At 40.1% G+C, this 115343-nt stretch carries 106 protein-coding genes, 7 tRNA genes and 1 pseudogene (1 of these 114 cut by a window edge); 74 read left to right on the top strand and 40 right to left on the bottom strand.

Annotation, left to right across the window (positions count from 1 at the left end; all coding sequences use genetic code 11):
• The 10 genes from BC751_RS16515 to BC751_RS16470 all read left to right on the top strand — a co-directional run.
• On the top strand, positions 1 to 206 hold the 3' end of the coding sequence (locus BC751_RS16515) for an ABC transporter permease (RefSeq protein ID WP_130276611.1). It extends 2194 nt beyond the left edge of the window; only the last 206 of its 2400 coding nucleotides appear in the window; the start codon falls outside the window, past its left edge; its stop codon occupies positions 204 to 206.
• A 92-nt stretch (positions 207 to 298) separates the two neighbouring features.
• Entirely contained in the window at positions 299 to 679 is a 381-nt protein-coding gene (locus tag BC751_RS16510; protein ID WP_130275252.1) for a transposase, read from the top strand.
• Positions 676 to 1554: an IS3 family transposase gene (locus BC751_RS16505; RefSeq protein ID WP_165389788.1), complete on the top strand. Its 879-nt coding sequence runs from the start codon at positions 676 to 678 to the stop codon at positions 1552 to 1554. The genes BC751_RS16510 and BC751_RS16505 overlap by 4 nt, the downstream gene beginning before the upstream one ends.
• A gap of 303 nt (positions 1555 to 1857) precedes the next feature.
• Positions 1858 to 4293, top strand: a complete 2436-nt coding sequence (locus BC751_RS16500; RefSeq protein WP_242617505.1) for an ABC transporter permease — start codon at positions 1858 to 1860, stop codon at positions 4291 to 4293.
• A gap of 76 nt (positions 4294 to 4369) precedes the next feature.
• Positions 4370 to 6757 carry an ABC transporter permease gene (locus tag BC751_RS16495; protein WP_130276610.1) on the top strand — a complete coding sequence of 796 codons (2388 nt, stop codon included), beginning with the start codon at positions 4370 to 4372 and terminating at the stop codon, positions 6755 to 6757.
• 409 nt (positions 6758 to 7166) lie between these two features.
• The gene (locus BC751_RS16490) at positions 7167 to 7547 is read left to right on the top strand and encodes a transposase (RefSeq protein WP_130275252.1); all 381 of its coding nucleotides are present in this window, start codon (positions 7167 to 7169) and stop codon (positions 7545 to 7547) included.
• A complete protein-coding gene (locus tag BC751_RS16485; protein WP_165389788.1) occupies positions 7544 to 8422 on the top strand; it encodes an IS3 family transposase in 879 nt (292 codons plus the stop codon). The genes BC751_RS16490 and BC751_RS16485 overlap by 4 nt, the downstream gene beginning before the upstream one ends.
• Positions 8423 to 8631: 209 nt before the next feature.
• Positions 8632 to 9309, top strand: coding sequence for an ABC transporter ATP-binding protein (locus BC751_RS16480; protein ID WP_130276609.1), 678 nt, complete (start codon positions 8632 to 8634; stop codon positions 9307 to 9309).
• A 2-nt stretch (positions 9310 to 9311) separates the two neighbouring features.
• A complete protein-coding gene (locus tag BC751_RS16475) occupies positions 9312 to 10649 on the top strand; it encodes a TolC family protein (RefSeq protein ID WP_242617504.1) in 1338 nt (445 codons plus the stop codon).
• Between the two features lie 87 nt (positions 10650 to 10736).
• Positions 10737 to 11930, top strand: a complete 1194-nt coding sequence (locus BC751_RS16470; RefSeq protein ID WP_130276607.1) for an esterase — start codon at positions 10737 to 10739, stop codon at positions 11928 to 11930.
• A gap of 60 nt (positions 11931 to 11990) precedes the next feature.
• Here the strand turns inward: BC751_RS16470 and BC751_RS16465 are convergent, their stop codons facing one another.
• On the bottom strand, positions 11991 to 13106 hold the full coding sequence (locus tag BC751_RS16465; RefSeq protein ID WP_130276606.1) for a site-2 protease family protein: 1116 nt from the start codon (positions 13104 to 13106) through the stop codon (positions 11991 to 11993).
• A 10-nt stretch (positions 13107 to 13116) separates the two neighbouring features.
• Positions 13117 to 13752, bottom strand: a complete 636-nt coding sequence (locus BC751_RS16460) for an HAD family hydrolase (protein WP_130276605.1) — start codon at positions 13750 to 13752, stop codon at positions 13117 to 13119.
• Between the two features lie 90 nt (positions 13753 to 13842).
• Between BC751_RS16460 and BC751_RS16455 the strand changes: the two genes are divergently transcribed.
• From BC751_RS16455 to BC751_RS16440, 4 genes are all read left to right on the top strand, one after another.
• Positions 13843 to 13916: transfer RNA gene (locus BC751_RS16455), tRNA-Ile, on the top strand.
• A gap of 144 nt (positions 13917 to 14060) precedes the next feature.
• Positions 14061 to 17285, top strand: coding sequence for a S41 family peptidase (locus BC751_RS16450; protein ID WP_130276604.1), 3225 nt, complete (start codon positions 14061 to 14063; stop codon positions 17283 to 17285).
• A gap of 131 nt (positions 17286 to 17416) precedes the next feature.
• The gene (gene ypfJ, locus BC751_RS16445) at positions 17417 to 18322 is read left to right on the top strand and encodes a KPN_02809 family neutral zinc metallopeptidase (RefSeq protein ID WP_130276603.1); all 906 of its coding nucleotides are present in this window, start codon (positions 17417 to 17419) and stop codon (positions 18320 to 18322) included.
• A 20-nt stretch (positions 18323 to 18342) separates the two neighbouring features.
• On the top strand, positions 18343 to 19128 hold the full coding sequence (locus tag BC751_RS16440) for a PhzF family phenazine biosynthesis protein (RefSeq protein WP_130276602.1): 786 nt from the start codon (positions 18343 to 18345) through the stop codon (positions 19126 to 19128).
• Between the two features lie 134 nt (positions 19129 to 19262).
• Here BC751_RS16440 and BC751_RS16435 read toward each other — a convergent pair whose 3' ends face one another.
• Positions 19263 to 20342: a 3-oxoacyl-ACP synthase III family protein gene (locus tag BC751_RS16435; protein ID WP_130276601.1), complete on the bottom strand. Its 1080-nt coding sequence runs from the start codon at positions 20340 to 20342 to the stop codon at positions 19263 to 19265.
• A gap of 247 nt (positions 20343 to 20589) precedes the next feature.
• On the opposite strand from BC751_RS16435, the gene BC751_RS16430 reads away from it, so the two are divergent.
• Complete coding sequence (locus BC751_RS16430; RefSeq protein ID WP_130276600.1) at positions 20590 to 21183, top strand: DUF6134 family protein; 594 nt, start codon at positions 20590 to 20592, stop codon at positions 21181 to 21183.
• Positions 21184 to 21310: 127 nt separating this feature from the next.
• Here the strand turns inward: BC751_RS16430 and BC751_RS16425 are convergent, their stop codons facing one another.
• Positions 21311 to 22654 (bottom strand): amidohydrolase, encoded by a 1344-nt coding sequence (locus BC751_RS16425; RefSeq protein WP_130276599.1) that lies wholly within the window; start codon positions 22652 to 22654, stop codon positions 21311 to 21313.
• 92 nt (positions 22655 to 22746) lie between these two features.
• Between BC751_RS16425 and BC751_RS16420 the strand changes: the two genes are divergently transcribed.
• The gene (locus BC751_RS16420) at positions 22747 to 23709 is read left to right on the top strand and encodes a YheT family hydrolase (RefSeq protein WP_130276598.1); all 963 of its coding nucleotides are present in this window, start codon (positions 22747 to 22749) and stop codon (positions 23707 to 23709) included.
• Here BC751_RS16420 and BC751_RS16415 read toward each other — a convergent pair.
• From BC751_RS16415 to BC751_RS16405, 3 genes are all read right to left on the bottom strand, one after another.
• Positions 23706 to 24491, bottom strand: coding sequence for a cation efflux transmembrane domain-containing protein (locus BC751_RS16415; protein WP_130276597.1), 786 nt, complete (start codon positions 24489 to 24491; stop codon positions 23706 to 23708). The genes BC751_RS16420 and BC751_RS16415 overlap by 4 nt on opposite strands.
• 116 nt (positions 24492 to 24607) lie before the next feature.
• The gene (lhgO, locus tag BC751_RS16410; RefSeq protein WP_130276596.1) at positions 24608 to 25810 is read right to left on the bottom strand and encodes an L-2-hydroxyglutarate oxidase; all 1203 of its coding nucleotides are present in this window, start codon (positions 25808 to 25810) and stop codon (positions 24608 to 24610) included.
• A 199-nt stretch (positions 25811 to 26009) separates the two neighbouring features.
• Entirely contained in the window at positions 26010 to 27191 is a 1182-nt protein-coding gene (locus BC751_RS16405) for an IS4 family transposase (RefSeq protein WP_130273808.1), read from the bottom strand.
• 213 nt (positions 27192 to 27404) lie between these two features.
• Here BC751_RS16405 and thrS point away from each other — a divergent pair, with 213 nt between their 5' ends.
• From thrS to rplT, 4 genes are all read left to right on the top strand, one after another.
• Positions 27405 to 29354, top strand: a complete 1950-nt coding sequence (thrS, locus tag BC751_RS16400; RefSeq protein ID WP_130276595.1) for a threonine--tRNA ligase — start codon at positions 27405 to 27407, stop codon at positions 29352 to 29354.
• An 88-nt stretch (positions 29355 to 29442) separates the two neighbouring features.
• The gene (infC, locus tag BC751_RS16395; protein WP_130276594.1) at positions 29443 to 29994 is read left to right on the top strand and encodes a translation initiation factor IF-3; all 552 of its coding nucleotides are present in this window, start codon (positions 29443 to 29445) and stop codon (positions 29992 to 29994) included.
• A gap of 22 nt (positions 29995 to 30016) precedes the next feature.
• Positions 30017 to 30214 carry a 50S ribosomal protein L35 gene (gene rpmI / locus BC751_RS16390; protein WP_009185920.1) on the top strand — a complete coding sequence of 66 codons (198 nt, stop codon included), beginning with the start codon at positions 30017 to 30019 and terminating at the stop codon, positions 30212 to 30214.
• 101 nt (positions 30215 to 30315) lie between these two features.
• Entirely contained in the window at positions 30316 to 30660 is a 345-nt protein-coding gene (gene rplT, locus BC751_RS16385; protein WP_130276593.1) for a 50S ribosomal protein L20, read from the top strand.
• A gap of 95 nt (positions 30661 to 30755) precedes the next feature.
• Here the strand turns inward: rplT and BC751_RS22590 are convergent, their stop codons facing one another.
• Together BC751_RS22590 and BC751_RS16375 are read right to left on the bottom strand one after the other, a co-directional pair.
• The gene (locus BC751_RS22590; RefSeq protein ID WP_130276592.1) at positions 30756 to 30890 is read right to left on the bottom strand and encodes a GIY-YIG nuclease family protein; all 135 of its coding nucleotides are present in this window, start codon (positions 30888 to 30890) and stop codon (positions 30756 to 30758) included.
• 42 nt (positions 30891 to 30932) lie between these two features.
• Positions 30933 to 31006 (bottom strand) — tRNA-Met (locus BC751_RS16375).
• A gap of 202 nt (positions 31007 to 31208) precedes the next feature.
• On the opposite strand from BC751_RS16375, the gene BC751_RS16370 reads away from it, so the two are divergent.
• The 8 genes from BC751_RS16370 (at position 31209) to bshB1 (ending at position 39972) form a co-directional block, all read left to right on the top strand.
• Positions 31209 to 31604, top strand: coding sequence for an START-like domain-containing protein (locus BC751_RS16370; RefSeq protein WP_130276591.1), 396 nt, complete (start codon positions 31209 to 31211; stop codon positions 31602 to 31604).
• A 75-nt stretch (positions 31605 to 31679) separates the two neighbouring features.
• Positions 31680 to 33494 (top strand): LptF/LptG family permease, encoded by a 1815-nt coding sequence (locus BC751_RS16365; RefSeq protein WP_130276590.1) that lies wholly within the window; start codon positions 31680 to 31682, stop codon positions 33492 to 33494.
• A 72-nt stretch (positions 33495 to 33566) separates the two neighbouring features.
• Positions 33567 to 33842: a 30S ribosomal protein S15 gene (gene rpsO, locus BC751_RS16360; protein ID WP_130276589.1), complete on the top strand. Its 276-nt coding sequence runs from the start codon at positions 33567 to 33569 to the stop codon at positions 33840 to 33842.
• Positions 33843 to 33949: 107 nt separating this feature from the next.
• A complete protein-coding gene (pnp, locus tag BC751_RS16355) occupies positions 33950 to 36091 on the top strand; it encodes a polyribonucleotide nucleotidyltransferase (RefSeq protein WP_130276588.1) in 2142 nt (713 codons plus the stop codon).
• Positions 36092 to 36179: 88 nt separating this feature from the next.
• Entirely contained in the window at positions 36180 to 37043 is an 864-nt protein-coding gene (locus tag BC751_RS16350) for a sigma-70 family RNA polymerase sigma factor (protein ID WP_123950788.1), read from the top strand.
• 198 nt (positions 37044 to 37241) lie between these two features.
• On the top strand, positions 37242 to 38186 hold the full coding sequence (gene trxB, locus BC751_RS16345; protein WP_130276587.1) for a thioredoxin-disulfide reductase: 945 nt from the start codon (positions 37242 to 37244) through the stop codon (positions 38184 to 38186).
• A gap of 9 nt (positions 38187 to 38195) precedes the next feature.
• A complete protein-coding gene (locus BC751_RS16340; RefSeq protein ID WP_130276586.1) occupies positions 38196 to 39242 on the top strand; it encodes a peptidoglycan DD-metalloendopeptidase family protein in 1047 nt (348 codons plus the stop codon).
• Positions 39243 to 39255: 13 nt separating this feature from the next.
• Positions 39256 to 39972: a bacillithiol biosynthesis deacetylase BshB1 gene (gene bshB1, locus BC751_RS16335; RefSeq protein ID WP_130276585.1), complete on the top strand. Its 717-nt coding sequence runs from the start codon at positions 39256 to 39258 to the stop codon at positions 39970 to 39972.
• A gap of 36 nt (positions 39973 to 40008) precedes the next feature.
• Here the strand turns inward: bshB1 and pdxH are convergent, their stop codons facing one another.
• Complete coding sequence (pdxH, locus tag BC751_RS16330) at positions 40009 to 40644, bottom strand: pyridoxamine 5'-phosphate oxidase (RefSeq protein WP_130276584.1); 636 nt, start codon at positions 40642 to 40644, stop codon at positions 40009 to 40011.
• 99 nt (positions 40645 to 40743) lie between these two features.
• Between pdxH and BC751_RS16325 the strand changes: the two genes are divergently transcribed.
• From BC751_RS16325 to BC751_RS16265, 12 genes are all read left to right on the top strand, one after another.
• Positions 40744 to 41301, top strand: a complete 558-nt coding sequence (locus BC751_RS16325; RefSeq protein ID WP_423191587.1) for a YqgE/AlgH family protein — start codon at positions 40744 to 40746, stop codon at positions 41299 to 41301.
• Positions 41302 to 41352: 51 nt separating this feature from the next.
• Complete coding sequence (locus BC751_RS16320) at positions 41353 to 43209, top strand: DUF349 domain-containing protein (protein ID WP_130276582.1); 1857 nt, start codon at positions 41353 to 41355, stop codon at positions 43207 to 43209.
• 120 nt (positions 43210 to 43329) lie between these two features.
• Positions 43330 to 43402: transfer RNA gene (locus BC751_RS16315), tRNA-Thr, on the top strand.
• 76 nt (positions 43403 to 43478) lie between these two features.
• Positions 43479 to 43552, top strand: a tRNA-Asp gene (locus BC751_RS16310).
• Positions 43553 to 43731: 179 nt separating this feature from the next.
• A tRNA-Asp gene (locus BC751_RS16300) sits at positions 43732 to 43805 on the top strand.
• Positions 43806 to 43840: 35 nt separating this feature from the next.
• The gene (locus tag BC751_RS16295; RefSeq protein ID WP_130276581.1) at positions 43841 to 44098 is read left to right on the top strand and encodes a GIY-YIG nuclease family protein; all 258 of its coding nucleotides are present in this window, start codon (positions 43841 to 43843) and stop codon (positions 44096 to 44098) included.
• Positions 44084 to 44145, top strand: a tRNA-Ser gene (locus tag BC751_RS16290). Before BC751_RS16295 ends, BC751_RS16290 begins: the two co-directional genes overlap by 15 nt.
• A gap of 62 nt (positions 44146 to 44207) precedes the next feature.
• Entirely contained in the window at positions 44208 to 44387 is a 180-nt protein-coding gene (locus BC751_RS22585) for a GIY-YIG nuclease family protein (protein ID WP_130276580.1), read from the top strand.
• A gap of 15 nt (positions 44388 to 44402) precedes the next feature.
• The gene (locus tag BC751_RS16280; protein ID WP_130276579.1) at positions 44403 to 45350 is read left to right on the top strand and encodes an acetyl-CoA carboxylase carboxyltransferase subunit alpha; all 948 of its coding nucleotides are present in this window, start codon (positions 44403 to 44405) and stop codon (positions 45348 to 45350) included.
• A gap of 93 nt (positions 45351 to 45443) precedes the next feature.
• Positions 45444 to 46292 (top strand): MBL fold metallo-hydrolase, encoded by an 849-nt coding sequence (locus tag BC751_RS16275; protein ID WP_130276578.1) that lies wholly within the window; start codon positions 45444 to 45446, stop codon positions 46290 to 46292.
• Positions 46279 to 47079 (top strand): patatin-like phospholipase family protein, encoded by an 801-nt coding sequence (locus tag BC751_RS16270; protein WP_130276577.1) that lies wholly within the window; start codon positions 46279 to 46281, stop codon positions 47077 to 47079. Before BC751_RS16275 ends, BC751_RS16270 begins: the two co-directional genes overlap by 14 nt.
• Positions 47076 to 47636, top strand: a complete 561-nt coding sequence (locus BC751_RS16265) for a 1-acyl-sn-glycerol-3-phosphate acyltransferase (RefSeq protein WP_130276576.1) — start codon at positions 47076 to 47078, stop codon at positions 47634 to 47636. Before BC751_RS16270 ends, BC751_RS16265 begins: the two co-directional genes overlap by 4 nt.
• Here BC751_RS16265 and BC751_RS16260 read toward each other — a convergent pair whose 3' ends face one another.
• Positions 47637 to 48224, bottom strand: a complete 588-nt coding sequence (locus BC751_RS16260) for a hypothetical protein (protein WP_207226911.1) — start codon at positions 48222 to 48224, stop codon at positions 47637 to 47639. It abuts the gene before it with no gap.
• A 132-nt stretch (positions 48225 to 48356) separates the two neighbouring features.
• Here BC751_RS16260 and BC751_RS16255 point away from each other — a divergent pair, with 132 nt between their 5' ends.
• Both BC751_RS16255 and BC751_RS16250 read left to right on the top strand, forming a co-directional pair.
• Positions 48357 to 49934: a hypothetical protein gene (locus BC751_RS16255; RefSeq protein ID WP_130276574.1), complete on the top strand. Its 1578-nt coding sequence runs from the start codon at positions 48357 to 48359 to the stop codon at positions 49932 to 49934.
• A gap of 1 nt (position 49935) precedes the next feature.
• The gene (locus tag BC751_RS16250) at positions 49936 to 50796 is read left to right on the top strand and encodes a bile acid:sodium symporter family protein (RefSeq protein WP_130276573.1); all 861 of its coding nucleotides are present in this window, start codon (positions 49936 to 49938) and stop codon (positions 50794 to 50796) included.
• A 21-nt stretch (positions 50797 to 50817) separates the two neighbouring features.
• Here BC751_RS16250 and BC751_RS16245 read toward each other — a convergent pair whose 3' ends face one another.
• Positions 50818 to 52302: a M28 family peptidase gene (locus tag BC751_RS16245; protein ID WP_130276572.1), complete on the bottom strand. Its 1485-nt coding sequence runs from the start codon at positions 52300 to 52302 to the stop codon at positions 50818 to 50820.
• 108 nt (positions 52303 to 52410) lie between these two features.
• Here BC751_RS16245 and BC751_RS16240 point away from each other — a divergent pair, with 108 nt between their 5' ends.
• The gene (locus tag BC751_RS16240; protein ID WP_130276571.1) at positions 52411 to 53136 is read left to right on the top strand and encodes a hypothetical protein; all 726 of its coding nucleotides are present in this window, start codon (positions 52411 to 52413) and stop codon (positions 53134 to 53136) included.
• Here BC751_RS16240 and BC751_RS16235 read toward each other — a convergent pair.
• From BC751_RS16235 to BC751_RS16220, 4 genes and pseudogenes are all read right to left on the bottom strand, one after another.
• Positions 53123 to 53836 (bottom strand): pseudouridine synthase, encoded by a 714-nt coding sequence (locus BC751_RS16235; protein ID WP_130276570.1) that lies wholly within the window; start codon positions 53834 to 53836, stop codon positions 53123 to 53125. The two genes, BC751_RS16240 and BC751_RS16235, sit on opposite strands and share 14 nt — an antisense overlap.
• Positions 53837 to 53847: 11 nt before the next feature.
• On the bottom strand, positions 53848 to 55059 hold the full coding sequence (mnmA, locus tag BC751_RS16230; protein ID WP_130276569.1) for a tRNA 2-thiouridine(34) synthase MnmA: 1212 nt from the start codon (positions 55057 to 55059) through the stop codon (positions 53848 to 53850).
• 88 nt (positions 55060 to 55147) lie between these two features.
• A pseudogene (locus BC751_RS16225) lies at positions 55148 to 55656 on the bottom strand (NYN domain-containing protein).
• 527 nt (positions 55657 to 56183) lie between these two features.
• Positions 56184 to 57491 carry an IS1380 family transposase gene (locus tag BC751_RS16220; RefSeq protein ID WP_130273823.1) on the bottom strand — a complete coding sequence of 436 codons (1308 nt, stop codon included), beginning with the start codon at positions 57489 to 57491 and terminating at the stop codon, positions 56184 to 56186.
• Between the two features lie 227 nt (positions 57492 to 57718).
• Between BC751_RS16220 and BC751_RS16215 the strand changes: the two genes are divergently transcribed.
• The 3 genes from BC751_RS16215 to BC751_RS16205 all read left to right on the top strand — a co-directional run bounded on the left by BC751_RS16215 (position 57719) and on the right by BC751_RS16205 (position 62546).
• On the top strand, positions 57719 to 58816 hold the full coding sequence (locus BC751_RS16215; RefSeq protein ID WP_130276568.1) for a 6-phosphofructokinase: 1098 nt from the start codon (positions 57719 to 57721) through the stop codon (positions 58814 to 58816).
• A 47-nt stretch (positions 58817 to 58863) separates the two neighbouring features.
• Entirely contained in the window at positions 58864 to 59271 is a 408-nt protein-coding gene (locus tag BC751_RS16210) for a DinB family protein (RefSeq protein WP_278043590.1), read from the top strand.
• Positions 59272 to 59411: 140 nt separating this feature from the next.
• Entirely contained in the window at positions 59412 to 62546 is a 3135-nt protein-coding gene (locus BC751_RS16205; RefSeq protein ID WP_130276566.1) for an AsmA family protein, read from the top strand.
• A gap of 49 nt (positions 62547 to 62595) precedes the next feature.
• Here BC751_RS16205 and BC751_RS16200 read toward each other — a convergent pair whose 3' ends face one another.
• The 5 genes from BC751_RS16200 to BC751_RS16180 all read right to left on the bottom strand — a co-directional run bounded on the left by BC751_RS16200 (position 62596) and on the right by BC751_RS16180 (position 68365).
• The gene (locus BC751_RS16200; RefSeq protein WP_130276565.1) at positions 62596 to 63030 is read right to left on the bottom strand and encodes a hypothetical protein; all 435 of its coding nucleotides are present in this window, start codon (positions 63028 to 63030) and stop codon (positions 62596 to 62598) included.
• A 102-nt stretch (positions 63031 to 63132) separates the two neighbouring features.
• Positions 63133 to 64314: a class I SAM-dependent rRNA methyltransferase gene (locus BC751_RS16195; RefSeq protein ID WP_130276564.1), complete on the bottom strand. Its 1182-nt coding sequence runs from the start codon at positions 64312 to 64314 to the stop codon at positions 63133 to 63135.
• Positions 64283 to 65695: a high affinity choline transporter 1 gene (locus tag BC751_RS16190; RefSeq protein WP_130276563.1), complete on the bottom strand. Its 1413-nt coding sequence runs from the start codon at positions 65693 to 65695 to the stop codon at positions 64283 to 64285. Before BC751_RS16190 ends, BC751_RS16195 begins: the two co-directional genes overlap by 32 nt.
• Before the next feature lie 221 nt (positions 65696 to 65916).
• Positions 65917 to 67530, bottom strand: a complete 1614-nt coding sequence (locus tag BC751_RS16185) for an ABC-F family ATP-binding cassette domain-containing protein (RefSeq protein ID WP_130276562.1) — start codon at positions 67528 to 67530, stop codon at positions 65917 to 65919.
• A gap of 73 nt (positions 67531 to 67603) precedes the next feature.
• On the bottom strand, positions 67604 to 68365 hold the full coding sequence (locus BC751_RS16180; protein WP_130276561.1) for a 3-keto-disaccharide hydrolase: 762 nt from the start codon (positions 68363 to 68365) through the stop codon (positions 67604 to 67606).
• A 123-nt stretch (positions 68366 to 68488) separates the two neighbouring features.
• Here BC751_RS16180 and BC751_RS16175 point away from each other — a divergent pair, with 123 nt between their 5' ends.
• A complete protein-coding gene (locus BC751_RS16175) occupies positions 68489 to 69394 on the top strand; it encodes a DUF1684 domain-containing protein (protein ID WP_130276560.1) in 906 nt (301 codons plus the stop codon).
• Here BC751_RS16175 and BC751_RS16170 read toward each other — a convergent pair.
• Positions 69391 to 70425 (bottom strand): alpha/beta hydrolase, encoded by a 1035-nt coding sequence (locus BC751_RS16170; RefSeq protein WP_130276559.1) that lies wholly within the window; start codon positions 70423 to 70425, stop codon positions 69391 to 69393. The two genes, BC751_RS16175 and BC751_RS16170, sit on opposite strands and share 4 nt — an antisense overlap.
• A 134-nt stretch (positions 70426 to 70559) precedes the next feature.
• Between BC751_RS16170 and BC751_RS16165 the strand changes: the two genes are divergently transcribed.
• The 6 genes from BC751_RS16165 to BC751_RS16140 all read left to right on the top strand — a co-directional run bounded on the left by BC751_RS16165 (position 70560) and on the right by BC751_RS16140 (position 79219).
• On the top strand, positions 70560 to 71867 hold the full coding sequence (locus BC751_RS16165; RefSeq protein ID WP_130273823.1) for an IS1380 family transposase: 1308 nt from the start codon (positions 70560 to 70562) through the stop codon (positions 71865 to 71867).
• 355 nt (positions 71868 to 72222) lie between these two features.
• A complete protein-coding gene (locus BC751_RS16160; protein WP_130276558.1) occupies positions 72223 to 73872 on the top strand; it encodes a M28 family metallopeptidase in 1650 nt (549 codons plus the stop codon).
• Positions 73873 to 74098: 226 nt separating this feature from the next.
• Complete coding sequence (locus BC751_RS16155; RefSeq protein ID WP_130276557.1) at positions 74099 to 74779, top strand: TetR/AcrR family transcriptional regulator; 681 nt, start codon at positions 74099 to 74101, stop codon at positions 74777 to 74779.
• Entirely contained in the window at positions 74769 to 76469 is a 1701-nt protein-coding gene (locus BC751_RS16150; protein WP_130276556.1) for a peptidase domain-containing ABC transporter, read from the top strand. The genes BC751_RS16155 and BC751_RS16150 overlap by 11 nt, the downstream gene beginning before the upstream one ends.
• An 11-nt stretch (positions 76470 to 76480) precedes the next feature.
• Positions 76481 to 77833 (top strand): HlyD family secretion protein, encoded by a 1353-nt coding sequence (locus tag BC751_RS16145; RefSeq protein ID WP_130276555.1) that lies wholly within the window; start codon positions 76481 to 76483, stop codon positions 77831 to 77833.
• Positions 77834 to 77836: 3 nt separating this feature from the next.
• A complete protein-coding gene (locus BC751_RS16140) occupies positions 77837 to 79219 on the top strand; it encodes a TolC family protein (RefSeq protein WP_130276554.1) in 1383 nt (460 codons plus the stop codon).
• Positions 79220 to 79232: 13 nt separating this feature from the next.
• Here BC751_RS16140 and BC751_RS16135 read toward each other — a convergent pair whose 3' ends face one another.
• Positions 79233 to 80150: a glutamate--tRNA ligase family protein gene (locus BC751_RS16135; RefSeq protein WP_242617503.1), complete on the bottom strand. Its 918-nt coding sequence runs from the start codon at positions 80148 to 80150 to the stop codon at positions 79233 to 79235.
• A gap of 95 nt (positions 80151 to 80245) precedes the next feature.
• On the opposite strand from BC751_RS16135, the gene BC751_RS16130 reads away from it, so the two are divergent.
• Positions 80246 to 81040: a hypothetical protein gene (locus tag BC751_RS16130; protein ID WP_242617502.1), complete on the top strand. Its 795-nt coding sequence runs from the start codon at positions 80246 to 80248 to the stop codon at positions 81038 to 81040.
• A 389-nt stretch (positions 81041 to 81429) separates the two neighbouring features.
• Here the strand turns inward: BC751_RS16130 and BC751_RS16125 are convergent, their stop codons facing one another.
• Positions 81430 to 81909: a DUF4442 domain-containing protein gene (locus BC751_RS16125; protein WP_130276553.1), complete on the bottom strand. Its 480-nt coding sequence runs from the start codon at positions 81907 to 81909 to the stop codon at positions 81430 to 81432.
• Positions 81910 to 82008: 99 nt separating this feature from the next.
• Here BC751_RS16125 and BC751_RS16120 point away from each other — a divergent pair, with 99 nt between their 5' ends.
• The 5 genes from BC751_RS16120 to BC751_RS16100 all read left to right on the top strand — a co-directional run bounded on the left by BC751_RS16120 (position 82009) and on the right by BC751_RS16100 (position 85922).
• A complete protein-coding gene (locus tag BC751_RS16120; protein WP_130276552.1) occupies positions 82009 to 82812 on the top strand; it encodes a M48 family metallopeptidase in 804 nt (267 codons plus the stop codon).
• A gap of 202 nt (positions 82813 to 83014) precedes the next feature.
• Positions 83015 to 83593: a hypothetical protein gene (locus BC751_RS16115; protein ID WP_165389853.1), complete on the top strand. Its 579-nt coding sequence runs from the start codon at positions 83015 to 83017 to the stop codon at positions 83591 to 83593.
• Entirely contained in the window at positions 83572 to 83988 is a 417-nt protein-coding gene (locus BC751_RS16110) for a hypothetical protein (RefSeq protein WP_130276550.1), read from the top strand. The genes BC751_RS16115 and BC751_RS16110 overlap by 22 nt, the downstream gene beginning before the upstream one ends.
• Before the next feature lie 161 nt (positions 83989 to 84149).
• On the top strand, positions 84150 to 85352 hold the full coding sequence (locus BC751_RS16105) for an IS4 family transposase (RefSeq protein WP_165389808.1): 1203 nt from the start codon (positions 84150 to 84152) through the stop codon (positions 85350 to 85352).
• An 81-nt stretch (positions 85353 to 85433) separates the two neighbouring features.
• Positions 85434 to 85922, top strand: coding sequence for a hypothetical protein (locus BC751_RS16100; protein ID WP_130276549.1), 489 nt, complete (start codon positions 85434 to 85436; stop codon positions 85920 to 85922).
• A gap of 93 nt (positions 85923 to 86015) precedes the next feature.
• Here BC751_RS16100 and BC751_RS16095 read toward each other — a convergent pair whose 3' ends face one another.
• Positions 86016 to 86822 (bottom strand): 3'-5' exonuclease, encoded by an 807-nt coding sequence (locus BC751_RS16095; RefSeq protein ID WP_130276548.1) that lies wholly within the window; start codon positions 86820 to 86822, stop codon positions 86016 to 86018.
• Positions 86819 to 88195 (bottom strand): UDP-N-acetylmuramate--L-alanine ligase, encoded by a 1377-nt coding sequence (locus BC751_RS16090; protein WP_130276547.1) that lies wholly within the window; start codon positions 88193 to 88195, stop codon positions 86819 to 86821. The genes BC751_RS16095 and BC751_RS16090 overlap by 4 nt, the downstream gene beginning before the upstream one ends.
• Before the next feature lie 263 nt (positions 88196 to 88458).
• Here BC751_RS16090 and dnaB point away from each other — a divergent pair, with 263 nt between their 5' ends.
• Positions 88459 to 90045: a replicative DNA helicase gene (dnaB, locus tag BC751_RS16085; RefSeq protein ID WP_130276546.1), complete on the top strand. Its 1587-nt coding sequence runs from the start codon at positions 88459 to 88461 to the stop codon at positions 90043 to 90045.
• 54 nt (positions 90046 to 90099) lie between these two features.
• Positions 90100 to 91098 carry a zinc-binding dehydrogenase gene (locus BC751_RS16080; protein WP_130276545.1) on the top strand — a complete coding sequence of 333 codons (999 nt, stop codon included), beginning with the start codon at positions 90100 to 90102 and terminating at the stop codon, positions 91096 to 91098.
• 58 nt (positions 91099 to 91156) lie between these two features.
• On the opposite strand, the gene BC751_RS16075 is transcribed toward BC751_RS16080, so the two are convergent.
• Positions 91157 to 91492, bottom strand: coding sequence for a tetratricopeptide repeat protein (locus BC751_RS16075; RefSeq protein WP_130276544.1), 336 nt, complete (start codon positions 91490 to 91492; stop codon positions 91157 to 91159).
• 73 nt (positions 91493 to 91565) lie between these two features.
• On the opposite strand from BC751_RS16075, the gene BC751_RS16070 reads away from it, so the two are divergent.
• The 4 genes from BC751_RS16070 to BC751_RS16055 all read left to right on the top strand — a co-directional run bounded on the left by BC751_RS16070 (position 91566) and on the right by BC751_RS16055 (position 95291).
• Positions 91566 to 92303 carry an electron transfer flavoprotein subunit beta/FixA family protein gene (locus BC751_RS16070; RefSeq protein ID WP_130276543.1) on the top strand — a complete coding sequence of 246 codons (738 nt, stop codon included), beginning with the start codon at positions 91566 to 91568 and terminating at the stop codon, positions 92301 to 92303.
• 36 nt (positions 92304 to 92339) lie between these two features.
• On the top strand, positions 92340 to 93308 hold the full coding sequence (locus BC751_RS16065; protein WP_130276542.1) for an electron transfer flavoprotein subunit alpha/FixB family protein: 969 nt from the start codon (positions 92340 to 92342) through the stop codon (positions 93306 to 93308).
• Positions 93309 to 93317: 9 nt separating this feature from the next.
• Positions 93318 to 93920 carry a bifunctional nuclease family protein gene (locus BC751_RS16060; RefSeq protein ID WP_130276541.1) on the top strand — a complete coding sequence of 201 codons (603 nt, stop codon included), beginning with the start codon at positions 93318 to 93320 and terminating at the stop codon, positions 93918 to 93920.
• A gap of 84 nt (positions 93921 to 94004) precedes the next feature.
• A complete protein-coding gene (locus tag BC751_RS16055; RefSeq protein WP_130276540.1) occupies positions 94005 to 95291 on the top strand; it encodes a NupC/NupG family nucleoside CNT transporter in 1287 nt (428 codons plus the stop codon).
• A 71-nt stretch (positions 95292 to 95362) separates the two neighbouring features.
• Here BC751_RS16055 and BC751_RS16050 read toward each other — a convergent pair whose 3' ends face one another.
• Positions 95363 to 95800: a peptidylprolyl isomerase gene (locus tag BC751_RS16050; protein ID WP_130276539.1), complete on the bottom strand. Its 438-nt coding sequence runs from the start codon at positions 95798 to 95800 to the stop codon at positions 95363 to 95365.
• Between the two features lie 119 nt (positions 95801 to 95919).
• On the opposite strand from BC751_RS16050, the gene BC751_RS16045 reads away from it, so the two are divergent.
• Entirely contained in the window at positions 95920 to 97101 is a 1182-nt protein-coding gene (locus tag BC751_RS16045; RefSeq protein WP_130275223.1) for an IS4 family transposase, read from the top strand.
• A 159-nt stretch (positions 97102 to 97260) separates the two neighbouring features.
• On the opposite strand, the gene pckA is transcribed toward BC751_RS16045, so the two are convergent.
• Entirely contained in the window at positions 97261 to 98862 is a 1602-nt protein-coding gene (gene pckA / locus BC751_RS16040) for a phosphoenolpyruvate carboxykinase (ATP) (RefSeq protein ID WP_130276538.1), read from the bottom strand.
• Positions 98863 to 99179: 317 nt separating this feature from the next.
• Between pckA and BC751_RS16035 the strand changes: the two genes are divergently transcribed.
• Complete coding sequence (locus BC751_RS16035; RefSeq protein ID WP_130277613.1) at positions 99180 to 100745, top strand: peptide MFS transporter; 1566 nt, start codon at positions 99180 to 99182, stop codon at positions 100743 to 100745.
• Between the two features lie 45 nt (positions 100746 to 100790).
• On the opposite strand, the gene BC751_RS21960 is transcribed toward BC751_RS16035, so the two are convergent.
• The 6 genes from BC751_RS21960 to BC751_RS16010 form a co-directional block, all read right to left on the bottom strand.
• The gene (locus BC751_RS21960) at positions 100791 to 100940 is read right to left on the bottom strand and encodes a hypothetical protein (protein ID WP_165389852.1); all 150 of its coding nucleotides are present in this window, start codon (positions 100938 to 100940) and stop codon (positions 100791 to 100793) included.
• 125 nt (positions 100941 to 101065) lie between these two features.
• Entirely contained in the window at positions 101066 to 101269 is a 204-nt protein-coding gene (locus BC751_RS16030) for a hypothetical protein (protein WP_130276537.1), read from the bottom strand.
• A gap of 68 nt (positions 101270 to 101337) precedes the next feature.
• On the bottom strand, positions 101338 to 101823 hold the full coding sequence (locus BC751_RS16025; RefSeq protein WP_130276536.1) for a hypothetical protein: 486 nt from the start codon (positions 101821 to 101823) through the stop codon (positions 101338 to 101340).
• Positions 101824 to 101912: 89 nt separating this feature from the next.
• Complete coding sequence (locus tag BC751_RS16020; RefSeq protein ID WP_130276535.1) at positions 101913 to 102269, bottom strand: response regulator; 357 nt, start codon at positions 102267 to 102269, stop codon at positions 101913 to 101915.
• 96 nt (positions 102270 to 102365) lie between these two features.
• Entirely contained in the window at positions 102366 to 102683 is a 318-nt protein-coding gene (locus tag BC751_RS16015) for an Mpo1-like protein (RefSeq protein ID WP_130276534.1), read from the bottom strand.
• A gap of 12 nt (positions 102684 to 102695) precedes the next feature.
• A complete protein-coding gene (locus BC751_RS16010) occupies positions 102696 to 103265 on the bottom strand; it encodes a DUF4136 domain-containing protein (protein ID WP_130276533.1) in 570 nt (189 codons plus the stop codon).
• Between the two features lie 156 nt (positions 103266 to 103421).
• Here BC751_RS16010 and BC751_RS16005 point away from each other — a divergent pair, with 156 nt between their 5' ends.
• Positions 103422 to 104321, top strand: a complete 900-nt coding sequence (locus tag BC751_RS16005; RefSeq protein ID WP_130276532.1) for a DUF3078 domain-containing protein — start codon at positions 103422 to 103424, stop codon at positions 104319 to 104321.
• Positions 104322 to 104578: 257 nt separating this feature from the next.
• Here the strand turns inward: BC751_RS16005 and BC751_RS16000 are convergent, their stop codons facing one another.
• The 3 genes from BC751_RS16000 to sucC all read right to left on the bottom strand — a co-directional run bounded on the left by BC751_RS16000 (position 104579) and on the right by sucC (position 106879).
• The gene (locus tag BC751_RS16000; protein WP_130276531.1) at positions 104579 to 105415 is read right to left on the bottom strand and encodes a universal stress protein; all 837 of its coding nucleotides are present in this window, start codon (positions 105413 to 105415) and stop codon (positions 104579 to 104581) included.
• 142 nt (positions 105416 to 105557) lie between these two features.
• Positions 105558 to 105631: transfer RNA gene (locus BC751_RS15995), tRNA-Arg, on the bottom strand.
• Between the two features lie 36 nt (positions 105632 to 105667).
• Positions 105668 to 106879: an ADP-forming succinate--CoA ligase subunit beta gene (gene sucC, locus BC751_RS15990; RefSeq protein ID WP_130276530.1), complete on the bottom strand. Its 1212-nt coding sequence runs from the start codon at positions 106877 to 106879 to the stop codon at positions 105668 to 105670.
• A gap of 138 nt (positions 106880 to 107017) precedes the next feature.
• Between sucC and BC751_RS15985 the strand changes: the two genes are divergently transcribed.
• The 6 genes from BC751_RS15985 (at position 107018) to BC751_RS15960 (ending at position 112660) form a co-directional block, all read left to right on the top strand.
• Positions 107018 to 107695, top strand: coding sequence for an ABC transporter ATP-binding protein (locus tag BC751_RS15985; protein ID WP_130276529.1), 678 nt, complete (start codon positions 107018 to 107020; stop codon positions 107693 to 107695).
• Between the two features lie 122 nt (positions 107696 to 107817).
• Positions 107818 to 108624, top strand: coding sequence for a DMT family transporter (locus BC751_RS15980; protein WP_130277612.1), 807 nt, complete (start codon positions 107818 to 107820; stop codon positions 108622 to 108624).
• A gap of 154 nt (positions 108625 to 108778) precedes the next feature.
• Entirely contained in the window at positions 108779 to 110260 is a 1482-nt protein-coding gene (locus tag BC751_RS15975) for a nicotinate phosphoribosyltransferase (RefSeq protein WP_130276528.1), read from the top strand.
• Positions 110250 to 111176 (top strand): ribose-phosphate diphosphokinase, encoded by a 927-nt coding sequence (gene prs, locus BC751_RS15970; RefSeq protein WP_130277611.1) that lies wholly within the window; start codon positions 110250 to 110252, stop codon positions 111174 to 111176. The genes BC751_RS15975 and prs overlap by 11 nt, the downstream gene beginning before the upstream one ends.
• Before the next feature lie 13 nt (positions 111177 to 111189).
• Positions 111190 to 111801 carry a bifunctional nicotinamidase/pyrazinamidase gene (pncA, locus tag BC751_RS15965; RefSeq protein WP_130276527.1) on the top strand — a complete coding sequence of 204 codons (612 nt, stop codon included), beginning with the start codon at positions 111190 to 111192 and terminating at the stop codon, positions 111799 to 111801.
• Between the two features lie 91 nt (positions 111802 to 111892).
• A complete protein-coding gene (locus BC751_RS15960) occupies positions 111893 to 112660 on the top strand; it encodes a DUF2490 domain-containing protein (protein ID WP_130276526.1) in 768 nt (255 codons plus the stop codon).
• On the opposite strand, the gene BC751_RS15955 is transcribed toward BC751_RS15960, so the two are convergent.
• Entirely contained in the window at positions 112657 to 113682 is a 1026-nt protein-coding gene (locus BC751_RS15955) for a PorP/SprF family type IX secretion system membrane protein (RefSeq protein ID WP_130276525.1), read from the bottom strand. The two genes, BC751_RS15960 and BC751_RS15955, sit on opposite strands and share 4 nt — an antisense overlap.
• A gap of 267 nt (positions 113683 to 113949) precedes the next feature.
• Positions 113950 to 115257, bottom strand: coding sequence for an IS1380 family transposase (locus tag BC751_RS15950; RefSeq protein WP_130273823.1), 1308 nt, complete (start codon positions 115255 to 115257; stop codon positions 113950 to 113952).
• Positions 115258 to 115343: the final 86 nt, after the last annotated feature.

Here is a 115343-nt window from a genome sequence, read left to right as displayed (position 1 = left end):
TGCTTGTTTCAGCTCTCTTGGCTGTAAGTTTTGGAATATGGTTTTCTGGGAACTGGCTGTCAGATTTTGCCTATAAAACAACTGTTCCTGCCTGGATTTATATTGTTGCTATTGCCTTGGTGTTCCTTATTTCAATGCTGACTGTGGGTTACCGGACCATGAAGGTGTTTGCCCAGAACCCTGTTAGCAATCTGAAGGAGGACTGAGGGAATGTAGAATGTAGAGTGAGAAATTAGGAATGAGGTGTCACGTCCTGAAATAGCTTGACAGATTAAGTCAAACTAAAAACAGGAAAAAAATGACAAAAACGGTTCGGGAATTTAACAGGTACAGTATTAGCTTCAAGAAGCAAGTAGTAGAGGAGCTGGAAAATGGAAGTTCCTATTCTTATCTTCAAAAGAAGTATGATATTAGAGGAGCGGAGACGATCCAGAGGTGGGTCAGGTCCTTTGGCAGGGATCATTTGTTGAACAAAAGGGTTAGAATAGAGACTATGGATGAGAAGAGAAGACTTAAGGAACTGGAAGAGGAGAACAAGAGGTTAAAACTTGCCTTGGCCGATTCGATAGTTGCCAACAAGATGCTTGAGACGCTGATAGATGTTGCAAATGATGAATACAAGACGGATTTAAAAAAAAACTTTGGCAACGGACTGTTTCAAAAAGGCCTGAAGAAGTGAGCGTTAAGTCCGGTTGTACTTACTTTGGTTACAGTAGGTCAGCATATTATGGTTGGATGGACTCCAAGTTGAAGGAGGAAGCGCAATACGACCTGGTATTGGAGCTTGTCCGGGATTACCGGAGGACGCATCCGATGATGGGCACAAGAAAGCTTCAGGAGTTGATCAGAGAAGATGCGGTGAGGTTGGAGATCAGCATAGGAAGGGACAGGCTCTTTGAGTTGTTGCGTTCTGAAGGCTTGCTGGTCAAGCGCAAGAGGAAGTATGTTGTTACAACGCAGTCATTTATGCGCTACAGTAAATATGAGGATCTGTTCAATGGCAATGTCTGGACCACTGCCCATCAGGCCTGGGTTTCGGACATAACCTATATCCGTGTCGGGGATTCCTTCAGGTACCTGTATCTTATTACCGATGCATACAGCAGGAAGATAGTAGGATGGTATTTGGGGAATACGCTTGAGTCAAAATGTGCTGTAGAAGCCTTAAAAATGGCGATAGAACAATGTCCGTCAACAGAAGGCATTGTTCATCACTCAGATAGGGGCTTTCAGTATTGCAGTAAGATTTATACTGAATTACTGGAAAAGGAAGGTATAAAGTCCAGTATGGGAGAAGCAGGGAATTGCTATGATAATGCAATGGCAGAGCGGGTTAACGGGATTCTGAAGATTGAATATAAACTTGGGGACAGGTTTAAGAATCTCAAAGAAGCGTTTGCAGCAGTAAGGCATGGAGTATGGGCCTACAATGAAAAGAGGCCACATTGTTCATTAAATATGAAGAAGCCGATTGAGGTACATGAGGGACTAACAGTGTTTTCATCTCTCAAACGCAAAAGTAGCCCAAGACAGAGACCTGTCAAGGCTATATAAACGTCGCTTCGCTCCGGCCTTGACAGGTCTCCTTACTTGGGCTCTAGGGCATTTAAGAGGATTGAAAATAAAAGAAAAAACAAAGAAAAAAGTGTCAAGTAAAATCAGGACGTGACAAGGAAGTTTTGAAGAGTTGATTTAAGGGTTAAAAATTTTCAATAAGAAGGCATTCGCTCTCAAAAAGTGTCAAGGAATGTCAGTCGGGACCCTTTCAATTGAGAATGAAAAAAGAGACATGAAATAAGATCAATCGAGAAGGGTGAGTATTATAGATTTAAGTGCCGCATCGATTACAATCAAAATATGAAAATTATGCTGACAAACTACTTCAAAATTTTTATTAGAAACCTTAAAAAGAATCCAGCGTACATGCTGATCAATATTTTGGGTCTTTCTGTTGGGATGACTGCCAGTATATTGATATTTCTTTTTGTCCAGCATGAGTTGAGTTACGACAAATACCACGAAAAATCTGATAGGATTTACCGTTTGTCACGTTCTTTTTTCAGTCAAAACGGGGAGGTTAACCTTCATCTAGGACACTTGGCGCCACCTTTTGGCCCCTTGCTCAAATCAGATTTCCAACAAGATGTGGAAGAGGTAGTCAGAGTAATGAATACCAACTTGATTCTTAAAAATGAAGATAACATTTTCGAAGAAAACAGATTCTATTTCACCGATCCGGAAATTTTTAATGTCTTTTCTTGGAAAGTATTGGATGGCAATCCCGAAACAGCATTGAGTTTTCCTGATGGTTTGATCATCTCAGAGAGTATGGCAAGGAAATATTTTGGCAATGCTGATCCCATTGGTAAAAGTTTGGAGTTAAAAGCAGGTCCTGTTTCTACCAATATGCAAGTCAGGGCGGTGATGCAAGACATTCCTGATAATTCCCACTTTAAAGCTGACTTTTTGGCTACTATGGAACTGGTAACTGATTTCTATGGAGGTTATGAACAAATGATGAAAAACTTTGGATCGAATAATTTTGGGACTTACCTACTGCTCAGAGAAGGGGCTGACATTGCCAGTATTGAAGCCAGGATACCAGATTTTCTCAACCGCCATATCCAAGTAGGGGAAGACGGAACAATGCCTTCGACTTGGACTGCTTTGCATCCATGGCGCATCACTGATATCCATTTGCACTCCAACCTGGATTCAGAATTGGAACCCAACAGTAGCATTGAATATGTATATATTTATACTGCAATCGCCATTTTTATTTTACTGATAGCCTGCGTGAATTTTATGAACCTAGCAACCGCCCGGTCTGCCAAGAGGGCATTGGAAGTTGGGCTGAGAAAGGTTTTAGGTGCTGAAAAGGAATTGCTAGTAGGTCAATTTATGAGCGAGACCATCTTGATGACCATGATGGCAGCAGTTCTTGCTTTGGTTTTGGCATGGTTGGCCCTGCCTGTATTTGGCAATTTCACTGGAAAGGAACTTAGCCTAAATTTATTACATCATCCAGAGTACCTATTGGGTTTATTGATTTTGGTCATTGTTGTCGGGATGATTGCAGGAAGCTATCCTTCACTTTTCCTTTCGGGATTTCAGCCTGTAAAAGTGCTGAAAGGTACATACAAGATTGGTTCTATCCATGAAAAACTCAGGTCAGCATTGGTCGTCGGACAGTTTGCCATTTCTATCATTTTGATAGTTGCGGTCTTGGTAGTGATCAATCAGCTCAATTTTATGAAAAATAAGGAATTGGGTTTTGACAAGGAAAGGGTAATTGTTCTACCGGCCTATCAAGAATTGGTGGATAATTATGAGAATCTGAGCCAAAGGTATTTACAGCACCCTGGAATAGAGTCCCTGGCTTTGGCTTCCCGGGTGCCTTCTGGAAGGTTGTTGGATGCTATGGAAACCCGGGCTGAGGTCAACGGAAGTCTTACGCCTATGGATATTCGCCTGGCCGACATCCATGTAAGTCATAGTTTTATGGAAACTTTTGGTATTGAAATGGCAGCAGGTCGTGACTTTGATTATCAACTTGCTTCTGACAGCACCCAGGCTTTTTTGCTGAATGAATCTGCAATTAGGGCTATTGGATGGGCCTCTCCGGAGGAGGCTTTAGGCAAAGCACTTCATTATGGACCAAGAAGGGGTTATATCGTAGGGGTGGTTAAAGATTTTCACTTTGAATCCCTACATCAGCCTATCAGCCCCATGGTTTTTATGATTCCCGATACCCGTTTCAATTTGATAGCAATCAGGTTAAAACAAGGTTTAGAGGAAGATGCCATAGCCTATTTAAAAGAAGAATGGATTGCTTTGAAACCAGATTTTCCTTTCAATTATTTCACCATTGAAGACAGGTTTGAGCAACAATATAAGGCTGAGGAAAAAGTAGGTACGGTTTTCGGTTTTTTTGCCGGATTGGCCATTCTTATCTCAGTATTGGGCTTATTTGGTCTTTCTGCTTATGCTACAGAACAGCGCACCAAGGAAATTGGAGTAAGAAAAGTCATGGGAGCAAGTATTGGCAATATTGTTCTTCTTCTTGGTAAGGATTTTCTCAAATTGGTACTTATTGGCTTTCTAATCGCTGTGCCAATCGCTTGGTATGTCATGGATTCATGGCTGGAAGGTTTTGCTTATAGCATTTCTATTTCATGGCTTGTTTTTATTATAGCAGGTTTCATCGCGGCTTTTATTGCTGCACTGACAGTTAGCAGTCAATCCATCAGGGCAGCTATGGTCAATCCGGTGGATGCTTTTAAAGTTGTGTAACAATTATTCTGAATGGGTATAAAAAAAACTAAGTGCACCCATAAAAGCAGGAGTTTAAGTTTTAAATATCACCAATATGATAATCAATTATTTAAAGATTTTTGTAAGAAATTTCAAAAGGTTCTCAGGTCATTCTTTTTTGACCTTGTTAGGTCTATCCATTGCCATTGCATGTGCATTATTGATTTATCTCTGGGGACAACATCAATGGTCTTTTGATAAATTTCATGCGGATGCAGACAAGTTGTATAAGGTGATAACCCATAGGGATGCTGATGGATCCAAACAGACCTTTTTCTTGGCAGGACACAATATAGATATTACAGGTGTGCCTGAAGTAGAGGCTGTTACCCATATTTCCACCGGTAACCGATGGCCGCATGAATTATGCTTTTGGCCTGATAGGAAAGTGGATGAATGCGTTTATTTAAATGGAGTGTATGCCAGTGAAAACCTGTTTGATACTTTTAGTTTTCCAATAGTCAAAGGCGTTCAAGAGCCATTAAATAATCCCGCCTCAATAGCCATTTCTGAAAAAATGGCTGAAACTTTGTATGGATCGGAGGATCCTATTGGAAAAACCATTATGGTGGACCGAAGCAAGGAGGTTATAGTAACAGCAGTTTTCCGAAATATCCCTGAATTTTCTTCTATCAAATTTGATTTTGCTTTGCCTATGGATGTACTTCAGAAGCAGTGGGGAATGACCAGAGAGCAATTGGACGGCAATTTTTTTGATGTCTATATCAAAGGAATTTCAGGTACAAATGCTTCCCTGATTTCTGAAAAACTCAATGATCCAAGGGTAATAGGGGAGAGCAATAAATCTTATGGATTGGTTTATGAAGCGGTTCCTTTTTCCAAATTTTATCTGAACAGCAATTATGAAAACGGTATCAATAAAGGAGGAAAAATAGATCAGATCATTCAATTCGGGCTGATCGGGCTATTACTCATTTTAGTTGCCATAACCAACTTCATCAACCTCACTACGGCTAGGGCTTCATTAAGGGCTAAGGAGATCGGTGTCAAAAAGGCAATCGGAGCAAATAGAAAGCATTTGATTTTCCAGTTTTTATTCGAATCCTATTTGATGGTCTTTATGGCCTTTCTTGTAGGTTTTTCTTTGACAGGATTGCTGCTGCCTGCTTTTAACCGATTGGTTGGCGAGCAACTGAGTTTAATGCAACTGATCAATATTAATTCCGTTATCTTTTTCTTGGGATTTCTCTTGTTGATGACCTTGTTATCCGGAGCCTATCCTGCATTCCTACTGTCCTCCTTACGTACTGCCAGGATTCTCAAAGGTTTATCTTCGGTAAATTCCGATTCATTAAACATCCGAAAGGCTTTGATCACCTTTCAGCTAGCAGTATCTATTGGGATCATTCTGTTCGGAAGCATTATTTACTATCAGTTGGATTTTGTTCAGACAAAAAATCTTGGGTTCGACAGAGAGAATGTCATCAGATTGGAACCTACTTACAGGTTGCTTCAAAATTATGGGCCCTTTAAAAATGAATTGTTAAAATATGCTGAAATCGAGCAACTGAGTGCTTCTGATGCCAATCCCCTTGAGGCAGGTGCAGGTACTGTGTTGGTTCAATGGCCCGGGAAATCTCCAGAAACCCAGGTTTCTTTTCAGGTTATCGGGAGCCAATTTGATTTTCCTGAATTACTTGGCCTTCAGATTACAGATGGAAGAAGTTTTCATTCAGAAAAGGATACTAAGGATTCAACGGCCACCGAGGCGGTCATTTCATTGAATGCTGCCAAAATGATGGGACTCAGCGATCCTGTCGGAGCGACTATTAGATTGTATGATTATATCAGCTGCGAAATCATCGGAGTAGTCAATGATTTTCATACCAATTCCATGAAGGAATCCATGGAACCTGTAATCATTTACAGAAAGCCCATTGAGCAGGTTTCAGCCATATATGTCAAATATGCACCGGGCAAGGCAAGAGAGGCAGTGGATGCCCTAAAATCTGTATACAGTGAAATTGAACCTGATTTTACTATGAAATACTGGTTTCAGGACCAAACCTTTGATAATCTGTATAAATCAGAAATCGTGGTTTCCAGATTGGTAATCATTTTTTCATTTATTTGTTTTGTTACGGCTGTGATAGGCATCATAGGATTGGCCACATTCAATGCCATGCGCAAAACCAAAGAAATAGGAATAAGGAGAGTTTTTGGGGCATCTTCCAATCAGGTAATGGGAGTGATGGTTTCCGAATTTATCTGGCCGGTATTATTGGCTTTGGGATTGGCGATTCCCTTGTCCTGGTATGCAGGAAAAGAATGGCTGATGGGTTTTGCCTATAGGATTAATTTCCCATGGCAAATCATTGGATTGCTTTTATTCGGTTTGCTAATAATTATTTTCCTGATCATTTGGTTCCATGCCCAAAAAACCATATCAGCCAATCCTACAGCATCTTTGAGAAGTGAGTGAGTTCTCTAAATTGATTGATCTTAACCAAATTTAGTACTTGCCAATCTCAGGGCTTTAATTTGACTTATGTTTTCTGCCTCACAATCAATATGAACAACTTGATTGGCAGGATTAATTAAAATTAGGAATGGAAAATCCTTAAAAAGTCTAAATGGATAAAAATTGATAGATGCCTTAAGCGTCATATTTTGTCCGTCAGCGGACGAAGGTGTTCGGGTTAAAATTCATTTTGAATAACAGAAAGGCCCCAAATCAGCTGATTTGGGGCCTTTTTTATGGCATGGGAATGGAATAAGGATAAGTGGGAAAGGGAAATGATTAATTCGGATGCCGAAAGTCGGATTTCGGAAAAAGGTGTCACGTCCTGAAATAGCTTGACAGATTAAGTCAAACTAAAAACAGGAAAAAAATGACAAAAACGGTTCGGGAATTTAACAGGTACAGTATTAGCTTCAAGAAGCAAGTAGTAGAGGAGCTGGAAAATGGAAGTTCCTATTCTTATCTACAAAAGAAGTATGATATTAGAGGAGCGGAGACGATCCAGAGGTGGGTCAGGTCCTTTGGCAGGGATCATTTGTTGAACAAAAGGGTTAGAATAGAGACTATGGATGAGAAGAGAAGACTTAAGGAACTGGAAGAGGAGAACAAGAGGTTAAAACTTGCCTTGGCCGATTCGATAGTTGCCAACAAGATGCTTGAGACGCTGATAGATGTTGCAAATGATGAATACAAGACGGATTTAAAAAAAAACTTTGGCAACGGACTGTTTCAAAAAGGCCTGAAGAAGTGAGCGTTAAGTCCGGTTGTACTTACTTTGGTTACAGTAGGTCAGCATATTATGGTTGGATGGACTCCAAGTTGAAGGAGGAAGCGCAATACGACCTGGTATTGGAGCTTGTCCGGGATTACCGGAGGACGCATCCGATGATGGGCACAAGAAAGCTTCAGGAGTTGATCAGAGAAGATGCGGTGAGGTTGGAGATCAGCATAGGAAGGGACAGGCTCTTTGAGTTGTTGCGTTCTGAAGGCTTGCTGGTCAAGCGCAAGAGGAAGTATGTTGTTACAACGCAGTCATTTATGCGCTACAGTAAATATGAGGATCTGTTCAATGGCAATGTCTGGACCACTGCCCATCAGGCCTGGGTTTCGGACATAACCTATATCCGTGTCGGGGATTCCTTCAGGTACCTGTATCTTATTACCGATGCATACAGCAGGAAGATAGTAGGATGGTATTTGGGGAATACGCTTGAGTCAAAATGTGCTGTAGAAGCCTTAAAAATGGCGATAGAACAATGTCCGTCAACAGAAGGCATTGTTCATCACTCAGATAGGGGCTTTCAGTATTGCAGTAAGATTTATACTGAATTACTGGAAAAGGAAGGTATAAAGTCCAGTATGGGAGAAGCAGGGAATTGCTATGATAATGCAATGGCAGAGCGGGTTAACGGGATTCTGAAGATTGAATATAAACTTGGGGACAGGTTTAAGAATCTCAAAGAAGCGTTTGCAGCAGTAAGGCATGGAGTATGGGCCTACAATGAAAAGAGGCCACATTGTTCATTAAATATGAAGAAGCCGATTGAGGTACATGAGGGACTAACAGTGTTTTCATCTCTCAAACGCAAAAGTAGCCCAAGACAGAGACCTGTCAAGGCTATATAAACGTCGCTTCGCTCCGGCCTTGACAGGTCTCCTTACTTGGGCTCTAGGGCATTTAAGAGGATTGAAAATAAAAGAAAAAACAAAGAAAAAAGTGTCAAGTAAAATCAGGACGTGACAAGGATTTCGGAAAAAGTGTCAAGTAAAGCAAATTGCGAAAAGTTTTAGCATCCTCAGCATATTACAGTTAAACCGGACTTATTGAATAAAATATGATACAACTTAGCAATATTGATAAATTTATTGAATCGAGGTTCCAGCGGGTATTTATACTCAAGGGAATAGATCTGAAGATTGAACAAGGAGAATTTTTGACCTTGATGGGGCCTTCAGGGGTAGGTAAGTCCACCCTTCTCAATATCATTGGGCTTTTGGATGAGGATTATGAAGGCATGTATGACTTTGATGGAAAATCTGTTAATTCCATGAAGGAAAAGCAAAAATCAACCCTTCATAAATCCGAATTCGGCTACATTTTCCAGGCGTACCATCTTATCGATGAACTGACGGTTTATGAGAATATTGAGACCCCTCTTTTATACAGGAATGTTTCAGCTGCTGAAAGAAAGAGCATCATCGCGGATTTATTGGACAGGTTCAAGATGGTGGCCAAGAAGGATCTGTTTCCCGAGCAGCTTTCAGGAGGTCAACAGCAATTGGTGGGTATCGCAAGGGCCATAGCCGGCAAACCACGGGTACTTTTGGCGGATGAACCTACCGGAAATCTGCATTCTGCCCAAGCCAAAGAAATCATGGAGGTTTTTAAAGAATTGAACAAAGAAGGAACAACCATCATCCAGGCCACCCATTCCCGTGAAAATGCGGATTATGGGAATAGGCTGATTGAAATGTTGGATGGAAAAATATACAAAGACATTGCTCTATCATGATCATGAAAAAATTGACCTTAACACTGGCATTTTTGGCCGCATTTATAGGAGAACTGATGGCACAGGATACCATTCCCCTTTCTTTTCAGGAGGCTGTTAGGATCGGTTTGTCCCAGAACATTGATTACCGCAAACTTTTGAACCAGCAGGAAGTCCTGAGGATGGAGAGGTTAAATGCACAATTCAATCACCTTCCCAGGGTCAATTTATCCAATGATGCTTTCAGGCAGATTGGACAGCAATTCCAACAGGTGGAAGGTGAGCTCATTGTGACCAATGAGATCAACAATATCATCACAGGGAGAATCAATGCCAGTATGCCCATTTTTAACGGTTTGAGAAGGATCAACAACACGCAAGCGGGAAAGAGTTTTGAAGATGCGGGAAAAAATGCTATTGAAAGGGCCAAGCAGGAAGTCATGTTCAACATTGCGCAACAGTATCTGCAGGTTTTGTTAGATGAGGAACTTTACAAGATTGCTTTGGAAAACCTTGAAAACCAAAAGCGTCAGTTGGAGCAGATTGAGGGATTTGTGGAGGCTGGGTTGAGGACCTTGTCCGATTTGTACAACCAAAAATCGGAAGTTGCCAGGCTTGAGGTGGTGGCCTTAAATGCCAAAATCCAATGGGAAACGGATCTTTGGACTTTGGCGGAAACTCTTCAATTGGGTCCCAACATTTTGCCAAAACTGGAGGATGTGTCTTTGGAAAGGCATGAAAGCGACTGGTTGCAATTGCCTTTGGATGAACTGTATTTTACAGCAGCCTCAGAAAGAAAGGATTTGAAGCAAGTTGAACTACTAGAGCATGCCAGCAAGAAAATGCTCTCTGCGGCCAAAGCCACATATCTGCCACAGTTAAATGCATTTTTCAATTACAATACCTTCTTTACCAGCTTGGATGAAAGGACTTTCAGCAATCAGTTTTTTACCATTTTCCCCCAGCGATCTTTTGGTTTCAGTTTGACAGTGCCGATTTTCAACAATTTTGAAAACAGGGCATTTGTGACCCGTTCAAAAATGGAGTTTTACAACCAACAATTGGATAGGACAGCTTTGGAAAGGAGAATAAGCCAGGAAGTAAAGCTGGCCTATGAAAATTTTAAAGCAGCCATCAAAAGGGAAGAGGCAACACAATCCCAATTGGCAGCAGCGGTAGAAGCACAGACAGCCATTTCAGAAAGATTCCGGTTAGGGGTAAGTGATTTCGTGGACCTTGCCCAGGCCAATCAACAGTTGGTCACCGCTCAGTCAGATTATGCCCAAGCCCAATATACCCTGTATTTTCAGGAAGTTATCCTAAAATTTGCTTTGGGAATTTTAGAGGTGGGCGAGGGTTAAGAACTCTCTTTCCGGATTTTAGGAGTTTTCATAGGAATTTAATCTCATTGTGTTATTTTTACACATTGACATTCTAAAAAATAACCTATGAAAAAACACTTCTTGTTATCTTTTCTTTTGCTTGGTTTTGTTGGAGTTGGCCTTCAGGCCCAGGAAGCCCTGTTCCGCGCCCAACAAATCATCAGTCCTGAGGTACACCAAGATAATTCCGTAACTTTCCGTCTGCTCGCTCCAAACGCCCAATCGATTCAAATAACAGATGATTTCCTCCCAACAGTGAAAATCGAATCCCCTATGGGACAGATGGATGGTCCTGGCAGGGCTGATCTGGTGAAGGGAGAAAATGGCATTTGGGAGTTCAAAAGCCAAATCCTTGGGCCTGAATTGTACAATTATTCTTTTATTATTGATGGTTTTACGACCACAGACCCAAACAACCCATTTTTAATTAGAGATGTGGCCTCCGTGACCAATATCTTTATCATAGGAGGGGGACACGCGGAGCTTTATAAAACCAATGACATTCCTCACGGTTCGGTCACCAGGAGATGGTATGATTCCCCGGGTTTAGGTATGGACAGAAGGATTACCATTTACACCCCTCCGGGCTATGAAAATTCAACTGAAAAATATCCGGTGCTTTACCTCCTTCATGGTGCCGGTGGAGATGAGGAAGCCTGGATTTCTTTGGGAAGGACAGCGCAGATTATGGATAATTTGATTGCCCAAGGGAAAGCTAATCCTATGATTGTGGTTATGCCCAACGGCAATGTGATACAGGATGCTGCTCCTGGCGAAGGCAGCATGGGATATTATAAACCTCAGTTTATGGTGCCTAAAACCATGGATGGAACTTATGAGGCAAACTTTATGGATATTGTGAAGTTTGTGGAGAGCAATTATCGGGTAAAAGCAGACAAAGCCAACCGGGCAATTGCTGGTCTTTCCATGGGAGGTTTTCACACCATGCACATATCTAGGTATTACCCCAATACATTTGATTATGTAGGCTTATTTTCGGCCGCCATCATGCCAAGGGAAGATGCCACGGCCAAGGTATACAGTGATATAGAAGGGACCTTAAAAAACCAGATGAACAACGGTTTTAAACTTTATTGGATTGCAATCGGAAAAACGGATTTTCTATTTGATGCGAACACGGCCTACAGGAAAATGTTGGATAACATGGGTATGAAATATGAATATGTGGAAAGTGAAGGAGGACATACCTGGAGAAACTGGAGGGTATATTTGACTGAGTTTGCCCCAAGACTTTTTTAATAACCTGGAATTTAAATTGAGAATCTTATAGAGGCTGCCTTATGTGGGGTAGCTTCTTTTTTAATCGAAAATAAAAGGCTGGGGAGTAAAACAAATGAGGAATATCAGAATGGCCAGCCATCCTAAAACTTTTCTGCTTCCGTTCATTTCTCTGGTGCCGGTGACTTCCGGATGTTCCAACCCCATCACTCTTCCCAATAAAAAGGCAAATAAGAGCCATCCGGTATAGCCATCCAGATTTGGCCAAATATAAACCAAGGCATATTGTGCAGCCGCAATAAGCAATATGATGGCCCATTTTGTTTCATTTGGTATACTTGTCCTTCGGTAGATTATGTATAAAAACCCAATGTATAAGGGTATGGATATCAATAACCGGTTGATGTCATGGAAAGGATTGATAATACCCAAACCCGCATAAAATACAAATGCCGTAAAAAATACAAGGGAAATGGTTTTGTGGTGTTTGGGAAACAAACCAAAGATAACATGCCCTCCATCGAGTTGTCCTATGGGGAGTAAGTTCAATGCTGTAAAGAACAAAGCCAGGTACCCCGCAAACAAATAGGGAAAGTGAATGACTTCATACATATTGGGCATTTTTTCAGGATCAGCCAGGCCTTTTTCCATCAGATAAAACAGCAGGTTATAACCTAACCTAAGGGTGATATAGCCATCTTCCTCTGTGTGACCCTTGAATTCGGGGTCCAGGTATTCCGGATGGATTTCATAAATATAGTCTGCATCTGGCAGGTGGGTAAAACCATACCAAAGGACAAATATCGCCACAATAAAACCTGCCAAAGGTCCGGCTACTCCAATATCAAAAAATTTTCTCCGACTGTTCACGAAACTTTTCATGTGGATGATTGCACCGAATGTGCCGATGGAGGGCGCACCTAGGAATCCAAGCCATCCCGGAATAAAGAAGGGTAGGGAAGACCTTACTTTGTGGCGGATAGAGGTAAGCAGGTGTCCCATTTCATGGACAAAAAGAATCCCGATAAAAGGAATAGAAAAATGAAGGGATTTCAAAAAATATTCCCATGTAAGGGCATGTTCACCATCTGCAAGGATAGATTTTCCAAATAACCATTCGCCTCCTGCCAATGTCGCAGTCAGAATTGTTATCAATAATAATAGTATATGGATTAAATATTGTTTGGTGGTATACATCTTTGAATTGCTATAATAAATGTAGGCCGAAAAATTCTACCAAACCTTTGGGATGGGTAATTTGGTGCGTTTGTATCCCTACTTTTTTGGCTCCTTCAATATTAGCGGCCAAGTCATCGAAAAACAGTACCTTATGTGCCGGTATTTTGATTTTATCCAAAACAGCTTCATAAATAGCCACATCCGGCTTGGCCAAGCCCATCTCATGACTTAGGAAAATCTCATGACACAGGTCAAAGATCGTTTTTTCGGTGGTATGCTCTTTTAGGATTTCGTTGAACTTTTCGATGTGGATGGCATTGGTATTACTCAAAACAGCGGTACCGAAATTTGATTTAAGCTGTTTCAAAAGATCAATACGCTCCTGTGGTACATCTCTCAACAGGCTGTTCCAAACATGATCGATTTGAGCATCGCTCCAATTCTCTTGATAAAGACTCCGTATTTCATTTCTGAAAGCTTCGGAGCTGATCAGTCCTCTTTCATAGTCCTTGTGAAATTTGGACGGAAAAAACTTTGCCGTGAGCTCATGTTTTGCCTCAGGAAGAATTTTTTTCAACTCGTTGATACTGAAATCATAATCAATATCGATGATGACATTGCCTAAATCGAATATAAAAAAATCAACATTTTTGGGTATTCTCATGGATTTTCGGGTTGCTTATTTAAATCCAAATATGTAACATTGCAGTCCCATTTGCAAGGCTGTTTAGTAATAAAAGTTTTGTGAATTATAGGGCCTATAGCTCAGTTGGTTAGAGCTTCTGACTCATAATCAGGAGGTCGCTGGTTCGAGCCCAGCTGGGCCCACCCCCAAGCCGCTTAGATTTTCTAAGCGGTTTTTTTTATTCTTCCGGTCTACCAATAGAATCAATAAGTTTCCCACCATAAATAAAAAAATCTTAGCATATAAGTTTTTTGATATTTTAGGAGCTTAAAAATCAAAATGTAACTATGCGAGTGATGAAATTTTGTATGAGCTTCGTGCTGGGCTTCTTGGCCCAAACAATAATGGCGAATGAAGCCCCAAAATGGCTAAGGTACCCTGCCATTTCACCCGATGGCTCCCAGATAGTTTTCACCTACAAAGGCGATCTTTATAAAGTGGCAAGTACCGGTGGCAGGGCTGTCCAATTAACTTTCCATGAAGCCCATGATTTTATGCCTGTTTGGAGCAAGGACGGCAAACATATAGCCTTTGCCTCAGACCGCTATGGAAATTTTGATGTGTATGTTATGGAAGCAGATGGAGGTTTGGCGACCAGACTGACTTACCATTCCAATGATGAAATGCCTTACAGCTTTTCTGCTGACAATCAATCCGTGATTTTTGGAGGCGTCAGACAGGATTTGGCTGAGCACAGGCAATATCCCACCGGTTCCCAGCCTGAATTGTATAAAGTGCCTGTTAAAGGAGGTAGGGTAGACCAAATCTGGACCATTCCTGCAGAATATGTGCAGGTGAGTAAGGATGGTAAAACAATGGTATACCATGACAAAAAAGGCGGTGAAAATGAATGGCGAAAAAAGCACCAATCGGCCATTGCCAGAGATATCTGGGTATTTGATGCGGCTTCCAATACCCATAAGCAATTGACTTCCTTTTATGGTGAAGACCGGAATCCTGTGTTTTCTCCTGACGAAAAATCCATCTATTACCTGAGCGAAGCCAATGGAAGTTTCAATGTCTTTAAAATGAACCTGGATAATCCCAATGATGTCAAAGCCTTGACCAACCTGAAGGATTTTCCAGTGAGGTTTTTGAGTATAGCCGAAAACGGTACGATGAGTTTTTCTTATGATGGGGAACTTTATACTTTAAAGGAAGGGCAGCAACCCCAAAAAGTGGCTGTTGAAATCAAAACCCAGCCCGTATCCAACCAAGACAGTTTTATAAGTATCAATGGGGGTGTTCGGGAAATGTCCATTTCCCCTGATGGAAAAGAAATAGCATTTATAACAAGGGGTGAAGTCTTTGTGACTTCTGTGGACGGTTCCATGACCAAGAGGATCACTAATACCCCACAGCAGGAGCGTTTTGTTCAATTTGCCCCTGATGGGAAATCTATAATATATGCTTCGGAAAGGGAGGGTAGATGGCAGATTTTCCAGACCAAAAGAGTTAGGGAAAAGGAAGAGCCGTTTTTCTATGCCAGTACCCTATTGAAAGAAGAAGTTTTGGTAAGCAACGGGTTGGACAACTACCTGCCCCAATTGTCTCCCGATGGTAAAAAACTGGCTTATGTGGAGGCGAGAAAAACATTAAAAGTAATGGATATTGCTACCAAATCTACAGTGACTTTGATGACCCCTGATGAGGTCTTCCACATGCAGGATGGAGACCAATACTTTACCTGGAGCCCGGATAGCAAATGGCTTTTGGCAGAGTTCAGGCCTACCATGGCCAATGGCGAGGTGGTCTTATTGGATGCTACAGGTAAAAAACCCATGGAAAACCTGACACAGAGCGGATTTGGAGATGGACGTCCTAAATGGGTAAATGGTGGCAAACAGATGATCTGGTTCAGCAACAGGGATGGGCAGAAGGGATTTGCCACAAGTGGAGGCTCTCAGAATGATGTTTTTTCATTGTTTTTCACCAAAGAAGCATTTGATAGGTTCCGTTTGAACAAAGAGGAATTTGATCTGCTCAAGGAAATGGAAAAAGCGGGAAAAAATGGAGAGGATAAAAAAGAAGAGAAAAAGGAGGATAAAAAAGTAGAGGATATCAAAATCGATTGGGATGACCTGAGAGAGAGAAAAGCCAAACTGACCATCCATTCTTCATCTCTGGGAGATGCAGTCATTGATAAGGATGGGGAAAAACTCTATTACCTGGCAAGATTTGAAAAGGGTTTTAACCTTTGGAGCACTGATCTTCGCAGTAAAGAAACCAAAATGGAACTGAAGCTGGATGCAGGCTTTGGAAGAATGGAATGGGATAAAGAAATGAAAAACCTCTACCTCTTGGCGGATGGCAGTATCTCCAAAATTACCGACAAAGGAAGCAAACGTGAAGCAATCAAAATTGCCGGCGAGATGACATTGGATGCTGATGCTGAAAGGGCCCATATGTTTGAGCATATCAAAATCAGAACAAAAGGCACTTTCTATACTTCTGATTTCCATGGTGTGGATTGGGATGCTTTGACAACCCAATACGAAAAATACTTACCGAGTATAGGCAATAGCTATGAATTTGCTGAAATGATTTCTGAATTGATCGGTGAACTGAATGTTTCCCATGCAGGGGCTAGGTTCAATCGCTCCATTCCCCAAGCGGACGCGACTGCTTCCTTAGGAATTTTTATGGATTATACGCATCAATCTGATGGAATAAAAATCGCTGAAATCATGAAGGATGGTCCCTTGGATAAAGCAGGTTTCCGCCTTTCTCCCGGAATGATTATTGAAAAAATTGATGGAGAAATGGTGTCAAGGGATGTTGACGTGGCCCGCTTCTTAAACAGAAAGGCTGACAAGTTCACCTTGTTAGAAATACTCGATCCAAAAACCAATACCCGTCAGCAGGTTACGGTCAAGCCTATTACGCTTGCTCAGGAAAATCAATTGCTCTATAAGCGATGGGTAAAAAAGAACCAGGAAGAGGTAGAACGTTTAAGTAACGGCACTTTGGGTTATGTCCATATTCCGGGAATGGCGGATGGTCCTTACAGGACTACTTACGAAGAAATGATGGGCAAATACCATGACCGAAAAGGGGTAATTGTAGATACCCGATTTAATGGAGGCGGTGATTTGGTAGCTGACCTGGCTATGTTCTTTACCGGTGAAAAATTCATTACATACGCCACTGAAGAGAGAGAAGTTGGCTATGAGCCAACATTCAGGTGGACCAAACCGACTTTGGCCATGTTCAATGAAGCCAATTATTCAGACGGTCATTGCTTCGCCTGTGGTTATACGGATTTGAAAATAGGGAAAACAGTAGGTATGCCGACTCCAGGTACCTGTTCATTTGCAGGCTGGGAAATGTTACCGGATGGAGGTAGATGGGGAATTGTGCCTATCTCAGCCAAAAATAAAGCAGGTGAATGGATGGAAAACAACGAGACCAAGCCTCAGTTCCAGGTGAAAAATATGCCGGGCAAAATTGATAAAGGTATTGACCAACAATTGGAAAAAGCGGTTGAGGAACTGTTGAAAGATGTGAAATAAATCCAAAAATCTTGAATTAGATTTAAGAAACCTTTGGGGGCACCAGGCTGTCTCCAAAGGTTTTTTGTTATTGTCCTATTTTACGCTAGCCTATAATTTCCTAAATTATATGCAATTAAACCAAGGGACTTATGAAATGGCAAGGCAGACGTCAGAGCAGCAATATCGAAGACCGTAGAGGGCAGAGGGCCCAGCGTTTTGGAGGGGGAGGTGGAGGAATTAATCCCATGCTTCTAGGCTCTTTGATCAAAATTTTGTTTTCGAAAACAGGCCTTATCATAGTGGGCATATTGCTGCTATTTATGTTTTTAACTGGGACCAATCCTTTGTCCTTAATAGGGCAGTTTTTGGGAGAGGGGCAGTATATTGAAATGGCAGACTCGAATTACAGCCCTTCTGCTGAGGAGCAGGAACTTGCAGAATTTACGTCAGTAGTCCTGGCTGATACAGAAGATGTTTGGAATGAACTGATGCCCGGTTACCGGGAACCTATATTGGTTTTGTTTTCGGGAGCTGTAAATTCAGCCTGTGGGTTTGCTTCTGCTGCTACGGGTCCATTTTATTGTCCTGCTGATGAAAAGGTGTATATAGATCTGAGTTTCTTTCAGGATATGGAAAAAAAATTAGGTGCACATGGGGATTTTGCCCAAGCTTATGTAATAGCTCACGAAGTAGGTCACCATATTCAGAAATTGGACGGAACGCTTGCACAGGTTCAGTCGAGAAGAGGGAAAATTCCTGATGTCGAGTACAACAGACTCATGGTAAGATTGGAACTTCAGGCGGATTTTTATGCTGGAGTATGGGCACATCATACCCAGAGAATCAAAGGAGTTCTTGAACCGGGAGACCTGGAAGAAGCCCTTAATGCAGCCAGTTCGGTAGGTGATGACAGGCTTCAAAAACAGGCAACGGGAAGGGTTGTTCCCGATTCATTTACTCATGGCACCTCAGCCCAGCGGGCAAGATGGTTTAAAAGAGGCTTTGATTACGGGGATGTCAGCATGGGGGACACTTTCAATGCCAGGGAACTTTAGGGAAAGTATATATTTAGAAGATGCAATTAAGGATATATCAGGTAGATGCCTTTACAGAGAAAGTATTTGGAGGCAATCCGGCAGCTGTGGTACCTTTAGATGAATGGCTTCCGGATGAATTATTGCAAAATATTGCCAAGGAAAATAACCTTTCAGAAACGGCCTTTTTTGTAAAAAATGGAGATAGATACCTGATCCGATGGTTTACTCCTACCGTAGAAGTGGACCTTTGTGGCCATGCCACGCTTGCTACTGCCCATGTGCTTTTCCAGCATGAAGGGCATCTCGGTCCCGTGATACAGTTTTATTCTCCAAGGTCAGGTAATTTAAAAGTCAGCCTGCAGGAAGAGTTGATGACACTTGATTTCCCAAAAGATGAAGTTAATGAAATTCCTCTGAATGAGGAATTGAAGGCATGTTTCTCCTTATCACCGGTCCAGGCATTCAGGGGGAAATCCGATGTGGTGCTGGTGTTCCAATCCGAAATGGAAATCCGGAATATTCAATTTGATCTTGCTAAAATTGAGGAAATACCTGCCAGAGGAGTAATTGTTACTGCCAAAGGGGAGGTTGTAGATTTTGTGTCCAGGTTTTTCGGACCCCAAGTAGGTGTTCCGGAAGATCCAGTGACAGGTTCTGCGCACACTAGCCTTATTCCTATCTGGGCTGAGAAATTGGGAAAGACCAAATTAAAAGCTAAACAACTCTCCGCCAGAGGGGGAGAACTCAATTGTGAATTATTGGGACATAGGGTGGCGATTTCTGGTAAGGCCGTAACCTATTTGGAGGGCAAGCTATTTATTTGAGGTGATAGTTGCTAGGGAGTACCAAGAACGAGGTACAAAGTGCCAAGTATGAACCGTACCGATGCCTGATGACCAGATTTTAAAGTAATACTTGGTACATGGTACTTTGTACATGGTACAACATAAAATTCCAACTAAGGTACCTTATAAACAAAAGCATTCACATTCATTCCCGCACCAACAGAGGCAAAAACCAGATAGTCACCTGATTGGAAACTGTGTTCTGGCATTTCTCCTCTGATAATCATATCATACAGGATGGGAACAGTGGCTACAGAATTGTTCCCCAATTTTGAAATCGTCATCGGCATAACTTCTTCCGACCGGAGATCATCAGCTCCAAACAGTTTAAATACCCTTTGAATAATGGCTTCATCCATTTTGGCATTTGCCTGGTGAATGAGCACTTTTTTTACATCATGGATATCAATTCCTGCCTTTTTTATGGTTTCAGTGACCAAAAGCGGTACGGTATTCAAGGCATATTCATACAATTTTCTCCCGTTCATCTTCATGAAGAGGGTATTATCTTCATATTCTGGGTAATAAGAAATATCCATTTTCAAAAAATGTGCTTCAGAATAAGTATCAGAGCGTGTTTTATGACAGATGATCCCTATGGGTTTCTCGGATTCCCTGGCTTCGACAATTACCGCTCCCGCACCATCAGAATAAATCATGCTGTCAATGTCATGGGGATCGGCAATACGGGAAAGGTTTTCTGCACCTATGACCAAAACGCGTTTGGCGTCACCGGATTTGATATAATAATCTGCCTGAATGACACCCTGCACCCATCCGGGACAACCAAAAGGCAAATCATAGGCTACACAATTGGGGTTTTGGATCTTCAGCAGATGTTTAACCCTTGATGCTAAAGCAGGGACAAGATCAGATTTTTGATTGTTGTACAGGATGTCTCCGAAATTGTGGGCAAAAATGATGTAATCCAAAGTTTCGGGGTCAATTTTAGCAGATTCAATCGCTTCCTTGGCAGCAAAATACCCCATATCAGAGGTGTTGTATTCAGGCTTGAGGTAACGCCTTTCTTTGATATCGGTTATCTCCTGAAATTTTCTGATGATCTCTTCATTGGTTTTAGGTATCTTTTCTCCTTTTTCATTGATGAAACTTTTACTGAGAAAATCCTCATTTTTTACCACGATGTCAGGAATATATTTACCAGAGCCAGTGATTACCGAATAAACTGCCATACTTTTGAATACTTGTTGATTGTTTGGTTACTGAAATGAAAAGTAGAAAAAAGTAACGGTTTTCGATAAAAAAAAATCAGTTATTTCTCTGGTGGGAAATTAAATATTCCTAAGTCATCTCCCAATGCAAAGGATGTCTTTGTTTTAACCCCAATGTTCCTATCAACCATAAAGGCTTAAGTTAAGCTAATCCTTTAACTTGTATCCATTGGGATATAATCGAATATTTGTACACAGACAAACAGGTATGGGAAAGAGATTAGGGTTATTGATCATCGGTTTGATTTTCAAGGCAAATTTCCTGAGTGCCCAGGAAGTGATTAAGTACGATGTTTCCATAGCTGGAATATCGATTGGAGAAATGGTGGCAAAGAGGGAGAAAAAAGGGGAAGAACTGCACTATGAATTGAAAAGTAACGTAAGCTTTTGGTTTTTTGGAAAAATCAACTTGGACTATCTAACCAAAGTGGTTTACCAGGGAAAAAGATTGAACAAGGCCAATGTGTCCTCTAAAACGAACAGAGGTAATTTTCAGTCCGATATCCTTTGGAATGGAGATCATTATAAAATCAAATCTTCTAATTACAAACATGAATTGGATACGGTTATCCAAAGACCATTCCTTTTCAGTGCTGCAGTTTTTTATTTTGAAGAACCTGTTCAGGCAAAGGAGTTTTTGGCTGAGGCTTACGGTCTGCCTTCTCCTATCAAAAAAGTAAAGGATTATTATGAAGTCAATGTTAACGGAAATACAAACCGTTTTTACTATGTGGATGGGAAGTTGGAAAAGGCAGTAATGGAATTTCCGATCAAAAATTACGTAGTCAAAAGGAAACAATAAAAAAGGCGGTCATCTACCGCCTTCTTTATATCTATACCTATGAAGAAAGTTTTACTATGCAAAGGTATATGATGTAAAATTTGATTTGGTTAATTCATTGTGAACAAATGGTGTGCGCTATATTATTTTATTTTTTATCCTGAAGTATGATTTCATTATTTCTTAAAATATCCATGGCAAAGAGGCTCATGGCTTTTACACCGGTTTTGATGGTAGGTTCCGGGACAGGAGCGTAATAAGGGCTGTGTAAACCAGGGATTTCAAGCCCCTCCTTTTTAGCCCTTTTTAAAAATTCAGGATCGTTAGCCCCTAAGTAAAACATTGTGATGGGAATTTTTCTTTCCTGCATTCCAAACCTGCTGAAATCTTCGCCTATCATCTGTGCTTTTACTTCCACCACATTTTCCTCCCCCAGATTGGCTTTAAAAACTTTTACCATTTGTTCAGTAAGCTGGGCATCATTGATCAATGCCGGGGTATGTGGCTCTCTGATCCAATAAGTGGGCATTTTGGATTCCGGCAAACCTGCTGAACGCGCAAAGTTTTCACTGATCCTTTTAATACTGCTGATCATTTCTTCCCTAACCTCAGGAGAATATGATCTTAATGTCAATTGCATGGTAACCTCATCCGGAATGATGTTGTGTACTGTGCCTCCGTGTATAGATCCAACTGTAACTACCGCAGGTTCTGTTGGAGCGATTCTCCTACTGACTATTGTCTGGTAAGCCTGGATCATCTGTGCACTCAGTACAATGGGGTCAATGCCTGTGTGTGGAGCTGCACCATGGGCTCCTTCTCCATAGACTGTAACATTCATCATGTCTACCCCTGCCATCAACGGACCTGATTTATAACCAACGGTTCCTGCCGGTAAAAAAGGATCGTCATGCAAAGCAATGGCAAAATCGGGATGGGGGAACCTATCGTAGAGGCCATCGTTTATCATGTTCCAGGCACCCATGCCATTCTCCTCTGCAGGCTGTCCCACCATAAGTAAAGTTCCTCTCCACGAGCTTTTGTTTTCAGCCATTACCTTTGCCGTCCCAACAAAAACTGACATGTGGATATCATGCCCACATGAATGGGACACATACGTTTCTTTGCCGTCATTGGAAATTGCTTTTTTTGTAGAAGCATAAGGGAGTCCCGTCTTTTCTTCCATAGGCAGGGCATCCATATCTGTGCGGATCAATAAAGTCGGCCCGGCACCATTTTTTAATACCCCAACCACTCCATATCCACCTATACCTTCGGTAACTTCATAGCCTAGGCTTCTCAATTCTGTGGCAATCCTGGCAGAAGTTTCATTTTCCTGAAGGGATAACTCTGGATTTTGGTGCAGGTGTTTGTAAAGCCTGTCCAATTCAGGGTATATTTTATCGATGAAAGTATCCACTGTCTGAGCTTTAGCAGTGAATTGAACCATCAGGAATGAAATTAGGATAAGAAATGCTTTATGGGTTTTCATGGTTAACTGTTGCGGTATTTTACCCAAATTAAAGAAATAATTCCCTTGCTTGAAGATATGTTTTATTTTTGAGGCTGAATTTATGATCTAAGATGCCAATAATCCAAAAATCCACTTACGGAAAACCTCCCGCTTTCCTTTTCAATGGTCACCTTGAAACCATCATTCCAAGTGTTTTTAGGAAGATTGAAGGTGTAAGCTATAAAAGGGAAAGGATATCCACTCCTGATGGGGATTTTTTGGACATTGATTGGTCAAAAGTGGGGTCAGAAAAACTCTTGATCATTTCCCATGGCCTGGAAGGAAGTTCAGAAAGGCACTATGCTAAGGCTTTGGCCAAATTATTTAACCAAAACGGATTTGATGCCCTTGCGTGGAATAACCGAACTTGCAGTGGTGAGATGAATAAAGCTCCTATATTATACCATCACGGTGCTTCTTATGATCTGGATACAGTAATTGAACATGTTGAAAGGACGCATACTTACCGGGAATATTATTTGGTAGGCATCAGTATGGGAGGGGCCCAGACATTGAAGTATTTGGGTGAAAGGGGATTGGGTTTATTGCCTAAAATCAAAAGTGCAGCAGTATATTCAACTCCTTGCAACCTTCCTGATTCAGCAGCTACCTTAAGGTTGAAAAGTAATGCTTTTTACAAAAAGAGATTTTTGGGAAAACTGAAAGCCAAAATGAAGCTCAAGGGTGAACAATTCCCGGGATTGGTGGACTTGGATTTATTGGAGCAGGTTGAGGATTTTGATACTTTTGATACCCACTTTACGGCTAAAGTTCACGGATTCAAGGATGCCCAGGATTTTTATCATTCAGTATCTCCGGATAACTGGATCAAGGATATTCAGATCCCGACTTTGATCATCAATGCTTTGAATGACCCCCTGCTGATGGACAGGTGTTATCCAACAAAAATTGCCGAAAAATCAGAATTTATCTTTCTGGAAATGCCAAAGAGGGGAGGACATACAGGTTTCCTGGTCAAAAATCAGGAATTCACTTGGGCAGAATACCGCTTTTTGGAATTTTTGACCAGTTAAAGTTTTAATATTCTGATTGCACCATTGAGGACAATCAAAAATACTATTCCCCCAATGATAAGGTCTGGAATCACAGAACCTGTCCACAGCACCACCAAACCTGCACAAATTACCCCTGCATTGATTATGATATCATTGGAGGTGAAAATCATACTGGCTTTCATATGCGCTTCCCGGCTTTTACTTTTTTGCAATAGATAAAGACATACAGCATTGGCCAATAGGGCCAAGAAGGACACTCCAATCATCATCTTGAAATCCGGTAAAGCTTCAAATCCAAAAAACCTTCTGATGACTTCTGTAAATCCGATCACGGCCAGTAAGATCTGAGCAGTTCCGGCCACTTTTGCCACAGATCTTTTTGTGGTCAGAGACCTTTCTACGGCCAGTAATGCCAAACCATAAACCACTGCATCAGCCAACATGTCCAGACTATCAGCGACCAAGCCCATAGATTTAGAAATGATTCCAGTGGCCATTTCAACCACAAAAAATAAAAAATTGATAATCAATACTGTCCAAAGGACTTTTTTTTCAGTTTCCCTTTCCGAAGGTATTATTTTCTTTACCTCTTCTGTTTTAATAAGGAATGACTGGAGTGAAAGTTTGTCCAGTTCCTTACTTATAGTTTCAATTTGTCCGGTATGAAATACTTCCAGTTTTCTTCCCGGAATATCGAAAACCAACTGATGAACCGCAGGAAGTCCACCAATTTTCATCCTGATCAATTGTTCCTCTGAGGGGCAGTCCATTTTTTCAATTCTAAAGGTACTTTTTTGCATAGAAGCCAGGTCGTTTGGATGGAGAAAATAAGAAAAAAGCACAGGATAAAATATTTCTTCCTGTGCTTAAGCGGTCCTTCAGTTTTTTTGATTTAAAGGACTTGGAAATACCCATGTTAATCAAATCTTTTCAGAGCCAACTTGCTGACAGTACCTCCAATAGATAAAGAACTTGTTGCCGCGGGTGAAGGGGCATTCAAGACATTGATGGCATATTCATTTTCCCTGATGCTGAAGTCGTCCAACAAGCCACCTGTCCTGTCACAGGCCTGGGCCCTTACACCGGCCCCACCATCAACCAGATCGGATTCCTTAATATCCGGGATCAATTCCTGCAAAGCTTTGGTGAAAGCTGCTTTGGAGAAAGATCTGTATAATTCTCCAAATCCCGTTTTCCAGTATTTGGAGGCTACTTTTTGGAAACCAGGCCATGATAGGGTTTCGGAAAGTTCTTTTAGGTTGACATCGGATTTTTTGTACCCCTCCCTTTTGAATGCCAATACAGCATTGGGGCCTGCCTCAACACCACCTTTCATCATTCTGGTGAAATGGACACCCAAAAATGGGAAATTTGGGTCAGGAACAGGGTAAATCAGGTTTCTGACCAAGTATTCCCTTTCTTTTTTCAGTTTGTAGTATTCGCCCCTAAATGGAATGATGCGGACATCAATAGGCTCATCCTGATTCATTTGGGCAACTTTATCTGAATAAAGTCCTGCACAATTGATCACCAATTTGGCTGAAAATTCATGATGGGATGCTTTTACATAAGTAACCCCATTCAATGTTTTGATTCCCTCGACTTTGTTGTTCAGGTAAATTTCTCCTCCAAAGGTTTCGAATTTTTTTGCATAAGCCTTTGCTACCACTTTATAGTCCACTATGCCCGTTTGTGGTACAAACATGGCAGCTACGCCAGCGCAATAGGGTTCGTATTCCTTCAGTTCATCGAGGGTGATTTTTTTTGTTCCCTCTAGTCCATTTTGCAGGGCACGGTCGAAAAGACCGTTCAGGATCGGAATTTGTTCCTCTCTAGTAGCTACCACCACCTTTCCGGTCAATTCATAGGGTATATCTTCCTCCTGACAGAATTTGATCAGTTCATGGTAACCATTGATGCAGTTGATGGCTTTGAGTGAACCTGGTTTGTAGTAAAGTCCGGAATGGATAACCCCCGAATTATTACCTGTCTGATGCTTGGCAACTTCTGCTTCTTTTTCAAGAATAGCTACTTTTAGATCAGGTTTTTGTTGTTTGATTTTCAGGCCAGTAGCGAGTCCTACTATTCCACCTCCGATGATTATGATGTCGTATTGCATTCAATTATCAGCTTTTTTGTTCAAAACTTTTCAACAAATGGAATGATTTCTTTTTATCTTCTATGACGCTTCAAATTACATCATTTATTTGGTGACAAATATCGGAATTACCTGCTCTTTGTTTTAATCATTTCAATGCTGTCCTAAATAATTTACAAGACAGATGTTTAGCTGTGTTTCTGCAATTTCTATTGTGATTTTATCTGTAATCCGGAAATAGAACCCCCTGTTGGCTTTTTTGAGGAGGTTTTTCATGGTCTTCAAAGGGTTTGTCCAGCCACTTTTGCAGCTCTATTTTAACGAATATGTTCAGTCTGATAAATGCAACCAGATTGGACAGATGCCATCCGAATTTAGCGGTTGCCTTCATCACTTTTAGGAGCAGAATGGTGATCAGCGCGGTCCATATCTGGATCATCACGGCATTTTTCGATGTTCCGATAAAGGTTTTGATATGGAGTAACTGCTTGATGTCCCTGAAGAAGATCTCAATCTCCCATCGGCACCGGTAAAGATCACCGATTGTCTTTGCTGACCATTTGAAGTTATTGGTAATCAGTTCGACGGTCTGTCGGTTTTTTTCGTCCCATACAGCCACTCTTCTGAGTTTTCCGGGGTACTTCACTTTTGACTGCGGGTTTACCAGTTCAATTTCTTCGTCTATCAGTACTTCCTGTGCAGTATTTTCAGGGAGTCGACGTTCATTGATTGTGCTGAACTTAAGGTTATCCTTGTGCCTTATGACGAAAAAGACCCCCTTGCTGTCCCAAATGTTGAGCATCGGAAAGTCATTGTAATAGCGGTCCGCCACTATAACGGATCCTTTCTCCAAAGGAATATCATAAGCGCCTTTATTGTCTGCCATACTTCCTTCTGTAATATTCACATAAACAGGGAGTTTCCCGTCATAGTCCAGAAGCGTATGCATCTTTACAGCACCCTTTTTGGTCCTGAAGGTTGCCCAGTCAAACATCGAAAGGCAAAGACTTACCACCGTGGAGTCGAGCAGATAGACGGGAGCCTTGATCCGTAGTTTTACCCTGCTCAGGGACGCCTGCTGTCCTAAATGCTTCAGAAGCCCGTAATACAGCTCCTTGAACAGGTCAGAGTCCCTGCGCTTGTTCTGATAACTGATACTGGACTTGGATGGTGCCTTGGCAATCCCCAGATGGTTGAGGTTCCCCGTGGCCGAACGCAGGCCGTTTGAAATATCCCTTACAGAAGTACTTTTGGCAAAATGGCAAAAAAGCATGGAAACCAAATGCGTCCAGCTGTCAAAGCCTTTGCAGCCCTTGTCCGTTTGCTTCTCTTCAACCAGTTTCTTGAAAATTGAACGCTCGATTTTTTTAATAATCTGAGAAAACAATGTAATATTACTCATGGGAGGTTTATGTTTTTTGGTGCAAACCCAAAATAGCTATTTTGGGCAAAAAACCAGACCTCTCATATTTTATTTAGGACGGTATTGTAATCATTTCAATAATTCTCTGCATTTTTTGACTATGTTTTAAAATAAGCCAATCAATTCGCATATTTGTACCTCAAAAGGCATCTGTTTGTAAAGATGTCATGTTTCATTTATTTAAAATTTTAAATGTCTAACCAACAAATCAGAATTACCCTTCCTGACGGCACTGTCAGGGAGTATGAAAAAGGAGTTTCAGGGCTACAGATTGCACTTAGTATCAGCGAGGGTTTGGCCAGAAACGTTCTTGCAGCTAAAGTAAACGGGGAAGTTTGGGATGCGACCCGCCCCATATACCAGGATGCTTCCGTTCAATTGCTGACATGGAATGATGCTGAAGGAAAGAATACTTTTTGGCATTCCTCCGCACACTTGATGGCCGAAGCCTTGGAAGCTTTATACCCGGGAGTCAAATTTGGTATAGGTCCACCAATTGAAAACGGCTTTTATTATGATGTGGATTTTGGAGACAAGCCCTTGGATGGATCCGAGTTAGAGAAAATAGAGGCCAAGATGATGGAATTGGCCAAAGAAAAACAGGCCTATATCAGAAGGGAGGTGTCTAAAAAAGATGCCATTGCCTACTTCAAGGAAAAAGGGGATGAATACAAGCTGGATCTTTTGGAAGGTTTGGAGGATGGTTCCATCACTTTTTATGAGCAAGGTAACTTTGTGGACCTTTGCCGTGGCCCACATATTCCCAATACTGGATTTATCAAGGCAGCCAAAATTCTGAATGTTGCCGGGGCTTACTGGAGAGGGGACGAAAAGAACAAAATGCTGACCAGGCTGTATGGAATCACTTTTCCGAAAGCCAAAGACCTTCAGGAATACCTGCACCTTCTTGAAGAAGCAAAAAAAAGAGACCATAGGAAATTAGGAAGGGAGTTGGAGCTTTTCACTTTCTCCGAAAAAGTGGGCATGGGACTTCCATTATGGTTGCCAAAAGGAACCCTCTTGAGGGAAAGGTTGGTTGCTTTTATGAAGAAAGCCCAGGATAAATCCGGCTATCAACAAGTAGTGACGCCGCATATAGGGCACAAGGTACTATATGAAACTTCCGGTCACTATGAAAAGTATGGAAAAGATTCATTCCAGCCTATTGCTACCCCAAATGAAGGGGAGGAGTTTTTGTTAAAGCCAATGAACTGTCCCCATCACTGCGAGATTTATAAGCACAAACCAAGATCTTATAAAGACCTTCCGATTAGGTATGCAGAATTTGGTACCGTGTATAGGTATGAGCAGAGTGGTGAACTACATGGCCTTACCAGGGTGAGGGGATTTACGCAGGATGATGCTCATATTTTCTGCCGACCGGATCAGGTAAAGGAAGAATTTATCAAAGTGATTGACCTGGTGCTTTATGTTTTCAAGGCTTTGGGCTTTGAAGATTTTACCGCTCAGATATCATTAAGAGATCCTGAAAACAGAGATAAATATATAGGCACTGATGAGGCGTGGCAAAAGGCTGAATCTGCAATCATCGAAGCAGCAGCAGAAAGAGGCTTGCAGACAGTAACAGAATTGGGTGAGGCGGCATTTTATGGGCCAAAGTTAGACTTTATGGTTAAGGACGCTTTGGGCAGAAAATGGCAGTTAGGTACCATTCAGGTGGATTACAACCTACCAGAACGCTTCCAGTTGGAATATATCGGTTCAGATAATCAAAAACACAGACCGGTGATGATCCACAGGGCCCCATTTGGTTCATTGGAACGCTTTGTTGCTGTTTTGATTGAACATTGTGCTGGGAATTTCCCGTTGTGGCTATCTCCTGATCAGGTTATCATTCTTCCGATTTCTGAGAAATACATTGCCTATGCGGAGCAAATCAAGGCAGTTTTGGAGGAGCAGGACATCATGGGTACCATAGATAACCGGGATGAAAAAATAGGAAGGAAGATCAGGGATGCTGAAGTTAAAAAGGTTCCTTTCATGCTCGTAGTAGGGGAGAAAGAACAAGCAGAAGGAAAAGTTGCGGTAAGAAAGCACGGTGAAGGTGATCTGGGTTCTCTATCTGTTGATGAATTCATTGCTCATTTCAAAGCAATCATTGACCAGTCATTAAAAAAATAATTTAAGTGGGGAAATTAGGAGATTTTTTAAATCTCAAATTTATTCCGATATTTGCAGGCAATTTCATAAAAAACAACCATAAATAATTTTGAAAGGAAAAACACCGTTAAGACCAAGACAGGAAGAACCTTACAGAGTAAATGACAAAATCAGAGCTAGAGAAGTAAGGGTAGTTGGAGATTATGTAGAGGGAGGCAATGCCGTACTTTCACTTTCTCAAGCCCTTAAATTAGCTGAGGAAAATGATCTTGATCTCGTAGAAATTTCTCCAAATGCCAATCCACCTGTCTGTAAGGTGATTGATTATGCTAAATTCAAGTACGAGCAGAAAAAGAAGCAGAAAGAAATCAAAGCAAATGCTTCCAAAACTGTGGTAAAGGAAATTAGGTTTGGTCCGAATACAGATGATCATGACTTTAACTTCAAGTTGAAGCATGCGATTAACTTCCTTAAGGAAGGCGCAAAAGTTAAGGCTTATGTGCATTTCGTAGGTAGGTCAATTGTATTCAAGGAGAGAGGTGAAATGTTGTTATTGAGATTTGCCCAGGAACTTGAGGAATATGCTCAGGTAGAACAGCTTCCTAAGCTGGAAGGAAAAAGGATGTTCTTATTTCTGGCACCTAAATCATCTAAGAAATAATTTTCAACAAACAAATACAGTTATGCCAAAAGTAAAAACAAAATCAAGTGCAAAGAAAAGGTTCAAGTTGACTGGAACCGGAAAAATCAGAAGGAAGCATGCTTATAAAAGCCACATCCTGACCAAAAAATCAACCAAGAGAAAGAGAAATCTAACTCAAATGGGTATGGTACATGAGTCAGATGAGGGAAGAGTAAAAGCAATGTTGAGAATCGGATAATCTGATCTCTTTACTTCTAAAATTCAATTAAGGTTAATTTATTCACCAGACGCTGAGGTAACAAAGTCCGCAAGGCACCTAGAGTCAAAAAATTTAAAACTATGCCAAGATCAGTAAATGCAGTTGCTTCAAGAGCAAGAAGAAAAAAAATCCTTAAAGCAACAAAAGGCTACTTCGGAAGAGGTAAAAACGTTTGGACAGTAGCCAAAAACAAATACGAAAAAGGTTTACAGTACGCTTACAGAGACAGAAAGGCGAAGAAAAGAGAATTCAGAGCCCTTTGGATCCAGCGTATCAATGCAGGTGCCAGACAATATGGTATCTCTTATTCACAATTTATGGGAATGTTGAAAAAAGCTGACATCGAATTGAACAGAAAAGTTCTTGCTGATTTGGCTATGAATCATCCCGAGGCATTCAAAGCTGTAGTTGAAAAAGTAAAGTAAGAAGGCACTGCTTACTTTATATAGAAAGCCCTGCATTTGCGGGGCTTTTTTTATTGGATTTTTTTGAAAGGATAAAACCTAAATGGAATTTTTTGTTATATTACAAATGTGGTGAAAAATCCCTTGGTGGATTTTGAATTGTGGAACCTGAATCTGGTAATAAGGTCGGTTGTCATGCCGGTGTAGAGTTTGTTTGCGGAAAAAGAATAGAGTACGTAAACACAGAACATAGCTTAAAGAGTAAAATAAAAAAGCCCCAAAAGTGGGGCTTGTAGCGAGGAGGGGAGTTGAACCCCTGACCTCAGGGTTATGAATCCTGCGCTCTAACCAACTGAGCTACCTCGCCAGGTTTATGTTAATTTGTCAAATTTAACGGAGTGCTGAACCCCTGTCCGCCGCGGCGGATATGGATCCTACGCTCTAACCTACCGATTACGATTGGCAGAGCTGCCTCGCCAAATGGGAATGCAAATATGAGGGCTTATGCGAATAATTGCAAGCAAAAATGTCTAAAAAAGTTATTTTTTATGAACAAAATTTGAATGGTTATGGTAAAGAATAAGTTTGTCGCTGATTATCAAATCAATACTTCAAGGAAGATTTTATTCCCTTATTTAAGCACAGCAAGCGGACTATCCGAATGGTTTGCTGATAACGTAACCATCAATGAGGATAAGGATTATATCTTTCATTATGATGGGGAAGAACACTATGCCAGGATTGTGGCCATGAGGACCAATTACCATGTAAAATTTGATTTTTTTGATCCCAATAATTCGGAAGAGACAGATCATTCTTACATTGAATTCAAAATCGAAGAGAATGAGCTCACTCAGACACTTTTTCTAAAAGTAATTGATTACAGTGACTCTTATGATGATGGGGAATTGGAATCAATTTGGGAAAACTTGGTTACTCATCTGAAAGAAATCATAGGAGGTTAATCTTTTTTTATTGAAGGAAAATTGAATAATATTTTCAATTTTGCCGTTACAAAGATTGGATGGGTCCATTAGTGAATGAAAAAACTTGATAAGCTTATATTAGGGTCTTTTATAGGGCCCTTCTTTTTGACCTTTGTGGTAGTAGATTTTATCTTACTTACCGTCAATATGCTCAAATATTTCGATGAAATATTTGGGAAGGGTTTGGGCTTTATGATCTATATGGAACTGATTTCCTATTTTGTGATCAGTATTTCCCCCATGGCTTTGCCACTTGCTGTCCTTCTTTCTTCGTTGATGACTTTTGGGAATTTGGGAGAGCATTTTGAGCTTACAGCCATAAAAGCAAGTGGCATTTCCCTTCTTCGGGCCCTTCGTCCAATCGGGATTTTTGTGGTTGTTTTAACCATTTTGGCCTATTTGTCCAATAATTATCTGGTTCCAAAGGTAAACCTTAAAACTTTTAGCCTTCTCTATGATATCCGGATGAAATCACCAGCTTTGGATATCAAAGAAGGTGTTTTTTATGCTGGGATTCCTAATTATAGTATTAAGGTTAATCAAAAATTGGATGATGTAAGGCTTAAAGACATTATCATTTACGATCATTCAGAAGGGCAGGGAAATACAAATGTTATCCTAGCTGACTCAGGAAGAATGGAGTCATTTATGAATGACAGGTATATGAGGCTTGTGCTTTTTAATGGTGTATCTTACAAAGAATCAAGAAGTTCTAGGGGGATAAATGAAAAGCCCGTGGATTTTAGCAGGACTAATTTTTCCCAAAATGAAATGATATTCAACTTAGAGTCATTTCAGCTCAACAGGACGCCGGAAGATTTATGGTCAACAAACAGGTCCATCATGAATATTGCGCAACTCAGACAGGGACTTGATTCTATCGCTGGGGAAGTGAACAGTATCATTTATTATAATTACGCCACAATAGAATCTTCCTACTCTTTTTTTGGGAGAAATCAAAAAATTAAGCCACCAAGGGATATTTCAGAGAAAAAAGCCCGCTATGATTCCCTCAGATCAGTCAGGATTCGGGAAAGAGAGGCCAATAAGCTTGTAAGTCCTAAAATTACCGCAACAACTTCCGCAATAGACTCTGTTCAATTGATAGAAATACCAGGCTCAGGAACTGACTCTGTTGTGACGGACATTGTGGATGCTGCTGTTGATGAGACTTCAAACAAGGGTGTTGCTGTTCAAATTGATCAAAAAGTCAGTGGGTCAGAAAAATTGTTAGAGGCAAAAATAAGCAGGGTAAAGTCGGCCCAACAACCAAGACAGCAAGAGAATGGTCAACAGGTGATTTCTGTTGACACCGTCAAACAAGCCCCAAAAGCACAGGCCACACTAACTGAATTTACCCCAGAGATGAGGGCAAAATTGGATTCCATTATTGATCAGTTTAATTACAAGTCAAGGGGTGCCACTGTGGCAATGAACAATGCCAGGTCTATTAAGAATAACTTTAGCAGCAAATTGGCCCAAATTGATAATTTGGAAAGGGAATACAGAAGATTTCAGATAGCCTGGTACCAAAAATATACTACAGCTTTTGCATGTATTGTTATGTTTTTGATCGGAGCACCCTTAGGAGCAATTATCAAAAAAGGAGGCTTAGGTATGCCCGTTTTGGTATCCATTATATTTTTCATTATTTACTATATGTTGACCATCACAGGCGAAAAATGGGCAAAGGAAGGGATAACGGATCCTTTATTTGGCACATGGTTTTCAAATATTGTCCTTTTGCCTATAGGCTTTTTCTTTTTGAAGCAGGCAAGAAGGGATGCTAGGTTGTTTGAAGCGGATATGTACTTGGAATTTTTCAAAAAACTCCGAAAGCGTTTCCAAACAAAATTTTCTAAAACTTGACGGGTGTTTTTTTAATCAAATCAAAGTTATTATCTTTGTGGCTGTTTTAAAACATAATAAATTTAACTAGACATGTATTTAACCTCAGAGAAAAAAGCAGAGTTGTTCAAAAATCATGGCAGGTTAAAATCTGAAACTGATACAGGTTCACCGGAATCTCAGATTGCGTTGTTCACTTTCAGGATTCAGCATTTGACTGAGCACTTGAAGTCCAACAAAAAAGATCACAGATCCAGACTAAGTTTGATGAAACTTGTCGGAAAAAGAAGAAGATTGCTCAACTATCTTGTTAAAAATGATATTGAAAGATACAGAGCTGTGATTGCAGAACTCGGAATACGTAAATAATTACAACTCAATGTAAGGTTCTCATGGAGAGAACCTTACTTTTTTATTTCCCCCTGATATTAAGCCTTACTTTTAAATCTTTACTACATTATTCTTAACAAAATTCTATGTTACCTAATTTGATTACCAAGTCCATTCACTTAGCGGATGGAAGAGAAATTACAATTGAGACTGGTGCCTTAGCCAAACAAGCTGACGGTTCAGTTGTAGTAAGAATGGGGAAAGCTATGCTTTTGGCAACTGTAGTTGCAAAAAAGGAAGTATTGGAAGGCGTAGATTTTCTGCCTCTTTCAGTAGATTACCAAGAAAAGTTTGCTGCATCGGGAAAAATCCCAGGTGGATTTTTGAAAAGAGAAGGCAGACTTTCTGATTATGAAATTTTGATCAGCCGTTTGGTGGATAGAGCCATCAGGCCCATCTTCCCGGATGATTACCATGCAGATACGCAAGTAAATATTACTTTGATGTCTGCAGATTCAGAAGTTTTACCTGATTGTTTGGCTGGTTTGGCTGCATCCGCAGCGTTGGCGGTTTCTGATATCCCTTTCAATGGACCTATTTCCGAAGTGAGGGTAGCAAAAATCAATGGTGAACTTAAAATCAACCCAACACCGGCAGAATTGGAGCACGCAACACTCGAATTTATTGTTGCAGGTTCTTTGGAATATATCCTTATGGTAGAAGGTGAGGCCAGCGAAATATCTGAAGATGAGATGGTTGAAGCGCTTCAGTTCGCCCATGAGGAAATCAAAAAACATTGCTTGGTACAAAAAGAGCTTACCATTGCGGTGGGAAAAGAGAAGAAGAGGGAGTATGTACATGAAAAATCGGACCCGGCACTTTTCGAAAAAATGCATGCTGAGCTGTATCAAAAATGTTATGAAACTGTTAGCCTTCAAATTGCAAACAAAGCTGAAAGATCGGAACGCATCAAAGCCATAAAAGATGCATTTGTCGAAAGCCTTGGCGAAGAGCACGGATTTGAAGCATCGTTGATAGGTCCTTATTTTGCCAAGATCCACAAGGAAGCAGCAAGAAATCTTACATTAAACTTAAAGAAAAGACTGGATGGCAGAAATCTGGATGAAATCAGACCTATTTGGTCTGTGGTAGATTATCTTCCTTCAGCCCATGGTTCTGCTATTTTTACCAGGGGAGAAACGCAATCTATAACAACTTGTACCCTAGGGACCAAGTTGGATGAGCAATTAATAGACGGTGCGGTAATTTCTGGGTTCAGCAAATTTTTTCTTCATTATAATTTCCCAGGATTTTCTACAGGGGAGGTAAAACCCAACAGAGGTCCTGGACGTAGAGAAGTAGGTCACGGAAACCTCGCCATGAGGGCTCTAAAAAAAGTAATGCCCCATGATGATGAAAACCCTTATACCATTAGGGTAGTTTCTGATATACTGGAATCTAATGGATCTTCTTCCATGGCTACCGTTTGTGCGGGTTCTCTCGCCCTTATGGACGCAGGGGTCCCCATCAAAGCACCTGTAACCGGTATTGCTATGGGGATGATCTCCGATGCCAAAACAGGTAAGTACGCCATCCTTTCTGATATATTGGGTGACGAAGACCATCTTGGCGATATGGATTTCAAGGTAACCGGCACATCCAAAGGAATTACTGCCTGCCAAATGGACCTGAAAGTGGAAGGTTTGGATTATAGTGTGTTGAAAGAAGCCCTGTACCAGGCCAAAGAAGGCAGGTTACATATCTTGAATGAAATCACCAAGACGCTTGCTGCACCAAGACCAGACCTTAAACCTCATGCACCAAGATCCTTTAACATGACAATTCCAAAAGAATTGATCGGTGCGGTAATTGGTCCAGGTGGTAAAGTGATTCAGGAAATTCAGAAAGATACCGGTGCTACCATTGTTATTGAAGAAAAAGATAACATGGGCAAGATCAATATATTCGCCAATAACCAGGATTCTATGAACGGTGCCATCTCCAGGATCAAAGCTATTGTAGCGCAACCAGAAATAGGCGAGGTGTATACCGGAAAAGTGAAAAACATTATGCCTTTTGGTGCGTTTGTAGAATTTATGCCGGGTAAGGATGGATTGCTTCACATTTCAGAAATCAAGTGGGAAAGACTTGAAAATATGGAAGGGGTTTTGGAGCCAGGAGAAGAAATCATGGTTAAATTGATAGATGTCGATAAAAAGACGGGTAAATTCAAACTTTCAAGAAAGGTTTTGTTGCCTAAACCAGAAAAATCAGATAAAAAAGATTAAGTTTTGTAAGTATTTGATTACTTTGAACTTTAATTGATTGAATTTCTGTTATAAATTGTGTCTTAACTGATAAAAATTATATTCTCGAATGAGGCAGCTAAAAATTAGCAAACAGATTACCAATAGGGAGAGTCAGTCCCTTGATAAATATCTTCAGGAAATCGGTAAGGTGGATCTCCTTACCGCTGATGAGGAAGTTATTTTAGCCAAAAGAATCCGTGAAGGGGATCAGTTGGCGCTGGAAAAGCTGACAAAGGCCAATCTTAGATTCGTGGTTTCTGTTGCCAAGCAGTACCAAAATCAAGGTCTTTCCCTAGGTGATTTGATCAATGAAGGGAACTTGGGTCTGATTAAAGCAGCTCAAAGATTTGATGAGACCAGAGGTTTCAAGTTCATTTCTTATGCTGTTTGGTGGATCAGACAGTCTATTCTTCAGGCTTTGGCAGAACAATCCAGAATTGTGCGTTTGCCATTGAACAGAGTGGGGTCCCTTAATAAAATCAGTAAAACCTTCAGTGAACTGGAGCAAAAATTCGAAAGAGAACCATCTCCTGAAGAATTGGCAGAAGTATTGGAAGTTACTGCTGGTGAAGTAGTGGATACCATGAAAATTTCAGGTAGGCATGTTTCCATGGATGCTCCTTTTGTTCAGGGAGAGGAAAACAGTCTTTTGGATGTGCTGGAAAATGATGGAGACGAAAAGCCGGATGATGGCTTGATGACCGACTCCTTAAGAAAAGAAGTCCAAAGGGCGCTATCCACACTGACCTCAAGAGAAGCGGATGTCATAACCTTATATTTTGGTCTGAACGGTGAACATGCCATGACCTTAGAGGAAATTGGTGAAAAATTTAACCTGACCCGAGAAAGGGTGAGACAAATTAAAGAGAAAGCAATCAGAAGGTTAAGACACACATCTAGAAGCAAGACTTTAAAACCATATTTGGGGTAATCCCCGATTTAGTATCTTAGATTACAGAAAAGGGGAAATTTTTCCCCTTTTTTTGTATCCTGTTAGATTTATCTTTTAAATTTCTCATTCAACAAGAGTTAGGGATTTCCCTTTCTTTATTAGGGAATTTTAACAAGTTTAATCTTTGTTGTAATAACTATTTTAACAAAATTTGCTAACCTTAAAAATCACTATAAGATGGCTTCTGAAATAGAAAAAGTGAAGGTTTTGATCATTGGTTCAGGCCCGGCGGGTTATACTGCTGCTATTTATGCATCAAGGGCTGGACTTAATCCTGTATTATACACTGGTGGACAGCCAGGAGGACAGTTGACAATCACTACTGATGTAGAGAATTATCCTGGATATCCAAATGGCATCATGGGGCCTGAGATGATGGAGGATTTCAGGAAACAAGCAGAAAGATTCGGTACTCAGGTAAGGTATGGAGTAGTCACAAAAGTTGATTTTTCGGCTCATCCTCATAAGGTATTTGTAGATGATCAAGTAGAAATACATGCAGATACCGTCATTATTTCCACTGGTGCCTCTGCCAAATGGCTAGGCTTGGAAAGTGAAGAAAGACTTAATGGAAAGGGTGTTTCTGCCTGCGCAGTCTGTGATGGTTTCTTTTTCAGGGGACAGGAAGTTGCAATAGTTGGGGCAGGAGATACTGCTTGTGAAGAAGCTTCTTATTTGGCCAATATCTGTTCTAAGGTATACATGCTTGTAAGAAGGGATGAAATGAGGGCCTCCCAAATCATGCAAAAGAGAGTAATGAACAATCCAAAAATTGAAATCCTCTGGAATACAGAAACACAGGAGATATTGGGTAAAGATGAAGTCGAAGCAGTCCGTGTTTACAATAATAAAACAAAAGAAACCAAGGAAATAAAGGTAAGTGGTTTTTTTGTAGCCATTGGCCATGAACCAAATACTGCCATTTTCAAAGGCATCATAGATATGGATGAAAATGGCTATATTAAGACCGTCCCTGGATCAACAAGGACAAATGTAGAAGGTGTTTTTGCCTGTGGAGATGCTCAAGATCATATCTACAGACAAGCTGTCACGGCTGCAGGAACAGGCTGTATGGCAGCACTGGATGCGGAAAGGTATCTTGCAGCCAAGGAAATGGTTTAATTTATTCTGATGAGGTTTAAGCTTTATAGTTTTATATTCACACTTGTTTTGTGCATGGGTTCTTTTGGGGTCCATGCACAAAATTTTCCTAAGATTATCAAGAAACCCAAACAAGAAACCACCGGGAACAAACCTGCCAATAATCCTTTGTACAGGGATATAAGGCTTTTTGATCCCCAAAAATACTTGCAGGATATTACCCGGGAAACAGATTCCCTTTTATATAAAGATTATGTCAATATAAAAAGAAGGCTCAGTATAGTATCTGAGGATACGCTTTCTCTTATTTGGGCACCGACCAACCAATTGGTTCAAGTATCCGAGCAAATATTGATCGATAGTATTTGGGTGACTGCCTATGAATATTTTTCTTCCTGGGATAGTAAGAAAATTAATATTTATGATTTCAACCCTAAAGATTTTAAGGATACTGTTTATGTTAAGCTGTATGATACATTTTTTGGAACAGACTGGAAATTACCTTTGGACCAAACCCAGATAACTTCTGAATTTGGATTTAGAAGGTACAGATGGCACCATGGAACTGATTTGAAATTAAAAATAGGAGATCCTATTTACAGTACTTTTGATGGCATTGTCAGGATCAGGTCCTATGATAGAAATGGGTATGGTTATTATGTAGTTGTCAGGCACAAAAATGGCCTCGAAACACTCTATGGTCATATGTCCAAAATTCTTGTTGATGTAGGCCAGGAAGTAAAGGCAGGTGATGTGCTAGGTTTGGGAGGAAGTACAGGGAGAAGTACGGGGCCCCATCTGCATTTTGAAATCCGATATCAAGGCTTGTCCATTAATCCGACCGAATTGTTTGATTTTAATGTCGGTAAGCTTAAATCTGATGTTTATATGATTACAGCTGCAAGTTTCGATCATGTAGTTAAAACTCAGGAATCAGTTTATCACAGGGTAAGGAGCGGAGAAACACTCAGTAGTATTGCAAGGCGTTATGGGGTAAGGGTCAGTACAATTACAAGATTGAATGGCATATCTACAAATAGTATTTTGAGGGTAGGTCAAAGGTTAAGGATTAGATAAACAAATTGATGCAATGAAACTCGATATTTTAGTGATTGCTGCACATCCTGACGATGCCGAATTGGCTTGTTCTGGAACGATAGCTTCTCACGTGGCAAAAGGCTACAAAGTTGGTATACTAGACTTGACCCAGGGGGAGATGGGAACAAGGGGTACACCGAATTTAAGATTAAAAGAATCTGACCTTTCTGCAAAAATACTGAACCTTACAGCAAGGGAAAATTTGGGTTTAAGGGATATCTTTTTTAAAGATGATGAAGTCCATCAACTTGAAATTATTAAAGTCATCAGGAAATATAGGCCTGAGATAGTGTTGGCCAATGCTGTTTCCGACAGGCATCCTGACCATGGTAAAGGGGCATCTTTGGCGTCCCATGCTTGTTTTATGAGTGGTCTCAGAAAAATTGAAACTGAATTGGACGGGGAAATTCAAGAAGCATGGAGACCCAAATTTGTTTATCATTACATCCAAAACAATTACATCAAGCCTGATTTTGTAGTGGATATTTCTGATTATTGGGACAAAAAGATACAAAGTATCAAAGCTTTCAAATCACAATTTTATGATCCCAACAGTAAAGAACCTGAGAGTTTCATCTCATCCGAAGGGTTTTTAGGGTTCATTGAAGCTAGGGCCAAGGAGTTTGGTCACAGTATCATGGTAAAATACGGAGAAGGATTTACCGTGGAAAGAATGATCGGTGTAGATGACTTATTTAATTTGAAATAAACAAAATTCCCGCACTAATATGCGGGAATTTTTGCCTTATGGAGCCAGTCTTGTGATCTGCCATGCTCCACTTTCTGTCAGTTTATAATGAATCCTGTCATGGAGTCTACTTGGTCGGCCCTGCCAAAATTCCATTTCATCTGGTGTTACCCGGTAACCTCCCCAATGTTCTGGTCTCCTGATGGTTTCCGGGCTGAATTTTCCTTTAATTTCCTCTTCTTTTTGGGACAAAATTTCCCTGCTCTCTATGGTTTCACTTTGAGGAGAGACCCAAGCACCAATTTGGCTGGCAAATGGTCTTGAATGAAAATATTCATCTGATTCCTCTGAACTAACTTTTTCAACTTTTCCTAAGATTCTGATTTGTCTTTCCAGCTCTGCCCAATAAAAATTTAAAGCAACAAAAGGATGGTTTTCAAGCTCTTTCCCTTTCACACTTTTATAATTGGTAAAAAAGACAAAACCTGTATCTACACCTTTTAACAAAACTACCCTTGAGTTAGGACGGCCGTTTGCCTGAATGGTTGAAAGTGTCATGGCATTGACTTCCAGTACCTTAGATTCAATTGCTTCTGCGAACCATTTTTTAAATTGCTCTATGGGTGAATTTTGAACATCTGAAATATCCAAAGACTTCAATGAATAATCTATACGGATGTCTGAAATTTTCATCTTCTTAAACTTTTTGTTATAAAATTATCATACTTATTGTATTTAAAAAATTTAGCTATAAATTAAGCACAAATGAATTGTTTAAACATGGATAAAAAAATGCACAAATCTGTTAAGGCTGGGGATCTTTTAATTTCTGAGCCATTTTTACAGGATGAAAATTTTGTCAGATCTGTTGTCCTGATCTGTGAAAACAATGAAAACGGATCTTTTGGACTGGTTTTGAACAAACTTTCCATTCTTAAGTTAAACGAGTTGATTGACAATATAAGTCCTTTGGAATGTGATGTGTATGTAGGAGGTCCGGTAGAGCAAAATACGCTTCATTTTATTTACAAAGGGGAGAGCTTATTTGAATCAAGTATTAAATTGAAAGAGAATCTTTGGTGGGGAGGGGATTTTGATGAGTTATTGGAGATGTTAAAAATCGGAAAAATCAAAGAAGATAATATCAGATTCTTTATCGGTTATTCAGGCTGGGCTTCAGGACAACTTGAAGATGAACTGGCTGAAAATACCTGGATAGTCTGTGATACAGCAGATGCAGAAAGTGTTTTTACTGCTTCCCCTGAAGAATTGTGGAGAATTATTTTGAAAAATATGGGAGGGGAATATCAGCAAATGGCAAATTATCCAATAGACCCAAGATTAAATTAAATTCAATTTATTACTTTTGTTAGGTAAGCTGTTTTAAAGTACTGGATAATTATGGATAAAGAGATGGAAATGCCTGAAAAGGATGAGGTGACCAAGGCCGAAAATCGAACAATGGCTGAAGGTAAAGAAGAAACTACCCAAAAAGCTGATCATAGTCCCGATGAGGAAGATACACACCATGTTGAGGAAGAAGAACATGAGGAGGTGGACTATTCAAATTTCTCTAAAAAAGAGTTGATAGCAGCCCTCAAAGAACTCACTGCAACCGGGAAATACCTTAAAATTGAAAGTGCCATCAATGACATTAAAGCTCATTTTGATGAAATTTTCAATAAAGAAAAGGAAGAAGCACTTCAGGAGTTTTTAAATAATGGTGGAAGCTCAGATGACTTTCATTACCGAACTTCGGATGAGGATAAGGTATTTTTTGCGCTATACAATGATTTCAGGGAAAAGAAATCACAATTCCTAAAAGAACAAGAAAGGCAAAAGGAGAAAAACCTTATTGCCAAGAACCAGATTTTAGATAAACTAAGAGAATTGGTCGATGGTGAAGAAACGACCCATAGTATCAATATTATCAAACAAATTCAGGAAGAATGGAAAAGCATTGGGCCAGTTCCTAGTTCTCAAAACAGGAATCTTTGGGCTTCCTACAATGCTTTGATGGATAGGTTCTATGATAACAGAAGTATATATTTTGAACTTAAAGAACTTGATCGAAAAAAGAATCTCGAGCAAAAAAAGGAAATAGTAGAAAAGGCAGAGGCGTTAAGTAAAGTTGATGACCTTAAGGAGGCAATCAAATCTCTCAACGAACTTCATGAGGAATTCAAGCATGTTGGCCCGGTTCCCAGAGAGGAACAAGAACCTTTGTGGCAAAGATTTAAGGCTGCTTCTGATGCCATTTATGACAAAAGAAAAGAATTCTACGAAGGACAAAAAGAAGTTTTTAAGAAAAACCTTCAATTAAAAGAAGCCCTTATTTCAAAATTGAATGAGTTTAAGGATTTTTCAGCTTCAAAAATTAAAGACTGGAATACAAAAACCAAGGATATTCTTGCTATTCAGAAAGAATGGGAAGCAGCTGGTCCGGTACCAAGAGAACACGGTAAAGAGGTTAATAAAAAGTTCTGGGGTTTATTCAAGCACTTTTTCCACAACAAAAATCAATTCTTCAAGGAATTGGATGAAATCAGACTTCAAAATAAAAACAAAGCTGAAGAGCTCATTGCGAAGGCAGAAGAGCTGATGAATAGTTCAGATTGGCACGATACAGCAAACAAAATGATTGCGCTACAGCAGGAATGGAAAAAAATAGGCCCGACTCCAGAAAAAGTCAGAGATGATCTTTACAGTAGGTTTAAATCAGCTTGTGATACCTTTTTTGAAAACAGAAGAAACGCCAATAAACAGGTAAACCTGGAATTTGAAGATAATTTAAAAGCCAAAGAGGCAGTATGCAAAAAAATACTGGATGAAGCTTCCGGTTCGGAATTATCAGAGGAGAACCTTGAAAAATACATTGCGGAGTTCAATTCCATTGGTTTTGTGCCAAGGAAGAACATGAAGGAAATCCTTGGGAAGTTCAACGAAGCCCTAGATACCTATGCCAAAAAGCTTGGCATTGAAGGAGGAAGCAAGGAAGAGTTCTTGTTCAGGCTCAACCTGAATAAGCTTCAAGCTGATCCTAATAGCAATAGAGTCCTCAATAAAAAAGAACATGGTATAAGAAAGCAAATTGCTGATCTGGAAAACAACATTACTTTATGGAGGAATAACCTGGAGTTTTTTGCTTCTTCCAAAACAGCAGATAAGCTGAAAGACCAATTTGACGAAAAAATCCAGAAGGCTGAGAAGGAAATTGAGAAATTAAAGAAAAAGCTTTCTATCCTTCGGGAATTTTAATCTTCTCATAAATAAGGAGATAGTAAATATCTCCTTATTTTTTTTGAAAAACCTTTTGCACGAAAAATCTATCCCTATATATTTGCACCACGATTTCAGCAAAAGGGCTGAAAAATAAAAGCCTCCTTAGCTCAGCTGGTAGAGCAACTGACTTGTAATCAGTAGGTCGCTGGTTCGATCCCGGCAGGGGGCTCAGTTTAAAAAACTTTGTTCAAATAGGCAGTTTTTATTTTAAGTATTATTAATTGCAACATTGAACAAGATTAGCAGGAGTGGTAGTTCAGCTGGCTAGAATGCCTGCCTGTCACGCAGGAGGTCGCGGGTTCGAGTCCCGTCCATTCCGCATTTAATTATCGAATGAGATAATTGTCATTTACAAGCTTTACTTCATTTTGGAGTGGTAGTTCAGCTGGTTAGAATGCCAGTCCCGAGTACTCGGGAAAGTCGCGGGTTCGAGTCCCGTCCATTACACATTTAGTTATCGAAAGAGATAATTGTCATTTACAAATTTTACTTCATTTTGGAGTGGTAGTTCAGCTGGTTAGAATGCCTGCCTGTCACGCAGGAGGTCGCGGGTTCGAGTCCCGTCCATTCCGCAAAACCTCAGCATTTAGCTGGGGTTTTTTGTTTTATGATCCATTTCGTTTATATCATTGAGTCGGAGGCAGACGGGACTTTTTACATTGGCGTGTCTTCGGATCCCGAAAAGAGGTTGGAGAGGCACAATCTTCCTCACAAAGGTTTTACATCCAGGAAGCGTCCGTGGAAGCTGGTTTATAAGGAAAAATTTTGTGATAAATCAGAGGCCCTAAAGAGGGAAAGGTTTCTTAAGGGCCAGAAGAGCAGGCAATTTCTTCTGAGTCTGATCAATGGCAGTTCAGCTGGTTAGAATGCCAGTCCCGAGTACTCGGGAAGGTCGCGGGTTCGAGTCCCGTCTCCCGTTTCACGGGACAGGCTATTCCGCAAAACCTCAGCATTTAGCTGGGGTTTTTTGTTTTATGATCCATTTCGTTTATATCATTGAGTCGGAGGCAGACGGGACTTTTTACATTGGCGTGTCTTCGGATCCCGAAAAGAGGTTGGGGAAGCACAATCTTCCGCATAAGTATTCACTTTTTGAAATACCTCCATCAAATAAAAAATTTTTCTTCCTCAGATTATTTTTATCTTTGCCTTAGTCAAAAAAAACAAGTATGTTACTAGAATTCGAAAAACCAATTGCTGATTTGGAGCTCAAACTTCAGGAAATGAAAGATTTGGCAAAAGGTAAGAATATAGATTTATCTACCGATATTCAGTCATTGGAAGAAAAAATTCAGACTTTGAAAAAAGAGACTTTCCAGAATTTAACAAGATGGCAGCGTGTTCAGCTATCAAGGCATGCCGATAGGCCTTATGCACTGGATTATATTTATGAAATCACCAATGATTTTATAGAATTACATGGTGATCGAACTGTAAAAGATGATAAAGCGATGATTGGTGGGCTGGGGGATATAGATGGAAGGACAGTCATGTTTATCGGCCAGCAAAAAGGAAGAAATACCAAGCAAAGGCAAGAAAGGAATTTTGGGATGGCCAATCCTGAGGGGTATAGAAAGGCTTTAAGGCTAATGAAAATGGCCGAGAAGTTCGGAAAGCCCATAGTCACCTTGATAGATACTCCGGGAGCTTTTCCTGGCTTGGAAGCTGAAGAAAGAGGGCAAGGAGAAGCGATAGCCAGAAACCTAAGGGAAATGTTTATGCTAAAGGTTCCTGTCATCTGTATCATCATAGGAGAAGGAGCGTCTGGCGGAGCATTAGGGATTGCAATAGGAGACAGGGTTTACATGTTGGAAAATACATGGTACTCGGTGATATCCCCTGAATCCTGTTCATCTATTCTTTGGAGAAGTTGGGATTATAAGGAACAGGCAGCCGAGGCCTTGAAGTTGACAGCAACTGATATGAAAGCCAATGGTTTGGTGGATGGAATTATACAAGAGCCGCTTGGAGGAGCCCATAAAGATATGAAGGCGATGGCCAAGACTTTAAAAGCAACTATTTTGGATGCGTTAAAAGAATTGGATAAGATTAAACCAGAAAAGCGCATTGACCAGAGAATTGAAAAATTCTGTTCAATGGGCGTTTTTGTTGAATAAAATATTTCACTTTCTTAGAGTCCCATAAACTTATGCATTAAACTAATCTGAGTGGCGTAAGTTTATGGGATTTTGTTTTATTAAGTTCCTAGGATGAAATTACATGTAATCAATACCGGATTTTTTAAATTGGATGGAGGAGCCATGTTTGGTGTGGTCCCAAAAGTACTTTGGTCAAAAACCAACCCAGCAGATGGAAACAATCTCTGTACCTGGGCCATGCGTTGCCTATTGGTGGAGATGGAAGATAGGTTGATCTTGATCGATAATGGTATTGGGGATAAGCAAGATGCCAAATTCTTTTCCCATTATTACCTTCATGGTGAGGATTCTTTGGAAAGATCATTACATCAGAAAGGTTTTTCGACAGAAGATATTACAGATAATTTTCTAACCCATCTTCACTTTGACCATTGCGGTGGGGGAGTAAGGTATTCAAAAAGTAGTTCACCTGCATTGGAGATGACATTTAAAAACGCCGTTTATTGGACCAATAAAGCCCATTGGCAATGGGCCACAGTACCAAATGCCAGAGAGAAAGCTTCATTTTTAGAAGAGAATATCCTTCCTATGGAAAAAAGTGGACAGTTAAGTTTCGTGGATCTGAATGATAAAAGAATTGCCGAGGGTTTTGAATTTTTTACGGTAGATGGTCATACGGACAAACAGATGATACCCAAAATCAAGTACAAGGGCCACACTATCGTCTTTGCTGCGGATCTTCTGCCTTCCACCGGACATATTCCCTTGCCTTATGTGATGGGCTATGATACAAGACCCCTTATTACTTTAGAAGAAAAAAAGAAGTTTTTGGAGGAAGCTGTGGACAATAAATATGTCATTTTTTTTGAACACGATCCAATTCATGAATGCTGTACCCTCAAGATGACCGAAAAAGGTGTTAGATTAGACCAAACCTTTTCTTTGTATGAGCTTGGATAAAAAAATTGGTATCGCCCTTTCCGGTGGTGGGGTAAGGGGAATATCCCATCTTGGGGTGTTAAAAGCACTTAATCAAAGAGGGATTTTCCCAAATAGGATAAGCGGAAGCAGTGCAGGCGCTATCGCAGGTGCATTGTATGCCGCCGGATACGAACCTGATGAAATTCTGGAAATCATTCTCAAAACCAATTATTTTAAGTTCCTCAGACCAGCCATCAGCTGGACCGGAATCCTGAAAATGGAAACTTTAGAGGAGCTTTTTAAGAAATATTTGCCGGAAAACTCTTTTGAGGCATTAAGAATGCCTTTGTCTGTAGCAGCGACGGATGTCAAAAGAGCGAAAGTGGTCTATTTTTCAGAAGGGGAATTGATTAAGCCTATCATGGCCTCTTCCTGTATTCCAGGGATGTTTGATCCCATAGCCATTGATAAACAATATTATCTTGATGGAGGAATATTAAATAATTTGCCGGTTGAACCTTTAGATGGAGTTTGCGATGTGGTGATAGGAGTCAATTGTAACCACCTTCCGGTGGAACACAATATAAAAAACATCAAAGGACTGATTGAAAGAAGTGTGATCATGTCCATGAATTACAATGTCTACAGCAGAAGAGATAAATGTGATTTTTTCATTGAACCCAAAGGACTGGCAAAATTTGGTGTTTTTGACATCAAAAAAGCCCGAGATATTTTCCAATATGGCTATGAATCAGCCATAGCTTTCATCGACGAGAATCCTGAAATTAAGGACTTAACGGTAAAAAGACAAAAACAAAAGATATGATGAAGTTATTGTCAAGATTGGTGTTTTGGATAGCAGGCTGGAAGCTTAATGCAGCATGGCCAAAAGATTTAAAAAAGGCTGTATTGATTGCAATTCCACATACCAGTAATTGGGACCTTTTATATGCCAGGGCCGCTTTTTACCTAATGGATATTCCAGTCCGATTTACCATCAAAAAAGAAGTGATGGTTGGTCCTCTAGGCTGGTTTATCAAAAGCTTAGGCGGAATAGCCATTGACAGGAAAAGGATACCAGGAGGAAGAAAGCAGACCTATACAGAGGCAATGACCAATATGCTAAAGGAAGCTGATGAACTGGTGATAATGGTAACCCCGGAGGGAACAAGAAGTCATGCCCCGAAATGGAAGACAGGATTTTACCATGTGGCTTTGGGAGCTGGTGTTCCTGTGGTTATTGGATATCTTGATTACAAAAAGAAAGAAGCGGGTATAGGCCCAATTATTCAGCCAAATGGGAAAATGGAAGAGCAAATAGAAGAAATGATGGCTTTTGGAAGAACTGTTACAGCAAAATATCCTGAAAAAGGGATTCTCTGATCAGTCCACCGTCAGGGTAACTTCATCAAAATATACCCTTCCCGTTGCCCTCGGCCCCATCACAAGGTAAACGGTTATAAAATCTATTTCATCAGGGGCATTGTTCAATACGAGTTCAATTGGTCTCCAGTCAAAAGTTCCATTGACACGGATTCTGTCCTGAGAGCTTATAAATCTCCCAATGGTGCTTCCTCTGCTATCCTGCACAGGAAATGCGCGCATAGAAATGTAGATATTGCTTCTTGGGCCTCTAAGTACAATGTTTTCACCTTTCAAATATGCCCGCATCCTAAGGGTTCTGCCAGGTCTTGGAGCAGGTCCGGTGTAGCTTTGTTTCCAATTTCCTGTGTTTTGATTTAAGCTATCCAGATTTTCTATATATACAGATCTTGAGCCAATTCTGAAAACCTCTTCACTTACTCCCAAATTGAAACCAGGTGAAGTAATCGCAACCCATGGTGAAACATTATCGGGGCTTGCCGAAAAATCAGAGTTTTTGAGAAGTTGAGAACCTGAAGGGAGCATGTCATTTCTGTCTGAACATCCCTGTAACAAAAAGAACAATAGTATCCAATAAAACCGTTTCATAACCAGATATTTCCAAATAAAATAACGTAGGATAACCAGGAAGTGTTTACTTCCATTTTTTGCTAAATATTACCAAAAAAAACTAAGTTTGGGTATATTGAAAGGATATAAAGAGAACGCAATTCTTTTACTATGAAAAAATGGATCAAGATTTTGTTGATATTTTGTCTATTGTTCTTGGTTTCCTTTATTGTTTATTCGTTTTTTCAGTTCAAGGACAGGCATCAGGGCTATTTTCTGAATTTAAATTACGATGAACCGATCAGCAAAGGATTTCAGGCCGGCTTTGGAAAATTCGATATTACCCCTTCTCAATTTGATACTTGGACTGATGCCAATGGGGATGCCAGGTTCAATGAAAAAGATGGGGATTTTTTCCATGATTTAAATAAAAATGGGAAATTCGATCCAATTTGGTTGGCAGGATTTCATCAAAACCGTCCTGCATCAGGCGTGAACGATCCTTTATGGGCCCGCTCAATCGTAATAGACAACGGGGATTTCAGGTTGGCACTTTGTGTAATTGATATGATCAGCTTCGGCAATGATGAGGTTATAGATGTCAGAAAACGCCTTGACCCAGGATTAAAGATTGATTATTTGTTCGTCTCCAGTACCCATGTACACTCTTCTCCTGACCTCATGGGAATGTACGGTCCGGATCAATTCACCAGAGGGGTCAATGTGCATTACTTGGAAGAGGTGAAGCAAGGGATTTTGGCTTCCCTTGAAGAAGCGGTATCCAAAATGGAGCCCGCTTATTTTAAAGTTTTTCAAGAGAACGAAGCAGCAGTTGACCTGGTGGGGGATACCCGCCAACCAAGTGTTCTTGATGCCTCTATTCAAATATTACAGGTCATCAGTAAAAATAATAACAATACACTTGGTACACTTTTGAATTGGGGCAACCATCCAGAGACACTATGGTCAGGGAATACACTTATCAGTTCTGATTTTCCACATTATTTCAGGAAATATGTTGAAGAAGGAATAGTTTGGCAGGATTCCCTATATCATGATGGTCTTGGAGGTGTGGCTGTTTTTTTGAATGGTGCTTTAGGGGGACTGATGACAACCCATCCTGGTATTCCAATTTCCCATCCCATAACAGGTGAAGTATTTACTTCCCCCAATATTGACAAGATAGATGCACAGGGAATGAAATTGGCAAAAATTGTTTTGGAGAAACTAGGCCAAGATGCGGTTTCACAATTTGATTTAGGGGCATTTCATGTGAGAGCCAAAAGTATAGACTTGCCCTTGGAAAACCGGATGTTTTGGTTAGGAGCTTGGACAGGTATCTTTGATAGGGGGTTTGTCAAATGGGGGAAAATAAGGTCAGAACTTGCTGCTTGGAATATAGGGCCAGTATCTTTTGTACATGTACCTGGGGAACTTTATCCGGAAATTTTGAATGGGGGAGTAGAATCACCTGAAGGAGCTGATTTCAATATTCCACCAGTAGAAGTACCTTCTATCAGAAGTCAGATGGGAGGGAAAGTGAAGTTTTTCAACGGAATGTCCAATGATATGATCGGTTATATTGTTCCAAAAAGCCAATGGGATGCCCAAGCACCATATACCTATGGTTATTTAGAAAGGCCCTATGGTGAAATAAACTCACTTGGTCCTGAAACAGCTCCCGTTATTCATAAAAACATCCTTCAGATGTTAAACGAAATAGAAAAATCATCCATTAACCCAAAATAATATGCAAGAAAGTATTCTTACAGCTGTATTCTTGCCCTTGGCCCTTGCTTTTATCATGCTGGGAATGGGCTTGTCGCTGAGTATCAAAGATTTCAAAAATATATTTTTGTACCCCAAAGCTGGAATTATCGGCCTTGTAAATCAATTGATCCTTTTGCCTGTCTTTGGTTTTGCCCTGGTGCAGTTATTTGGGTTGAGTGGTGCCCTGGCAGTGGGAGTCATGATCCTTGCTGCATGTCCAGGTGGAGCTACTTCCAACTTGATCACTCACTTGTCTAAAGGAGATATTGCCCTGTCCATCAGTTTAACTGCGATAACCTCATTTATTACCATCATTACTATCCCCCTCATTGTCAATTTTGCAATTTCCCATTTTGGAGAGGAGGGAAGCGTAACACTTCCTGTTGGGGAAACCATCATTCAAATTATGGGTGTTACTGTTATACCCGTTTCTATTGGCATGTTTCTGAAGAAAAGGTTTCCAGCGCTCTCTTTAAAAGCAGACCGACCTGTAAGAATTGCCTCTGCTGTATTTTTTGCGCTGATTATTCTTGCCGCAATCTTAAAAGAGAGAGATTCTATCGTATCGTTTTTTATTATTTCCGGCCCGGTAATGCTGAGCTTAAATATACTTACTTTGGTGGTGGGGTATTTCCTAGCCTCGATCTTTGTTTTGCCTAAAAGACAAAGATTGACCATCTCTATAGAGTCCGGGATCCAAAATGGCACCTTGGGTATTATGATAGCTGCTACTTTATTGAAAAATTCGGAAATGACAATTCCAATAGCTATTTACAGCTTGATCATGTTTATGACTGCCACCTTGATAATATTCATCACAAACAAAAAATCCCGCTCTTGATTGAGTGGGATTTTTTTTGAATTATTTAATTCCATAAAGGGATTTACTGACCTCTTCATATTTATCACCTTTATTCCATTTGGGTCTTTCTGACCAATTTGCAATTTTTTCTGCAGCCAGGATATAACTTTTCCAGTAAAGGACTGCATAATCAAGGTCAAAATTGTCAACATGATCTGAGGGCTGATGATAATGTCTGTTGATTTCTTCATCAAATGATCTAAATCCAAGACTGAATGTCGGAGCTGGTATTCCCTTTCTTGCAAAATTCACGTTGTCTGAGCGGTCATAGAGTCCTTGTTCCGGTGAAGGGTCAGAAATGGCTTCTAATCCGAAAGCAGCAGTGGCTTCTGAAATGAATGTGTCAGCCGAAGTTCTTCCCAAACCCACTACTGTTACGATGGAAGTATCATTATAACCGGCATTATCTATGTTTAGATTAAAAATTATCTGATTCAAAGGAACCAAAGGGTTTTCAGCAAAATAAGCACTCCCTAATAATCCTTTTTCTTCCGCAGTCCATGCGCATAACAGGATAGATCGCTTTGGGGGATGCTTGGCAAAATATCTTGCAGCGTTAATAATAGCAACAGTGCCAACTGCATTGTCCCTTGCGCCATTGTAAATGGAATCACCTTCTGCATTGGGTCTTCCCACCCCGATGTGATCGTAGTGTGCCGAAAGCATCACATACTCATTTTTCAGGACAGGATCTGTTCCCTCTATGATGGCTACAACATTTTTACCGATAATGCTTCTGTTGTTTTTGCCAGCAATGTTAAATTTTGCTGAACTGAACTCACCCCTTCCAATGGAATTTATCTGAGCATTACTTGGGTCTCTTAACCAAATGTAAGGGATGCTTTCTTCTCCTTGGGTATTATCAATAGTCAATTGGGGTCTGTTCAGGAAATTGGCGACCAAATTCCAAGGAACTGTGGGTACATTGTACATTTCAATGATTCCAATAGCTCCTTTTTTCTTAGCCAGCGCAGTCTTTTCTCTTCCAGCCGCAAATAAATCTGATGGGCTTAACCGATTTGGTGCGCCTACATTGGTTACTACTACCTTTCCAGTAACATTTTTTCCTTCATAATCACTTTCCAATCCGTAGCCCACAACCACTAGGTCAAAACTTCCCTGTAATGAAGGCCCATCCAGTACCAATAAATCTTCTCCTTGACTGAATAAGGTATTTCCAAGGGTGACTTCACCTTTTAGAGGCGGAGAGGAAAGACGAAAAGGAATATGTTGATAAAACCCCTTAGCTCCCGGAATTTCTTTTGTCCCATATTTCCAAAACTGCTCTGCAATGTACCTTGCTGCGGCATCTATTTCAGGCCGGATAGGATCTCTTCCCATCAGTTCATCCGAAGCCAGATACCTGAAATGTGAAATACTTTCTCTCTCATCAAAAGTGTTCTCAATGGCTTTTTTGCCATGCTGACAGTATCCTGCACTGCTTACCAAAGCAGTCAATAATAGAAGGCTTAATTTGATTTTCATTCCAAATTCTATGGTTTAGGATTCCAATATAGGTAAATTGGACTAATGAATCATAAAATGATTGATTAGACTGGCTTAAATTGGGTTGAATAGTAAATAACCAAATAAATGAAATTGATTCCATTCTGCTGGGAGCTGTCAGTGGGCATAATTTTTCTTTTTGTGTCCTGTAAATCGCAAAAAAGCTTTGATGCTTTTGAAATTGAAGATGGGTTGTATACTTCAAGAATTTTTGAGGGGAAAAAGGAAACAGTTTTCCTGGACAATGAACCTCAGTTTTTACATGTTTTTCCTGTCAATGAGAGCAATGGGATTTATTTTTTGGACACAACAGGAAAAGAAAGACTTTCTTTTCCCCAAAGGCAAGGTGCTGTGAAACTCAAAAATGAAGTTTTTCAAACCAAAAATTTTGACCTGGATCTGATTTCTATTCCCTTTAAATTCCGTGGGCGAAGGCAAGGTGTGCCTCCCCAATTGAATACCAACCTCAATGCTTCTTTATATGTCGGATATAGGTCGGATTGGTATACTTTGGGCTACAAACAAAATGAGTTTGGACTCTTTGACCGGATTACCAGACATTATGGAATGACTTTTGGTTTTTTTTCAGGACTTGGCTCTACTTCCATCAATCCTTTGGTCACACAAGATCGAATCAGTTATGAATACGATGGTATAACCTGGTCCAATGGTATGGCGCTTAGCTTTGCCTTCAATTACCTTAATCTTGGTATAGGGTTTGGATGGGATAAGCTTTTAGATAACAATTCAAGATATTGGGTTTATCAAAATAGACCTTGGCTTGGGCTTGTTCTAGGAATCAATTTGAATTAGGTAAATTGAGGGATAACTTATCCAGAATCTCCATAAAGTAAACAGGGACTTCTGCCTTAATACTGATTTTCTTTTTCTCCACAGGATGCTCAAATTCCAATTGCCAGGCATGTAGCAAAAGGTTGTTCAGACCAAAAGTATTTCTGAAAAAATTGTTCTGTTTATTGTCTCCATGAGTGGAATCGCCAATTACATAGTGCCTGGCGTGTGCCATATGACGGCGGATCTGGTGCATCCTTCCAGTATGAGGATAAATTTTCATAAGTGCATACCTGCTGGTTGGATATTTAGAGGAGGAAGGGTATGGGATTTCGGTCTGGTCTAATTTCCAAAATTCTGTTTTGGCAACCTGAAGTTCTCCATATAACTTTTTTTTAAGGGGATGATCAATGATCCCATGCTCTTCCATATATCCTCTCACCAGTCCCAGATAAATTTTTTTGATCTGGTCTGTAGGAAATAATGGTTGTAGCAGGGAGGTGGCTTCTGCATTTTTTCCAAATAGCAGAATTCCTGAGGTCGGACGATCTATCCTGTGGATTGGTGAAACCTGCTGTCCCATCTGATCTCTCAATAACTGGACAGCCAGTAAATGTTGTTCTTCTTTGGCCAGGCTGGTCCTATGGACAAGAACTCCTGCTGGTTTGTTGATGGCAATGTAATGCTCATCTTCAAAAATTATTTCGAGTACCGGTTTCAAAAACGCCTTTCTTAAAAAATTACTCCTGAACCAATACTTTCATTTCCCTCATACCATGCTACAAATTGACCTGAGGCAATTCCACGCTGTGCCTCATCGAAAATCACATATAAGCCTTTTTCTTTCATGATCAATGTTGCCCAGGTCAAAGGTTGTCTGTAACGGATTCTGGCCAGATAGCGCGCTGTTTTTCCGATTTCAAGCTGAAGATCCTCCCTGATCCAATGTACGTCTTTTTTAGGAACAAATAACCCAAATCTATTCAATCCGGGATGTTCTTCACCCAATCCGGTATAGATGATGTTTTCTCGGGTATCCGTTGCAATGACAAACAAGGGTTTACCAGTCCCGCCCACTTGCAATCCTTTCCTTTGGCCAACTGTGAAATAATGGGCTCCATTATGTTCGCCAATACATTTCCCTTGAGATTCATGGTATTGGACTGGGGAGCAAATATTGTCCAATTCTTCCGCTTCTAGATCTTCCAATCGAATACCAGCAGGTATTTTCTGATAATTGTACTCCGGCAAATTTTCTGGAATGACAACAATCTTTCCTTTTTTCGGCTTCAACTGTTGCTGTAAAAACTCCGGAAGCCGAACTTTTCCTATAAAACAAAGTCCCTGACTGTCTTTTTTATCTGCTGTGATCAGGTCTTGTTCTTTTGCTATCTGCCTGACTTCTGATTTTTGCAAATGACCAATAGGAAATAGGGCTTTGGACAATTGCTCTTGGCTCAGTTGACACAAAAAGTAACTTTGATCCTTATTGGTATCAGCACCTGCAATCAGTCTATAAACAGTTTTTCCGTCTTTTTCAAAACTGTCTTTCTGACAATAATGTCCTGTGGCTACGAAATCTGCTTTGAGTTTTTGGGCAGCTTTCAGGAAAATATCGAACTTGATTTCTCTGTTGCAGAGAATGTCAGGGTTTGGGGTCCTGCCTGCTTCATATTCTGCAAACATGTAGTCCACAATCCTTTCTCTATACTCTTCACTCAGATCGATGGCCTGAAAAGGTATGCCCAATTTTTCAGCGACCAACATGGCATCTGTACTGTCTTCCATCCAAGGGCATTCATTGGAAATAGTCACTGATTCATCATGCCAGTTTTTCATGAACATGCCGATCACTTCATAGCCCTGTTCTTTAAGAAGATAGGCTGCAACGGAGGAATCCACTCCACCTGATAGTCCGACGACTACCCTTTTTTTATTTTCCATAGTATTGAAATTGTTCATGGGTTCAAGGTCCATGAGGTTTCAAATTGCCAACAGTATTTGTTGGCGAATTGGTTCGCAATTTAATAGATCAATCTTTATTTCTTACAAAAATGAGCTTATGTCTTCCCTTAATGCTTTCTCTTTGCTCGATTTCAAATGCAGGAATGGAACTGATCAAGGGGGTCAGTTTTTGAAATCCATAATTCCTTGAATCGAAATTTGGTTGTTTCTTTTGAATAAGATTTCCAACATTCCTGATTCTCTTAGCCTTGTGGCCAATTTGGTGAAGTCACTGTCACTGGAAACCAGGCAGAAGCCATTGACTTTCTCTGAATACAATATGTCCATGGCATCGATAATCATAGCCGAATCCGTAGCGTTTTTTCCACTGGTATAGCTGTATTGTTGGAAAGGGGTAATGGCATTTTCCAAGAGTACGTTTTTCCATTTACCCAACTGGGTCTTTGTCCAATCCCCATAAATACGTTTGATGGTAGGATTTCCATATTTGGCTATTTCTTCCATCATTTCTTTTACAGGATGTGAGGAGACATTATCTGCATCTATCAATACAGCAATTTTAAGGTCTTTTTCCATTCAAAAATTTATTGATTTATCCAAGTTAAGGATAAAAAGCGGGATTCATAGAAAAGAAAATCAAACCAGAGCTTGATTCTAAAAAATTCTACAGTCCCAAATCACAATAAGAACTATTAAGAAATTTCATGTCATTTATTTTTTATGATTATCCGCAATCATTCCACTAACTGAGTTTTCATAGAATTTACCTTCATTTAGAATCAATATCCATGAATATCCAATATCGATAAATATCAGTATAATTAAAAAACCGCATTTCCTATGATTACTGGTATCATTGCGGATATACATCCTAAAATCCGCAGGATTTTAGTTTGGAGATTTGAATCTGCTTGTTTGTGTTCATTTTTGGTCTAGTTCGGGAATTTCTTCCCTTTGATTGAAGAGTGTTCATAGTTTTGAGACAATGGATTTTAGGTTTGAGGATAAAATGGACGGTTTTTTTCCTCAATTTTAATGGAAAAGGCATACCTCTTCCCTGTAAATCTTTATTTTTTGAGCTCCTGAGGGGTTTTTATCTGAATTTAGTTCAAAATCGGCTTGTAATCCTTACTCGTGAACAGTTTGAGCACTTCTCTTCTTCCCGTTCTTATCCACTTGGCTGAAACAGTGATAAATCTGAAGATAAACTTCTTGAGCCTGTCGGTAGGCTTAAGCCAATCAACTTTTCTGGAATACTCTCCAATGATATAGGTGTAAAAATTGGCATACATAGCCGTCATAAGCATAAAGGAGGTATTCTCTGCAAGGAACGAACAGGGCAACTTAGACCAGCCAAAGTCATTGTTGAGTACATCAAACAAGCGTTCGCTTGCACCCCGGGCGTTATAAAACCTTACAACAGCTTCATTGGACGATGTATGTTCATTGGTCAGAATAGCCCTGTAAGTAAATGCATCTCCACTAAACACATCTGCCTGCCCGTCTTTACGCCTGATTCTGGTAATGACCAGCCTGTAAGACCTGTCTTTACCGAAAGGTTTGTAGTCGGATAGGTCAGTAACTTCCATTTCCTGTACACCCAAACGTATTTTCTGCCACTTCTCAGGGGCTATACTTCCAAGGATATTATCCAGTTTGGCACATCTGTTTGCCCGTATATAAAAGCTTTCGGTATGTGCTTCCAGTGTGCGGAGAACTTCTTCCTGATAGGATGCTGAATCGGCTCTGAACCTTCCGATACGGATATTTTCATTGGTAAGCTGCCCAAACATGCGTGTAAGTGTATCAGCCTGCAAATATTTGGCCTGACTGTTGCCATTTCTGCCCTCTACGTACACAGGAATGGCCTGTGAAAATTCAGGATGTGCTATGGAAGCTACACCTGGCTGATATCCATAGACGTGTTTATATGTCTTTTTTGAATCGTACTTTTCAGTTGGAATGACGGTGTTGTCATAATCGAGGTCGTAAGCAACACCTGACTTGAGTAATCCGGTCTTACAAGCTGATTTTAACAACAAGCTGTTGAGTTTTCCATTGATATTAAATTCATGGCTTACTCCACTGGACGGATTTATAAAGAGTTCTGTATCAACAGCAAGCTCTTTGATACCTCTCAGAATTGTATCGGCACTGCATACTGAAAATGAAGGGACCTGTTCAAGTGCGTCTCTCAAGTGAACATTGATATCTTCAGTACAGTCGCCACCATTAAAGAAAATAGCCATATGATTGGCGAAAATGTCACTGTATGAAAACCCTCCCCTTAAGGCTCTAACCCCCAATTGATTATCAATGAGTTCTGGGAGACCAGAATTTTTGAAAGAGTTAAAAACAAAATTAAAACCTCCGAAAGGTGTGATTTTTTCTGTCGAATTCGTAATTTTCATACCGCTTATCTAGTTTGAGTGGTATCATCTAAATAAGTGAAAAAAAACGAGCCGGAAAAGCCTGAATTGAATAAATTCAGCCACTTTTTCGGCTTTTTTTAAATCCGCCCTGCGGATTTAAGGTACATATTTTTTCTATAGTGGCATACCCAAGTAGCTTGAAAACTTAATTTTCTGCTTACGAAAGCTAATTTTTTTGTAAGTTGCAATATGACCTTATATGTTTTATGAAAAAGAAAAAACTTTTGATTGCTACAGGTGGGGGAGACTGTCCCGGCTTGAATGCTGTAATAAGGGGAATTTACAAGAGAGCTAAGAAAACAAAGGAATGGGAGGTTTATGGCAGTATGGAGGCCTTTAATGGGGTTTGGTTTGAACCATTCAGGATAATCAAGTTAAATAGGAGTAAAGTAGCAGGTATCCACGTAAGAGGAGGTACCATTTTAAAGACCACCAACAAAGCGGATCCTTTACATTATCCTGTCAAGGATGATAAAGGCAACATTGTTTTCGAGGATCGTACCAAGGAGCTGGCAGAGATGATCAAGCGACATGGATTTGATGCAGTCATAAGTATAGGAGGTGATGGATCCCAGAAAATTTCCAAGGCATTGTTTGATCATGGCGTACCTATTGTTGGTGTTCCAAAAACCATAGATAATGATCTGGAAGCCACGGATATGACTTTTGGTTTTCAGACTGCAGTTCAGATAGCTACGGATAGTTTTGACAAATTGGTCACCACCGCTGAAAGCCATCACCGGGTAATGATCATGGAGGTTATGGGAAGAGATGCCGGATGGATCGCCATACACACGGCGATCGCCGGAGGAGCAGAAATCTGTCTGATTCCCGAAATACCCTATCAAATTGAAAAACTTGTAGAAAGGATAGAAAGCCGCTATGAAAAGGGGAGGGGGTTTGTAAATATTGTTATTGCAGAAGGCGCCAGGCCCTTAGGGGGGGCGGTTACCGCTTCCAAAGGAGAAGAAGGATCTCGTCACATTAAATTGGGAGGTGTGGCCTTTGAACTTTCCCATCAACTCAAAGCGGCAGGAGTAAAAGCCGAAATCAGGGAAACTATTTTAGGTCATGTTCAAAGGGGAGGTATTCCAACCGCATTTGACAGGGTGTTGGCTTCTTTGTTGGGAGTGAAATCCTTTGAAATGGTTTTACAGGGGGAGTTTGGAAAAATGGCTTCCTTTAAAAACAATGAATTCGTTGCTGTTCCATTAGAGGAGGCTACTAAAGGGAATAAAACTATCAATCCAGAAAGCTTCATAGTGAAAGGTGCTAAGGGATTGGGGATTTCTTTTGGGGACTAAGCTAAAATAGTATAAAAGATGCACTGATATTTCTATTTGACAGAGACTTGAATAAACTCAAAAATGAGCTAAAGGCTTATCAAAATGAAGCTAATATTTGGATGGTTTCCGGAGGAATTACCAATTCAGCCGGGAATCTGGCCCTACATCTTATTGGAAATTTAAATCATTATATTGGGGCAGAAATGGGCAATTCAGGTTATCAGCGGGATAGGGATTCAGAGTTTACCATTAAAAATGTTCCAAGGGATGAAATTTTAAAAATGATTGAAGATACCCGGCATATAATTACCAAAGCACTCTTAGAATTTCCTGAGGATTGGTTTTCCAGAAGGTATCCTCTGGAAGAATTTGGTTATCCCATGACCTATGAGTATTTCATGGTGCATCTAGTCAGCCATATCAATTATCATTTGGGGCAGATCAATTATCACCGGAGACTTTTAAGTACTTGATTTTAAGAGGTAATATCAGATTGGCAAAAAGAGCTCCAAACTAATAAGGCTATCCCAATTTTATTTATTTGTTGATTTTAGACGTTTTCCAAGTGTTTTAGCCTGGTATTTGCTAAAGGAAAACATCAAATATGGATTTTATGAAGTTTAAAAAAGCAGTAAGTATCGCTGTCATTTTGACAACCTCTATTTTGTTAGTTGCGCTGGCGGCCATTTTTGTAGTTTATAAAAACCAAAAAAGTATTACCCAGAATGTCATAACCTCCCTGAACCGGAATTTTGTGGGTGAACTGGAAGTAAAAGACTCCCATATTGCTCCATTTGCCAATTTCCCTTATATCTCCATCGATTTGGAAAGTGTAGTCTTTTATGGGGACAAATTATCAAAAAACGACACCATCTATTATGCACAAGATGTTTATGTTGGTTTTCGTATTTGGGATATCCTTAGAGGAAATAATATTGTCAGGGCTATAAAAGTGGCAAAAGCTGATCTTAATTTGGTCAAATTCAAAGATGGTAAGATTAACCTTTTGACAGCTAAAGGGATGGAGCAGGATGATGAAGGTGAAGAAAATCTTACATTGGATATAGCTTCTATCATTTTTTCAGATGTCGAAATAAAGTATGAAGATTTAGAAAATCTCAATACTTATTATTTCCATGTGGGGCGTGCCGAATCTGCGTTTAAAATGGAAAAAGAACATATTTATGCCAAATTCTTGAGCAAGTTGATTTTCGATTTTGAAGTAGAAGGAAAGCCTACATTTTTTTCAAATAAACATTTGGATTTGGATATTTCATTGGATTATGATCAAAACAAGTCCTTCCTTACTTTGGAAAGATCCAAAGTAGCTTTAGAAGGTGTACTTTTAAATTTAACTGGATCCATTGAATTGGATGAGAGTCTAAACATGGACCTCAAGATCGATGGAGAAAAACCTGATTTCAATCTGATCGCCGCATTTTTACCAGAAGAAACCGGTAATTTTCTAAGGAGGTACAAAAATGAAGGGGATGTTTATTTTCAGGGTAGAATCAAAGGGGAGATAGGAGAAGGAAAGGTGCCTTCCATAGGTTTGGAGTTCGGTTGTGACAATGCCTATTTTTTAAATCCCGCCAGAGAAAAGAAAGTGGAAGATTTGAGGTTTTCAGCGTTTTATACCAATGGTGAGGAGAGAAACCTTAGAACTTCTGAGTTTCAGTTATTGAATTTCAATGCCAGGCCAGAGCAAGGTACTTTCCAGGGTAAGCTCATCATCAGGGATTTTATCAATCCCTATATTGATATTAATTTAAATGCAGATTTGGATTTGGGCTTTTTGGGTGATTTTTTTGAAATAGAGGGTTTGCAGGGAATCAGTGGTCAGGTAATTGTCAATATGGATTTCAATGAACTTGTAGATCTGAATGTTTATGGGGTCAGTGGGATTGATAAGAGTATAAAAAGTGAGCTAATTGTCAATAACCTCAATTTCAGATTGCCCGACTTTCCTCATCCTGTCCAAAATGCCAATATTTATGCTTCCCTGGTAGAGGGAGATCTTTTTCTGGAAAGGGCCAACTTTGGTATTGCGGGATCAGATTTCTCGTTTGAAGGAAAAGTGCTCAATTTTCCCTCGATTTTTCATGGAGAAGATAAGAAGGTGAAAGCTGATTTGAGGGCAGCATCTGAAATCATTGATTTTGAGGAGATTTTTAAAAATGACTCCACCGCTTGGAAAGAAGTGATTTCTGATTTTGAAATCAAACTGGCCTTTGAATCTACAGGCAAGGAGCTGAAGCACTATAAGTACTTACCTAAAGGTGAGTTTTTTATTGAAGATTTTCATGCCAAACTGAAAAATTACCCACACGCTTTTCACGATTTTCATGCAGATGTGATCATTGGAGACAATGACCTCGCTGTAATTGATTTCACAGGGGAGATTGACAAAACAGATTTTCATTTTTCAGGAAAGTTGCAGAATTACTCCAAGTGGTTTCAGGAAACCCCTCAGGGAAAAAGCATTTTTGATTTTGATTTGGTATCCAATCACCTGGCCATTCATGATCTTTTGACTTATGCTGGGAATAATTATTTACCTCCTGATTACCAGAATGAAGAGATCGATAAGTTAAAGCTTAAAGGTAACCTGGAATTGGTCTATGATAGTGGATTCCGATCAGCTGATCTTTGGTTGAACCACCTGGAAGGAAAAATGAAATTGCATCCCTTAAGGCTTGAAAAATTTAAAGGAAGGTTACATTATGAAAATGATTATCTGACTTTGGAAAACTTTCAGGGACTTTTGGGGATTTCGGATTTTAATATTCAATTGGGTTATTATTTGGGAGCAGGGGATAAAACAGCCGCTCCGCGGAATTACTTTTCTTTGGTATCCAATAGAATGGACTTGGATGCTTTGATGGGATTTGAGGGCTTGGATAAGCCCAGCAACCACAAGGATTCCTTTAATGTTTTTCAGGTGCCTTTCAGCGATATGGATTTTTCTGCTAAAATTGGCAAGCTCAATTACCATACCTTCTGGCTGGATGATGTAACCTTCAAGGCAAGGACGAATCCTGATCATTACATCTACCTGGACACCTTAAGTTTGAGGGCAGCTTCGGGTACGCTGGGAATCAAGGGATATTTCAATGGATCCAATCCTGATGAAATTTATTTCCATAGCACCATGGTGGCAGATAAGTTAGATCTGGACAAGTTAATGTTCAAATTTGAAAACTTTGGACAGGATTATCTGATCAATGAAAACTTGCATGGATTGGTTTCCGGCACCATTGTAAGTAAGTTTTTGGTTTACCCTGACCTAACCCCGATCATTGATAAATCAGAAGCTTCTATGGACCTTACCGTTTACCAAGGGAGATTGGTCCGTTTTGCACCGCTTCAGGCCATGGGAGATTATTTTAAGGATAGAAACCTGAACAATGTACGTTTTGATACCCTTTCCAATAAGTTTGAATTAAAAGAAGGAGTATTGAACATTCCAAGGATGAATATCAATTCCAGCCTTGGTTTTATTGAATTGTCCGGTAAGCAGAGTCTGGATATGAATATGGATTATTTTATCAGAATTCCATTAGGACTCGTAACCCAAGTTGGTTTCAGGTCTTTGTTTGGAGGGAAAAATCAGGATGAGATTGACCCGGACAGAGAAGATGCCATCGTTTACAGGGATACTGATAAAAAAGTTCGATTTGTCAATTTAAACATGAAAGGAACTCCGGACAATTATCAGATTGGTTTGGGAAGGGACAAAAGGAACTAAAAAAACCGCCTGAAATTTTTCAGGCGTTTTTTTTATTGTCATTATCAGATTATCCAAGCCAATTGGTCCAAGGAATTCTGCTAAGGATCAAAACAAGTCCGATGGCATAAAGCATGTAAATGGACCTGAATTTTGCCCTACTTTCTGTAAATTTCTTCGCTCTTGTATATCCTATCGTTATGACAACGATGGCCAAAATATTGATCAAAGGATGTTCCAAAGCGGTGAGCCTGGCAGCACTGTCAGACATTGCGCCTCCTCCTTTCAAAAGGGAAAATCCAATAGGGCTTACGAAATAAAGGATAAGCCCCACCAAGAGCTGAACATGCGAAAGAATAAAAGCGATCATGGCGAATTTTCTGTCTTTTTCGGTAAATTCCTTATTGCTTAGGGCACCGATAAGGGCATAAATAAATACGATCGCCAATGCGGCTAAGGCCAGATAGGCTAATCCAGAGTGAAGATGTTTCAGTCCAATATACATTGCTTGTTTTTTGTTTATAGTAAGGGATATGTATTTTCAGTTTCCAAATTTCAACTGTAGAAATTAGAATAAGTTGCAATCATCCTATCAATTCTTTCAAAATTATTCCACATAGAGGACAAGACCTTTCAGGTATTCCGTTTCAGTATGGTAAATATTGATCGGATGGTCGGCCGGTTGGGAAAGATAATGAAGTATTCTGACATTTCGTCCTGTTTCCAATGCTGCCGCTGTAATGGTATGGGCAAAAAGCTGTTTGTCCACTACTTGTGAGCAGGAAAACGTAAATAAGATTCCACCGGATTTTATTTTCTTTAAAGCCTCTGCATTCAATCTTTTATAACCCTGAACGGCATTGTGCCTGGCTTTGATGTTTTTAGCAAAAGCAGGAGGATCCAATACAATGATATCAAAGTCATTTTCAATTTCCCGGATATATTTTACCACATCTGCCACGATGGATTTATGCTTGCCTATAAATCCTGGATTTAATGCCACATTTTTATCCGTTAGTTCGATGGCCTTAGCGGAGATATCCACTGAATGCACTTCACTTGCGCCTGCTTTTAAAGCAGCTACAGAAAATCCACCTGAATAACAAAATGTATTGAGTACCTTTTTACCCTTGCTGTAAAGCCCCAACAGGTTTCTGTTTTCCCTTTGGTCCACAAAAAATCCTGTTTTTTGACCTTTTTCCCAGTCTATTTCAAATTGACACCCATATTCAAGAACCCTGTTGGTCTTGGGGGTTCCGTAAACCAACCTGTTTTCAACTCCTAAGGTTTTTGGGAGTGTTTCAGCACTTTTATCATACACCGCCTGCAAGCTGTTTCCAAATATCACCTGAAGGGCTTTGGCAATATCTTTTACATGCCGGAACATCCCAATATGATGGGTCTGTACCACTGCCGTGCCATTATAAAAGTCAATGATCAATCCCGGTAAACCGTCTCCTTCTCCATGGACAAGTCTATATACATTGGTCATTTGGTTTTCCGTCAAACCGATACTTTCCCTGACCAGGTAAGCAGCTCTAAGTTTTTTGATCCAAAATTCAGTATTGATGGCTTCTTTTTCAAAGGTTATCAAACGGACCATGATGGATCCATGCTGAAAATGGCCAATACCAAGAAAATTATCCTTATGGTCCACCACTTCTACCAATTGCCCGTTTTGAAGACTTTCGTCTTTATTGGCAATAGCCCCAGAAAAAACCCAATGGTGCTTTCTTAGAATGGAAACTTCTTTTCCTTCATGAAGCTTTATTTTTGGATAGGTTGACATGCTTGTTTGAATTTACAGGAAAGATGATAGAACCAAGAATCATGGCTATGGCACTGACGCCCAGTGCAGGTAAATGTGGATAAAAAGGCAGATCAGAAACCAACAGGCCGAGATAGGCAATCATACCGAAAACAATGGACATGATGGCACCCATTTCAGAAGCTTTTTTCCAATAAAGGCCCGCTGTTAAGGGAACAAATAAGGATACCAACATCAAAATGGAAGCCCCGGCGACCAGTTCATAAATGTTGGTTTTCCATTGTGCCATGATGGTTGCAATGATTGCAATCACTATGATATTGATCCTCAAGATCCAAAGAAAATGTTTGTCGCTCAGGCGATTGCCAAAATAAGGCCGTATCAAGTTCTCTGAAACAATCGCCGAAGGTGCCAGTAAGCCCGAACTGGTAGTACTCATGATGGCTGAAATCAACGCACCAAAGAATAAAATCTGAACATGTACGCCACTATGGAGTAAAACCATCTGGGGTAACAACAATTGTTTGTTTTCGAGGTAAATTTCAGGATATAAGTGTTTTGCCCCCAATGTAATAAATAATGGTAGCAGACCAATGGTTACATAAAAGGTTCCTGCCAAATAAGTTGATTGCACGGCAACTTTTTCGGATTTGGAAGCCATGACACGCTGGTAAATATCCTGACTGGGAATACTTCCCAAACCCAGTATTATCCAAGCTCCCAGATAGTTCATCCAAGAAATGGTATCGGCTTTTGGGAAAAACTGAAAACTTCCCTCCGGCGCTGATTCAAGAATAGGGACAACCCCACCGGCCTTTTCTGCAACGAGTACTGCTACCCAAACCAATCCAACCACGATCATTGTGGTTTGGATGAAATCGGTTATGGAAATAGCCCACATTCCTCCCAAAAAAGTATAGAAAACTACAATTGCTGCGGAAAGGATTATTCCCTGTGTAATACTGATGTCTGCTACTGAGGTGAAAATGAGAGATAAAGCCACCAATTGGGCCGCTACATAACCAAAATATACCGGAACCATGAATATGGAAGCAAAGAATTCTACCCTTTTACCAAAAATCTTTTTATAAACGTCCCCGATGGTCAATACATTCATGCGGTACATGGGCTTGAGGTAAAAAACACCAAAAAGGATCAAACATAAAGCCCCCCCAAAAGGGTCTTCAATCACTCCCTGTAATCCATGGTCCAAATATTCCGAAGAAGCACCAAAAATAGTTTCTGATCCAAACCAGGTAGCAAATAGGGCAGAGGCAGACAAAAAAAGCGGTAGTTGCCTGCCCGCCAAAACAAAGTCATTTGAATTTTTGACCAATTTGGACGACCAGGCACCTATTCCTACGGTAATCAGGATATAGATTATGATTGCTGTGAGGAGCAAACTATTTTGTGTTTAGGTTAGAGGTGAGACATAAGACACAAGACATAAGACACAAGAAATAAGAAGCTAGAGACAAGAAGCGAGAGCTTAGAAGCAAGAAATAAGAATCAAATTTATTTAGTACCATGTACCATGTACCATGTACTAAGTACCAAGAACTTGGTACATGGTACTTAGTACTTGGTACATCAATCTTGAGTCTTAATTCTTAAGTCTTGAGTCTAATTATACATCTTCTCCCTCAATGCCTTGATTTCATCGGATTCCAGATAATCGTCGTAGCTCATCCTTCTGTCAATAGTTCCTTTAGGAGTAAACTCAATGATCCTGTTGGCAGTGGATTGAACAAAAGCATGGTCATAAGAAGATAAGAGCACAGTGCCATTGAAATCAATGATAGCGTTGTTAAATGCGGTAATAGATTCCAGGTCCAAGTGGTTGGTAGGTTCGTCCATCACCAGTAGGTTTGGATTTTGGAGCATCATCCTGGATATCATACACCTCACTTTTTCACCACCGGAAAGAACAGAGGCTTTTTTCAGTGTCTCCTCACCTGTAAATAGCATTCTGCCCAAAAACGTGCGAACATAGGCTTCCTCTTGGTTGCTGCTATACTGTCTCAACCAATCAATCAGGTTCAGTTCTGTCTGGAAATATTTAGAATTATCATTTGGCAAGTAGGCTTTATTGATGGTTACTCCCCATTTGAAACTTCCTTTTTGGACAGGAATATCTTCCATAATGGTCTGGAAGAATTTGGTGACAGCCTGTTTGGTTTTAGAGATGAAGGCAATTTTGTCGCCCTTATCCACCATCAGGTTGACATCGGTAAAATAGATGGCGTTTTCATCTTTCAGTTCCAATCCTTCAGTCATGAAAATCTGATCACCGGCTTCTCTTTCAGGTTTGAAAATGATACCGGGGTATTTTCTGGTGGAAGGCTGTATATCGTCCACATTGAGTTTTTCCAACATTTTCTTTCTGGCCGTAGCCTGCTTGGATTTAGCCACGTTGGCAGAAAACCTTGCGATGAATTCCTGCAATTCTTTTCTTTTCTCCTCAATCTTTTTGTTCTGATCGGATTTCTGTTTGGCTGCCAATTGTGAGGATTCATACCAGAAAGTATAGTTTCCAGAGTAAATCCTGATTTTGCCAAAGTCTATGTCTACGATATGGGTGGATACCGCATCCAAAAAGTGACGGTCGTGGGATACCACAATCACAAGGTTTTTGAAGTTTACCAGGAAATCTTCCAACCAGCTGATGGTTTCAGTGTCCAGGTCGTTGGTAGGTTCGTCCAGGATAAGAATATCCGGATTACCAAAAAGGGCTTGGGCAAGGAGCACCCTTACTTTTTGGTTACCGGCAAGTTCCTTCATCTGCAGGTAATGTAAATCTTCAGAAATGCCTAGGCCTGATAGGAGGGCTGCTGCATCAGATTCCGCATTCCATCCATCCATTTCAGCAAACTCAGCCTCTAATTCGGAAGCACGGATACCATCTTCCTCAGAAAAATCAGCTTTCATGTAGATAGCATCTTTTTCTTCCATAATGGCATAGAGCTTTTTGTGCCCCATAATGACCGTTTTAAGCACCTCAAATTCATCAAATTCGAAGTGGTTCTGTTTCAACACGGCCATTCTTTGACCTGGAGTGATATTGACACTTCCGGTGGTACTGTCCTGTTCTCCGGAAAGGATTTTCAAAAAGGTGGATTTTCCGGCTCCGTTGGCACCGATCACACCGTAACAGTTGCCCGGAGTGAATTTTAAATTTACATCTTCAAATAAGGTCCTTTTTCCGAACTTAAGGGAGAGGTTATCAACTGAAATCATGGATTGCTGTAATTTTTGAAGGTGCAAAGATAGTCAATTTGATTACAATCAGTACCCCCAGTCCTCAAGAGTCTTATCGGAAATCGGTAGATTTTTTATTGAGCTTCATTTCCCTGATCCAAATGTTCCTGTAGAGTACATCATGACCTTCAGCCTGAAGCTTGATCCCTCCCGGAAGGTCTGTTATTCCTTTACCTCCATCATTTCCGCCATCAAGTCCTGAATTAGGTCCCCCCCATACCTGTTGGATTTCTTTATCCTCATGGATCTTTTGACCATTAAAATATACAGTGACCCTTGCTTTTTCAGTCAGCTGTCCATTTTTAAACCTTGCGGCTCTGAACATGATATCATAGGCATTCCATTTTCCTGTTCCATTGTAGGCCTGTACAGTAGGAAGGTGTTCGTTGATAATGGCGGCCATACCATGCAAACCGTAATCTCCATCCAAAATCTGTATCTCATACCTGTTTTGAAGGTAAACTCCGGAATTTCCCCCTTCATTTTGAACCAAAAACTCCACATGAAGTCTAAAGTCTCGAAATTCTTGTTTGGTAACTATATCGGCTGCCCCATATAAACCACCGGCAGCAGCCGGGTCATTACTGTTCATGGCAAAACCTTCATCCACAGGGTCTTTAACAATCTGCCATTTTATAGGTAATTCCGCTTTTAATCTTGGACCTTTCCAATAAGTCCATTTTTCATGGAGCATTTCTTTGCTGCCATCAAACAGCATTTGGGCCTTTGCGGGTTTTTTGGCCCCAACACCCATTTGGGCAGAAACATGTGTATGAATAAGAAAGATCAGTAGAAGAAGGAGTAAATTTTTCATGGCTTTTTTGAGGAGAATTGACCCAAATAAGCGAATAATTTGGAAGGAATACATGCTGATCATAAAATTTTCATTCAAAAATTCTTCAAAGCCATTATTTTTGGATTTCACTAGATCATCAAAATGAAAAATATTCACCTTTTGTCCATCCTTTGCAGTCTGATTTTCTTGTCCTGCAATTCTAAGCAAAAAAATATCAGTGTAGAGGAGCACTTAATGGAGGTCAATGACTGGCACGAAAAACAAATGGTTTCACTTCGTTCAGAAACCGGCTGGTTGAACCTCATAGGGCTTTACTGGCTGAAAGAGGGTTTGAATTCCTTTGGATCGGGACATCAAGTCGACTTGAAATTGGAATCGGATCAATTCCCAGAAGAAATAGGGCAATTTGAACTGATTGAGGGGAAAGTTTTTTTTACGCCTTCCCAAAAAGGAATAACATCCAATTCAGGAGAAATAATGGATAGGGTTTTGATTTTTGATAGTGAAAATGGAATTGCGGAAGCGCTCAGTTTTCGAAGTTTACACTGGGCAATTATAAAAAGGTCAGACGCTTATGGCCTAAGATTAAGAGACTTTGAGGCTGAAGCAGTCAAAAAGTTTGAAGGGGTGGAGCGTTTCCCTGTCAATTTGGAATGGAGAATCATTGCAGATTTTGTGCCTTATTCTCCTCCCAAGGACATCATGATCACCAATGTTATTGGTCAGACTACTCCAAATCCTTCTCCGGGCTATCTTCAGTTTGAGGTTGGTGGCAAAACTTATAAAATAGATGCATTGGGCAGTGAGGAGGATGAGGAGTTGTTCTTGATTTTCGCAGATGCCACCAGTGGAGGAGAAACTTATGGTGGAGGCCGCTACATGTATGTGAAAAAAGCAGATGCTTCAGGAAAAATCATCCTGGATTTCAACAAAGCTTATAATCCTCCATGTGTTTATACGCCCCATGCCACCTGTCCGCTTCCGCCAAGGCAGAATATTTTGGACTTAGCCATCACAGCAGGCCATAAAAATTTTGGAGACCATTAAGCAGCTTCTTTTAAGACTTCCTCTTCCTCATCCGGAACTTTCACACCTGCTACTTTTTCCAGAAAGTTTATTGTTTCTAGTAAGACGGAATTCCAATCTTTGGAAGTGATGCTGGAAGCAATGACATGATCCCCTGTTTCGGGAAAGGCTATTTTTCTTTTCATGTTGTCTTTTGTGCCTAATTGATCATACATTTCAAGCATTTTTGGAACAGAGACTACAAAGTCCTGCTCCTGATTGTTTTTATAGTAATAGCCTAGAAATACCGGAACTTTGATTTTTTTAAATGTTCCAAAATTCATCTTGCTCCGAAGCAAGACTGCCAAGCTCTCAAATCCGTTGACATGGTATTCTTCTGACCAGTACTTGGCCTTTTCCCCTTCTCTTGGGGTGATTCTGACTCCATCTTTGAAAACAAAATTTTCAGCAAGATACTTTGACCAAGGTCTGAAAAACTGCTCTAGGGCATCACCTCCTTCACGAATGGCCGGGGAGTAAAGGATAAGTGCTTTCATATCTGGCCTTTCAGAAGCCAAAATCAAGGATAATGCCCCTCCCATAGAAGTGCCCATGACTATTACAGAGTCTCCCAGGCTTTTACCGATCATATATGCTTCCCTGGCCTCATCTACCAGCTTTTGAGCCGTCAGGTACCGCATAGCATCCGCCCTTTTTATTCCGTGTTCTGGAAGTCTTACCAAATACAAGTTGGCATTGAAATGCCGTGCCACTTCCCTGTGGACTGGAAACCCCTCCATTTCACTGGCCCCAAACCCATGGATATATACGATAGAATAAGGGGTTTTGCTCTTATGTAGGCTGTCAGCCCAGATTATTTTGGCTTGGTTGCCTGGTTTCAATCCTACCACTGTATCTTCTTTGCTCTTTATATAGGCTTCCAAATCAATCATTCGGGACGGAACCTCAGGATAAGGTCCATCTAATGTTTGGATTTTAGCTTTTGGGCCAAGCATGTATACGATCACCAGGATAATGGCAGTGGCCAATAAAATTTTGAGTACAGTTTTCATTCATTGAGTTCCTTAAATCCGCAGGGCGGATTTAAAAAAAGCCGAAAAAGTGGCTGAATTTATTCAATTCAGGCTTTTCCGGCTCGTTTTTTTTTCACTTATTTAGGTGTTACCACACATCCTTGATAAGCGGTATGAAAATTACGAATTCGACAGAAAAAATCACACCTTTCGGAGGTTTTAATTTTGTTTTTAACTCTTTCAAAAATTCTGGTCTCCCAGAACTCATTGATAATCAATTGGGGGTTAGAGCCTTAAGGGGAGGGTTTTCATACAGTGACATTTTCGCCAATCATATGGCTATTTTCTTTAATGGTGGCGACTGTACTGAAGATATCAATGTTCACTTGAGAGACGCACTTGAACAGGTCCCTTCATTTTCAGTATGCAGTGCCGATACAATTCTGAGAGGTATCAAAGAGCTTGCTGTTGATACAGAACTCTTTATAAATCCGTCCAGTGGAGTAAGCCATGAATTTAATATCAATGGAAAACTCAACAGCTTGTTGTTAAAATCAGCTTGTAAGACCGGATTACTCAAGTCAGGTGTTGCTTACGACCTCGATTATGACAACACCGTCATTCCAACTGAAAAGTACGATTCAAAAAAGACATATAAACACGTCTATGGATATCAGCCAGGTGTAGCTTCCATAGCACATCCTGAATTTTCACAGGCCATTCCTGTGTACGTAGAGGGCAGAAATGGCAACAGTCAGGCCAAATATTTGCAGGCTGATACACTTACACGCATGTTTGGGCAGCTTACCAATGAAAATATCCGTATCGGAAGGTTCAGAGCCGATTCAGCATCCTATCAGGAAGAAGTTCTCCGCACACTGGAAGCACATACCGAAAGCTTTTATATACGGGCAAACAGATGTGCCAAACTGGATAATATCCTTGGAAGTATAGCCCCTGAGAAGTGGCAGAAAATACGTTTGGGTGTACAGGAAATGGAAGTTACTGACCTATCCGACTACAAACCTTTCGGTAAAGACAGGTCTTACAGGCTGGTCATTACCAGAATCAGGCGTAAAGACGGGCAGGCAGATGTGTTTAGTGGAGATGCATTTACTTACAGGGCTATTCTGACCAATGAACATACATCGTCCAATGAAGCTGTTGTAAGGTTTTATAACGCCCGGGGTGCAAGCGAACGCTTGTTTGATGTACTCAACAATGACTTTGGCTGGTCTAAGTTGCCCTGTTCGTTCCTTGCAGAGAATACCTCCTTTATGCTTATGACGGCTATGTATGCCAATTTTTACACCTATATCATTGGAGAGTATTCCAGAAAAGTTGATTGGCTTAAGCCTACCGACAGGCTCAAGAAGTTTATCTTCAGATTTATCACTGTTTCAGCCAAGTGGATAAGAACGGGAAGAAGAGAAGTGCTCAAACTGTTCACGAGTAAGGATTACAAGCCGATTTTGAACTAAATTCAGATAAAAACCCCTCAGGAGCTCAAAAAATAAAGATTTACAGGGAAGAGGTATGCCTTTTCCATTAAAATTGAGGAAAAAAACCGTCCATTTTATCCTCAAACCTAAAATCCATTGTCTCAAAACTATGAACACTCTTCAATCAAAGGGAAGAAATTCCCGAACTAGACCAAAAATGAACACAAACAAGCAGATTCAAATCTCCAAACTAAAATCCTGCGGATTTTAGGGAGTTCTTGAGCATGTAAAAATAGCAGTTATGTTACAATAATCTTTCCGTTTAGAACAGCATTATTGATGGATACGTGGTTCTGGATTATTTTTTATTTTTGGCAAAATCATTCATGGAAATATGAAAAAATTAAGTCTAAGGAAAATTTCAGTCATCCTGACATGCGCTGGTTTTACGTTGGCCTGCTCAGAAAAAGACAAGGAAGTTTATCAAATTCAGATTTCGGATTTTGAGCCCCATGTCATTGCCCTTTCTTCAGATGAATTTATGGGGAGAATGCCCTTTACAGAAGGAGAAACTTTGACACTAAACTATCTGGAAGAGGAATTCAAAAAATTAGGACTGCAACCGGGAAATGGTGAAAGCTATTTTCAGGACGTGCCCATGATGTCCATAACTACCAGACCGGCTTCTCAAATGAATATAAGAGCAAAGGGGGCTGAGGTAAATTTGAAAGGCTTTGATGATTATGTGATCTGGACTCAGCGAACAGATCCACAGGTTAGCTTTGAGGATGCCGAAATCATATTTGCAGGTTATGGAATCGTCGCTCCGGAATACGGCTGGAATGATTATGAAAACTTGGATGTCGAAGGTAAAATCGTAATGGTCATGGTCAATGATCCTGGCTTTGGAAGTACTGACCAAGGACTCTTTAGAGGAAATACCATGACTTATTATGGTAGATGGACTTATAAGTTTGAAGAAGCCGCGAGGCAGGGAGCTCTTGGCACTTTGATCATCCATGATACCGAGCCTGCGGGTTATGGATTCCATGTGGTTCAAAATGGCTGGAATTCCAGTAAATTATATTTGGATTCCAGAGGGGTTGACAAATACAGGCCTGTTTTTGAAGGTTGGGTTACACTGCCCACCGCCAAGCAGCTTTTTGGACTTGCTGGTTTGAATGCCGAAGAAATGATGAATTCCGCAAAATCCAAAGGGTTTAAGCCAGTTCCTTTAGGCCTGAAAGCGAGTAGCCAAATGGAAGTCGATGTGAAGTATGCCATGTCCAAAAATGCCATCGCCATGGTGGAGGGGACGAAGAAACCCAATGAATATCTTATCTATTCCGCCCATTGGGACCATTTGGGAATAGGAAAGCCTGATGCCGATGGGGATAGTATATATAACGGGGCATTGGATAATGCCAGTGGTATTGCAGCCCTGATGGCTTTGGGTAAAGCATTTATGGAAAACAGACCTGAAAGATCGGTAGTGTTATTGGCAGTAACGGCGGAGGAACAAGGTCTTTGGGGGTCTGCCTATTATGCAGAAAACCCAGTTTTTCCCAAAGAAAAAACCATTGCCAACATCAATATTGATGGTGTGAACCATATCGGGAAAATGAAGGATGTCTCCGTGATTGGTGTTGGTCAATCTGATTTAGAAGATTTGTTAGAGGATGAACTTCAAAAAGTAGGGAGATACAGTGCCCCTGAACCCACCCCTTCTGCAGGATATTATTATAGATCTGATCATTTTAATTTTGCCAAAATAGGAATTCCTGCTTTGTATTTCGGTACAGGTATTGACCACGTTGAAAAAGGCAAAGAGTACGGAATGCAAAGACAAAAGGAATTTACCCTTAACCAATACCATAAGCCATCCGATGAATATGTGCCCGGAGAATGGGATTTGGAAGCTGCAATCGATGAAATCCAGTTATATTATTCCATCGGTAGAAGGTTGGTCAACCAAGATGTTTGGCCCAAATGGAAAGATGGTTCTGAATTCAAAGCCATAAGGGAAGCTTATATGAAGAAATAATTTTATAAAAAGCTGTCCTCCAAAAGGGCAGCTTTTTTTTTATATATAAGTTTCCATTTTTTGATGAAAAACTTTGTAAATGTACAGATTTTCAATGTTGTTTTCAAACAAGTCATTTTGTGTTCATATTCATGGAGGAACAATTTGAGAGTTTTACAAACTTTTTATACAATAATCTAAACTTTTTGTAAAGCCTTACCGTTGAGAGTGTGTTTATCGGTCACAAATGGAAAGTATCTTACAAAAAACCAGGGTAGATGTCAATGAGGATATATTCCTCAAAGACCCTTTTAGTTCCGATTTGGGTAAGGAAATCATCACCAATAGCATTGAAATGATGATAGAATTGGGGTTTGAGAATTTCACTTTCAAAAAGCTTTCTACTAAAATCGGTTGTACAGAATCTGCTGTCTACAGGTATTTTGAGAATAAGCATAAATTACTGTTGTATCTTACTTCCTGGTATTGGGGCTACCTTCAACAGAATTTTATTTTTGGAACGGCTAACATGGACGATGCCAGGAAGAAGCTTGAAATAGCGATCAGAATCCTTGTTCAAGGTCCGATTTTTACCCAAAATGATTTCATTGATCCTTTGGCCCTTAGAAGATTATTAACGGATGAAGCCACCAAGGCCATTATGACAAAGGATGTAGATGAGGAATACCAAAAGGGCTTTTTCAACCATTACCATAAACTCGGAGAAAGAATTGCCAATATAATTCTCGAAATCAATCCTAGATTTCAATATCCCAAAACCTTGGTTTCAACAGTCATGGAGTCCAGCCTGATGCAGTCATTTTATTCAAGGCATTTACCAGGTTTGACAGAATACCAACCGGGAGATGAAAAAAGAATTGATTTTTTCAACCAATTAGTTTTCAAAACCATAGAAGATGAAAATTGACGTCGCACTCACACCTTTACGAAGGTTTTTCAAACTCCTTGAAGAAGAAAAGAAGGAGGTATATGCCATATACTTCTACTCTTTTCTAAACGGTGGGGTATCCCTGATTTACCCGCTTGGTATTCAGGCTATTGTAAACTTTGTCCTTGGTGGCAGGGTCAGTACTGCATGGTTGATCATGGTCTTGGTGGTGGCTATCGGTATTACTTTCGGAGGATTTCTTCAAATTTCCCAATTGTACCTTACAGAGAAACTGGAACAAAGGGTTTTTACAAAATCTGCTTTTAGTTTTGCCTATAGGCTGCCAAGGTTAAAGCTGGATGAGCTTCAAGGAAAATATACCCCTGAATTGGTCAACAGGTTTTTTGATGCAGTCAACCTTCAGAAGGGGATGTCAAAAATTTTGATTGACTTTTCATTTGCCACAGTGCAGATTTTCTTTGGGATGATCCTATTGGCATTGTACAATGTTTTCTTCTTGATATTCAGTGTGATCCTTTTAGCATTAGTAGTCTTGATTTTTTACTACACCAGCCCGAAGGGTATGGAGACCAATTTGAAGGTTTCAACACAAAAGTATAAAACAGCGTATTGGCTTGAGGAAATCGGCAGGACCATGGCGACTTTCAAACTGGCAGGTAATTCCAAATTGCCTTTCTATACCATTGATAAATTGCTTGAATCCTATGTGGATTACAGGAATAAGCATTTTGCTGTTCTTGTTCTTCAATACAAGGTGATGATCGTATTCAAAGCTTTGATTGTTACTGTCCTTCTTATAGTAGGAAGTGTGCTTCTTATCAACGATCAGATCAGCATTGGACAGTTTATTGCTGCTGAGGTGGTGATTATTTTGATGGTGAGCTCTGTGGAAAAGGTAATCCTGTCTTTGGACTCAGTATATGATACCTTGACTGCAACTGAAAAGATGGGACAGATCATGGATCTTCCTATGGAAAGGCAGGAAGGGACAGAAAAATCCCTTACTACCAATAAACAGAGCTTGGAGTTTGAGATAAGAGACCTTTCTTTCAAGTCAAAAGATACCAGTTTTGAAATTTTAAAGGATGTTTCTTTCCATCTCAAACCTGGAGAGAAAGTAATTTTGACTGGCAAAAGCGGAAGTGGAAAGAGTACTCTCATGTACCTGATGGCCGGCTTGTACTCCGATTATAGGGGAAGGATAATTGTCAACGGCCTGCCAATAGATACTATGAATCTGGACAGGCTAAGAAGCTATATTGGGGATAGCCTTTCCCATCAGTCCATTTTCCATGGTTCAATCTATGATAATATTACATTAAAAAAGGATGTAGGGGACAAGCATGTCAGGGATATCATCGAGCTGGTAGGATTGAAGGAATATATTTATCAGCTGACAGAAGACTGGGATACCGTCCTGATGCCAGAAGGCAAAAATTTGAGCAAATCCGTGATAAGCAAAATTATTCTAGCGAGATGTTTGGTCAATTTCCCAAAGGCTTTGTTGCTGGAAGATGTAATCTCTTCTTTTGGTGATGAGGAGAAGGAAAGGTATATCAATTACTTGTTAAACGGAAACTGGACTTTGTTAATGGTTTCTGAAGATCCCGAGACCATTAAAAAATTCCCAAGAGTCATTGAATTAGATGAAGGCAGGGTTGTTTTTGATGGTAGCAGTGAAGTCTATTTGAAAAGTAAAAAGAATTAATCCCAATCCCTATGATAGATATTTCAAAAAATAAAATCGGGGGCAAAGCTTCCTTTGAGGATTACAAAAGTTTGGGGATGAGCTATCCCAAAAATGAAAGCAGGAAGCGTATTCAGATACTTATCTGGTTTTTGGTCGGTGCATTCTTGTTTTTGTTCTTGCCTTGGACCCAGAATATCAGGTCAAAAGGTTTTGTAACTGCCCTTAGGCCAGAGCAGCGGCCTCAAACGGTACATTCCATCATTGCTGGTAGAATTGAGAAATGGTATGTGGGAGAAGGTGATTATGTACAGAAGGGTGATACTGTTTTGCTTGTATCTGAAATCAAGGATGATTATTTCGATCCACAGCTTTTGGAAAGGACGAAACTTCAGGTTGACGCCAAAATGATGGCAGCCAAGTCCTATTCTGAAAAAGTAAAATCACTGGAAATACAAATTGGGGCCTTAAGGGAAAATAACAAACTCAGAAGGGAACAGGCTGAAAACCGTCTCCAAATGGCGATGCTCGAGGTAACTTCTGACAGTATCAAGTTTGAACAGGCCAAAGTCAATTTTAAAATAGGAGAGGAGCAGCTCGGCCGAGCAGAGAAGCTTTATAAAGAAGGGTTACGTTCCTTGACGGACTTTGAGCAAAGGCAACTGAGATTCCAGGAGGTGCAGGCCAATTTGATTGCTGCAGAAAATAAACTCCTACAAAGCATCAATGCCCGTATTGCTGCCCAAATTGAACTGAATGCCATCGATAATGATTTCAGGGATAGAATGGCAAAAGCCACTGCGGACATGTACGAATCCATGTCTGCTCAGTTTGATGCCGAAGCTACAGCTACGAAGCTCGAAAATCAGTACGCCAATTATGAAGTTAGAACAGGTTATAGGTATATTCTTGCTCCGCAGGACGGTTACATCACACGGGCTATCCAGGTCGGTATAGGTGAGACCATTAAGGAAGGAGCAGAAATCATCAGTATTCTTCCAGGAAATGCACAACTTGCTGTTGAGATGTTTGTAGAACCTGTTGATTTCCCATTGATCAGACTAGGAAATAAGGTAAGGTTTATTTTTGATGGTTGGCCTGCAATTGTGTTCTCGGGTTGGCCGCAAATCACCAATGGTACCTTTGGAGGCGTGGTACATGCCATAGATAATTTTGCTGGTCCTGATGGGAAATACAGGATTTTGGTGGTGGAAGATCCAGAGGACAAACCTTGGCCGGACAAGTTAAGAATTGGTTCCGGAGCGGACGGTATAGCGCTTCTCAATGATGTGCCTCTTTGGTATGAATTATGGCGACAACTTAACGGATTCCCACCTGATTACTATACTTCCAGGGAAAAGGCTGAAAACAGTAAGAAAAAATAACCGATGCGCATCTATTCTGTAATTATTGGTTTATTGGTATCCACTTCGGTCTGGGCTCAGGAAAAGCTTACTTATGAAACTTATCTGGATTGGGTAAGGAGCAATCACCCGGTAGCAAAATTGGCCGATGTAAATCTCCGGTTTGGTGAACAGGAATTGCGTGCCGCCCGTGGTGGCTTCGATCCTAAAATCTTTGCTGACTACAGCACCAAAAGGTTCAAAAATACGGAATACTATGACACCAGGCAGGCAGGAATAGGCATTCCTACTTGGGGAGGTGTTGAACTGAAGGGGATAGTGGAGCAGAATACCGGTGTTTATCTCAATCCTGAGCAGACAGTACCTGCGGATGGATTGGTTGCCTTGGGTGCTTCTGTAAATATTGGCCAGGGTCTTTTCATTGACAATAGGAGAGCAGCCCTTAGGCAGGCCCAGATATTTAGGGACGCTACAAGGGCTGAGCGTATACAAATCCTTAATGACCTCTACCTGGATGCTACTGATGCCTATTGGAAATGGTCTGCTGATTATAACAATCTTCAGGTATTTGAAGAAGGACTCCGCTTAGCAGAACAAAGATTTGAAATGATCAAGGAAAGCTTCATTCAAGGTGACTTTCCCGCTATTGATACTGTGGAGGCATACACTCAGGTAATGGACAGGTTGTACAGGCTTCAGAATGCCCAGATCAGTTTCTTCAAGTCTACTCAGTTTCTTAATACTTTCTTGTGGGATCAAGATGAGGAACCTTTGGAGCTGGTAGAAGGCATATTTCCTGAAAATGTACTGGATGAGATGTTGTTTGATTACAGCAAGGAATCTTTAAGGACTTATGTCTTACAGCATCCAGAATTACAGCTCAAGGATTTTGATATTGCAAGCACAGAAGTGGAAAGGAGGTTTAAAGCAGAAATGTTGAAACCGGTTTTGAGGTTTAATTATAACTTCCTTACGGAAACTTTCAATCCTGTTGAGGTCTCCCCATTTTTAGAAAACAACTATAAAATGGGTTTTACTTTCGCAATGCCCTTGTTTTTGAGAAAAGAAAGAGGGAGCCTTGGGGTAACTAAGGCCAAATTGGACTTTAAAAACTATGAAAGGGACCTTAAGCTTGTACAATTAAAGAACAAACTGGAGAGTGAGATTTATAACTATGAAACTGTAGATGAGCAGTTGAAGGTTTTCTTTAGAAATGTCAATGGGCTTCAGAGACTATTGGATGGTGAGGTAATGAGGTTTGATGTTGGAGAAAGTTCTTTGTTCCTTGTCAATGCCCGGGAAGTGAGCCTTTTCAATGCTCAGGTTACGCTAAATGACCTGGCTGCGAAGAGAAAAACCGCCTATGCCAAAATGCTGAATGCAGCTGGTCTTGGTTTTGAGGAATAGGTCATTAAAGGTTTCAAACCAAAAGTAGAAAATCCTGCAAGTTTCGGATGGGTATTTCCAAACCCATCCATTTTCCTATCATTTCAAAAATATCTTCCTTTTTTTTACCTGATTTCCTTAAGAATTGAACAGAGGTATCACCAGCTGATTTGGAAAGTTTTAGCCCATCATCACGCTTCAATAATTTATGGTGAAAAAAGCCTGTCCCTTCAAATTTATTTTGAGGTAAATGTTTTGAAAGGTAAACTTGGGCCAAAGTTGAACCCAGAAGGTCCTCACCCCTTATAATCAGGTCTACGCCAAAATACAAGTCATCAATAAGAGAAGTTAACTGGTAGGCAGGTAAACCATCTTTTCTTCTTACTATAAAGTCTGCCAAAATTCCGGGAAGTCTTTCGGTTTTTACGCCAAGTTCAATATCCTTGAATGAGATGGGTTCTTGGGCATCCACCCTGAATCTCCAGGACATATTCTTTCTGTTGAAAGCCAGCTTTCTATTTCTGCAGTAGCCGGTATATTCTCCTGTAGGATTCATTTCCAGTATTTTTGTTCTACTGCAGTTACAGGCAAACAGATTTCCGGATTTTTTCAATGTTTCCAATGCATCCAAATACAAAGGCAGTCGGTTTTTCTGCGAGTACATATTTTCAAAGTCCTTGGGATTTTTTGGCCCTAGATCATAGGGTAATTCCATAAAATCCAAAGTGTCAAAAATATCCTGTATATATTCTTGCTTTACCCTTTCCCTGTCCATATCATCAATGCGAAGCAGGATTCTTGCTTTATAATGATCTGCGATCTTAAAGGTTAATAGAAACGAATAGATGTTCCCCAAATGAAGGTAACCACTGGGAGTAGGAGCTAATCTGGTAAGGGTATAGAGAGAATCGCTGTTAGGAGAAGTCATAATTTTCGGATGGAAAATAAGCATTTCAATGGAAGATTAATCTGATTTACCTGATTTACATTAATAATTTTTAACGCCTCTCTTTTTTTCAGGAGATAAGTTGTCACTAATTTCGGAATGTGAAAAAATACCTTTCCATTTTGGCAATGATTTGGATGATCAACACCCTGCCTGTTATTGGCCAGGTAATCACCGGCAACATCATTGATGGTCTGGACAGGAATTTTTTGGACAAGGTATGGGTGGTCAATCTTCAGACAGGGGACAGTAGTCAGACCAATGAAAGAGGTTATTTCAGGGTTTTAGGTAACAGGGGAGATAGTCTTCTCATATCCAGAAATTATTACATACCTAAAACCTTGATCGTGGGGGAAGAAAGGCATATTTTGACTGAGATTTTTCTAGATGCCAGGACCCTTCCCAGGTTTGATCTTTATGGAGAAAAGATGGTTATTCCATTTAATGCCGGCAATCTTTCCAACATCGTCTCCCTTAGCGATAGACCGGCAGGTCCAGGTAAAATTTACGGTGGTACTTCAGAACAGAACGGGATGATGCCCGGCTTTACATTAGATGGTCCGATTTCCTATTTCATGAGATCGGAAAGACAAAAACGTGAATATGCCCGTAAACTTGCCTTATTGGCCAGACAAAAGGATTATCTGGACCTTATTCAATCTGATTCTGTGATGCAGGTGCTTAAAATGGAATATAATTTAACTGATAAAGACCTCGATGATCTGATCATTGAATTTAACCTATTGAATCTGAGCCACCAATTTTTGGATATGGATACCGAAAGGGTTCAGAAAATGCTTACTGATTTTTTAGATCAAAGAACCAGATTTAGAAAAGAGGAGGATTTGGGGAGTAATTTAAAAACTGGGGAATCCAGAAAAAAGAAAGCCAATTAGATAGTAAAGGGTAAAACCTGGTTGAAAAACAGTAAAGCCACCCGAAAATCGGATGGCCTTTAACCTAAACAAAAGGCAACCAGCAAAATAAATCTTGATGCACAAAAAGATGTATGGGTGAATTGGCAACTTTCTGTGAAAAAAGCCAACCTGTTATTTAACTTCTAATTCTAACAGGGATTAATTGATGTATTAATTGGTGCCTGGGTTCCCATGAATTCCATAACACCCCAATGATTTTAAAGGAAATTATTTGGGTCCAGGACTTAATATCTTTTTTGTTCATTTATCATTGCTTTCTGAACATTTATACCTGTTAAATCCTGCAAAAGTTGTCCAAAAGTCCCATTTTGGGGATTAAATGATTTTATGAATGTATAAAGTTTTATTTATACTTTTCTTTTGAAAGACCAAGTGACAAAAAATCTGGCGACCACCTCATCTTTAGAGTTTGTTCCGGTTGAGATCATGGTCAGTTTTCCGGTTTCATTTTGTTGAAGACCGTCAATCAAATCATGTAATTCCTTGCCCTGATTACAGGAAAAAGTTATTTTTTCATTTGCCTTTTTATGGTATTCTGCCCGAAAATCTACCACCAACATGCTGAATTTACCTTTTCCGGCCATTGCCAATTGGCAGAGTGCACCGGTACTCAATTCTGCAGCACCGGCCAATGCAGCAAAGTAGATGGATTGGAAGGGATTTTGGGATCTCCAAAAGTAGGGGATGGTCACTTCGCATTTTTCGGGTGTCAAACTTTTGATTTTTAGTCTCCAAAAAACGGCAGAAGGCAATTTGAAAAACATTGCCCACCAAAAAATAAAAGGATTGTTCATTCTGCGCTGATATTTTTTTGCTTCAGTATTCATAGGAGTTCAAAGTTTTACAGGAATGAAAATAATAAAAAAGTAATTAGGTCATTTGAAATGGCATCTTTTTTGGTCAAATTCGGGTAAAATTTGAAAACTATGTTGAAAAAGATAATCTTTTTGATGGCATTGGGATTGGTGATTTATTCCTGTGCCAAAGTTCCGATGAGCGGGAGAAATCAATTGGCCTTAGTAAGCAATGAAGAACTCCTGCCTTTGGCCTATGAGCAGTATGCCCAGGTCTTAAGGGAAAATAAAGTAGTAACCAATACCGCTCAAGGCCAAATGGTGGTAAGGGTTGGGAAAAGGATTTCAGAAGCGGTAGAAAAGTACATGAGGGAGCAGGGCTTTGAAAAGCAGTTGGAAGGTTTTGCCTGGGAATTCAATTTAATAGAAGATGATATTGTAAATGCCTGGTGTATGCCTGGAGGAAAAGTGGCTTTTTATACCGGTATATTGCCTATATGTCAGGATGAGGCCGGAGTAGCTGTTGTAATGGGTCATGAAGTAGCCCACGCTATTGCCAATCATGGCCGTGAAAGAATGTCCAATGGGTTACTGCTGAATGGCCTTTTGGGTGGAGCTCAGGCAGCGATGGGTCAGAATCCTAGCTTGACCCAAAGCATTTTTCTACAGGCTTTCGGGGTAGGAGGACAACTGGGTATGTTGAAGTTTTCGAGAAGGCATGAACTGGAAGCAGACCAATTGGGTTTGAATTTTATGGCAATGGCAGGTTATGATCCAAGAGTGGCTCCGGGATTTTGGGATAGGATGAGTGAAGGTAGGAATGGAGCACCTCCAGAGTTCTTGTCCACCCACCCAGGTCCAGGCAAAAGGAAAGAAGAACTACAAAAACAAATGCCTAAAGCTTTGGAGTATTACGAACGTAGTACTAAACGTTGATGTAAGTCTCAGGAATATAAGGACTGATGATACAAAATGCGCAGGTGAAGACCTGCGCTCTTGTTTTATTGCTTATCAATTTTGGATTAAAACCCTCAGCAATTTCATGTTTTTTTCTACTGCTCGTGTCAGATTTTTATCTTGACAAAACTTTTTGAATGGTGTGAAAAAATAAGTAGATTTAATAAGTTTATGCTCAGCAATGCCAAAATCTATTATGCTGTATTCGAAGAAATCAAAATTTTTTGTTTTAGTAATGGTATGCCTGTTTTCCATCGGGAGTAACAATCAATTATTGGCACAGGAGTCCATTCTGGATGTAGGGATTCGTTTTCAAAAAAATATCAATCTTTATTGGGAAAACGGCGTTTCTGTACAGTATTCTCATAAGAAGATAAAACCGGATCAACTGTATTTTGGACTGAGTTATGTAAGCAGCAGGTTGGGTACTGCCATAAACTCCAATGCTATCAAGCAGGATAATATTTTGTTTTCCACTTCCTGGTATTTTAAAAAGGACAAGTTATTTAGGCCTGTATCCAGATTGAATCTAGGATATTTTATAGCGGATTATGAAGCTTCCATTTTCGATGTATTGCCAAATACCTCGATGCTGTTTTCTCCGGAGATCGGAGTGGTTTATGCCAGCAAAAAAGTGCCTTTGAAAGCAATGATCGGCCTTGGCTATAATTTGGTTACAGGTGATGGCACAAAAGGTGGCGGCACGGTCTATCCTTTATTTACCCAAACAACGGTATCATGGACAATTTTCAAAAAATAAGCCGATTTCTTGTAGTATTAAGCTTTTTACTGATCCATGGATCTTGTGATACCACACCAGAGATCACGGATGCCATGCTGGATGGTAAATTGATTTTTGATCCTTCATTGGACAGACCGGAAGATTTTCTGCTTTCACTTTCCAAGCCAAATCCTACTCCTGCCGAAGCATCCAAACCTGTTTTTATCCTTATGCATGGGTACAGTGCTTCCACCTTTGAATGGGAGGAATTTAGAACATGGTCCGCAAATACGCCTGATTATTTCCTTTCTTTTGTTTTATTGGGAGGGCATGGAAGGACTTATGAGGATTTCAAACGCGCCACATGGAGAGATTGGCAAAATTCCATCAGACAAGAGTATGAGCGCTTAGTAGCAGCAGGATATACCAATTAATGCCGTTTAGTTAGTGGTTAATTAACTGAAATTCATTATATTAGAGGTATAAAATAAGGCTTCCGAAAGCAGGGAGTGCTGGAAGCCTTAAAACTTTAATTGTAAATGAATTCAAGTTAAAACTAAGTTATGAAAAATTTATCATCGAAAGTAGGACTTCGGTGAAAGATTTTCTTCGTGACCGTTTCTTTTCCTTTGAAGTTCTTGTGCTTTTTATTTTGTCAAAGAGCAACAAAGGACTTAATATCTGCCTTGAAGAGTTTTTTGGGGAATCTTCCTTATCGCCCACTAAAAGTGCATTTACCCAGGCCAGGAAAAAACTGTGCTATACAGTTTTTAAAAAGCTTAACGGTTTGATCTGCAGTCTTTTTTACCAACATGCAAAGTTCAAGAAATGGAAGGGGCATAGGGTGCTTTCTGTTGATGGTTCAACACTTGAACTCCCGGATCATCCCTCCATGTCAGAGAAGTTCAGCTATCATGGTTTTGGGCCCAATGCGGATGCGGGACATTACATGAGCAGGATATCTTACCTGTATGATGTTTACAACGGCCTTGTACTGGATGCCGGTATGGAAAGCTACACCACTTCGGAAGCCACCCTATGTCATGCCCATCTTGGACATATTAAAGAAGGGGATCTTCTTGTGTGCGACAGGTATTATGCATCACTGAGACTTTTTTTCGAATTGAAAGGAAAAGGGGCCGACTTTCTTTTCAGGATGAAAGACAATTGGTGGAAATGTGTCGAAGATTTTTCCCGAAGTAGTTCCTCTGATGCGGAATATACATTAATACTCCCTCCAAAATACAGATGGCTGCTTGAAAAGTATCCCTCGTTATCCCAAACCATGACCGTAAGACTGATCAAGAAAAAGAATAAGAAGGGTAAGATTTCAATATATGCGACTTCGCTGTTGGACAGGAAAAAATATACAGCCTCCTCTCTAATAAACCTGTACAAACAGAGATGGGGAATAGAAGAAGCATATAAACTGATCAAATCAAGACTTGAAGTATCTGATTTTTCCGGCAAAACAGCATGGGCGGTCCAGCAGGACTTCTATGCTAAGACCCTGATCATATCACTCTGCAATATTCTTTGCTATGATGTGGAGCCAAAAACCAAAACAGGACGGACATCAAAGTCAGCAAGGACCTTGATAATCAATAAAACTTATGCATTGTCAAAAACAAAATCCCTGATTCTTAAAATCAGAGATTTAATTGGTGAATTGGAGCAGATTATCCAGAAATATGTAAAGAAAATCGCTTCCAAAATAGAATATTCAAAAAGAAACCAGGTATTCAAGCGGAAATTCAGAGCTAAACTGAAATACTCAATGAATTACAAATCTATTTAATCACATTCCTTAACTTAACGGCATTAATATACCAATATAAATTTCGCTGGATCTTCCGCCAGTTGTGCCTTACTTATCGATTTGATCCATTCCAACTACTTTTCAGGGAAAGTAATCCCGAGAAATATTTTTTTAGTAGATCCTATCATCATCCCATCTTCCAAGACTTTATCTCTGGCCCCTCTTGTAGGACCGATCATTGGATATATAGAATCAGATAACACCTTGGAAGAAGACAAATATTGGTACAGGTTCAGACCCCAGGAAACCCTTCAGGAATTGAATAAATTACTGACAAGGGTGAGAAAGCAATTGGAAAATGGCATTCAGTTGCCTTCTAATTGCTCACTCAAAGTTTACAAATCCATCAAAGATCCAACTGCCGATCCGGTAAGTGCGGTATTGATTTATAAGGGTTTGAAAACCAGTACCGGCGCACCCATTACTGTACAAATGATTGATTCTGATTTGCATGTATTTACCCGCCTTAATTTAAGGCAAAGCGTAAGCCAGAAGGACCGGGCCAATCAAATATCCGCATTTGAAGACTTTGTAGCACGGGTAAGGTAATGTTACAGGAGGTCCTTGCAAAATGCCTGTTATAGAAATTACCAAAACAAAAAAAATGGGCTGTCACAAGAATAGAGACAGCCCATTTTCTTGTTAACGCTGATTAAATGCCCGTAACTTTACTTGGGTGAATTTCCTTTTGGTATCCAAAGGGAAATCTCCTTTCATCATCCAATCATAGTAGGAGGGTTCTTCTTTTAGGACTGCCTCTATCGTTTTTCCTTTATGCTTCCCGAAATTAAAGCATTCTTCCCCTTTTTCATTGAAAATGAACCTCCCTGCTAGGTCAACCATTTTTTCGTTGAGGAGCAGGTGTATTTTTTTCATGTCGTTTTCAAAAACACCCAATTTATTTCCCAAAAGGTCTTCTGCTTCTTCCCCCACATATTTTTCAACCTGGGCCTTAAACACTTCATAAGTTGCCAGGGTATCAGCTTCAGCGCTATGGGCATTTTCAAGGTTTTTACCGCAATAAAATTTATAAGCCGCTGCCAGATTTCTCTTTTCCATCATATGGAAGATTTTCTGGGCATCCAAGATGTTTCTTTTTTCAATATCAAAGTCTATTCCTGCCCTAAGAAATTCTTCAACAAGCAGGGGGATATCAAACTTTAATATATTAAAACCCGCTAAATCTGCTCCTAACAAAAATTGGTGCAAATCCTTGGAAAGTGCTTTAAAAGTAGGTGCATCTTTGACATCCTTGTCATATATACCATGGATTAAAGACGTTTCTTTGGGGATTGGAATAGTTGGATTTACCAGGGTAGTTTTTATTTCTTCCTTCCCATCAGGATAAACTTTTAAAATAGAAATCTCCACAATTCTGTCAGTAGCAATATTCGTACCTGTGGCCTCTAGGTCAAAAAAAGCAATGGGCGTTTTTAAATTTAAATTCATTGTGAATGATTTTTATTGAGTATTGATTGTAAAGTACTTAAGTCCATATCGTCATAATTTCCCGAACTCATCAGAAGTAAATTCGTGTTCCGGAAATCCTGGTTTTCCAAAAAGGATTTTAGCTGCTCACTATCTGTGAATATTAGAAGATCTTTTCGTTTGAATCCATCTTTTAGGGTAGATTCATCCATTAGTTCCAGCTTTTTCAAAGATACAGCTTTTGGGTTTAAATAGATAATAGCCATATCCGCTTCATCAAAGGTATGGGCATAATTGTGAACGAAATCCTTGTTGAGGGAACTGTAGGTATGTAATTCCTGAACAGCAATCAGCCTTCGTTTTGGAAACTGGTTTTTTACAGCATTGACAGTAGCCTTTAATTTGGAAGGTGCATGTGCAAAATCCCTGAAAAGAATTCGGTCTTCTGCTTGGGCCAGGATTTCCTGTCTTTTTGCTGCGCCCTTGAAATGTTGAATGGCTTTGTAAAATTCCTCATCATTTATTCCCATTGTTCTGCAGACTTCAAGGGCCCCTTGAAGGTTTTGAAGGTTATGGTTTCCAAAAACAGCAATGGGCAATTCACCAAATGCGGTGATCAGTAAGGTTTTTCCATCTTTCACCAGGTTGGGATGGTTTGAGTAAGGGATTTTTTTTACTCCTGGAAGAGGGGTTTTTTCTGCTAATTCTTTTACCTCAGGGTCATTTTCACAATAAATGAATGTTCCGTTTTGAGGAGTCATTTGGATCAATTCCTCAAATTGAGATTTATAATTTTCAAAAGTTGGAAAAACATTGAAATGATCCCAAGCTATCCCACTCATCAATAGGATATGGTGATGGTAATGGAAAAATTTAGGCCTTCTGTCTACCGGTGAAGTGAGGTATTCATCTCCTTCAATGATAATGACAGGTGCATCCGAAAGTTTCACCATTAAATCAAAACCTTCTATTTGTGCTCCCACCAGGTAATCAAAGTCCATTCCCAAATACTTCAGGACATGAAGAATCATGGAAGTAATGGTAGTTTTTCCATGGCTTCCTGATATTACTACTCTTTGTTTATCCTGACTTTGGTTGTAAATGAATTCCGGAAATGAATAAATGGGGATATTCAGTTCTTTTGCCCGGATTAATTCCGGATTATCGATCCTTGCGTGCATACCCAATATGATGCCATCCAAATCGGACTGTATTTTCTCGGGAAACCAGCCTTTTTCAATGGGAAGAATTCCGGCATTTTTCAACCTGCTCCGTGATGGTTCGTAGATTTCATCATCCGATCCACTTACCTCATATCCTTTGGCCAATAAGGCCAGGGCTAAATTGTGCATGACCGCCCCACCTATTGCTATAAAATGATACTTTTTGGACATAATAAAATTTCTATCTTTCAAAAGTACTAAACAGGGAGTTTCTTAGACCCAATTTTTTTCTATTTTTTCCAAAGGCTTGATAAGGGTTTTGGTTTCCCAGTGAATTTTGGAATCAGGTAATTTTTATCCCGAAGAGCCGAAATATATTTTTTTCTTGACGTTATCAGGTAAAAGGTTGATATTCAGTTTTCCCGGATTAGATGTGGATATCCCGTGAATAAATTGTTCAAAAAGATAAGGGCAAAGCATGTACATTTGTTTTTATGGCAGAAAATAAACCAAGCACTACCAATAGAAATTTGGGGAGAAAAAAACCGGATCTTAATATTGGTTCGGGATTGGGGAAATTACCACCTCAGGCGATTGATTTGGAAGAAGCAGTTCTCGGTGCTTTGATGCTTGAGAAGGATGCGCTTACTACTGTAGTAGATATTCTTAAGCCCGAAAGTTTCTACAAAGAGGCCCATAAAGTAATCTACACGGCAATACTTGACCTCTTTTCTGATTCGCAACCGATTGATCTTTTGACAGTGACCAATCAGCTACGGAAAAAAGGACAGTTGGAATTGGCAGGAGGAGCATTTTTTATCACGGAGTTGACTTCCAAAGTTTCCTCGGCTGCCAATATTGAATTTCACGCCAGGATCATTACCGAACAGGCCATGAAAAGGGAAATGATCAGCATAGCTTCTGAAATCCAAAAAGATGCTTATGAAGATACTACGGATGTTTTTGAGCTGTTGGATAAGATGGAGCAATCACTGTTTGAAATTTCGGAAAAGAATATCCGGAAAAATTATGCAGATATGCGCTCCATCATGAAAGAAGCCATCATGGAGCTTGAAGCCAAAAAAGGTCAAAAGGACGGCCTTACCGGTGTTCCAAGTGGTTTTACAGCATTGGATAGGGTTACTTCAGGTTGGCAAAAATCCGATCTGGTTATCATCGCAGCGCGTCCCGCTATGGGTAAGACTGCTTTTGTTTTGTCTGTATTGAGAAATGCAGCAGTAGATCACGGCAGACCGGTAGCGATTTTTTCACTGGAAATGTCCTCTGTCCAATTGGTCAACAGGTTGATTTCCTCTGAGGCCGAATTGGATTCAGAAAAAATCAAAAAAGGAAACCTCGCAGACTATGAGTGGGAGCAATTGGTACATAAAACTGCCAAACTCTCAAAAGCCCCCCTGTTTGTAGATGATACACCGGCCCTCTCCATTCTGGAGCTCAGGGCAAAGTGCCGAAAACTCAAGGCACAACATGATATTCAGATGGTCGTAATCGACTACCTTCAGTTAATGTCAGGGGACTCCAAATCCGGAGGAGGAGGCAACAGGGAACAGGAAATTGCGAGTATTTCCAGGGCTTTGAAAAAGATAGCCAAAGAACTGAATATTCCAGTAATTGCGCTTTCTCAGTTGTCCCGTGCTGTGGAGACCAGGGGAGGAGATAAGCGGCCTCAGCTTTCCGATTTGAGGGAATCAGGAGCCATTGAGCAGGATGCCGACATGGTAATGTTCCTTTACCGTCCTGAGTATTATGGAATAACTGAGGATGAAGACGGAAACTCCACCATGGGTGTAGGTGAGGTAATCATTGCCAAGCATAGAAATGGTTCCTTGGAAAATGTTAAACTTAGGTTTATCGGTAAATACACAAAATTTGCGGATCTCGAGTTAAATGTGCCTTATAAGGCCCAAGATGCGCTCTACGGTAGTAAGTTTCCAAGTGGTGGAGGAGCCCAGGATTTCGAATCAGGTAATATGATCCGTTTGCAGAGTAAAGCCAATGGGGGAGATTTTGATGATCCATTCCCCGGCGGCTTGGGAAGCAGTGAACCAGCTCCTTTTTAAGCTTTTATGGGATATATCTCCTGAATTTATTTCTTAATTAAATAATATAAGTCATTGAAAGCTATTGTTTTAAATAGACATACTGATAGTAAAATTGAACTTACTGAAATAGCTTTGCCTCACCTGAGTGGGGAGCAGGTAAGGGTACAGATCAAAGCTGCCGCATTGAACCACAGGGATGAATGGTGCAGGCAGGGACTTTATCCCAATATTAAGGATGGGGTGATTTTGGGATCTGATGGAGCAGGAATAGTATTGGATGTGGCCCATCATGGTCTAAATGAATGGTTGGGAAAAGAAGTAATCATCAATCCTGCATTGCATTGGGGGGATGATGAAAAAGTTCAGGGCAAGGATTTTCAGATTTTGGGTATGCCCGGTCATGGGACTTTAGCTGAATTTGTAGATGTTGATGTAAACAGAATTTTTGCCAAACCTGCATTTATGAACTGGGAGGAGGCTGCAGCATTGCCATTAGGTGGCTTGACTGCTTACAGGGCATTGATGGTTCAGAGCAGCTTACAAAAAGGTGAAAAAGTGTTGGTGACCGGATTTGGTGGTGGAGTGGCCCAATTTGCAGCCCAATTTGCTTTGGCTGCAGGTGCAGAAGTATACATCAGCAGTAGCAGTGAGAATAAGATAGCTTCAGCGCTGGCTCTTGGTATAACGAAAGGCTTCAATTATAAAGATGAAAATTGGGCAGAGGAAGCACTAAAGGAAACCGGCGGTTTTGACCTGATTATTGACAGTGCCATGGGGGATACAATCAATAACCTTATCCATGTGGTCAAGCCAGGTGGAAGGATTGTGTTTTATGGAGCGACTAAAGGAAATCCAAGTGGATTCAATGCCAGAAAGGTATTTTGGAATCAGCTAAAAATAATAGGAAGCACGATGGGAAGTGATAAGGATTTTGAAGAGATGCTTTCATTTGTGAAACACCATCAGATCCATCCTGTAATTGATCAGGTATTTCTTTTGGAGGAAGCGGAAAAAGCTTTTGACCGCATGAAGCTAGGTCAGCAACTGGGCAAAATCGTGATTAAAATTTGATAGGCTCTTATTCAAGGGTCCATGGATTTCAATAATGAAAATTTCCTGACCCTTGTTTTTATCCATCCAGGTCGTTTTCGAACAGAAAATTTTGATAGCTGTTTTTCAGTTCTCTTAGTGTATTCAATTGTTTTTCCTTTTCTGCCAAATGAATTCCTTCTTCAAAGACTGATTTCGCCAAATCCAGGTCGCCATGTTCGGCAAAAAAGTGGGCAGCATGATAATAGGTTGGAAGGTAACCTTTGTGCTCATTTAGTAGTTTATGAAATAGACTGGCAGCTTTTTCTGGAGAGGAGTTTTGATGTTCCAAGGCCAATGCATACCAGTTGAAAGGGTTTTCGGGCTCCTGTTCTGCAAACGATTGTAACATCTCTATGCGGGACAATTTGCTCATAAATTCTTTTTTTAATTATCATTCAATTACTAAATTCACGCAATTTAAAAATAAATAACCTAAAGTTTTATACATGAAAATTCTTGTTTGTATAACCCACGTACCGGATACTACTTCAAAAATCCAGTTCACTGACAATAACACCAAGTTTGATAAAAATGGCGTGCAGTTCATCATTGGACCTTATGATGATTATGCCTTGGCCAGGGCAGTGGAACTGAAAGAGCAGCTGGGCGCTAGCCTGACAGTGTTGAACGTAGGTGAGGCAGAAACTGAACCAACATTAAGAAAAGCATTGGCTATCGGTGCTGATGATGCCATCAGAGTCAATGCTTTCCCAAAAGATTCTCTGTTTGTGGCAAGTCAAATTGCCGCAATTGCCAAGCAAAACAATTATGACCTGATCATGATGGGTAGAGAGTCCATTGATTTCAATGGCGGTATGGTCCATGGAATGGTAGGAGAAATGTTGGGCATTCCTTCCGTCTCTCCGGTGATGAAATTGGAGATTGAAGGAGATTCCGTGAAGATGGCCAGAGAAATTGAAGGCGGTAAAGAATATCTTGAAGCTAAGTTGCCTTTGGTAGCTGGATGTCAGGAGCCTATTGCAGAGTGGAAAATTCCAAATATGCGGGGAATTATGTCTGCAAGAACCAAACCTTTGCAGGTTATTGAGCCTGTAACAGACCAGACAGCTACAGAGGTGACCAATTATCAATTGCCTCCTGCAAAAGGTGCAGTGAAACTCATAGACAAAGACAATGTGGAAGAATTGGTGAAACTGCTTAAAAATGAAGCGAAAGTGCTTTAATTAAATGTTTTTAAACTCTTGAAAATCAAAAAAATTATGTCAGTATTAGTGTATATAGAACATGCGGATGGTTCCGTAAAAAAAACCAGCTTGGAGGCAGTATCTTATGCAAAAGCCCTTTCCGACAAACTTGGTGCCGGTGAAGTTATAGCAGTAGCATTGGGAAGTATAGCTCAGGAAGAATTGGCAAAAGCAGGCCATGCAGGTGCCGCCAAAGTAATGCATGTCAATGATGAAAAACTCAATGCAGGTATTATTCAGGCGCATGCTGAAGCGGTGGCCCAGGTTTATAGAAAGGTTGGTGCCGGCACGCTTGTTTTGGCAAAATCTTCCTTGGGAGATGCAGTAGCAGCCAGATTGGCCGTGAAGTTAGATGCGGCTTTGGTCTCCAATGTGGTAGAATTGCCTGAAACAGGTTCAGGTTATAAAGTCAAGAGAAGTATTTATACAGGTAAAGCCTTTGCAGAAACCTCTGTAAATAAGGATCATAAAATATTGGCAGTGAAGAAAAATGCCGTAGATCTAAAAACTGATGGTGCAGCTGCAGCGGTAGAAACTGTGGCTTTGGATATCAATGCTGATAATTTTGCCACCAAAATCATTTCTACAGACAAGGCAACAGGTGAAGTATTACTGCCTGAAGCAGACATCGTTGTATCTGGTGGAAGAGGCATGAAAGGACCTGAAAATTGGGGATTGATCGAAGACCTTGCGAAAGAATTGGGAGCTGCAACTGGTTGTTCCAAGCCGGTTTCTGATATTGGTTGGAGACCTCATCATGAGCACGTGGGACAGACAGGAGTAAAAGTTGCACCAACTTTGTATATAGCTGTTGGAATTTCGGGGGCTATTCAACATCTTGCAGGTGTAAATTCTTCAAAGTGTATCGTTGTGATCAATAAAGATGCTGAGGCACCGTTTTTCAAAGCTGCTGATTATGGGATCGTAGGTGACGCTTTTGAAGTTTTGCCAAAGCTAACTGAAGCAGTAAAAGCATTAAAATAACTTTATCCAGTGGACCAAACTGTTGAATTAGAAATTTTGGGATTATCCTCTAATCATTCGCAATCAGGGTCTTTTACCTTGGTGATGGGTGAAGTGGGTGGCAATAGACGTTTACCAATTGTGATTGGGATGTTTGAGGCCCAGGCCATTGCCATTGAGATAGAGAAGATTATACCCAATAGGCCGATGACGCACGATCTGTTCAAGTCTTTTGCAGGAAATTTCAATTTCACAATTGATCATATTCTGATTTCAGATATGAGAGAGGGTGTTTTTTATGCCAATATTGTTTGTAAGACAGGTACAAAAACAGTTGAAATTGATGCGAGGCCATCAGATGCCATCGCTATTGCAGTGAGATTTGATGCACCTATTTATTGTGCATCAAGGGTAATGGAAGAATTTTCGACAGAATATATTGAAGAAGAAGAAAGGAAAGAATATGAAAAACCTGCTCCTCCAAAGAAACCTGCTCCAAGTCCTTCCAAATCAACTGATTCCCTTAAAGACTACAGTTTGGACAAATTGAACCAGCTACTGGAAAAAGCCATCAATAATGAAGATTATGAAAAGGCGGCCAGGATAAGGGATGAAATCAACAGGAGAAACTGACAAAGGAAGCCTGGTAATGAGCCAGGCTTTTTTTGTTTATCTTAACAAAAGTGTTAAAAATAAATTAGGACATATTTATTCTCAATGGATTACTTCAGAGGCTTAATAGGAATTGTTTTACTTTTGGCTTTTGCATTGATTTTTTCTGCCAACAAAAGGGCGGTAGATTGGAGATTGGTTGGAATAGGGGTTATTCTTCAGGCTATCTTTGGCTTCATGATCACCAAAGTTGATTTTGTGGCAAGGATTTTTGCCACAGTAAGTAGGGCTTTTGTAAAGCTTTTGAGTTTTTCTGAAGATGGGGCCTTGTTCATTTTCGGAGATCTTGCTACAGATACCTTTGGTTTTATTTTTGCTTTTAAAGTCTTGCCGACAATAATTTTCTTTTCCACGGTTTCTGCGGGACTTTATTACCTTGGTATTTTGCAAAAAATTGTCTTTGGAATTGCTTGGGTGATGTCAAGGACCATGAGACTTTCTGGACCGGAGAGCCTTTCTGCAGCGGGAAATATATTTCTTGGACAGACGGAAGCTCCCTTATTGGTGCGGCCATTTATCCCCACCATGTCAAGATCAGAACTGATGTGTTTGATGACCGGTGGTATGGCCACTATTGCAGGAGGGGTTTTGGCAGGTTATGTGGCTTTTTTGGGCGGTGATAGCCTGGAGGAGCAAAGTAGATTTGCAGCCTATTTATTGGGAGCAAGTATTATGAATGCCCCTGCGGCCATTGTGATGTCCAAAATCATGATACCGGAACAGGATAAGGAGGTAATCAATGACAAACTTGAAGTGAGTCAGGAAAATATGGGTGTCAATCTGATTGATGCCATGTCCATAGGAGCTTCTGAGGGCTTAAAACTTGCTTTGAATGTTGGCGGTATGCTATTGGCATTCATTGCAGTAATTGCAGCTTTGAATTTTATCCTATCCGGACTTATTGGTGAATATTCAGGACTGAATGCCCTGGTAGTGTCTTCCACTGATGGACAGTTCAATGGATTCTCTTTGGAATATATTTTAGGCCAGATTTTCAGGGTTTTTGCCTGGGTGATTGGAGTGGAATGGAGTGAGACGCTACAGGTTGGCTCTCTTCTAGGTCAAAAAACGGTCATCAATGAATTTGTTGCCTATTTGAGTTTGGCTGATATGAAAGCAGCTGAAGCTTTATCTCCAAAATCTGTTGTGATTGCTACCTATGCATTATGCGGGTTTTCCAATTTCAGCTCAATTGCTATTCAGGTAGGTGGAATTGGAAGTATTGCTCCGAACCAACAAGGTAATTTGTCCAAATTGGGCATGCGGGCTTTGCTTGCAGCGACTTTGGCCTGCCTCATGACAGCTACTATTGCGGGCATGTTGGTTGATTAATTGGCTTAAGGGTAAAAAAAAACAGCCCATTCCGAAGACCGGAATGGGCTGTTTTCATTTAAATAATTGGATTATTCTTCGGTAACCACAATTTTTTCGATTATATCTCCTTGTCTGATCTGGTCGATCACCTCAAGGCCTTCCACAACTTTACCGAAGCAGGTATGCCTTCTATCCAGGTGTTTGGTGTTTTCTCTGTTATGACAGATAAAAAACTGTGAACCGCCTGTATTTCTTCCTGCATGTGCCATAGAAAGGACACCTTTGTTATGGTATTGATTGTCTCCATCCAATTCACAGTCGATTTTGTAACCAGGACCTCCGGTGCCATTTCCGATAGGGCAACCTCCTTGGATCACAAAATTTGGTATTACTCTATGGAAGGTAAGGCCATCATAAAATCCCTTTTTTGCCAAGGATATAAAGTTTTCTACTGTTTTAGGGGCGTCTTTTTCAAAGAATTCCACTTTCATGGTACCCTTTGCGGTATGTATTTCTGCTGTTTTCATGAAATTAATTTTGGTCAAAAGTAATAAATACTCAATACCGTCCTAAATAAAATATGAGAGGTCTGGTTTTTTGCCCAAAATAGCTATTTTGGGTTTGCACCAAAAAACATAAACCTCCCATGAGTAATATTACATTGTTTTCTCAGATTATTAAAAAAATCGAGCGTTCAATTTTCAAGAAACTGGTTGAAGAGAAGCAAACGGACAAGGGCTGCAAAGGCTTTGACAGCTGGACGCATTTGGTTTCCATGCTTTTTTGCCATTTTGCCAAAAGTACTTCTGTAAGGGATATTTCAAACGGCCTGCGTTCGGCCACGGGGAACCTCAACCATCTGGGGATTGCCAAGGCACCATCCAAGTCCAGTATCAGTTATCAGAACAAGCGCAGGGACTCTGACCTGTTCAAGGAGCTGTATTACGAGCTTCTGAAGCATTTAGGACAGCAGGCGTCCCTGAGCAGGGTAAAACTACGGATCAAGGCTCCCGTCTATCTGCTCGACTCCACGGTGGTAAGTCTTTGCCTTTCGATGTTTGACTGGGCAACCTTCAGGACCAAAAAGGGTGCTGTAAAGATGCATACGCTTCTGGACTATGACGGGAAACTCCCTGTTTATGTGAATATTACAGAAGGAAGTATGGCAGACAATAAAGGCGCTTATGATATTCCTTTGGAGAAAGGATCCGTTATAGTGGCGGACCGCTATTACAATGACTTTCCGATGCTCAACATTTGGGACAGCAAGGGGGTCTTTTTCGTCATAAGGCACAAGGATAACCTTAAGTTCAGCACAATCAATGAACGTCGACTCCCTGAAAATACTGCACAGGAAGTACTGATAGACGAAGAAATTGAACTGGTAAACCCGCAGTCAAAAGTGAAGTACCCCGGAAAACTCAGAAGAGTGGCTGTATGGGACGAAAAAAACCGACAGACCGTCGAACTGATTACCAATAACTTCAAATGGTCAGCAAAGACAATCGGTGATCTTTACCGGTGCCGATGGGAGATTGAGATCTTCTTCAGGGACATCAAGCAGTTACTCCATATCAAAACCTTTATCGGAACATCGAAAAATGCCGTGATGATCCAGATATGGACCGCGCTGATCACCATTCTGCTCCTAAAAGTGATGAAGGCAACCGCTAAATTCGGATGGCATCTGTCCAATCTGGTTGCATTTATCAGACTGAACATATTCGTTAAAATAGAGCTGCAAAAGTGGCTGGACAAACCCTTTGAAGACCATGAAAAACCTCCTCAAAAAAGCCAACAGGGGGTTCTATTTCCGGATTACAGATAAAATCACAATAGAAATTGCAGAAACACAGCTAAACATCTGTCTTGTAAATTATTTAGGACAGCATTGATAAATACTCGCTTTTCTATCCAATTCAAAAACGAAAAAGGAGTGCCATGCACTCCTTTTCATTTGGGTTTATATGTCCTCGAAAGGGTCTCATCACCATTTTGGAGCTCCAGCTAGGATATCCTCTGTGGCAAAATCTTTATATTTTTCAAAATTCTGAATAAATGCGGCACCCAATTCCCTGGCTTTTTTGTCATATGCCTCCTTGTCTGACCAAGTTGCTCTAGGGCTTAAAACTTCATCAGGCACATTTGGACAATTCTCAGGTATGCCTACTCCAAACACACTGTGGGTCCGGTAGTTGACATGGTCAAGTTTACCTTCCAATGCGGCCGAAATCATTGCCCTGGTGTATTTGAGTTTCATTCTATGGCCTATGCCATAAGGACCACCCGTCCAGCCTGTGTTGACCAACCAAACATTGACCTGGTGCTTTTCCATCTTTTCGCCAAAAAGTTTAGCGTATTCAATGGGGTGTAGCGGTAAAAACGCTGCTCCAAAACAGGCAGAGAATGTAGTTTTTGGTTCGGTTACACCCACTTCTGTTCCGGCTACTTTAGCAGTATAACCAGAAATAAAGTGATACATCGCCTGGCTTTTGTTCAATTTAGAAATTGGGGGAATCACGCCAAAAGCATCAGCGGTCAGAAAGAAGATATTTTTAGGGATTCCTGCTTTTGAGGGCACAAGGGCATTTTTAATATGATGGATAGGATAGGAGGTTCTGGTATTCTCAGTTACATCTTTATTGGAATAATCGACTGTCCTGGTGCCTGGAATGAACCTCGTGTTTTCTAAAATGGCTCCAAACTTGATCGCATCCCAAATTTCGGGTTCCTTTTCCCTGCTGAGGTCAATCACTTTTGCGTAGCACCCGCCTTCAAAATTAAAAATAGAGTCTTCATTCCATCCGTGCTCATCATCTCCGATCAAGGATCTTTTGGGATCCGCAGACAAGGTCGTTTTCCCGGTTCCGGAAAGCCCGAAAAATACAGCTGTATCCCCTTCTTCACCAACGTTGGCGGAACAATGCATGGAAAGAACACCGAGCTCATGAGGTAGAATGTAATTTAATACCGAGAAAATTCCCTTTTTCATTTCTCCGGCATAGGCAGTTCCTCCAATAAGTAGTATTCTTTTGGATAAGTTGATGATAGAAAAATTGGACTGCCTTGTTCCGTCAACCTCTGGGTCTGCATGAAAATCCGGAGCGCAAATAATGGTGAAGTCTGCCTCAAAATTTTCAAAATCTTCTTCAAGTGGCCTTAAAAACATATTGTAGCAGAATAGGTTATGCCAAGCCAGTGTGTTGACAACTTTTAGCTTTAGTCTGTATTTGGAATCTGCACCCGCAAATGCTTCTCTCACATAAAGATTTTTGTCTTTGAGGAATTCTGTCATTTTTGAGTAAAGACTTTCAAATTTCTCTTCATCAAAGGGAATATTGATGTCTCCCCACCAAATACTTTCCGCAGTCTTACTGTCTTTGACAATAAACCTATCTTTGGGAGAACGGCCAGTAAAGGTCCCTGTATCAGCCATCAGGGCTCCTGTATCAGTAAGCACCCCTTCTTTGTTGGCCAAAGCATGTTCAATCAATTCTGCTGGACTGAGATTCCAAAAAATGTTCCTGCCGGTTTGGATACCTAGGTCAGATAAGGACTTTTTATCTGGCTTCATTTCTAGATCTAACATAAGAATTGTGTTTCTTTTTGGGTTTATATTCTGTCTCAAAGATAGGTATTTCCCAAATTGATAAACAATAAAAAGTGCCATTTTTTGTGTTTTCAATCGATTACGTAAATAAAATTTGGTAAATTTATATAGATATTATTTTGCTACTTCTATCTGCGTTAAAAACCAGGGAAAAATTGAATTTTCCCAATTATTTGTCTTATCTCCAGGGTCTTTTAATGCAGGAGAATTTGGAAAATTCTCTTATCATTGTGTTTATGTTTGAATTAATCACTCAATAAACAAGTCGAATTTTGGAAAAAAATCTAGGAAAAAACATGGGAGCAGAGGGATTGGATCTGTTTCCAGGCCCCACCTTATTTGGACATCCTAAAGGATTGATGACGCTCTTTTTCACAGAAATGTGGGAAAGGTTCAGTTATTATGGGATGCGGGCCTTGTTGATTCTCTTTATGACATCCGCCATAGTGGATGGTGGTTTGGGCTTTGATGATAAAACTTCTGGTGCCATCTATGGACTTTACACTATGGGAGTCTATTTGTTTGCTCTGCCGGGAGGCTGGTTTGCCGATAGATTGTTCGGACTTAAGAAATCAGTCTGGTATGGAGGTATTATCATCGCTTTAGGGCATTTTACCATGGCCCTCCCTGGATTGGCCCAATTAATATTCGGAGGGTCGGTCGATCCCAAGGACAGTCTGTCTGCTTTGGACACGAATTCTTTTTTTATTGGATTGATATTAATCGTTTTAGGCACCGGATTATTGAAGCCTAATATCAGTTCGATTGTGGGGCAGCTTTACCCGGCCGGAAGTTCAAAGCGGGATGCAGGATTTTCTATTTTTTATATGGGTATCAATATTGGAGCCTTGATCGCACCAATTGCCTGCAGTACTTTAGCTACTTTTGATTGGCATTTGGGATTCGGATTGGCAGGTTTAGGTATGGTTTTTGGCCTGATCCAATACAAACTTACCGGAAGTTCACTGGATGGCTATGGGGATGAGGTTCCTGTTCTAACCGAAAAAGACAGTAAGGAGAGGGAACGGCTTAAGAAAACTCTATTGGGAATAGGTGCAATAGCTTTGTTTGTGCTTGCGATCTTATTTATGGGTGTTGTACCCATTAATGTTGCAGCAATCGCAGGAGCTTCGGGGACGATTATTGCCATAGTTGCTTTTTTATATTTGGGCTATGTGATTCTATTTGGTGGTTTAAATACAGATGAAAGGAAAAAAGTCGGTGTAATTGCCATTTTGTTTTTTTTCTCAGCCTTGTTCTGGTCTGGATTTGAGCAGGCAGGATCCACATTGAATTTATTTGCAGAACGTTTTACAGACAGGAGCTTTTTGGGCTGGGAGATTCCTGCCGGATATTTTCAATCTGTCAACTCCATGTTCATTATCCTTTTTGCCCCATTTTTCGGTGCGCTTTGGGTATGGCTGGGAAGGAGGAGTCTGGAACCAAGTTCGCCTTTGAAATTTGCCATGGGATTGTTGCTTCTGGGACTTGGTTTCCTGGTGATGTATTTTGCTGCCAAAATAGCTGCATCAGGAGACTTAGCGGCGCCTACCTGGTTAATCTTCACCTACATGTTGCATACCTTTGGTGAATTGAGTTTAAGCCCTGTCGGCCTTAGTTTGGTGACCAAGCTGTCTCCGGCAAAATATGGAGGTCAAATGATGGGGATTTGGTTTTTATCGGTTTCCTTGGGCAATTTAATTGCAGGATTGGTTGCTGGAGAAGCAAGTGGTGGTACTGAAGAGGCTTTGGCACAAATGCCCAGCCAATATTTGATGATTGTTTATACAGCTGTTGGAGCTGGTGTAGTCCTATTGTTGTTGAGTAAGCCAATCCGAAAACTGATGGGAAATGTTCACTGAAAAAAAACAAAAAGGCAAAAAAAAGAGGTCCAAAGACCTCTTTTTTTATTTTTCTTTAGACTCCTTTGGAGGAGTGGTGTTTCTAAAATCCATTGCACTTAATCCTGCACCCAAACCTATCAGGATACAAACGATCAACAAGAACAGCTGTGCTCCAAAAGCTATTGGTGCACTAAAGATTTCTAGTAAAGTCATATAAACGAATTTTATTGGTTCAGCGTAATTTTCACGCAATATAAGCCAGAACTATTATCCTTCAAAATGGGGAATAAAAAAAAGCAGGTTAATCCATGATGCACCTGCTTTCCCTTTCTTAAGAGTTAGTCGATTTCGTCATCGAAGTCTTCGAAGTCATCGTCATCGAAATCGTCATCAAAATCCTCCTCCTCGAAGTCCATGAAGTTTTCATCAATCAATTCGCTGTCTTCATCGATATCATAAACCTCATCTTGAAATTCATCAGCGAACTCATCTTCATCCTCGAAGTCATCGAATTCTTCAAAATCGTCATCAAAATCCTCCATAGCGTGATTTAAATTAATGGTGCAAGATTATAATTGGATTATGTTGCTAAATACGGGAAAATTAATCTTTATGCAAACACCTTGGAACTGATATTTTTTTCATCAAAATCCATCAGGTTTTTATCAAATTGTTTTACCCATTCATTTTCAAGGATTAAGGTCCAGGTTTCAAGATAAAGAATTACATCCTCTTTGTTGTTTTTCTTTAAGTGCAGTCTTTTTTCCACCGGTATATGTGCCAAGATCTTGGGATCGGACAATCTCTCCAAGTGTTTTAATTCATCCAAGGTCAATCCAGCATCCAGCATTTTAGATATCATGAGATCCATGGGGTATCCTGAAGTTGGGCAATAATCTACCAACTGATCATTCCAGTCACCATGTTTTTCCATCGCATATTGATGGATTTCAGCTTTCGATAATTGAGTTATTTCTTGGGCAAGGTTGCCACAATTACATGCTCCCATGTGGCCCCATTGATATGGTGCGTTATTCTTTAGTTTTATAATCGTCTTTCTAAATGCTGCAATCAATTCTGCGGATACTCTAGCCATAGCATATTCTTTTGTTCCAAAAATTTAACTACTTGTTTTAGCTGGGTGTTTAACGAATTTGCTAAAAAGTACCCGAAAAAAAAAGACCATCAATGAAAGATGGTCTTGATATATTTTTTAACCAGAGGCTTTGAAAGGTATTTTTTTACCAGAGCATAATTACTGGCCTTGTCTATATCCCTTTCATCTACCGAACTGCTAAGGATGTAAACTTCGGGGCTGTTATTGGTAGGATGAAACTCTTCCAAAAAATCCCAACCCGTCATTTCAGGCATATTCAGATCCAAAAACAGATAATTGGGCTCAATTTCAGGTATTTCTTTCAATGCATTGATGGCATTGTTGTATTTGTATATCTGAAAAGGAACCTTGATGTTTTTGGAAATCAATTTTTCCGTCACGAAGGTGCTTATTGGATCATCATCTATAAGAACTATCCTTACCATTGGGGTTTTGGGCTAAGTCTTTAACTATAACTTAACAAAGGTAATAAATAGTTTTTAAACTGCAACACTTTGAATCATTATTTTTGCATTTCATACTTACTTTTTTGGAGTAAATTTTTCTTTACCTGTTAACAAATGGAAGAATAAAACAAAATCCGAGGCCAGGCTATAAAAAGGATATTTGAAAGTGGCAGGCTTATTCTTTTCAAAGAAAAAATGGCCTACCCATGCAAACCCGTAACCTATTACAGGTAATAGCCAAAGAAACCAATATTTGGACAAGAAAATAGCAGTAGCCAAAATGACAAATAACAAAGCAGTTCCAATAAAATGAAGCTTCCTACTGGTAGGGTTTTGGTGCTCAGAAAGGTAAAAGGGGTAAAACTCCTTTAAGCTTTTGAATTTTGTTTCCATGATTAAATTGGGTTAAGGTAAGTTTTGATTCATATGGGACAAGTAGGTTTCCACGATTTTTTCCACAGATTTTTCCAGTTTCTTTTTCTTTTCACGGGATTGATGGACTTCGGAAACTGCTGTCAATTGCATGAGAATTTTGTCGTTTTTAGGGTCAATAAAATCAACGATCAATTGGAGCAGTTCATAATTTTTGGTCGAATACAGGGACTGGTTATTGAACCTGGGATCAAACATAAATGGATCCCAAACCCTCCAACCCCACATGGGGTACATATTGTTAAACACTTCCCGTTGCCTAACATCTTCATTTGAGGTAAACCTGACTACCAATTCAGGGTTTTCGGTTTCATATCTCATCCCGGTTTTCTCTAAGGCATCTTTTAAACCTTCTCCCACCAAGGCATTCAGGAAATCATCGTTAAAACCCTTGAGTCCCACTTCATTGTTTAATATTACGAAGTTTTGGTACTTTTTATAGGGCTTGAACTCGGTTTTTTCTTTGAATATCTCAATAGAGCTGCAAGAAGAGAACAAAACAAGTACTCCAAAGGCAAGCAGTCTTAGTGTGTTTGTTTTCATTAGGTAATCTGGTGCTGATCTTAATCTAATAACGGTAACTATATTAAAAAATGTTTTCCAAACTATCTAAATTGATTCCATACTTATATGTGGAAAATGACTTTTTCCAAATAAAAAATTATATTTGGTTAGCTTTCATTTAAAATCTATACCCCTATGAAAAAAGTATTTGCTATTTGTTTGTTTTTTGTATCCCTATCAATTTTGGCGCAAGAAGAGACTGCTTTAGATTCTGCTTCGGCAATTATGGAAGAAGTGAAGTTTTGGGATTCCGAATTAAGCGTAGGATTTAATTTCAATCAGGCGGCATTCAGTGGCAACTGGAAGGCGGGAGGTGTTAATTCCGTGGCTTTTGGTTCCCTTGTTACCGGAAAGGCCAATTACACCAAGGGAAAATATTCCTGGGTCAACCAATTGGAATTCATATACGGTTTGGTCAGAAATGATGGCCAAGACCTCCGCAAATCCAATGATAGGATTTTCTTGGATTCTAAGGTTGGTTACAAAGTTTCTGAAAAATGGGGGTATTTTGGTTCACTCAATTTTATTACGCAATTTACAGATGGTTTTGATTATTCAGGAGACGATCCATTAAGGATTTCCGGATTTTTTTCACCTGCTTTTTTGACCACAGGTGTAGGTATGGAATATATTCCCAACGAATCCTTTAACCTTAGGCTGGCACCCTTTTCGCCTAGATTTACATTTGTGACAGACCCAACTATTGCAGACAATGTGCCGACTAATTATGGTGTGCCTATTGGCAGCAAAGTGAGAACCGAGTGGTTGGCTTTCCAGCTTTTTATGACCTACAACAAGAGTATTGCAGAAAATCTGACATTAAATGCCCGTTATCAGATGTTTGCCAATTATGAGACCTTGGCATTCAAAAACATAGACCATAGGCTGGACCTTACTATTGCTGCAAAAATAACCAAGTTCGTAGATGTGACTTTTACCAGCATCAATGTCTATGATATTGACATGGATTCGAAAATTCAGTTCAGCCAGGCACTTGCATTGGGGATTTTGTATAAAGTGAGTAATAAAAAATAGGTGTTGGAACACGATTTTTTTAAAATATTTTGAATTTTATTTTTAAGTGCTATTTTTGTTTCAATTGTGGTAGTTAAATAATAGTTGGTTTAGTTTTCATATAAAGGGCAGGGGATTTTCTCCTGCTTTTTTATTTTCAGGATCAAGTGTGAAATTGTAATAATTGTAAGGGATTGATACATTAAAATTTTCAGAATATGACAAAAAAAGCAACCAAAACCGGTTGCTTTTTTTTCTGTTCTAAAAACTCACGTCTTCTATTTCTTTGGCTTCCTGATACTGATCACAGGTAAATCAGTCATGGCGATTAGGTTTTCAGTTACGCTGGGAGAAAAGTATTGCATTAAATCTGATTTTCCAGAGGTTACCAATGCTATTCCATCAGCCTTTGATTTTTCGGCAAATTGTAAAATTCCTCGTTCTTCTTTGAAGGCATCAATAATATGGATGTCATAAGAATAATTCCCAAATTCCTTTAAATAGGATTTTCCTATACTTAATATGTCATTGGTTTCCATAAAGTAAGTCGGCGTATTCACAAATAGGACTTTAAGTTTTACACCCAATTCTTCGGAAAGCTTTTCAACTGTTTTGAAGGATTCTCCCGTGTCCTCTTTGAAGTTTGTTGCAAAGACCAGGCTTTCCAATTTCATTTTGGGATTGTTTTCCTTGATTACAAAAACCGGAACATCTGATCTTCTGAGCATGCTATAAGTATTAGATCCTAGAATATGATCCCTGAATCCATATTGTCCATGAGAGCCCATTACTACCAAATCAATGTGTTCAGAAGCAACATACTTGTGGATTTTTTCATTTCCGTCATTATAAACCAATATTTTTCTCGCGGATAGGCCTGCTTTTTCAGCTTCGTCCACCAAATCATTCAATTTATCCTTTGCCTTAGCAATTGCAGCTTTGGTCTCAGGGAAGAAATTTTCTTGATCTTTGGTCAATTTGATCCAGTCCACAGGCGTAATCACCACGTGGATGTATATGAGTTCTGCCTGAATTTTTTTTGCCAACATAAAAGCGAAGTCTTCAGCTGCTGTGGCACAGGTAGAAAAATCGGTGGGAACAAGTATCTTTTTCATGACTATCAGGGGTTTGGTTGTTCAGTTATATAAAGATAGAGCACAGATAAAAAAAATATACTATCCCTAATCATCAAAAAACATGATAAAAATCAGTAAACAAAACACAAAAAAAGCCTTTTGTGAAACAAAAGGCTTGTTGTGCACCCGGAAGGATTCGAACCCTCAACCCTCGGAGCCGAAATCCGATATTCTATCCAGTTGAACTACAGGTGCTTAGAGGAACGGTTCTTGTTGAACCGTTCTATGTCTTTAGGCGATGGCTGCCCTTACTTTTTCAGCTGCTTCCTTCAAGGTAATTGCTGAAGAAACTTTAAGTCCGGATTCGTCAATAATCCTTGCGCCTTCCTCTGCATTTGTTCCCTGAAGTCTCACGATAATAGGTACAGGTATATCACCAATAGATTTATAGGCTTCTACCACGCCATTCGCAATTCTGTCACACCTTACGATGCCACCGAATACATTGATCAAAATGGCTTTTACATTTGGATCCTGAAGAATAATCCTGAAGCCTGCCTCAACAGTGGTTGCATTGGCACCACCTCCTACATCAAGGAAGTTAGCAGGTTCACCACCGGACAATTTGATCATATCCATGGTAGCCATGGCCAAACCAGCACCATTCACCATACAGCCCACGTTTCCATCAAGTTTCACATAGTTTAGTCCTGATTTGCCAGCTTCTACCTCCAAAGGATCTTCCTCTGCCAAATCTCTGAGGTCAGCCAGATCTTTATGTCTGAACAAAGCATTGTCATCCAAATTTACCTTAGCGTCTACAGCAAGGATTTTATCATCAGAAGTTTTTAATACCGGATTGATTTCAAATTGAGAGGCATCTGATCCAATGTAGGCATTATAGAGCGCTGTAATAAACTTCACCATTTCTTTAAAGGCATTGCCCTCCAGCCCTAATTTGAAAGCTACCTTTCTTGCCTGGAATGCCTGCAGACCTACTTTCGGGTCAACCCATTCCTTGATGATTTTTTCAGGATGTTTTTCAGCAACTTCTTCAATGTCCATACCGCCCTCTGTAGAGGCCATAATTACATTGGAACCCTTAGCCCTGTCCAAAAGGATGGATAGGTAATATTCTTTTGGTTCGGAAGCTCCTGGATAGTACACATCTTCAGCCACCAAAATTTTGTTTACTTTTTTTCCTTCGGTACCTGTTTGAATGGTCACCAAAGTTCCACCAAGGATGTTTTTGGCTTTTTCAGGAACGTCTTCAAGCTTCTTGGCTAAAACTACACCATTGGAATCCGTTTCTTTGATTTTTCCCTTTCCTCTGCCTCCGGCATGGATTTGGGCTTTGATCACATACCAGGAAGTTCCGGTTTCTGCATTCAGTTTTTTTGCTGCTTCAAGTGCTGCTTCAGGCGTATCGGCAACGATACCTTCCTGAATTCTAACACCATAGCCTTTCAAAAGTTCTTTTGCTTGATATTCGTGTATATTCATCCTTGTGAAATTTTTGCCCGAAGTTAAGTGCTACTCTTTGATTTTTCAAGTCAAGCATTCCTCTTTTTGGGAAATATATGCCATTTTTGAACCTTATTACATCAGAGGTATTTAATTTAATACACAAAATCAAGAGGCATGCTGAAGGCAATTGGAATTCAAAAGTACTATGGAGATTTACATGTGCTCAAAGGGGTAGATGTGGAAATATTTGAGAATGAAGTAGTTTCTATAGTCGGGGCTTCTGGTGCCGGGAAAAGTACCCTCTTGCATATTCTTGGTACCCTTGACCAGGCAGATAAAGGCGAGGTATGGATTGGAAATACTTTAATTTCAAAATTAAAAGGAGATAAACTGGCAGATTTTAGAAATGCACAGATTGGATTTATTTTTCAGTTCCATAATTTATTACCGGAATTTACTGCAGAGGAAAACATCATCATTCCTGGATTGATTGCCCAAAAACCCGATACTTTGTTAAGAAAAAAAGCAGCGGAATTGGCTGACTTGCTGGGTTTTTCAGGTAGGTTGGACCATAAGCCCTCTGAACTTTCCGGAGGGGAACAGCAGAGGGTGGCTGTAGCCAGGGCTCTGATCAATGATCCTAAAATAATTTTTGCAGATGAACCAAGCGGTAACCTGGATTCACAAAATGCCCAGGCACTTCATGAGCTTTTTTTTACATTAAGAGAAAATTTCGGCCAGACTTTCGTGATTGTAACCCATAACCAGGATTTGGCAAAAATGGCGGATAGAACACTTACCATGCAGGATGGGACCATTCTTTCGATGGATAGAAATATAAAAAGCCAATAAAAATCCGATTTCAATTCAATAAATTTCTAATTATCCGAATTTCCTTTCGTTATTTAGAATTAAAAATGCCATCGTTTTGAATTAATCTCTTAAGTTCTTTGTCGAACCGCAGCATACAACATATGTTATTGGCAGGCTTCCTGTTTTCTCTGATGAATGTATCAGTGAAACTTGTTTCCCATATTCCTGCCATAGAGATTATCCTGTTCAGGTCTGTGTTCAGTTTGATATTTACTTATTTTTTGATCAAGAAAGCAGGGGTATATGTTTTTGGTACCTATAAGAAATTGCTCATTTTGCGGGGAGTGGTCGGTTCCATTGGTCTCATCGCTTTCTTTTATAACCTACAGTCCATACCCCTGGCTTCAGCAGTGACCATCAATTACCTTGCACCGGTTTTTACGACCATCTTGGGAATTTTCATCGTTAAAGAAAAAGTCAGGCCTATTCAATTTGTTTTTTTCGGGATTTCATTTGCAGGGGTAGTAATCATTGAAGGATTTGACCCGAGAATTTCAGGATTTGATCTTGCGGTGGGATTAATCGCTGCCATATCCATGGGTTTCGCTTATAACCTGATAAGAAAAACCGGTAATTTGGAACATCCTTTGGTCATCATGTTTTACTTTCCTTTGATCACAGTCCCCATCGCCGCTATAGTTACTTATTTCGTTTGGGTAATGCCAGTAGGTTGGGATTGGTTGATATTGTTGGCCGTGGGTTTATTGACCCAATTTGCCCAGTACTTCATGACCTTGGCTTATCAGAATGCCCAATTATCCAAGGTTGCCAGCCTGAGTTATCTAGGGATAGTCTATGCTTTGGGATTTGGGTATTTTATTTTTGATGAAACATTTACGCTGATTACCTTTTCAGGCATGTTATTGGTATTGGCGGGTGTTTTGTTAAATGTGACGTCAAGAAAATAAAGGAACGCTTTGGGTAAAGATTTTTCCTAACATTTCCAAAGTCCATTTTAAAAATAGCAGGAGTATTAAGTGCAGAATTTTGATGAAGGTTTTTTGGAAACTATAATACAAACCAGGCTAATCTTTTAATTTTGAATTTTATTGAAGCTAACAAATGAAAATTACCAAAGACCTCTATCAAGGCTCTCTCGCCCTTTTGACAGATTTTTACCAACTGACTATGGCTTATGCTTACTGGAAATCAGGAAAAGCGGAAGAGGAAGCAGTTTTTAATTTATTTTTCAGAAAAAATCCATTTCAGGGAGGTTATTCGGTTGCAGCAGGCCTGGATTATATCATTGACTTCTGCAGGAATTTTAGATTCGAGGAGGATGACCTGCGGTACTTGAGGGAGATGCAGAATACGGATGGCTCTCCCACATTTGAGTCTGCATTTATAGAATACCTCCAAAATATGGAATTTTCCTGTGATATGGAGGCTGTAGAGGAAGGCACTGTGGTGTTTCCCCATCTGCCTTTGATCAAGGTGAAAGGTCCCCTTATTCAATGCCAGTTGCTGGAAACGCCCCTGCTGAATATTATCAATTTTCAGACACTGATTGCCACCAAAGCAGCCCGTATAGTTTATGCTGCCAAAGGGGATGCGGTATTGGAATTTGGTCTTAGAAGAGCCCAGGGAATTGACGGTGCTTTGGCCGCAAGTAGGGCAGCTTATATTGGGGGCTGCGCTTCCACCAGCAATGTCATGGCAGGTAAATTATTCGGAATTCCTGTATCCGGTACGCATGCCCATAGTTGGATCATGTCTTTTGATACCGAACTGGAGGCTTTCAAAGCCTATGCAGAGGCCTTCCCTGATAAATGTGTTTTTCTTGTGGATACCTATGATACCATCAATGGTGTCAAAAATGCCATTGAGGTGGGAAAGATGCTCAGAGAAAAGGGAAAAGAAATGATTGGGATAAGGATAGACTCAGGGGATTTGGCTTACTACAGTAATATTGCCAGGGAAATGTTGGACGCCGCAGGTTTTCCAGATGCAAAGATAGTGGCTTCCAATGACCTGGATGAGCAAATTATCACTTCGCTTAAAATGCAGGAAGCGTCGATAAATGTATGGGGGGTTGGCACCAAGTTGGTGACCGCTTATGACCAACCGGCTTTGGGTGCTGTTTATAAATTGGCGGCCATTAAAACCGAAGAGGGAACATGGGAACCCAAAGTGAAAGTTTCCCAACAATCCATAAAAATCAATATTCCGGGTATTCAGAATGCCGTCAGGTATTCAAAAAACGGTAAAGCTATTGCCGATATGATCTACCTGGAAGGAGAGGACCTTTCCAATACTCAGTTTATGATCATTGATCCTGTGGATCCAACCAAACGAAAGAAAATCAATACCAATGGTTTAGATCAGGAGATTTTACTTAAGCCTATCTTTATCAAAGGGCAGAAAGTATATGAAAGGAGAGATATCCATCAGATCAAACAAAATGCGGAAAGAAATATGGGCATGTTTGATAAAGCTCATAAACGCTTCGTGAATCCTCATATTTACCCGGTGGGATTAGAAGAAAAGCTATATGATATCAGAACCCAATTGGTATTCAAAATGAAGAATTATGATGGAGCATAAAAAGATAATTTTCAGTATTCCTTCCTATACTTATTTATTGGATAAGGTGGTAACAATGGGTGATTTTGAAAGAGGAGAGATAGAAGTTAAAATTTTCCCTGATGGTGAGAGGTATCAGCGGATACATTCACCAGTGAACGGAAAAGAAGTGGTCTTAATTGGAGGTACGATTTCTGATGGGGATACTTTGGAAATTTATGATTTAGCTTATGCCCTGATCAAGTATGGCGCTAAATCAATCCATTTGGTATTTCCTTATTTTGGATATTCTACTATGGATAGGGCTGTAAAACTGGGAGAAGTAGTGACGGCAAAATCAAGAGCAGTGATGTTTTCTTCCCTTCCAAGAACAAGCTTAGGTAACCACTTTATGTTTTTTGACCTTCACTCAGAGGGGATTCCATATTATTTTGAGGGGCAAGTTCTGATCAACCATGTGTATTGTAAACCCATCATTATCAAAGCAGCCCGGGAATTGGCAGATGATGGCTTTGTCATGGCATGCACCGATGCGGGAAGAGCCAAATGGGTCGAATCCCTTGCCAATGAAATGGGAGTGAATGCAGCTTTTGTTTTCAAAAGAAGGATTTCAGGCGATAAAACAGAGGTGACAAGTATATCCGCTGATGTTGATGGCAAGGATGTGGTCATTTATGACGATATGGTACGGACTGGAGGTTCTTTGATCAATGCAGCAGAAGCTTATAAGGCCGCTGGAGCAAAAAAAATCTATACCATCAGTACCCATGGACTGTTTACCAACAATGCCTTAGAAAGGATTCAGAAATCAGGAGTTATCGAAAAAGTGATTGCCACTGACACCCATCCTAATAGTATTGAACTTCAAAACGAATTCCTTCAGGTCGAAAGTATTGCACCTTTGATAGTCAATCAACTCAAACCTTTAGCATCATAACATTAATTTCATCATGAGAGCATTAATCATTGTAGATGTACAAAATGATTTTATTCCAGGGGGAGCATTGGCCGTTAAAGAGGGAGATCAGGTAGTTCCCATCATCAATTCAATTCAGGAAAAATTCGATTTTATTGTGGCTACGCAAGACTGGCATCCTGCGGATCATGGCAGTTTTGCGGCTAACCATGAAAGTAAAGAAGTAGGGGAGTTTATTGATTTGAATGGGGTTCAACAAATTCTTTGGCCTGTACACTGTATTCAGGGCACCATAGGGGCTGATTTTCATCCTATGTTGGATAAGAAAGGTTGGCGCGCTGTTTTTCAAAAGGGGACCAATCCTTTGGTGGATTCTTACAGCGGTTTTTTCGACAATAACCGTCAGGGTGATACCGGATTGTCCGCTTACCTCAAATCTGAAGGAGTAGATGAGATTTACGTTTGTGGATTGGCAACTGATTATTGTGTGAAATTCACGGTGCTTGATGGACTGGATCAGGGTTTTAAAGTATATTTAATTGCTGACGCAACAAGGGCAGTAAATCTTCGACAAGATGATTATGAGAAAGCCATTGAAGAAATGAAAAATGCGGGTGCCCAAATATTAAGCTCTTCTGATTTGTAACGCTTGGCCGTGTGATATAAGGTACATTTCAAGGAAAGCTTCAAATGTAAATTTGTAAAAATTTTAAACTTAAAATTTGAAGCAATCAATCATGAAAACATCTATATCTACAGTAGTAGTTTTCCTTTCGATATTCCTTATCAGTACTGTAAGTTTTGCCCAGAATAACAGGTTATGGGATGATAACCAAATTGGTTGGCATGCCTTTTTCCTAAATTACAAAATTAACCAATCTTTATCCTTTCATGGGGAATTTCAATGGCGAAGGACAGGTTTTGTCACTGATCCCCAGCAAGATTTATACAGAACGGGACTCAATATTAAGTTGCATCAAAATGCTACTGCAAGGGTAGGTTATCTTTATGCAGATACCTACAGTTACGGTCAGATTCCATTGAATAGCCTGGGAATGGAATTTCCAGAGCACAGGACTTATCAAATGTTAACCTTGACCAATCCTATAGGACTTTTTCAAATTTCAAACAGATTTATGTTAGAACAAAGATGGGTTGGTACATTCAGTAGTAAAAATCTTGAGAGACCAGATAACTATATTTACCTTAATAGGGTAAGGTATATGGCAAGGGTAGACGTTCCTTTAAAAGGAAGAACGATCGCAAATGCTGTCCCTTATATGGCTGCTTATGATGAATTGATGATAGGATTTGGAAAGAATGTAAACCAAAACGTATTTGATCAGAACAGGATAGGAATTTTGACGGGTTACCGTTTTTCAGACCATGTTAGGATTGAGGGTGGGTACTTCAACCAAATAGTACAACTTGGGAGACTTGTTGAAGGAAAAAACGTTTTCCAAGGAAATAAAGGTTACATTATCAATACCTACCTTAATTTTTAAAACCTAAAACAAGGAATGATGGTACTCCTTCTGTTCCGTTGATTAGGATCCCCGAAGAGGAAGGAATAACGGATGGAGATTTCGTGTGCCCCGCCAGATTGTCTTAAGGCCATTTTGGAAATGGTGAAATCATAGCTGTAACCAATATCCAGACCGCTTTCCAATGTAAAGCCAATCAATCCCACGATGGATTCATTATTTGGAAGGGCATATTTAACAGGGAAACCTCTATACCAAACGCCCATAACCAGTGGCTGAATAAAAAATTGGGCTCCTAAATCCAATTGGTTGAAAGGATCCTGGTGTTTGTAGTTAAAAGCAAGAAATGCAGACCTTTCCTGCCTTGAATTGTTGAAATAGTTGTTGATAAAGCCTTCTCCCAGATCAATTTTTATCCCGCCGTGTGCTGATATCCTCATGGGAAGTTTACTGATATTTTCATCAATGAAGGAAACATTGGGTTGGGTCAGGTGATGGGCTGAGACGCCCAGCCAATATGTCTGGCTATGGTAAAGCATGCCAAAATTGAAGTCTGCAAACCGATGCCTGAAGTCTTCTGGTAAACCTTCACCACTGTCCGGGTTAATGGTTCCCCGATTGATATCCAATTGAGAACCAAAAATCAAATCTCCAAAATAAGCATCTCTGGCCACATAGCTGACTTGTCCTCCAACCCTTAAAAAGGATTCATGTCCCAATTTTAGCCTGTAAGAATACAATAATCCGATCTCATTTTGGTTCAGCCGTGCCTTGCTTTCCATGCTGCCGTTAAAAATCAAACCTATGCCAGAATTGATATCAAACATATAATGGTCTATATAAGCGGAATAGGTGTTGAAGGAATGATCTAAGCCCGGCCATTGGTTCCGGTAATTCATTCCTATCCTGGTCAGGTCGGAAGCACCGGCGAAGGCAGGGTTCAAATATAGAGGTGCAGCATAAAACTGTGAGTATTGGAAATCTTGGGCCAAAACACCAATACTGCTAAAAATCACCATTAGAAATAAACCAATTTTTTTCATAACTGAATATTTTACCTAAAAATTAAATTATTACCTAAAATCCGCAGGATTTTAGTTTGGAGATTTGAATCTGCTTGTTTGTGTTCATTTTTGGTCTAGTTCGGGAATTTCTTCCCTTTGATTGAAGAGTGTTCATAGTTTTGAGACAATGGATTTTAGGTTTGAGGATAAAATGGACGGTTTTTTTTCCTCAATTTTAATGGAAAAGGCATACCTCTTCCCTGTAAATCTTTATTTTTTGAGCTCCTGAGGGGTTTTTATCTGAATTTAGTTCAAAATCGGCTTGTAATCCTTACTCGTGAACAGTTTGAGCACTTCTCTTCTTCCCGTTCTTATCCACTTGGCTGAAACAGTGATAAATCTGAAGATAAACTTCTTGAGCCTGTCGGTAGGCTTAAGCCAATCAACTTTTCTGGAATACTCTCCAATGATATAGGTGTAAAAATTGGCATACATAGCCGTCATAAGCATAAAGGAGGTATTCTCTGCAAGGAACGAACAGGGCAACTTAGACCAGCCAAAGTCATTGTTGAGTACATCAAACAAGCGTTCGCTTGCACCCCGGGCGTTATAAAACCTTACAACAGCTTCATTGGACGATGTATGTTCATTGGTCAGAATAGCCCTGTAAGTAAATGCATCTCCACTAAACACATCTGCCTGCCCGTCTTTACGCCTGATTCTGGTAATGACCAGCCTGTAAGACCTGTCTTTACCGAAAGGTTTGTAGTCGGATAGGTCAGTAACTTCCATTTCCTGTACACCCAAACGTATTTTCTGCCACTTCTCAGGGGCTATACTTCCAAGGATATTATCCAGTTTGGCACATCTGTTTGCCCGTATATAAAAGCTTTCGGTATGTGCTTCCAGTGTGCGGAGAACTTCTTCCTGATAGGATGCTGAATCGGCTCTGAACCTTCCGATACGGATATTTTCATTGGTAAGCTGCCCAAACATGCGTGTAAGTGTATCAGCCTGCAAATATTTGGCCTGACTGTTGCCATTTCTGCCCTCTACGTACACAGGAATGGCCTGTGAAAATTCAGGATGTGCTATGGAAGCTACACCTGGCTGATATCCATAGACGTGTTTATATGTCTTTTTTGAATCGTACTTTTCAGTTGGAATGACGGTGTTGTCATAATCGAGGTCGTAAGCAACACCTGACTTGAGTAATCCGGTCTTACAAGCTGATTTTAACAACAAGCTGTTGAGTTTTCCATTGATATTAAATTCATGGCTTACTCCACTGGACGGATTTATAAAGAGTTCTGTATCAACAGCAAGCTCTTTGATACCTCTCAGAATTGTATCGGCACTGCATACTGAAAATGAAGGGACCTGTTCAAGTGCGTCTCTCAAGTGAACATTGATATCTTCAGTACAGTCGCCACCATTAAAGAAAATAGCCATATGATTGGCGAAAATGTCACTGTATGAAAACCCTCCCCTTAAGGCTCTAACCCCCAATTGATTATCAATGAGTTCTGGGAGACCAGAATTTTTGAAAGAGTTAAAAACAAAATTAAAACCTCCGAAAGGTGTGATTTTTTCTGTCGAATTCGTAATTTTCATACCGCTTATCTAGTTTGAGTGGTATCATCTAAATAAGTGAAAAAAAACGAGCCGGAAAAGCCTGAATTGAATAAATTCAGCCACTT

It is taken from the genome of Cecembia calidifontis (assembly GCF_004216715.1).
Classification (GTDB): Bacteria; Bacteroidota; Bacteroidia; order Cytophagales; family Cyclobacteriaceae; genus Cecembia_A; species Cecembia_A calidifontis.
The sequence above is the reverse complement of the archived record's forward strand: the minus strand, read 5'-3'. Positions and strand labels throughout refer to the sequence as shown.

What these genes read in the sequence shown, in the direction of transcription:
- BC751_RS16500 (WP_242617505.1), top strand. Translation starts at nt 1,858, where the DNA reads ATGAAAATTATGCTGACAAACTACTTCAAAATTTTTATTAGAAACCTT.
- BC751_RS16160 (WP_130276558.1), top strand. Translation starts at nt 72,223, where the DNA reads ATGAAAAAATTAAGTCTAAGGAAAATTTCAGTCATCCTGACATGCGCT.
- ypfJ (WP_130276603.1), top strand. Translation starts at nt 17,417, where the DNA reads ATGAAATGGCAAGGCAGACGTCAGAGCAGCAATATCGAAGACCGTAGA.
- BC751_RS16005 (WP_130276532.1), top strand. Translation starts at nt 103,422, where the DNA reads ATGAAAAAAGTATTTGCTATTTGTTTGTTTTTTGTATCCCTATCAATT.
- BC751_RS16320 (WP_130276582.1), top strand. Translation starts at nt 41,353, where the DNA reads ATGGATAAAGAGATGGAAATGCCTGAAAAGGATGAGGTGACCAAGGCC.
- BC751_RS16045 (WP_130275223.1), top strand. Translation starts at nt 95,920, where the DNA reads ATGAGTAATATTACATTGTTTTCTCAGATTATTAAAAAAATCGAGCGT.
- BC751_RS16350 (WP_123950788.1), top strand. Translation starts at nt 36,180, where the DNA reads ATGAGGCAGCTAAAAATTAGCAAACAGATTACCAATAGGGAGAGTCAG.
- BC751_RS16095 (WP_130276548.1), bottom strand. Translation starts at nt 86,822, where the DNA reads ATGAATTTAAATTTAAAAACGCCCATTGCTTTTTTTGACCTAGAGGCC.
- BC751_RS16010 (WP_130276533.1), bottom strand. Translation starts at nt 103,265, where the DNA reads ATGAAAACAAACACACTAAGACTGCTTGCCTTTGGAGTACTTGTTTTG.
- pckA (WP_130276538.1), bottom strand. Translation starts at nt 98,862, where the DNA reads ATGTTAGATCTAGAAATGAAGCCAGATAAAAAGTCCTTATCTGACCTA.
- BC751_RS16490 (WP_130275252.1), top strand. Translation starts at nt 7,167, where the DNA reads ATGACAAAAACGGTTCGGGAATTTAACAGGTACAGTATTAGCTTCAAG.
- BC751_RS16030 (WP_130276537.1), bottom strand. Translation starts at nt 101,269, where the DNA reads ATGGAGGATTTTGATGACGATTTTGAAGAATTCGATGACTTCGAGGAT.
- BC751_RS16155 (WP_130276557.1), top strand. Translation starts at nt 74,099, where the DNA reads ATGGAAAGTATCTTACAAAAAACCAGGGTAGATGTCAATGAGGATATA.
- rpmI (WP_009185920.1), top strand. Translation starts at nt 30,017, where the DNA reads ATGCCAAAAGTAAAAACAAAATCAAGTGCAAAGAAAAGGTTCAAGTTG.
- BC751_RS16460 (WP_130276605.1), bottom strand. Translation starts at nt 13,752, where the DNA reads ATGAGAATACCCAAAAATGTTGATTTTTTTATATTCGATTTAGGCAAT.
- BC751_RS15960 (WP_130276526.1), top strand. Translation starts at nt 111,893, where the DNA reads ATGAAAACATCTATATCTACAGTAGTAGTTTTCCTTTCGATATTCCTT.
- BC751_RS16015 (WP_130276534.1), bottom strand. Translation starts at nt 102,683, where the DNA reads ATGGAAACAAAATTCAAAAGCTTAAAGGAGTTTTACCCCTTTTACCTT.
- BC751_RS15985 (WP_130276529.1), top strand. Translation starts at nt 107,018, where the DNA reads ATGCTGAAGGCAATTGGAATTCAAAAGTACTATGGAGATTTACATGTG.
- BC751_RS16125 (WP_130276553.1), bottom strand. Translation starts at nt 81,909, where the DNA reads ATGAATACTGAAGCAAAAAAATATCAGCGCAGAATGAACAATCCTTTT.
- bshB1 (WP_130276585.1), top strand. Translation starts at nt 39,256, where the DNA reads ATGAAACTCGATATTTTAGTGATTGCTGCACATCCTGACGATGCCGAA.
- BC751_RS16145 (WP_130276555.1), top strand. Translation starts at nt 76,481, where the DNA reads ATGATAGATATTTCAAAAAATAAAATCGGGGGCAAAGCTTCCTTTGAG.
- sucC (WP_130276530.1), bottom strand. Translation starts at nt 106,879, where the DNA reads ATGAATATACACGAATATCAAGCAAAAGAACTTTTGAAAGGCTATGGT.
- BC751_RS16415 (WP_130276597.1), bottom strand. Translation starts at nt 24,491, where the DNA reads ATGCAAAAAAGTACCTTTAGAATTGAAAAAATGGACTGCCCCTCAGAG.
- BC751_RS16165 (WP_130273823.1), top strand. Translation starts at nt 70,560, where the DNA reads ATGAAAATTACGAATTCGACAGAAAAAATCACACCTTTCGGAGGTTTT.
- BC751_RS15955 (WP_130276525.1), bottom strand. Translation starts at nt 113,682, where the DNA reads ATGAAAAAAATTGGTTTATTTCTAATGGTGATTTTTAGCAGTATTGGT.
- BC751_RS16475 (WP_242617504.1), top strand. Translation starts at nt 9,312, where the DNA reads ATGAAAAAATTGACCTTAACACTGGCATTTTTGGCCGCATTTATAGGA.
- pnp (WP_130276588.1), top strand. Translation starts at nt 33,950, where the DNA reads ATGTTACCTAATTTGATTACCAAGTCCATTCACTTAGCGGATGGAAGA.
- BC751_RS16340 (WP_130276586.1), top strand. Translation starts at nt 38,196, where the DNA reads ATGAGGTTTAAGCTTTATAGTTTTATATTCACACTTGTTTTGTGCATG.
- BC751_RS16295 (WP_130276581.1), top strand. Translation starts at nt 43,841, where the DNA reads ATGATCCATTTCGTTTATATCATTGAGTCGGAGGCAGACGGGACTTTT.
- BC751_RS16495 (WP_130276610.1), top strand. Translation starts at nt 4,370, where the DNA reads ATGATAATCAATTATTTAAAGATTTTTGTAAGAAATTTCAAAAGGTTC.
- BC751_RS16450 (WP_130276604.1), top strand. Translation starts at nt 14,061, where the DNA reads ATGCGAGTGATGAAATTTTGTATGAGCTTCGTGCTGGGCTTCTTGGCC.
- BC751_RS16090 (WP_130276547.1), bottom strand. Translation starts at nt 88,195, where the DNA reads ATGTCCAAAAAGTATCATTTTATAGCAATAGGTGGGGCGGTCATGCAC.
- BC751_RS16370 (WP_130276591.1), top strand. Translation starts at nt 31,209, where the DNA reads ATGGTAAAGAATAAGTTTGTCGCTGATTATCAAATCAATACTTCAAGG.
- BC751_RS16325 (WP_423191587.1), top strand. Translation starts at nt 40,744, where the DNA reads ATGCACAAATCTGTTAAGGCTGGGGATCTTTTAATTTCTGAGCCATTT.
- BC751_RS16195 (WP_130276564.1), bottom strand. Translation starts at nt 64,314, where the DNA reads ATGTCAACCTATCCAAAAATAAAGCTTCATGAAGGAAAAGAAGTTTCC.
- BC751_RS16245 (WP_130276572.1), bottom strand. Translation starts at nt 52,302, where the DNA reads ATGAAAATCAAATTAAGCCTTCTATTATTGACTGCTTTGGTAAGCAGT.
- BC751_RS16075 (WP_130276544.1), bottom strand. Translation starts at nt 91,492, where the DNA reads ATGAGCAAATTGTCCCGCATAGAGATGTTACAATCGTTTGCAGAACAG.
- BC751_RS16115 (WP_165389853.1), top strand. Translation starts at nt 83,015, where the DNA reads ATGCCAAAATCTATTATGCTGTATTCGAAGAAATCAAAATTTTTTGTT.
- BC751_RS22590 (WP_130276592.1), bottom strand. Translation starts at nt 30,890, where the DNA reads ATGTTCTGTGTTTACGTACTCTATTCTTTTTCCGCAAACAAACTCTAC.
- dnaB (WP_130276546.1), top strand. Translation starts at nt 88,459, where the DNA reads ATGGCAGAAAATAAACCAAGCACTACCAATAGAAATTTGGGGAGAAAA.
- BC751_RS16275 (WP_130276578.1), top strand. Translation starts at nt 45,444, where the DNA reads ATGAAATTACATGTAATCAATACCGGATTTTTTAAATTGGATGGAGGA.
- BC751_RS16150 (WP_130276556.1), top strand. Translation starts at nt 74,769, where the DNA reads ATGAAAATTGACGTCGCACTCACACCTTTACGAAGGTTTTTCAAACTC.
- BC751_RS16110 (WP_130276550.1), top strand. Translation starts at nt 83,572, where the DNA reads ATGGACAATTTTCAAAAAATAAGCCGATTTCTTGTAGTATTAAGCTTT.
- BC751_RS16440 (WP_130276602.1), top strand. Translation starts at nt 18,343, where the DNA reads ATGCAATTAAGGATATATCAGGTAGATGCCTTTACAGAGAAAGTATTT.
- prs (WP_130277611.1), top strand. Translation starts at nt 110,250, where the DNA reads ATGGAGCATAAAAAGATAATTTTCAGTATTCCTTCCTATACTTATTTA.
- trxB (WP_130276587.1), top strand. Translation starts at nt 37,242, where the DNA reads ATGGCTTCTGAAATAGAAAAAGTGAAGGTTTTGATCATTGGTTCAGGC.
- thrS (WP_130276595.1), top strand. Translation starts at nt 27,405, where the DNA reads ATGTCTAACCAACAAATCAGAATTACCCTTCCTGACGGCACTGTCAGG.
- BC751_RS16405 (WP_130273808.1), bottom strand. Translation starts at nt 27,191, where the DNA reads ATGAGTAATATTACATTGTTTTCTCAGATTATTAAAAAAATCGAGCGT.
- BC751_RS16425 (WP_130276599.1), bottom strand. Translation starts at nt 22,654, where the DNA reads ATGAAAACCCATAAAGCATTTCTTATCCTAATTTCATTCCTGATGGTT.
- pncA (WP_130276527.1), top strand. Translation starts at nt 111,190, where the DNA reads ATGAGAGCATTAATCATTGTAGATGTACAAAATGATTTTATTCCAGGG.
- BC751_RS16470 (WP_130276607.1), top strand. Translation starts at nt 10,737, where the DNA reads ATGAAAAAACACTTCTTGTTATCTTTTCTTTTGCTTGGTTTTGTTGGA.
- BC751_RS16220 (WP_130273823.1), bottom strand. Translation starts at nt 57,491, where the DNA reads ATGAAAATTACGAATTCGACAGAAAAAATCACACCTTTCGGAGGTTTT.
- BC751_RS16205 (WP_130276566.1), top strand. Translation starts at nt 59,412, where the DNA reads ATGAAGTTTAAAAAAGCAGTAAGTATCGCTGTCATTTTGACAACCTCT.
- BC751_RS16135 (WP_242617503.1), bottom strand. Translation starts at nt 80,150, where the DNA reads ATGCTTATTTTCCATCCGAAAATTATGACTTCTCCTAACAGCGATTCT.
- BC751_RS16170 (WP_130276559.1), bottom strand. Translation starts at nt 70,425, where the DNA reads ATGAAAACTGTACTCAAAATTTTATTGGCCACTGCCATTATCCTGGTG.
- pdxH (WP_130276584.1), bottom strand. Translation starts at nt 40,644, where the DNA reads ATGAAAATTTCAGACATCCGTATAGATTATTCATTGAAGTCTTTGGAT.
- rpsO (WP_130276589.1), top strand. Translation starts at nt 33,567, where the DNA reads ATGTATTTAACCTCAGAGAAAAAAGCAGAGTTGTTCAAAAATCATGGC.
- BC751_RS16280 (WP_130276579.1), top strand. Translation starts at nt 44,403, where the DNA reads ATGTTACTAGAATTCGAAAAACCAATTGCTGATTTGGAGCTCAAACTT.
- BC751_RS15950 (WP_130273823.1), bottom strand. Translation starts at nt 115,257, where the DNA reads ATGAAAATTACGAATTCGACAGAAAAAATCACACCTTTCGGAGGTTTT.
- BC751_RS16430 (WP_130276600.1), top strand. Translation starts at nt 20,590, where the DNA reads ATGGGAAAGAGATTAGGGTTATTGATCATCGGTTTGATTTTCAAGGCA.
- BC751_RS16255 (WP_130276574.1), top strand. Translation starts at nt 48,357, where the DNA reads ATGAAAAAATGGATCAAGATTTTGTTGATATTTTGTCTATTGTTCTTG.
- BC751_RS16260 (WP_207226911.1), bottom strand. Translation starts at nt 48,224, where the DNA reads ATGAAACGGTTTTATTGGATACTATTGTTCTTTTTGTTACAGGGATGT.
- BC751_RS16000 (WP_130276531.1), bottom strand. Translation starts at nt 105,415, where the DNA reads ATGAAAAAGATACTTGTTCCCACCGATTTTTCTACCTGTGCCACAGCA.
- BC751_RS16070 (WP_130276543.1), top strand. Translation starts at nt 91,566, where the DNA reads ATGAAAATTCTTGTTTGTATAACCCACGTACCGGATACTACTTCAAAA.
- lhgO (WP_130276596.1), bottom strand. Translation starts at nt 25,810, where the DNA reads ATGCAATACGACATCATAATCATCGGAGGTGGAATAGTAGGACTCGCT.
- BC751_RS16265 (WP_130276576.1), top strand. Translation starts at nt 47,076, where the DNA reads ATGATGAAGTTATTGTCAAGATTGGTGTTTTGGATAGCAGGCTGGAAG.
- BC751_RS16035 (WP_130277613.1), top strand. Translation starts at nt 99,180, where the DNA reads ATGGGAGCAGAGGGATTGGATCTGTTTCCAGGCCCCACCTTATTTGGA.
- BC751_RS16510 (WP_130275252.1), top strand. Translation starts at nt 299, where the DNA reads ATGACAAAAACGGTTCGGGAATTTAACAGGTACAGTATTAGCTTCAAG.
- BC751_RS16365 (WP_130276590.1), top strand. Translation starts at nt 31,680, where the DNA reads ATGAAAAAACTTGATAAGCTTATATTAGGGTCTTTTATAGGGCCCTTC.
- BC751_RS16465 (WP_130276606.1), bottom strand. Translation starts at nt 13,106, where the DNA reads ATGTATACCACCAAACAATATTTAATCCATATACTATTATTATTGATA.
- BC751_RS16480 (WP_130276609.1), top strand. Translation starts at nt 8,632, where the DNA reads ATGATACAACTTAGCAATATTGATAAATTTATTGAATCGAGGTTCCAG.
- BC751_RS16435 (WP_130276601.1), bottom strand. Translation starts at nt 20,342, where the DNA reads ATGGCAGTTTATTCGGTAATCACTGGCTCTGGTAAATATATTCCTGAC.
- BC751_RS16420 (WP_130276598.1), top strand. Translation starts at nt 22,747, where the DNA reads ATGCCAATAATCCAAAAATCCACTTACGGAAAACCTCCCGCTTTCCTT.
- BC751_RS16055 (WP_130276540.1), top strand. Translation starts at nt 94,005, where the DNA reads ATGGATTACTTCAGAGGCTTAATAGGAATTGTTTTACTTTTGGCTTTT.
- BC751_RS16185 (WP_130276562.1), bottom strand. Translation starts at nt 67,530, where the DNA reads ATGATTTCAGTTGATAACCTCTCCCTTAAGTTCGGAAAAAGGACCTTA.
- BC751_RS16050 (WP_130276539.1), bottom strand. Translation starts at nt 95,800, where the DNA reads ATGAAAACAGCAGAAATACATACCGCAAAGGGTACCATGAAAGTGGAA.
- mnmA (WP_130276569.1), bottom strand. Translation starts at nt 55,059, where the DNA reads ATGGAAAATAAAAAAAGGGTAGTCGTCGGACTATCAGGTGGAGTGGAT.
- BC751_RS16180 (WP_130276561.1), bottom strand. Translation starts at nt 68,365, where the DNA reads ATGAAAAATTTACTCCTTCTTCTACTGATCTTTCTTATTCATACACAT.
- BC751_RS16025 (WP_130276536.1), bottom strand. Translation starts at nt 101,823, where the DNA reads ATGGCTAGAGTATCCGCAGAATTGATTGCAGCATTTAGAAAGACGATT.
- BC751_RS16140 (WP_130276554.1), top strand. Translation starts at nt 77,837, where the DNA reads ATGCGCATCTATTCTGTAATTATTGGTTTATTGGTATCCACTTCGGTC.
- BC751_RS16215 (WP_130276568.1), top strand. Translation starts at nt 57,719, where the DNA reads ATGAAAAAGAAAAAACTTTTGATTGCTACAGGTGGGGGAGACTGTCCC.
- BC751_RS16120 (WP_130276552.1), top strand. Translation starts at nt 82,009, where the DNA reads ATGTTGAAAAAGATAATCTTTTTGATGGCATTGGGATTGGTGATTTAT.
- BC751_RS22585 (WP_130276580.1), top strand. Translation starts at nt 44,208, where the DNA reads ATGATCCATTTCGTTTATATCATTGAGTCGGAGGCAGACGGGACTTTT.
- BC751_RS21960 (WP_165389852.1), bottom strand. Translation starts at nt 100,940, where the DNA reads ATGACTTTACTAGAAATCTTTAGTGCACCAATAGCTTTTGGAGCACAG.
- BC751_RS16065 (WP_130276542.1), top strand. Translation starts at nt 92,340, where the DNA reads ATGTCAGTATTAGTGTATATAGAACATGCGGATGGTTCCGTAAAAAAA.
- BC751_RS16200 (WP_130276565.1), bottom strand. Translation starts at nt 63,030, where the DNA reads ATGTATATTGGACTGAAACATCTTCACTCTGGATTAGCCTATCTGGCC.
- BC751_RS16250 (WP_130276573.1), top strand. Translation starts at nt 49,936, where the DNA reads ATGCAAGAAAGTATTCTTACAGCTGTATTCTTGCCCTTGGCCCTTGCT.
- BC751_RS16020 (WP_130276535.1), bottom strand. Translation starts at nt 102,269, where the DNA reads ATGGTAAGGATAGTTCTTATAGATGATGATCCAATAAGCACCTTCGTG.
- rplT (WP_130276593.1), top strand. Translation starts at nt 30,316, where the DNA reads ATGCCAAGATCAGTAAATGCAGTTGCTTCAAGAGCAAGAAGAAAAAAA.
- BC751_RS15980 (WP_130277612.1), top strand. Translation starts at nt 107,818, where the DNA reads ATGTTATTGGCAGGCTTCCTGTTTTCTCTGATGAATGTATCAGTGAAA.
- BC751_RS16270 (WP_130276577.1), top strand. Translation starts at nt 46,279, where the DNA reads ATGAGCTTGGATAAAAAAATTGGTATCGCCCTTTCCGGTGGTGGGGTA.
- BC751_RS16175 (WP_130276560.1), top strand. Translation starts at nt 68,489, where the DNA reads ATGAAAAATATTCACCTTTTGTCCATCCTTTGCAGTCTGATTTTCTTG.
- BC751_RS15975 (WP_130276528.1), top strand. Translation starts at nt 108,779, where the DNA reads ATGAAAATTACCAAAGACCTCTATCAAGGCTCTCTCGCCCTTTTGACA.
- BC751_RS16240 (WP_130276571.1), top strand. Translation starts at nt 52,411, where the DNA reads ATGAAATTGATTCCATTCTGCTGGGAGCTGTCAGTGGGCATAATTTTT.